General features: G+C 35.9%; 102 protein-coding genes, 5 pseudogenes and 2 other annotated features (1 of these 109 only partly in view). Of the genes and pseudogenes, 92 read left to right on the top strand and 15 right to left on the bottom strand.

From position 1 onward, the window contains the following. A protein-coding gene (locus IGL98_RS10165) for an undecaprenyl-diphosphate phosphatase (RefSeq protein WP_206843153.1) crosses the window boundary here: on the bottom strand, positions 1 to 287 show its beginning. 544 nt of this gene lie to the left of the window's left edge; only the first 287 of its 831 coding nucleotides appear in the window; it begins with the start codon at positions 285 to 287; the stop codon falls past the left edge of the window. Positions 288 to 466: 179 nt separating this feature from the next. Between IGL98_RS10165 and IGL98_RS10160 the strand changes: the two genes are divergently transcribed. The 5 genes from IGL98_RS10160 to IGL98_RS10140 all read left to right on the top strand — a co-directional run bounded on the left by IGL98_RS10160 (position 467) and on the right by IGL98_RS10140 (position 5624). Next, a complete protein-coding gene (locus IGL98_RS10160; RefSeq protein WP_206843151.1) occupies positions 467 to 958 on the top strand; it encodes a PTS sugar transporter subunit IIA in 492 nt (163 codons plus the stop codon). Positions 959 to 1129: 171 nt separating this feature from the next. Continuing rightward, positions 1130 to 2194, top strand: coding sequence for a DUF871 domain-containing protein (locus tag IGL98_RS10155; protein WP_206843149.1), 1065 nt, complete (start codon positions 1130 to 1132; stop codon positions 2192 to 2194). 1 nt (position 2195) lies between these two features. Beyond that, positions 2196 to 3083, top strand: coding sequence for an N-acetylmuramic acid 6-phosphate etherase (murQ, locus tag IGL98_RS10150; protein WP_206843148.1), 888 nt, complete (start codon positions 2196 to 2198; stop codon positions 3081 to 3083). A gap of 24 nt (positions 3084 to 3107) precedes the next feature. After that, entirely contained in the window at positions 3108 to 4553 is a 1446-nt protein-coding gene (locus IGL98_RS10145; protein WP_206843146.1) for a PTS transporter subunit EIIC, read from the top strand. Positions 4554 to 4766: 213 nt separating this feature from the next. After that, positions 4767 to 5624: a MurR/RpiR family transcriptional regulator gene (locus IGL98_RS10140; RefSeq protein ID WP_206843145.1), complete on the top strand. Its 858-nt coding sequence runs from the start codon at positions 4767 to 4769 to the stop codon at positions 5622 to 5624. Between the two features lie 101 nt (positions 5625 to 5725). Here the strand turns inward: IGL98_RS10140 and IGL98_RS10135 are convergent, their stop codons facing one another. Together IGL98_RS10135 and IGL98_RS10130 are read right to left on the bottom strand one after the other, a co-directional pair. Beyond that, the gene (locus IGL98_RS10135; protein WP_206911357.1) at positions 5726 to 6427 is read right to left on the bottom strand and encodes a histidine phosphatase family protein; all 702 of its coding nucleotides are present in this window, start codon (positions 6425 to 6427) and stop codon (positions 5726 to 5728) included. 44 nt (positions 6428 to 6471) lie between these two features. Then, complete coding sequence (locus IGL98_RS10130) at positions 6472 to 7098, bottom strand: MBL fold metallo-hydrolase (RefSeq protein WP_206846748.1); 627 nt, start codon at positions 7096 to 7098, stop codon at positions 6472 to 6474. Between the two features lie 217 nt (positions 7099 to 7315). On the opposite strand from IGL98_RS10130, the gene IGL98_RS10125 reads away from it, so the two are divergent. From IGL98_RS10125 to IGL98_RS10100, 6 genes are all read left to right on the top strand, one after another. Next, positions 7316 to 7675: a hypothetical protein gene (locus tag IGL98_RS10125; RefSeq protein ID WP_206846750.1), complete on the top strand. Its 360-nt coding sequence runs from the start codon at positions 7316 to 7318 to the stop codon at positions 7673 to 7675. Between the two features lie 189 nt (positions 7676 to 7864). Then, the gene (gene guaD, locus IGL98_RS10120; RefSeq protein ID WP_206846752.1) at positions 7865 to 9241 is read left to right on the top strand and encodes a guanine deaminase; all 1377 of its coding nucleotides are present in this window, start codon (positions 7865 to 7867) and stop codon (positions 9239 to 9241) included. Between the two features lies 1 nt (position 9242). Then, positions 9243 to 10613 carry a uracil-xanthine permease family protein gene (locus IGL98_RS10115; protein WP_206846753.1) on the top strand — a complete coding sequence of 457 codons (1371 nt, stop codon included), beginning with the start codon at positions 9243 to 9245 and terminating at the stop codon, positions 10611 to 10613. A 193-nt stretch (positions 10614 to 10806) separates the two neighbouring features. Further along, positions 10807 to 11784 carry a GMP reductase gene (gene guaC / locus IGL98_RS10110; RefSeq protein WP_206911356.1) on the top strand — a complete coding sequence of 326 codons (978 nt, stop codon included), beginning with the start codon at positions 10807 to 10809 and terminating at the stop codon, positions 11782 to 11784. Positions 11785 to 11921: 137 nt separating this feature from the next. Next, a complete protein-coding gene (locus tag IGL98_RS10105; RefSeq protein ID WP_206846758.1) occupies positions 11922 to 12251 on the top strand; it encodes a PadR family transcriptional regulator in 330 nt (109 codons plus the stop codon). Next, positions 12251 to 13234, top strand: coding sequence for a permease prefix domain 1-containing protein (locus IGL98_RS10100; protein WP_206911355.1), 984 nt, complete (start codon positions 12251 to 12253; stop codon positions 13232 to 13234). The genes IGL98_RS10105 and IGL98_RS10100 overlap by 1 nt, the downstream gene beginning before the upstream one ends. 58 nt (positions 13235 to 13292) lie before the next feature. Here the strand turns inward: IGL98_RS10100 and IGL98_RS10095 are convergent, their stop codons facing one another. After that, positions 13293 to 13841 carry an ECF transporter S component gene (locus tag IGL98_RS10095; RefSeq protein WP_206846761.1) on the bottom strand — a complete coding sequence of 183 codons (549 nt, stop codon included), beginning with the start codon at positions 13839 to 13841 and terminating at the stop codon, positions 13293 to 13295. An 11-nt stretch (positions 13842 to 13852) separates the two neighbouring features. Further along, a complete protein-coding gene (thiD, locus tag IGL98_RS10090) occupies positions 13853 to 14677 on the bottom strand; it encodes a bifunctional hydroxymethylpyrimidine kinase/phosphomethylpyrimidine kinase (protein WP_206846762.1) in 825 nt (274 codons plus the stop codon). Positions 14678 to 15043: 366 nt separating this feature from the next. Between thiD and IGL98_RS10085 the strand changes: the two genes are divergently transcribed. From IGL98_RS10085 to thrB, 8 genes are all read left to right on the top strand, one after another. Beyond that, the gene (locus tag IGL98_RS10085) at positions 15044 to 16486 is read left to right on the top strand and encodes a PLP-dependent aminotransferase family protein (RefSeq protein ID WP_206846763.1); all 1443 of its coding nucleotides are present in this window, start codon (positions 15044 to 15046) and stop codon (positions 16484 to 16486) included. Positions 16487 to 16515: 29 nt separating this feature from the next. Next, positions 16516 to 17244: a nitroreductase family protein gene (locus IGL98_RS10080; RefSeq protein ID WP_206911354.1), complete on the top strand. Its 729-nt coding sequence runs from the start codon at positions 16516 to 16518 to the stop codon at positions 17242 to 17244. 112 nt (positions 17245 to 17356) lie between these two features. After that, positions 17357 to 19081, top strand: coding sequence for a phospho-sugar mutase (locus IGL98_RS10075; RefSeq protein WP_206846765.1), 1725 nt, complete (start codon positions 17357 to 17359; stop codon positions 19079 to 19081). A 77-nt stretch (positions 19082 to 19158) separates the two neighbouring features. Continuing rightward, the gene (gene proC / locus IGL98_RS10070) at positions 19159 to 19935 is read left to right on the top strand and encodes a pyrroline-5-carboxylate reductase (protein WP_206911353.1); all 777 of its coding nucleotides are present in this window, start codon (positions 19159 to 19161) and stop codon (positions 19933 to 19935) included. Positions 19936 to 20078: 143 nt separating this feature from the next. Beyond that, entirely contained in the window at positions 20079 to 20366 is a 288-nt protein-coding gene (locus IGL98_RS10065) for an ArsR/SmtB family transcription factor (RefSeq protein ID WP_069644856.1), read from the top strand. Between the two features lie 133 nt (positions 20367 to 20499). Then, a complete protein-coding gene (locus IGL98_RS10060; RefSeq protein WP_206911352.1) occupies positions 20500 to 21789 on the top strand; it encodes a homoserine dehydrogenase in 1290 nt (429 codons plus the stop codon). A 3-nt stretch (positions 21790 to 21792) separates the two neighbouring features. Further along, complete coding sequence (gene thrC / locus IGL98_RS10055) at positions 21793 to 22851, top strand: threonine synthase (protein ID WP_206846770.1); 1059 nt, start codon at positions 21793 to 21795, stop codon at positions 22849 to 22851. Beyond that, positions 22848 to 23711 (top strand): homoserine kinase, encoded by an 864-nt coding sequence (gene thrB / locus IGL98_RS10050; RefSeq protein ID WP_206846772.1) that lies wholly within the window; start codon positions 22848 to 22850, stop codon positions 23709 to 23711. Before thrC ends, thrB begins: the two co-directional genes overlap by 4 nt. Positions 23712 to 23776: 65 nt before the next feature. On the opposite strand, the gene IGL98_RS10045 is transcribed toward thrB, so the two are convergent. Further along, entirely contained in the window at positions 23777 to 24634 is an 858-nt protein-coding gene (locus IGL98_RS10045; RefSeq protein ID WP_206846773.1) for a pyruvate, water dikinase regulatory protein, read from the bottom strand. A 98-nt stretch (positions 24635 to 24732) separates the two neighbouring features. On the opposite strand from IGL98_RS10045, the gene IGL98_RS10040 reads away from it, so the two are divergent. The 18 genes and pseudogenes from IGL98_RS10040 to IGL98_RS09955 all read left to right on the top strand — a co-directional run bounded on the left by IGL98_RS10040 (position 24733) and on the right by IGL98_RS09955 (position 41221). Beyond that, the gene (locus IGL98_RS10040; RefSeq protein WP_206846775.1) at positions 24733 to 25161 is read left to right on the top strand and encodes a Fur family transcriptional regulator; all 429 of its coding nucleotides are present in this window, start codon (positions 24733 to 24735) and stop codon (positions 25159 to 25161) included. Positions 25162 to 25368: 207 nt separating this feature from the next. After that, on the top strand, positions 25369 to 25545 hold the full coding sequence (rpsU, locus tag IGL98_RS10035) for a 30S ribosomal protein S21 (RefSeq protein WP_002356740.1): 177 nt from the start codon (positions 25369 to 25371) through the stop codon (positions 25543 to 25545). A 25-nt stretch (positions 25546 to 25570) separates the two neighbouring features. Further along, on the top strand, positions 25571 to 26020 hold the full coding sequence (locus IGL98_RS10030) for a GatB/YqeY domain-containing protein (protein ID WP_206911351.1): 450 nt from the start codon (positions 25571 to 25573) through the stop codon (positions 26018 to 26020). 200 nt (positions 26021 to 26220) lie between these two features. Then, on the top strand, positions 26221 to 27189 hold the full coding sequence (locus IGL98_RS10025) for a PhoH family protein (protein ID WP_206846778.1): 969 nt from the start codon (positions 26221 to 26223) through the stop codon (positions 27187 to 27189). Between the two features lie 32 nt (positions 27190 to 27221). Beyond that, entirely contained in the window at positions 27222 to 29420 is a 2199-nt protein-coding gene (locus tag IGL98_RS10020; protein WP_206911350.1) for an HD family phosphohydrolase, read from the top strand. Then, positions 29420 to 29896, top strand: a complete 477-nt coding sequence (gene ybeY, locus IGL98_RS10015; protein WP_206846780.1) for an rRNA maturation RNase YbeY — start codon at positions 29420 to 29422, stop codon at positions 29894 to 29896. Before IGL98_RS10020 ends, ybeY begins: the two co-directional genes overlap by 1 nt. Then, the gene (locus IGL98_RS10010; RefSeq protein WP_277989038.1) at positions 29874 to 30281 is read left to right on the top strand and encodes a diacylglycerol kinase family protein; all 408 of its coding nucleotides are present in this window, start codon (positions 29874 to 29876) and stop codon (positions 30279 to 30281) included. Before ybeY ends, IGL98_RS10010 begins: the two co-directional genes overlap by 23 nt. Positions 30282 to 30293: 12 nt before the next feature. Next, the gene (gene era / locus IGL98_RS10005) at positions 30294 to 31196 is read left to right on the top strand and encodes a GTPase Era (RefSeq protein WP_206911349.1); all 903 of its coding nucleotides are present in this window, start codon (positions 30294 to 30296) and stop codon (positions 31194 to 31196) included. Positions 31197 to 31289: 93 nt separating this feature from the next. Beyond that, complete coding sequence (recO, locus tag IGL98_RS10000; protein ID WP_206846782.1) at positions 31290 to 32099, top strand: DNA repair protein RecO; 810 nt, start codon at positions 31290 to 31292, stop codon at positions 32097 to 32099. Beyond that, positions 32080 to 32799 (top strand): AAA family ATPase, encoded by a 720-nt coding sequence (locus IGL98_RS09995; protein WP_206846783.1) that lies wholly within the window; start codon positions 32080 to 32082, stop codon positions 32797 to 32799. The genes recO and IGL98_RS09995 overlap by 20 nt, the downstream gene beginning before the upstream one ends. Positions 32800 to 32849: 50 nt before the next feature. Then, positions 32850 to 33017 (top strand) — a binding site (T-box leader). A gap of 125 nt (positions 33018 to 33142) precedes the next feature. After that, positions 33143 to 33385, top strand: a complete 243-nt coding sequence (locus tag IGL98_RS09990; protein WP_206846784.1) for a hypothetical protein — start codon at positions 33143 to 33145, stop codon at positions 33383 to 33385. A gap of 237 nt (positions 33386 to 33622) precedes the next feature. Next, positions 33623 to 34531, top strand: coding sequence for a glycine--tRNA ligase subunit alpha (gene glyQ, locus IGL98_RS09985; RefSeq protein WP_206911348.1), 909 nt, complete (start codon positions 33623 to 33625; stop codon positions 34529 to 34531). Position 34532: 1 nt separating this feature from the next. Continuing rightward, on the top strand, positions 34533 to 36614 hold the full coding sequence (gene glyS, locus IGL98_RS09980) for a glycine--tRNA ligase subunit beta (protein ID WP_206846786.1): 2082 nt from the start codon (positions 34533 to 34535) through the stop codon (positions 36612 to 36614). Between the two features lie 156 nt (positions 36615 to 36770). Further along, positions 36771 to 37175 (top strand): annotated as a pseudogene (locus IGL98_RS09975) (DUF2177 family protein). Between the two features lie 7 nt (positions 37176 to 37182). Then, positions 37183 to 38991 (top strand): DAK2 domain-containing protein, encoded by a 1809-nt coding sequence (locus IGL98_RS09970; RefSeq protein WP_206846787.1) that lies wholly within the window; start codon positions 37183 to 37185, stop codon positions 38989 to 38991. 1 nt (position 38992) lies between these two features. Continuing rightward, positions 38993 to 39766: a DUF1295 domain-containing protein gene (locus tag IGL98_RS09965; RefSeq protein ID WP_206911347.1), complete on the top strand. Its 774-nt coding sequence runs from the start codon at positions 38993 to 38995 to the stop codon at positions 39764 to 39766. A gap of 13 nt (positions 39767 to 39779) precedes the next feature. Further along, entirely contained in the window at positions 39780 to 40586 is an 807-nt protein-coding gene (locus tag IGL98_RS09960; protein ID WP_206846789.1) for a TspO/MBR family protein, read from the top strand. 62 nt (positions 40587 to 40648) lie between these two features. After that, on the top strand, positions 40649 to 41221 hold the full coding sequence (locus IGL98_RS09955) for a TetR/AcrR family transcriptional regulator (RefSeq protein WP_069644835.1): 573 nt from the start codon (positions 40649 to 40651) through the stop codon (positions 41219 to 41221). Between the two features lie 45 nt (positions 41222 to 41266). Here the strand turns inward: IGL98_RS09955 and yidC are convergent, their stop codons facing one another. Further along, positions 41267 to 42196, bottom strand: a complete 930-nt coding sequence (yidC, locus tag IGL98_RS09950) for a membrane protein insertase YidC (protein WP_206846791.1) — start codon at positions 42194 to 42196, stop codon at positions 41267 to 41269. A gap of 119 nt (positions 42197 to 42315) precedes the next feature. Beyond that, a complete protein-coding gene (locus IGL98_RS09945; RefSeq protein WP_206846793.1) occupies positions 42316 to 42591 on the bottom strand; it encodes an acylphosphatase in 276 nt (91 codons plus the stop codon). Positions 42592 to 42710: 119 nt separating this feature from the next. On the opposite strand from IGL98_RS09945, the gene IGL98_RS09940 reads away from it, so the two are divergent. The 40 genes and pseudogenes from IGL98_RS09940 to IGL98_RS09745 all read left to right on the top strand — a co-directional run bounded on the left by IGL98_RS09940 (position 42711) and on the right by IGL98_RS09745 (position 88558). Then, the gene (locus IGL98_RS09940; RefSeq protein WP_206846795.1) at positions 42711 to 43484 is read left to right on the top strand and encodes a TrmH family RNA methyltransferase; all 774 of its coding nucleotides are present in this window, start codon (positions 42711 to 42713) and stop codon (positions 43482 to 43484) included. Positions 43485 to 43739: 255 nt separating this feature from the next. Further along, a pseudogene (locus IGL98_RS09935) lies at positions 43740 to 44336 on the top strand (carbonic anhydrase); the annotation flags it as partial. A gap of 212 nt (positions 44337 to 44548) precedes the next feature. After that, entirely contained in the window at positions 44549 to 45337 is a 789-nt protein-coding gene (gene rpsB / locus IGL98_RS09930) for a 30S ribosomal protein S2 (RefSeq protein ID WP_069644830.1), read from the top strand. A gap of 350 nt (positions 45338 to 45687) precedes the next feature. After that, positions 45688 to 46569: a translation elongation factor Ts gene (tsf, locus tag IGL98_RS09925; RefSeq protein ID WP_206846796.1), complete on the top strand. Its 882-nt coding sequence runs from the start codon at positions 45688 to 45690 to the stop codon at positions 46567 to 46569. A gap of 135 nt (positions 46570 to 46704) precedes the next feature. Further along, on the top strand, positions 46705 to 47427 hold the full coding sequence (gene pyrH, locus IGL98_RS09920) for a UMP kinase (protein ID WP_010761216.1): 723 nt from the start codon (positions 46705 to 46707) through the stop codon (positions 47425 to 47427). A 3-nt stretch (positions 47428 to 47430) separates the two neighbouring features. Next, positions 47431 to 47988 (top strand): ribosome recycling factor, encoded by a 558-nt coding sequence (gene frr / locus IGL98_RS09915; RefSeq protein WP_069644828.1) that lies wholly within the window; start codon positions 47431 to 47433, stop codon positions 47986 to 47988. 231 nt (positions 47989 to 48219) lie between these two features. Beyond that, on the top strand, positions 48220 to 49686 hold the full coding sequence (locus IGL98_RS09910; RefSeq protein WP_206911346.1) for an ABC transporter permease: 1467 nt from the start codon (positions 48220 to 48222) through the stop codon (positions 49684 to 49686). 13 nt (positions 49687 to 49699) lie between these two features. Then, positions 49700 to 50374: an ABC transporter ATP-binding protein gene (locus IGL98_RS09905; RefSeq protein ID WP_206911345.1), complete on the top strand. Its 675-nt coding sequence runs from the start codon at positions 49700 to 49702 to the stop codon at positions 50372 to 50374. After that, complete coding sequence (locus tag IGL98_RS09900) at positions 50367 to 51965, top strand: PASTA domain-containing protein (protein WP_206911344.1); 1599 nt, start codon at positions 50367 to 50369, stop codon at positions 51963 to 51965. Before IGL98_RS09905 ends, IGL98_RS09900 begins: the two co-directional genes overlap by 8 nt. A gap of 263 nt (positions 51966 to 52228) precedes the next feature. Further along, on the top strand, positions 52229 to 53032 hold the full coding sequence (locus IGL98_RS09895) for an isoprenyl transferase (protein WP_206846804.1): 804 nt from the start codon (positions 52229 to 52231) through the stop codon (positions 53030 to 53032). Next, complete coding sequence (locus tag IGL98_RS09890; RefSeq protein ID WP_069644823.1) at positions 53029 to 53829, top strand: phosphatidate cytidylyltransferase; 801 nt, start codon at positions 53029 to 53031, stop codon at positions 53827 to 53829. The genes IGL98_RS09895 and IGL98_RS09890 overlap by 4 nt, the downstream gene beginning before the upstream one ends. 58 nt (positions 53830 to 53887) lie before the next feature. Continuing rightward, complete coding sequence (locus tag IGL98_RS09885; protein WP_206911343.1) at positions 53888 to 55048, top strand: 1-deoxy-D-xylulose-5-phosphate reductoisomerase; 1161 nt, start codon at positions 53888 to 53890, stop codon at positions 55046 to 55048. Then, complete coding sequence (gene rseP, locus IGL98_RS09880) at positions 55045 to 56313, top strand: RIP metalloprotease RseP (RefSeq protein ID WP_206846807.1); 1269 nt, start codon at positions 55045 to 55047, stop codon at positions 56311 to 56313. The genes IGL98_RS09885 and rseP overlap by 4 nt, the downstream gene beginning before the upstream one ends. Before the next feature lie 71 nt (positions 56314 to 56384). Next, complete coding sequence (locus IGL98_RS09875) at positions 56385 to 58097, top strand: proline--tRNA ligase (RefSeq protein ID WP_206846808.1); 1713 nt, start codon at positions 56385 to 56387, stop codon at positions 58095 to 58097. A 347-nt stretch (positions 58098 to 58444) separates the two neighbouring features. Further along, positions 58445 to 62797 carry a PolC-type DNA polymerase III gene (locus IGL98_RS09870; RefSeq protein WP_206911342.1) on the top strand — a complete coding sequence of 1451 codons (4353 nt, stop codon included), beginning with the start codon at positions 58445 to 58447 and terminating at the stop codon, positions 62795 to 62797. A 606-nt stretch (positions 62798 to 63403) separates the two neighbouring features. Beyond that, on the top strand, positions 63404 to 64090 hold the full coding sequence (locus IGL98_RS09865) for a type IV pilus modification PilV family protein (protein WP_206911341.1): 687 nt from the start codon (positions 63404 to 63406) through the stop codon (positions 64088 to 64090). A gap of 23 nt (positions 64091 to 64113) precedes the next feature. Further along, positions 64114 to 64842, top strand: a complete 729-nt coding sequence (locus tag IGL98_RS09860; protein ID WP_206846811.1) for a PulJ/GspJ family protein — start codon at positions 64114 to 64116, stop codon at positions 64840 to 64842. Further along, on the top strand, positions 64826 to 66094 hold the full coding sequence (locus tag IGL98_RS09855) for a hypothetical protein (protein WP_206911340.1): 1269 nt from the start codon (positions 64826 to 64828) through the stop codon (positions 66092 to 66094). Before IGL98_RS09860 ends, IGL98_RS09855 begins: the two co-directional genes overlap by 17 nt. A gap of 15 nt (positions 66095 to 66109) precedes the next feature. Beyond that, on the top strand, positions 66110 to 66859 hold the full coding sequence (locus IGL98_RS09850; protein WP_206911339.1) for a hypothetical protein: 750 nt from the start codon (positions 66110 to 66112) through the stop codon (positions 66857 to 66859). 35 nt (positions 66860 to 66894) lie between these two features. Next, complete coding sequence (locus IGL98_RS09845; RefSeq protein ID WP_206846814.1) at positions 66895 to 68652, top strand: GspE/PulE family protein; 1758 nt, start codon at positions 66895 to 66897, stop codon at positions 68650 to 68652. A gap of 24 nt (positions 68653 to 68676) precedes the next feature. Next, complete coding sequence (locus IGL98_RS09840; RefSeq protein WP_206846815.1) at positions 68677 to 69153, top strand: hypothetical protein; 477 nt, start codon at positions 68677 to 68679, stop codon at positions 69151 to 69153. After that, complete coding sequence (locus tag IGL98_RS09835; protein WP_206846842.1) at positions 69096 to 69803, top strand: PilT/PilU family type 4a pilus ATPase; 708 nt, start codon at positions 69096 to 69098, stop codon at positions 69801 to 69803. The genes IGL98_RS09840 and IGL98_RS09835 overlap by 58 nt, the downstream gene beginning before the upstream one ends. Before the next feature lie 2 nt (positions 69804 to 69805). Beyond that, positions 69806 to 69991, top strand: coding sequence for a hypothetical protein (locus IGL98_RS09830; protein ID WP_242590035.1), 186 nt, complete (start codon positions 69806 to 69808; stop codon positions 69989 to 69991). After that, positions 69970 to 71016 (top strand): type II secretion system F family protein, encoded by a 1047-nt coding sequence (locus tag IGL98_RS09825; protein ID WP_242590034.1) that lies wholly within the window; start codon positions 69970 to 69972, stop codon positions 71014 to 71016. Before IGL98_RS09830 ends, IGL98_RS09825 begins: the two co-directional genes overlap by 22 nt. Before the next feature lie 86 nt (positions 71017 to 71102). Continuing rightward, positions 71103 to 71579, top strand: coding sequence for a type IV pilin protein (locus tag IGL98_RS09820; protein ID WP_206846817.1), 477 nt, complete (start codon positions 71103 to 71105; stop codon positions 71577 to 71579). Positions 71580 to 71688: 109 nt separating this feature from the next. Next, the gene (locus tag IGL98_RS09815) at positions 71689 to 72471 is read left to right on the top strand and encodes a prepilin peptidase (RefSeq protein ID WP_206846818.1); all 783 of its coding nucleotides are present in this window, start codon (positions 71689 to 71691) and stop codon (positions 72469 to 72471) included. 24 nt (positions 72472 to 72495) lie between these two features. Continuing rightward, positions 72496 to 73536, top strand: coding sequence for a type IV pilus biogenesis protein PilM (pilM, locus tag IGL98_RS09810; RefSeq protein ID WP_206846819.1), 1041 nt, complete (start codon positions 72496 to 72498; stop codon positions 73534 to 73536). A gap of 6 nt (positions 73537 to 73542) precedes the next feature. After that, positions 73543 to 74181: a hypothetical protein gene (locus IGL98_RS09805; RefSeq protein ID WP_206846820.1), complete on the top strand. Its 639-nt coding sequence runs from the start codon at positions 73543 to 73545 to the stop codon at positions 74179 to 74181. Next, positions 74178 to 74768, top strand: coding sequence for a hypothetical protein (locus IGL98_RS09800; RefSeq protein WP_206846821.1), 591 nt, complete (start codon positions 74178 to 74180; stop codon positions 74766 to 74768). The genes IGL98_RS09805 and IGL98_RS09800 overlap by 4 nt, the downstream gene beginning before the upstream one ends. An 18-nt stretch (positions 74769 to 74786) precedes the next feature. Further along, on the top strand, positions 74787 to 77054 hold the full coding sequence (locus IGL98_RS09795; protein ID WP_206911338.1) for a pectate lyase-like adhesive domain-containing protein: 2268 nt from the start codon (positions 74787 to 74789) through the stop codon (positions 77052 to 77054). Positions 77055 to 77096: 42 nt separating this feature from the next. Beyond that, positions 77097 to 78767 (top strand): hypothetical protein, encoded by a 1671-nt coding sequence (locus IGL98_RS09790; RefSeq protein WP_206911337.1) that lies wholly within the window; start codon positions 77097 to 77099, stop codon positions 78765 to 78767. 381 nt (positions 78768 to 79148) lie between these two features. Beyond that, positions 79149 to 79592, top strand: coding sequence for a cell division protein ZapA (zapA, locus tag IGL98_RS09785; RefSeq protein WP_170922941.1), 444 nt, complete (start codon positions 79149 to 79151; stop codon positions 79590 to 79592). Positions 79593 to 79609: 17 nt separating this feature from the next. Then, entirely contained in the window at positions 79610 to 80158 is a 549-nt protein-coding gene (locus IGL98_RS09780) for a CvpA family protein (protein WP_206846824.1), read from the top strand. 41 nt (positions 80159 to 80199) lie between these two features. Further along, positions 80200 to 82566 carry an endonuclease MutS2 gene (locus tag IGL98_RS09775; protein WP_206846825.1) on the top strand — a complete coding sequence of 789 codons (2367 nt, stop codon included), beginning with the start codon at positions 80200 to 80202 and terminating at the stop codon, positions 82564 to 82566. A 185-nt stretch (positions 82567 to 82751) separates the two neighbouring features. Continuing rightward, positions 82752 to 83066, top strand: a complete 315-nt coding sequence (gene trxA, locus IGL98_RS09770; RefSeq protein WP_206846826.1) for a thioredoxin — start codon at positions 82752 to 82754, stop codon at positions 83064 to 83066. Between the two features lie 101 nt (positions 83067 to 83167). Continuing rightward, positions 83168 to 84967 (top strand): excinuclease ABC subunit UvrC, encoded by a 1800-nt coding sequence (gene uvrC / locus IGL98_RS09765; protein ID WP_206846827.1) that lies wholly within the window; start codon positions 83168 to 83170, stop codon positions 84965 to 84967. A gap of 314 nt (positions 84968 to 85281) precedes the next feature. Next, a complete protein-coding gene (locus tag IGL98_RS09760; RefSeq protein ID WP_206846828.1) occupies positions 85282 to 85605 on the top strand; it encodes a PadR family transcriptional regulator in 324 nt (107 codons plus the stop codon). Further along, positions 85592 to 86311: pseudogene (locus tag IGL98_RS09755) on the top strand (DUF2812 domain-containing protein). Before IGL98_RS09760 ends, IGL98_RS09755 begins: the two are co-directional and overlap by 14 nt. A gap of 86 nt (positions 86312 to 86397) precedes the next feature. Next, positions 86398 to 87297 (top strand): ABC transporter ATP-binding protein, encoded by a 900-nt coding sequence (locus IGL98_RS09750; protein ID WP_206846833.1) that lies wholly within the window; start codon positions 86398 to 86400, stop codon positions 87295 to 87297. Beyond that, positions 87290 to 88558 (top strand): ABC transporter permease, encoded by a 1269-nt coding sequence (locus tag IGL98_RS09745; protein WP_206846835.1) that lies wholly within the window; start codon positions 87290 to 87292, stop codon positions 88556 to 88558. Before IGL98_RS09750 ends, IGL98_RS09745 begins: the two co-directional genes overlap by 8 nt. Before the next feature lie 23 nt (positions 88559 to 88581). Here the strand turns inward: IGL98_RS09745 and IGL98_RS09740 are convergent, their stop codons facing one another. Further along, positions 88582 to 89583: a LacI family DNA-binding transcriptional regulator gene (locus tag IGL98_RS09740; protein ID WP_206846837.1), complete on the bottom strand. Its 1002-nt coding sequence runs from the start codon at positions 89581 to 89583 to the stop codon at positions 88582 to 88584. A 164-nt stretch (positions 89584 to 89747) separates the two neighbouring features. Here IGL98_RS09740 and IGL98_RS09735 point away from each other — a divergent pair, with 164 nt between their 5' ends. After that, positions 89748 to 91142 (top strand): 6-phospho-beta-glucosidase, encoded by a 1395-nt coding sequence (locus tag IGL98_RS09735; RefSeq protein ID WP_206846838.1) that lies wholly within the window; start codon positions 89748 to 89750, stop codon positions 91140 to 91142. A gap of 85 nt (positions 91143 to 91227) precedes the next feature. Here the strand turns inward: IGL98_RS09735 and IGL98_RS09730 are convergent, their stop codons facing one another. After that, complete coding sequence (locus tag IGL98_RS09730) at positions 91228 to 92700, bottom strand: helix-turn-helix domain-containing protein (protein ID WP_206911335.1); 1473 nt, start codon at positions 92698 to 92700, stop codon at positions 91228 to 91230. Positions 92701 to 93072: 372 nt separating this feature from the next. Here IGL98_RS09730 and IGL98_RS09725 point away from each other — a divergent pair, with 372 nt between their 5' ends. From IGL98_RS09725 to IGL98_RS09690, 8 genes and pseudogenes are all read left to right on the top strand, one after another. Beyond that, on the top strand, positions 93073 to 93471 hold the full coding sequence (locus IGL98_RS09725; RefSeq protein ID WP_206911334.1) for an LPXTG cell wall anchor domain-containing protein: 399 nt from the start codon (positions 93073 to 93075) through the stop codon (positions 93469 to 93471). A gap of 178 nt (positions 93472 to 93649) precedes the next feature. Beyond that, on the top strand, positions 93650 to 94378 hold the full coding sequence (locus tag IGL98_RS09720) for a WxL domain-containing protein (protein WP_206911333.1): 729 nt from the start codon (positions 93650 to 93652) through the stop codon (positions 94376 to 94378). Positions 94379 to 94398: 20 nt separating this feature from the next. Then, complete coding sequence (locus tag IGL98_RS09715; RefSeq protein WP_206911332.1) at positions 94399 to 95214, top strand: WxL domain-containing protein; 816 nt, start codon at positions 94399 to 94401, stop codon at positions 95212 to 95214. 44 nt (positions 95215 to 95258) lie between these two features. Continuing rightward, positions 95259 to 96029, top strand: a pseudogene (locus IGL98_RS09710) (WxL domain-containing protein). A gap of 60 nt (positions 96030 to 96089) precedes the next feature. Continuing rightward, on the top strand, positions 96090 to 97202 hold the full coding sequence (locus tag IGL98_RS09705) for a DUF916 and DUF3324 domain-containing protein (protein ID WP_206911331.1): 1113 nt from the start codon (positions 96090 to 96092) through the stop codon (positions 97200 to 97202). 55 nt (positions 97203 to 97257) lie between these two features. Next, positions 97258 to 97608, top strand: coding sequence for a hypothetical protein (locus tag IGL98_RS09700; protein ID WP_339099584.1), 351 nt, complete (start codon positions 97258 to 97260; stop codon positions 97606 to 97608). Between the two features lie 70 nt (positions 97609 to 97678). Further along, positions 97679 to 98638, top strand: coding sequence for an IS30 family transposase (locus tag IGL98_RS09695; protein WP_206912045.1), 960 nt, complete (start codon positions 97679 to 97681; stop codon positions 98636 to 98638). A 23-nt stretch (positions 98639 to 98661) separates the two neighbouring features. Next, a complete protein-coding gene (locus tag IGL98_RS09690; protein WP_339099585.1) occupies positions 98662 to 99018 on the top strand; it encodes a winged helix-turn-helix domain-containing protein in 357 nt (118 codons plus the stop codon). A gap of 72 nt (positions 99019 to 99090) precedes the next feature. Here IGL98_RS09690 and IGL98_RS09685 read toward each other — a convergent pair whose 3' ends face one another. Both IGL98_RS09685 and IGL98_RS09680 read right to left on the bottom strand, forming a co-directional pair. Further along, complete coding sequence (locus IGL98_RS09685) at positions 99091 to 99519, bottom strand: hypothetical protein (RefSeq protein WP_206845101.1); 429 nt, start codon at positions 99517 to 99519, stop codon at positions 99091 to 99093. 192 nt (positions 99520 to 99711) lie between these two features. After that, a complete protein-coding gene (locus IGL98_RS09680; RefSeq protein ID WP_206911644.1) occupies positions 99712 to 101001 on the bottom strand; it encodes an NAD(P)/FAD-dependent oxidoreductase in 1290 nt (429 codons plus the stop codon). Positions 101002 to 101139: 138 nt separating this feature from the next. Between IGL98_RS09680 and gdhA the strand changes: the two genes are divergently transcribed. Both gdhA and IGL98_RS09670 read left to right on the top strand, forming a co-directional pair. Then, the gene (gene gdhA, locus IGL98_RS09675; protein WP_206845096.1) at positions 101140 to 102486 is read left to right on the top strand and encodes an NADP-specific glutamate dehydrogenase; all 1347 of its coding nucleotides are present in this window, start codon (positions 101140 to 101142) and stop codon (positions 102484 to 102486) included. Positions 102487 to 102733: 247 nt separating this feature from the next. Then, positions 102734 to 104083: a glucose-6-phosphate isomerase gene (locus IGL98_RS09670; protein WP_206911643.1), complete on the top strand. Its 1350-nt coding sequence runs from the start codon at positions 102734 to 102736 to the stop codon at positions 104081 to 104083. 83 nt (positions 104084 to 104166) lie between these two features. Here IGL98_RS09670 and IGL98_RS09665 read toward each other — a convergent pair whose 3' ends face one another. The 3 genes and pseudogenes from IGL98_RS09665 to IGL98_RS09655 all read right to left on the bottom strand — a co-directional run bounded on the left by IGL98_RS09665 (position 104167) and on the right by IGL98_RS09655 (position 106150). After that, positions 104167 to 105075 (bottom strand): hypothetical protein, encoded by a 909-nt coding sequence (locus IGL98_RS09665; RefSeq protein WP_242590097.1) that lies wholly within the window; start codon positions 105073 to 105075, stop codon positions 104167 to 104169. 105 nt (positions 105076 to 105180) lie between these two features. Beyond that, positions 105181 to 105330, bottom strand: a pseudogene (locus IGL98_RS09660) (helix-turn-helix domain-containing protein); the annotation flags it as partial. A gap of 481 nt (positions 105331 to 105811) precedes the next feature. After that, positions 105812 to 106150, bottom strand: coding sequence for a hypothetical protein (locus IGL98_RS09655; RefSeq protein ID WP_206845088.1), 339 nt, complete (start codon positions 106148 to 106150; stop codon positions 105812 to 105814). Between the two features lie 375 nt (positions 106151 to 106525). Between IGL98_RS09655 and lepB the strand changes: the two genes are divergently transcribed. The 4 genes from lepB (at position 106526) to IGL98_RS09635 (ending at position 114988) form a co-directional block, all read left to right on the top strand. After that, a complete protein-coding gene (gene lepB / locus IGL98_RS09650; protein WP_206845087.1) occupies positions 106526 to 107071 on the top strand; it encodes a signal peptidase I in 546 nt (181 codons plus the stop codon). 138 nt (positions 107072 to 107209) lie between these two features. Next, a complete protein-coding gene (locus IGL98_RS09645; RefSeq protein WP_206845084.1) occupies positions 107210 to 110788 on the top strand; it encodes a PD-(D/E)XK nuclease family protein in 3579 nt (1192 codons plus the stop codon). Continuing rightward, positions 110781 to 114578 (top strand): helicase-exonuclease AddAB subunit AddA, encoded by a 3798-nt coding sequence (addA, locus tag IGL98_RS09640; protein ID WP_206911642.1) that lies wholly within the window; start codon positions 110781 to 110783, stop codon positions 114576 to 114578. Before IGL98_RS09645 ends, addA begins: the two co-directional genes overlap by 8 nt. A 65-nt stretch (positions 114579 to 114643) precedes the next feature. Further along, complete coding sequence (locus IGL98_RS09635) at positions 114644 to 114988, top strand: winged helix-turn-helix transcriptional regulator (RefSeq protein WP_206845061.1); 345 nt, start codon at positions 114644 to 114646, stop codon at positions 114986 to 114988. 41 nt (positions 114989 to 115029) lie between these two features. After that, positions 115030 to 115239 (top strand) — a binding site (T-box leader). Positions 115240 to 115343 lie beyond the last annotated feature (104 nt).

Below are 115343 nucleotides of genomic sequence, written 5' to 3'. Positions count from 1 at the left end.
GCACAGGCAACAACAACTTTCGACCAGAGAATCCAAGTATCTTTTTTCTCAACCTCATTTTTTTGTGGTGAGAAGGGGTTTAACTTATGAAAATAAAGAACGACCACAGCCATAATAGCACCAAGTTGAATCACGACATTAAACATTTCCATAAAGTCTTTGCTGAGGTTCATTTTAATAAATTCATCGACTAAGATTAAATGTCCAGTACTACTAATTGGAAGCCACTCGGTTACTCCCTCGATAATACCTAGAATAATTGCTTTCCATAAATTTGATAAAAGCATAGGTTCAATCCTTTCCAGCATAAAATAGTAAATCACTAATAGTATACCTTTTAGTATCAGAAAAACCAACTATCTTTTCATGAGTGTAAAAAAATTTAAAATCAAGCCTATTCAGTGTTGTAATTATTCTAAGAATTTTCTATACTGTTACTATTCATGAAAATTGGAGGAGAAAACAAATGTTTGGATTTTTGAAAAAGAAAGAACCCGTTCAATTAAACGAAACGTTATATGCAGTGGCTACAGGAAACTTGATTCCAATGAGTGAAGTGAATGATCCTGTCTTTTCACAAAAGATGATGGGGGACGGTTTTGCAGTTATTCCAGAATCAGGAGAGATTTATTCACCAATTGAAGGCGTTGTTCTAAGTGTTTTCCAAACGAAACATGCTGTTGGAATGAAAATGGCAAATGGACTTGAAATTTTACTTCATATGGGTATCGATACAGTGGAGCTTAATGGTGAGCCTTTTGAAATAAAAGTCAGTGAAGGGGCTAAAGTATCTCAAGGAACTCAGATTGCCAATGTTGATTTAGAAGCAATTAAATCTGGCGGAAAAGCAATCGATATGGTTGTTGTGATCACTAATATGGATGCAGTAAAAAGCTTCGATCTTAGTCGTATAGGCCAAGTTAATGCGGGCGATGAAGTAGGTATCGCTAAAGCGTAATTGGATCGTTGATTAGATTTAAAAGAGTGGAAAGACATTAAAATGTTTTTCTGCTTTTTTTTTTACATCTTACTGAAAATAAATTTCACCTTATTTTCAATTTTAATATTATGGTTGAAATAATATTTCAAATGGATTATAATGAAAGCGGATTAGAAAGGAGCGGCTAAAATGTATGGAATTTCGATTTTTCTGAGTGAAGAAATGACTGATGAAACACGTTCATATATTAAAAAAATGAGTGAAATTGGTTTCAAAGGAATATTTACTTCCTTACATATTCCAGAAGATGATGCGGCATTATATGCGCAAAGATTGAAAGAACTTGGTCAAATTGCTCAAAATGCGAATATGAAACTAATGGTGGATATCTCAGGTGAAGCATTAAAAAGAGCAGGTTTTTCATTTGAGCGCTTAGATGAAATTTTATCTATAGGAGTTACTGGCTTGCGTATGGACTATGCTATTTCAAATCAAGCAATTGCCGAAGCTTCTCAGTATTTGACGATTGGATTGAATGCTAGTACGATTTCAGCCGATGATGTGAACGAGTTACGGTCGTTTAACGCAGATTTCACAAAATTTGAAGCTTGGCATAATTATTATCCGAGGCCCGAAACGGGTTTATCTAGTCAATTTTTTAATGAAAAGAATCGGTGGCTGAAACAATCTGGTTTTCAGGTATTCGCTTTTGTTCCAGGAAACCAGCGATTAAGAGGACCGCTAAAAGAAGGTCTACCGACACTTGAAAAACATCGTTATGATAATCCCTTTTCAGCGGCATTGGATTTGAACGAGAATTATCAGGTAGATGGTGTTTATCTGGGGGATCCTGAGATTTCCAAAAGAACGATACATCAATTTGAAGCCTACAACCGTAATCAAGTTATTCAGCTTGAAGTTTCTGATATTGGGAGCCGATACTATTCACATATTTTAGGAGAACACAAAAATCGTCAAGACGAAGCTCGGGATGTTATTCGCAGTGCAGATGCACGATTTAAAAAAATAGCAACGGTTGAACCAGAAGTATCACGAGAACGAAAAACTGGTAGTGTGACGCTTGATAATCTTCATTACGGAAGATACATGGGAGAAATACAAATAACAAAAAAAGATTTACCAGCAAATGAAAAAATCAATGTTGTAGCACAAATCATACCAGAAGATATCTCCTTGCTGAGGTTAATACAAGCAGGTAGAGCCTTTAATTTGATAGAGAAGGGAACTTTATAAAATGAATTTAGAAAATTTAACCACGGAACGTAGAAATCAAGAAACCATGAATTTGGATGAACTAACGATAAAAGAAGCACTAGATAAAATGAATCAAGAAGATCAGAAAGTAGCTTTGGCAGTACAAGAAGCGCTTCCTCAAATTGAACCAGTTATAAAATTAATTATTGAGTCCTTTAGCAATGGCGGCCGACTGATTTATATGGGGGCTGGAACAAGTGGACGTTTAGGTGTGCTGGATGCTGCAGAATGCGTACCAACTTTCGGAGTTGATCCTACTATGGTTCAAGGTTTGATTGCTGGTGGCCAAAAAGCGATGACTGTGGCTGTTGAAGGAGCAGAGGATTCCAAAGAGTTAGGTCAGCAGGACTTAATAGATATTACACTTACAAAAAAAGACGTTGTGATCGGAATTGCAGCAAGCGGTCGAACACCTTACGTGATCGGTGGATTGGTATATGCGGATTCAATTGGCGCCGTGACCGCTTCGATTTCTTGTAATAAAGAAGCTGAAATCAGTCGATATGCTAAGATGCCAATCGAAGTAGATGCAGGCCCAGAATTTTTAACTGGATCAACTCGATTGAAGTCTGGGACAGCGCAAAAATTGATTTTAAACATGTTATCGACGATTTCAATGATCGGAATCGGCAAAGTATACAATAATTTGATGGTAGATGTAAAACCTACGAATGAAAAGTTAGTTGAACGATCAAAACGAATTATTATGGAAGCTACGAACTGTGATTATGAAACGGCAGCAACTTATTTTGTAAAAGCGGATGAAAATGTAAAACTAGCTATTGTTATGTTGCTGACAAATACTTCAAAAGAAGAAGCGGTAGAAAAATTAAGACAAGGCAATAACTTTATAAAAAATACACTTTAAAAAAGTTTGAAGGAGGAAAAGAACATGGCAGAAGATAAAATCAAACGTTTAGCTAGGGAAATTTATGAAGAAGTAGGCGGTCAAAGTAATGTCCTAAAATTACGGCATTGTATGACGCGTGTCCGGATGGATATTCGTGATTATGATAAAGTAAAATTAGAAGGTCTGAAAAATATAGACGGTGTAATGGGTGTCGTAGAAGACGATACATTACAAGTCGTGATCGGACCTGGAACTGTTAATAAAGTGGCACAAGAAATGGTTGATATGGCTGGTGTAAAGCTAGGAGAAGCGTTTCCTAGCTCAGATGAAAAACAAAGTGAGCTTTCAGGAAAGCAATTAGTTGAAGAAAAAGCAGCGCAAGTCAAAGCGGCTCAAAAGGAAAAAAATAAAAACAACTCTGGGTTTAAAGCAGTTTTGAAATCGATTTCTAACATTTTTGTTCCGTTGATTCCAGCCTTTGTTGGTGCCGGGATCATTGGCGGGATTGCAGCAGTCATGTCAAACCTTTTAGTTGCTGGAACAATCGGTGATTCTTGGCATCAATATATTGATGTTCTGAATATCATTAAAAACGGGATCTTTGCTTATCTAGCGTTATATACTGGGATCAATAGTGCCAGTGAATTCGGTGCAACGCCAGCTCTTGGGGGCGTGATTGGGGCGGTTACAATGCTAACAGGAATGAACCCAGAGGCGCCACTTCCGAATATTTTGACTGGTGGTACTTTGTCAGCTGGTCAAGGTGGGATCATTGGGGTTATTTTTGCAGTTTGGTTGCTTTCTTTAATAGAAAAACAGTTGCATAAAGTGATTCCTGATTCTATTGATATTATCATAACACCGACCGTTTCTTTACTTGTGATTGGGTTGATCACAATCTTCCTAATCATGCCTGTTGCAGGATTTATCTCTAATAGTCTTGTTGGCGTAATCAATGTTGTATTAGAAAAAGGCGGTATGTTAGCTGGCTTTACATTAGGTGCTACATTCTTGCCGATGGTTATGTTTGGATTGCATCAAATATTGACGCCAATTCATATTGAAATGATTACTCAAACGGGTATGACATTATTATTACCGATTCTTGCAATGGCTGGTGCTGGACAAGTTGGTGCTGCATTGGCATTATGGATTCGTTGCAAAAAAGATACGAAACTTGTTGAAATGATCAAAGGCGCATTGCCTGTGGGGATTTTAGGTATTGGGGAACCATTGATTTATGGAGTAACGTTACCACTTGGACGTCCCTTTGTTACAGCGTGTATTGGTGGCGGTATCGGTGGTGCTGTGATTGGTGCTTTTGGTAATGTTGGTTCAATTGCAATTGGACCAAGCGGTGTGGCCTTGATCCCATTAATTGCTAACAATCAATGGTTAGCGTATGTTTTGGGCTTATTGGCAGCGTATGCTGGTGGTTTTGTTGCAACCTTTTTCTTTGGGATTCCAAAAGATCTGCAAGAAAAATAATTTTTAGATAACAATTATTATAAGAACTGATTTCTTAGTAGGAAGCATTTAATTGCAAAACTAATTGGAGTCAGTTTTTTTATGAGGAAAAAAGAGTTCATTATTTAGCAGATGCATTTCTTTTCTGCCTCATTTTCGCTATAATAATGTAGTAGACTGTTGAAACATTTACTAAAGACGTTTGATTTCGGCAGAAAAAAGGATGTGTAGGCAATGCAGCAAAATATAATTTTAACGATTCAAGATCACCTTAAACATTTGCCAGGTTCTGAACAAAAAGTAGCAGAATACATTTTGAATAATACGAGTGCAGTGATTAATTTAAGCGCCCAAGAACTTGCTAAGAAATCTGGTTCTAGTCCAGCAGCAATCATTCGTTTTTGCCGATCAATCGAGGTTAGTGGTTTTACAGATTTAAAATTATTGCTTTCGGCTAATCTGGGAAATGTCGATACACAAATGTATACAGAGGTCGAAAACGGCGAAACAACAGCTGCAATCAAAGAAAAACTGCAGCACCGTCTGATTCATGTTTTAGAACGGACGAACGAACATTTAGAAGATCAAGCGATCGACCGGTCTGTTGAAGAGTTGGAAAATGCAGAAATTATCTTTGTTTACGGTTTAGGCGCCTCATCATTAGTTGCCCAAGATATTTATCAAAAATTTACTCGTTTAGGGTTAAGTGTGTTTTTTACAATGGACCATCATTTGTTTGCATCGGCAATTGGTACAAACAGACTAAAAGGAATTTTTATTGGGATTTCACATTCAGGTACAAATCAGGAAACAAATGAACTTGCAGATCTTGCTATTGAAAAAGGCTTGGCCGTGATTGGATTAACGGCTAATACTGACTCGGCGTTGGCACAAAAAAGCTCTATTTTGCTATTGACGCCTATTGGAGGAGAAGCACCATTAAGAAGTGCTGCGACTGTTTCATTAACGGCTCAACTCTATGTAGTGGATGTTTTATTTTTTGCTTATGCAGCTAAAAACTATAACGAGACATTAGAGAAAATCCAAGATTCTAAGGAAGCAGTTGAAATCGTAAAAAAAGACTTGAATTAAAAAGTATTTCCAATGTTGATTGTGTTTATTAAATAATCAATAGAAATAAGGGTGTGAGAGAAAACAAAACTTGTTTTTTCTCACACTCTTCTTTTGAAAGTTTAGTTAATGGATGCAATGTCACGTCCATTATCAATATAGTGGGTATCATTGACCGTGTCGATCGTAAATTTACCATTCTCATAAATTAGTTTAGTCACACTACCATTTTCAAGACCTATCTGCATGGGTAAACTATTATCGATCAATGACATTAAAAATGAAATCGTCAACCCATGTGAGACGATCATTACATTGCCGCCGCCATTTTTTTCTCGATGATGGGCAATATCTTCAAAACCGCTCCAAACTCGTTCACGGATTGTTTCGTAAGGTTCTGCCCAATTTGCCGTGTCCGCAGCGATGATAGCATCAGCCAAATCTTTATAACTGATTTTGTTGGTCATCATGTCTTCATAGTTTTTAAAAGCTAAAATCCTAGGAACAACCCCCCAAAGTTCGCCATCATAACCGCCATCTAAAGAACCGAAACACCATTCGCGGATACGACTATCAATACTATAAGGAATGTCTGCACCATGTTGATGTTCTTGTAAAATGATACGTGCTGTCTGCATTGCACGTCCACTGTCACTAGAATAGGCCTCTTTGAAATCAGTGTCTTGTAAACCAAGACCTAAATATTGAATTGTTTTTTCTCCATCTTTAGTCAAAGGTGTGTCTGACCAACCCTGAGTTCTGCCGATTGTATTGAACATCGTTTTACCGTGACGGATGATGTATAGTGTTGTTGGTTCGTTCATCTCCTATTTCCTCCTTTAATAGCTAAATAACCACTTCTCATTTTTTAGTTAAAAAACGGGTTTGTTTTCTTTTCATGTTCGATCGTAGTGGCATCACCGTGTCCGGGATAGGCTGGAAATTCATCTGGTAATGTGAAAAGATAGGTGTTGATACTGTGAAGCAATTGCTGCATGTCACCAGTGTGTAAATCAGTTCTGCCAACACTTCCTTTGAATAAAGCATCTCCCGTGACAACAAAGTCATCAAACACAAAACTCACACTGCCAATCGAATGTCCAGGTGTTGGTACAACAGAAAAGGTCATTCCACCCAAATCATAATCGATCAGTTCAAATTCTACTTCAGCAGGTTGGACGATAATGTCAGCAATATCGTCATGACGACCTAAGCCAGATAAGTTAAGAACAGGGTTAGATAACCATTCTTGTTCTAATGGACTCACATAAACAGGAATGTTGTATTGATGGCGGAGTTCTTCAACAGCACCGATATGATCATAATGTGTATGTGTTAGTAAAATAGCAATCGGTTTTTTACCCGTTTTTTCAATCAAAGCGGCAATTTTTTCCGGTTCAGCCCCCGGATCGATAATTAATAGGTTCGTTTCATTATAAATTAAGTAACAATTTTCTTGGATAACGCCGGTTTGGATTCGTTCGATTTTCAGCATAGTCATTTGCCTCCTAGTAAGTATGGTTCTTCTTTAAGTATAACTCAATTTTACGCAGAATCAAAAGGCAGTGCTGTTCTTTTAACTGATTGTTATAGATCAGGTCAAAAATATAGATTCAATGGTGAAAGTATCGATAATTTACTTTTGATATACTATCAATCATAATAGAGATAGTTTCTAGAAAAGTGAAAGTCAGAAAAGGAGTCGACCAAAAATGAAAAAAGTTAATCAGTTTTTAGAACAAATTCCAGCACTATTGTCTAGTAAAATTTCGATTTTTATTTATCTATTTCTTTTTTTCTATTTAGTTGTTTTTGCTGTTTTAACAATGTGGATTCCTTTATTAAAAAATGTACAGCCATCCGATAATGTCCAGTTGATTTTAGGAAATTATACGAATGTCTTGAGTGCTTTAGGCGCTTCTTTGGCAGCAGGGAGCGGTACGCTTATCCATCATAGCTTATCAACATTGCATAAAAAACACGATAAAATGCACGATGAGCTACAAAAGACGATTGCTGAGCTCCATGATAAAATCGATCGTCTGGAGGAAGAAAAACAAAAACCTAAATGATAAATCGAATTTTATAAAGTAAAACAAAACATTGTACGTTTTGTTTTACTTTTTTTGTTCTGAATATACCATCGTTCGTTTTTTGGTTATTTCTGAACACTTTTCAAAGATATTTGAAGAGGAAATATAGAATAAATGCGAATTATTATATATAATGTTATTTGTATCGTTATGAGAGGAGCATTTATTTTGTTTAAATTTGTCGTAAAGGGAACAGCATTTTCAAGTATTGATTCAAAAAATGTTAAAGTTTTCGAAAATTTTCTATTTTGTATCTCAGAAACAGGGATGATCAGCGCTATTATTTCTCCAGAAGAAAAAGAATATAAAACCATTATTCAAGAATATGCGGAAAAAAATAAATTTCAAGAATTAGCTCAGGGACAATATATTCTTCCTGGTTTTATTGATCTTCACATCCATGCACCTCAATGGGCGCAAACTGGAACAGCACTTGATCTTCCGTTATATGAGTGGCTTAATACGTATACGTTTCCGTTGGAAGCCAAATTTTCCGATGAACAATTTGCGAAGAGAGTGTATTCAGACTTAGTTTCACAACTAATAAAAAATGGAACAACAACAGCTTTGTATTTTGCAACAGTTCATCGTAAATCTAGTCTGAGATTAGCAGAAATCTGTAGTGAAAAAGGCCAAAGGGGTTTGGTTGGTAAGGTCGTAATGGACGACCAAGAGCAAAATCCCGATTATTATCGAGATGCTACAGCGGATGAAGCACTAGCTGAAACAGAATTATTTATTCAAGAGGTGCTTGAATTAAACAAGCGAACACCTCAAGGCGTCTATCCAGTTGTAACGCCTCGTTTCATTCCAAGCTGTACTGATAATTCTTTAAAAGGTTTAGGTGCGTTGGCTGCTAAGTATGATGTTCATATCCAATCTCATTGTAGTGAAAGCGATTGGGCCCATTCATTTGTTCAAGAGCGTTTTGGTAAAAATGATGCTTTTGCGTTAAATGATTTTGGTTTACTTACAGAAAAAGCTGTTATGGCACATTGTGGCTTTCTGTCAGATGAAGATATGGAATTATTTGCTAATAAAGGAACGGCTGTTGCCCATTGTCCGATTTCTAATGCATATTTCGGCAATGCTGTAACACCAATTGCGAAATTGTTAAACGACTATCAAGTAGAAACTGGTTTAGGCAGCGATATTTCTGGTGGTTTTTCGCCAAGTTTATTTGATAATATTAGACAAGCAGTCATGTCATCTCGAATGTTGGAAGACGGTGTCGATAAAGATTGTTGTAGCGAAAAACGTGGTGTTTCGGGTGCAAGTATTACTTTAAATGAAGCTTTTTATCTAGCAACAGCTGGCGGCGGGGAATCATTGAGTTTACCGATAGGAAAACTAGAAGTTGGCTATGCTTGGGATGTTCAACTTGTCGATAGTAAAAAGTTACCAATTTTTTCGAAAGATGAACCGTTGATGACTATTTTCCAAAAAATTCTTTATTTGTCTCGCCCAGAAAACATTGATGAAGTTTGGATTCAAGGGGAAAAAGTTCACGACAAAAATACGAAAGAAGTAGAGGTGCAAGCATAAAATGGCAGAAGCGCAAGCGAAAACGTCAAAATTAACAGTAGGACCGAATGATGATTTATCAATCGGACAATCAGCTCTTTTAGGAATTCAACATGTTTTAGCGATGGATGTGTATGTGGTGCCGTTTATCATTGCATCACTTATTGGTTTGACAACAAAAGAATCTTCAGCGTTGATCCAATCGACCTTTATAGCGGCTGGGCTTGCTACAATTATTCAATCGTATTTTTGCATGAAACTACCTGTTGCACAAGGTCCATCGTTTATCCCGATTGGAGCGGTTGCTGGTATTTATTTTGCGAATAGTCAAAATGGTAATGGTTGGGGAGCAGTATTAGGAGCAAGCTTGATTGGGGCCGTGTTAGTTATTATTTTAGGCGTAACAGGGATTTTTAATCGTTTGATCAAAGCCTTTGTCCCCCCCATCGTTGGTGGCACGATTATTTTTATTGTGGGTTTATCACTAATGCCTGTTGCATTGAATGATAATGTTTTTATGGCCTCGGGAGACTTAGGTCAAAATATTTTACTTGCCGTAATAGCAGCAGCGTCGCTTGTTTTGTTTGCGATGATCGGATCTCGTTTTCCAGGGAAAGGTCGGATTTTCAGAATTTCTTCTGTTATTTTAGCCTTAGTTATTGGCAGTTTAGCGGCTCAATTTATAGGTGTTCTTGATTTATCTCAAGTTGGAAATGCATCATTAATCAGTGTTCCACAATTAGCATTTGTAAATTTCCACCTTTCGTTTGATTTATCATCAATCATAACAATGGTCATTATTTATGTTGTACTAATGGCTGAAACAACAGGTACCTGGTTTGCAGTCAGTAATGTCTGTGAAGAACCGTTAACAGATGAAAATATTAATAGAGGCGTTATAGGTGAGGGGATTGGTTGTCTTATTTCGTCATTATTAGGGACAACGCCTGTTACGGGTTATTCAACAAATGCCGGAATTATTTCAATCACAGGTGTTGCTAGCAAAAAAGTATTCGTAGCAGCTGGGGCTTGGTTTGTCGTTTTTGGTTTATCAGGTAAATTGTCAACGTTGATATCTTCGATTCCTGCTCCTGTGATTGGCGGTGTGTTTGTCATTGTTTGTGGAATTATTTCAATTAGTGGAATTAAAGTGATTAAAGAAGTTGAAATAAGTGAAAAGGATATGTATGTGATTGCGATCCCCATGATTTTAACACTCGCATTGACATTGATTCCTAAAGAGTTTATTCAATCATTGCCCCAATTTTTACAATATCTTTTTAGCTCATCTGTAGCAACAGCATCGATTGCCGCAATTCTTTTAAATCGTTTATTACCTAACGAAAAAATAGAAGAGCCAATAATTGAACACGAGGAAATAAAAGCCGTATAAAATAGCAACAAGAGGCCTATTCACTCAAAACACGAACGATGATCTTCAAATTGGTATATTTTTCGTTATTTACCTTTGACTTTTGTATATGAATAGTGTAAATTAGCATAGGTGTTCGAAAATGCGAACTATTTTCTGTTTAATGTTCGTGTTTTTGCGTGTTTTATTAGAACTTACTAGGAGGCAATACAGTATGAAAGTTTTTGATTACGAAGATGTCCAGTTGATTCCAAACAAATGTATCGTGAACAGTCGTTCTGAATGTGATACAGTGGTGAAATTAGGGAAACATACCTTTAAAATGCCGGTCGTACCTGCTAACATGCAGACGATTATTGATGAAGAAATTGCGGAATTTTTAGCAAAAAATAATTATTTTTATATTATGCACCGCTTTGATGAAAATGCTCGAATTCCATTTATTGAAAAAATGAATGCTAAAAGTTTGATTGCATCTATTAGTGTGGGTGTAAAAGAAGCTGAATATGGTTTTGTAGAAGAATTAGCGGAACGTAATTTGGTACCTGATTATGTAACGATTGATATTGCACATGGTCATTCCAATGCAGTGATCAATATGATCCAACATTTGAAAAAGCATTTACCTGATACTTTTGTTATCGCTGGAAATGTCGGGACACCTGAAGCTGTTCGTGAATTAGAAAATGCTGGAGCGGATGCGACAAAAGTCGGAATCGGTCCTGGTAAAGTTTGTATCACGAAAATCAAAACAGGATTTGGAACAGGTGGTTGGCAATTAGCGGCACTACGTTGGTGCGCGAAAGCTGCTCGAAAACCAATCATTGCAGATGGCGGAATTCGTACACCGGGCGATGTCGCAAAATCAGTTCGTTTTGGCGCAACGATGGTGATGATTGGTTCACTATTTGCAGGTCATGAAGAATCTCCAGGTGAAACAAAAGTAGAAAATGGCGTTGTCTATAAAGAATATTTCGGTAGTGCTTCTGAATTTCAAAAAGGTGAAAAGAAAAATGTTGAAGGTAAGAAAATCTGGATTCAACATAAAGGCAGTTTAGCTGATACACTTACAGAAATGCAGCAAGATTTACAATCTTCAATTTCTTATGCGGGTGGTCGTGATCTTGAAGCCATTCGTAAAGTTGATTATGTAATTGTGAAAAATTCAATTTTTAATGGCGATACAATTTAATCAAACCTAGAAAAGGAGCGTGTTTTACGCTTCTTTTTTATTTTTGATTAATTTTACTTTACCTGTCGTAGTAATAGTGTTATGATAATTACAACGACAGACGTAGTACGTCAGATGAAGTAATCGGAGGTGATTCAATGATTGGCAGTGATGCAATCAGAGGGTATAATGATACATTTATTTTATCTGTATTGCAGGAAGGTGATTCTTATGGTTACGCAATTTCTAAAAGAATCACGGAAATTTCAGAAAATAATTATTCGATTAAGGAAACGACATTGTATTCTGCCTTTAACCGTTTAGAAAAGAATGGATTTATTGAATCTTTTCCAGGACAAATCACTCATGGTAAAAAAAGAACTTACTATAAAATCACGATGACTGGCAAAGAATATTTAGAAGAAAAAATAGCAGAATGGATACTAACAAAAAAAGTCGTTGAGCGCTTTATCAAGGAGGAAAAATAATGAAAACTATTCAGGATTATATCGACAGTTTATTTTTAGGAATAGCTGAAACAAGCCAGACTAAACAATTGAAAGAGGATCTACTAGCAAGTGCAGAAGATCGGTATGAGGATTTAAAAAAACAAGGGAAATCTGAAAACGAAGCGATCGGTGGCGTAATCTCAGAGTTTGGATCGATTGATGAATTAGTAGAAGAAATGAACATAAAACAAGATTTTATCGATGAAAAAGGATTTGAGATAGATGAAATCACCATAGATGATTCAATTAACTTTTTAAATGTTCAACGCAAAGGAGCTACGCTAATTGGACTTGGTGTTATGACGATCATGATTGGAGCAGCAGCATTTTTTACATCTATGGGATTATCTGGTGAGAATTATGGTGTAGGTTTTGGGTTGTTATTTTTCTTTATCGGTGCAGCCATTGGCGTTCCTTTATTTATTATCGCTGGAACGAGCATGGTCAACTCAAACAAGAAGCTGGATGATCATTTTATTCCAATGCAAGTAAAAAATGAAATGAAAAAACGAAAAGAGAATTTTCACCGTTCCTTTGTTTTTTGTATGGTGGTTGGAGTATCACTATGCATTTTATCGGTGACTCCTGTCGCTTTGTTCACTCTATTGGATCCTTCGGAAGGAAATGAATTATTTGGTGTCGGGTGTATGTTTTTCTTAGCTTCATTCGGTGTTTTCTTCTTTATTTTTGGCGGCGTGATCATGGGAAGTTTCACAAAAATGCTTGAACAAACTTATTTTATTTCAGATGAAGGAGAATTAGGGCCAAGAGCAAAAGCTGAACGAAACAGCAAAAAGCCAGTTTGGTTACAAACCCTTGAAAAAATTTATTGGCCGATCATTGTTGCAGTCTTTTTATGCCAAGGATTTTTCCTAAGAAACTGGAGTACAAATTGGATTATTTTTCCAATAGCTGGGATTGCTTTTGGCATACTGGAAAGTATATTTAGTAAAAATGAATAAAAAAGAGAGCGAGGCAAAACGGATAGTTCGTTTTGCCTCGCCTTTTTTATAGAAATAACTAAAATGATTGTCTTGTAAAGATGATGTTCATAGCTTTTTTTAACGGGAAATAAACAAGTGTCACAATAACGATGGTTGTCGCTACATTAATGAACGTAGCAGGTAGTTTCGATAAAGCACTTGCGAAAGATACATTAAAGTCTGCTCCTGCAAGAAGTCCCATTACAGTATTTTTTATTTGAGTCATAATGATTTTGGCAAGTCCAGTTATAGCAGCAACTACAATGATTTTCCAAATAGCATCGATATTTTGATGGAAAAATAAGATCGTCAATGCTGCTGCACCGCCAACAATAAAGCTTTCTAGAATAAAATAAGGAGCTTCAGCAGCAAAACCATTTAAAACATCAAAAATTGCAAAACCTAGCCCCCCAGCCAGAGCCCCTCTTTTGTAGCCAATCAAAAGTACAGCCAGCAGTAAAACTGAATTACCCAAGTGAGCAAAAGCCCCAGTGGGCATAGGAATTTTAATCATTGTTCCAAGAACGGTCAATGCAGCAAATAATCCAACTAATACAATGGATGTCGTTGAGTTTTTTTTATTCATTCTGTCACTCCCTAATTGTCTGTCATTCGATCTTGCGCATGATTATAAGCTCCATGCCAAACATGACCAAGAAAAGGATTGATTTTTTGACCGTTTTTGATTGCTGCGGCTACGAATTTTTTTGCTAGCGATACAGAATCAACAACTGAATAGCCTTTTGCAAAACCAGCAGTAACGGCTGCCGCAAAAGTACAGCCTGCTCCGTGGTTATAATCAGTTGCAAATAGTTTCTCTTCAAAGATCGTGAAATCAGTTCCATCATAAAAAAGATCAATCGCTTTGTCCGCTTTTAAGCGATGACCACCTTTGATCACAACGCTTTTAGGACCCAAATCAATGATATTTTTTGCGGCTTCTTTCATTTGCTCAACAGAAGTCAAATCACCCATTCCAGATAAAATTCCTGCTTCCACTAAGTTTGGTGTTGTTATAGTTGCTTTAGGTAACAGTAAGCGAGTCATTGCTGCTACATTTTCAGGTTGCAATAATTCACTTGTTCCTTTGCAGGCCATTACGGGATCAATTACGATATTGTTCATTTCAAATTTATCAATATAAGCTCGAGTTATTTCGATTGCTTCGATGGTTCCAAGCATCCCCGTTTTCATAGCGTCAAGAGCGCCACCTGCAAAAATAGTTTTTAATTGTTTTTCCACTAAAACAGGCTCAATCGGAGTAACAGTGTGACTCCAGTCTTCATCGGGGTCCATTGTCACAATACTAGTTAACGCCGAAAAACCAAATGTTCCATACTCCTCAAACGTTTTTAAATCCGCTTGAATACCTGCACCGCCACTAGAATCAGAACCAGCAACAGTTAATACTTTTTTTATCATTGTCCAACCTCTATTCGGAAATATTTTGATATACGTATTGTAAAACAAACATAAGTTGACAAAAACAGCCAATTGGGTTATTTTCAGGTCATCCAATTGCTGCGAATCACGGAGAACGAAGTGATTCGATGATGAGCAGTACAAGACGACTGGAAGGAGAGTTGTTCCTTAGTTTTGAATCACGGAGAACAAAGTGATTCGATGATGAGCAGTACAAGACGACTGGAAGGAGAGTTGTTACATGCTCTTATCTTTTATTAAGTTTAACCAATTAGCAAGTAAGAACTCCTGATAAGACTATAATAAATACCTATAAAAATCAAAACAATCACACTCTTCAACAAAATAAATAAGGAGGCAAAAAAAATGTGGTCACTAAAAAAAGAAAAAGGCGTCCCGATATACGTAAGTATCATCGAGCTAATTCTCTACTATATAAAAAATGGCGATCTTTTACCAGGTGAACGTTTACCTTCAGAAAGAAAATTGGCAAATTACTTTCAAGTCAATCGTTCTACGGTTGTACATGCATTAGACGAACTTGTTTCTTTAGGCTGGATCATCAGAAAGCAAGGTAGCGGAACGATCGTCAACGAGGGGAAGTGGGGAATCAGCACAACACCAAGAACAGACTGGCGTCGTTATCTAGAACAAAATGCCTTTGCTAAAGTCGATCCCTTTACTGAACAAATTGAAAGGCTGATCAAGCAATCAGATGAGCATGTCTTGGATTTATATACAGGAGAATTGCCAATGGATTTAATTCCAAGTTTCTCATTTCCACCATTGACATGGAAACACTTTTTGGAAGAAGAACAGCAAGATGACCTAGGTTATCTGCCCCTAAGGCAATCAATCAGCCGTGAGACTAAAAAAGAATATGGTTTTTCTCTTCCGCCAGAAAGTCTCTTGATCACGTCTGGTGCGCAACAAGCTTTATTTTTAATTTTACAAGTATTGCTGCAATCAGGTGATAGTGTAGCGATCGAAGATCCTTCATTTCTTTATGCACTCCCAATTTTTCAAGCAGCTGGCATCCGTCTTTATGGTGTGAAAATGGATCAAGACGGAATCAACTTGGAGTCTCTTGAAAAAATGATTCGTCAACATCGGGTCAAAATGGTCATGGTCAATCCATCCTTCCAAAATCCGACTGGAAAGACGATGTCGATGAAACGCAGAAAAGCATTGGTTGAACTATGTCAAAATTATCAAATTCCAATTTTAGAAGATGATGTTTTCGCTAAACTGAATTTTGTCTCTACAGATCAAATCCCCCCGTTAAAAAAATTAGATCCAGAAAATGTCTTGTACATTGGCTCTCTATCAAAAATACTTGGCTCAACAACTAAAATAGGCTGGTTGAGTGCCCCAACTTCAGTGAATCAACAATTAGCAGAAGCGAGAAAGATGATGGATTTTTCATTAAGTATTTTCCCACAACTATTGGCGAATTTAGCCTTAACAGATAAAGATTTTTCCAACAAAATAGCTCATCTAAAGCAAACAGTAGAACAAAGAGGTAAAGCCGTTTTCGATGTGTTAGATGAAATGAAAGAATGGGATGTAAGTATGCCTAAAGGGGGCTTTTATATATGGGCAAAATGGAAACATGGAACCCTTCGGCCAAAAGATTGGGCAGTCTTTTTACAAGAAGGCTTACTGATTGCACCGAGTTTCTTCTTTAGTGAAAATCAAGACAGCATTCGGATTAATTTCACTAGAGTTGATGAAAAAAAATTGCTGATTTTTAAAGAAAAATTGCTAAAAGTCACAAAAGAAATAGCTTTTGATTCCAAATCACTATGATAAAATAAGGATAAATGGAGGGAATCAATATGAATAAAACAATTGAGATATTGAAAAATCGACGTAGTTATCGTGATTTTGACGAGAATCATGTTATATCCAAAGAGGACTTGCAGGAGATATTAGATGCGGCTCGACAAGCCCCTAGTTGGATGAATGGTCAATTTTACAGTATTATCGTTATTCAGGAAAAGAAGCTTCGTGAACAATTAGTCAAGTGGAATCCCGGTAATCCCCATATGCTTAAAAGCTCTGTCTTTTTACTATTTATCGGAGATCTTCACCGTACGAAGATGGTCAGTACGGCCCATGAAAGCTTATATCCTATCGATGAAAGTATTGAGCCGGTTATTTTAGCTACGACTGATGCTGCTTTGGCGCTTGAAAATGCTGTGATTGCTACTGAAAGTTTAGGATTAGGCTCAGTGGTGGTTGGGAGTATCCGTAAACATGGAAAAGAAATCAGCCGATTATTGGAGCTGCCAAAGTATACGTTTCCGTTATTTGGGTTGAGCATTGGAAAGCCAATTGTTGAGATGAAAGTCAAACCACGTTTGCCGGAGCCGGCTGTTATTCATTATGATCGCTACCATCCATATGCGTATACATTGATCGAACAATATAATGAGACAATGGAAGCATTTGGGGAAGCAAGAGAGACGAAACGTTGGAGTCAAAAATTTTCGGATTATTTTGCAGCAGAGCCAATAATACTGACGGAGCAATTGTTAAAATTTCAACATCTACTGAAGCAATAGTTGAAATTGGTTTTTAGAGGATATTTTTTGCAGTCCATTACTTTCTTCTAAAGTGCTAGAATGATATACTTACTAATGGGTAGAATATAAATGATAGAAAGAGGTGCTAAACATGTCTTGGGAACAAGTCTATGAACAGTGGATAAATGAAGAAAATATACCAGAAAATTTAAAAAAAGAATTGAACGATTTGAAAGAAAATCCTGAAAAATGTGAGGATGCTTTTTATGCACCTTTAGAGTTTGGAACGGCTGGTATGCGTGGTATTTTAGGTGCCGGAATCAATCGGATGAATATTTTTACGATCCGTCAAGCAACTGAAGGGTTGGCTCGTTTTATGGATGCTGAAGGACCTGAGGCAAAAAGACGGGGAGTTGCAATTGCTTACGACTCTCGTCATATGTCACCAGAATTTGCAATGGAAGCGGCAAAAACGTTAGCGCAACATGATATTCCTGCTTTTGTTTTTGAAAGTTTACGGCCAACGCCTGAGCTGTCTTTTGCAGTTCGTCACTTAAATGCATTTTCAGGAATCATGATCACAGCTTCTCATAATCCAGCAGCTTACAACGGCTATAAAGTTTACGGCGCAGACGGTGGACAAATGCCACCGGCAGATGCTGATGCTCTGACTAAATATGTTCGTGAAATTGAAAACCCGTTAAAGGTTGAAGTCCTAACCGACGATCAAGCAAAAGAGAGTAATTTGATAACAATCATTGGTGAAGAGGTCGATACTGCGTACTTGAAAGAAGTTAAAAAAGTTACGATCAACCAAGAATTGATCAATGAAATGGGTAAAGAATTAAAATTGGTTTATACGCCATTACATGGAACTGGGAAAATGCCAGGTGAAAAAGCCTTGAAACAAGCTGGGTTCAAAAAATTTGTACTTGTTCCAGAACAAGCAATTGCTGACCCTGATTTTACAACGGTCAAATCACCAAATCCAGAAGAGCACTCGGCTTTTGAATATGCTATCCGTCTAGGAGAAAAAGAAGATGCTGATTTATTGATTGCAACAGATCCGGATGCTGACCGTTTAGGTGCAGCAGTTCGTTTACCAGATGGTAGTTATCAAGTTTTAACAGGTAACCAATTAGGATCGATCATGATTCAATATATTCTAGAAGCGCATAAACAAGCAGGAACTTTACCAGAAAATGCTGTTGTCTTGAAATCTATCGTGTCCAGTGAATTAGCAACTGCGATTACAGCGAAATACAACACAAAAATGATAGATGTCTTAACAGGATTTAAGTTTATTGCAGAAAAAATCGAACAATATGAAGAAGATCATTCTCAAACCTTTATGTTTGGCTTTGAAGAAAGTTATGGTTATTTAGTAAAATCCTTCGTTCGCGATAAAGATGCGATCCAAGCACTTGTTTTATTGGCGGAAGTTGCGGCTTTCTACAAGAAACAAGGAAAAACACTTTATGATGGTTTACAAGACATTTTCAAAGAGTATGGTTATTTTGAAGAAAAAACAATTTCAGTAACCTTGAGCGGAATTGAAGGCAGCGAAAAAATTAAAGCGCTAATGAAAAAATTTCGTGAAGAAGCGCCTACTTCATTTGCTAATATCAACGTAACGAAAACGGAAGATTTCAAAGAATTGACAAGAACATTCACTGATGGAAAAGTTGAAGCATTGACGACTCCACCGTCAGATGTATTAAAATATTTCTTGGAAGATGGTAGCTGGATTGCGATCCGTCCATCTGGAACTGAACCCAAGATTAAATTTTATTTGGCAACGAAGGCTGATTCTCAAATAGAAGCTGATCAAAAAATCAAAAATTTTGAGCAAGCAGTTAACGCATTAACTGAATAAAATGAATGGGACTGAAAAAACTGGAAAGAAGTTTTATTTCAGTCCCTTGATTTTTACTATTATAAGGAGTGGTAGATATGAATATTGGATTTATCGGCGCCGGTCACATGGGCAGTGCGATGATTGAAGGCCTGTTAAAAGCTAAAACAGTAGTACCAGAGAATTTATTCGTCAAAGGTGGTTCAAGCGGTACCGCTGAAGCACTGCAAGAGAAACTCGGATTCAAATTGATCAAAGACTATACTGCTTTAAAAGAATGCCAAGTGATTTTTATAGCTACAGGAGCTAGAATCGTTTTAGAGATTTTAAAACAAGCCGCGCCGAATATGACCAAAGACACAATTCTTATTTCGGTTGCGACAGGACATACTGTAGAAGAAGCCCAAGCTATTTTAGGCAAAGAAATCCATGTGGTTCATGCTATTCCTAACACGCCTGTCAGCGTCAATGCTGGAATGATCGGTGCAGTTTTTGCAGATGATATGCCAGTTGAATCAAAAGCTGAAGCGACTCGTGTATTGGAATCTTTGGGGAAAGTTGAAGAAGTTAGCGAAAATATTCTAGGTACATTTGGTACGGTTGCTGGATGCAGCCCAGCATTTGTTGATATATTCATGGAAGCATTAGCGGATGGTGCCGTGTTAGAGGGCATGCCTCGTGCTCTTTCATATGAAATCATTGCGCAAATGATGTTAGGATCTGCCAAACTTGCTATTGAAACTAAAAAACATCCAGGAGAGCTAAAAGATGGTGTCACATCTCCAGGAGGCAGCACGATCAAAGGTGTTACGGCTTTAGAAAAAAATGGATTTAGATATGCTGTGATCGATGCAGTCAAACAAGCGAACAGCTAAGAAGAATAAATTTCGAAAGGCAAGTAGGACTTTAATTTATCCTATTTGTCTTTTTTTGATCATGTATGAAAGAAAAATTCTATCCTCTTTTGAAAAAAGTTTGCTATAATAAGCAAGAGGAAAAGATGAAAGGAAGCTCAGCGATGAAAGAAATAGATGAAATTCAAAAAGTAAGTCAGTTATACAAAGTGTTGAGTGATCCAACTAGATTACGAATTTTACTTCTGTTAAAAAAAGGAGAGCTAAATGTAACCGCAATAGGAGACCAGCTTTCGATGGAACAGTCAGCCGTTTCTCATCAATTGAAACTATTACGAGACAGCCATGTAGTAAGATCCAGACGCGAAGGAAAAACAATTTATTATACACTTGACGACCACCATGTTATTGATATTCTTAATCAAACCTTTGAACATATCAAACACCAATAACTCACCTTTTCTAGGATTCCCATGGGAAATTCAAAGAAAAGGGTAGTTTTTTTTGCGTCAGTTGGGTATACTAGAAACATGTTTTATTAGAAGAAAATGAAATGTTTCTAATTTTATAGTTGGAGGAAGAAGAATGAAGGAAAAATTAAAAATTGGTTTGCTTGGACTAGGTACAGTTGGATCTGGTGTACCAACAATTTTACAAGAGCATCAAGAGAAAATTTCGCAAGTGACGGGAATGGAAATCGTTATTTCAAAAGCTTTAGTACGTGATGAAGAAGAAAAAAGACGTCTGGCTGAGAAATTTGATATTCAGCTCACAACACAGATCGAGGATATTATCAATGATGATGAAATCAAGATTATTGTAGAATTAATAGGAAAAGTAGAACCAGCAAAAACCTTCATTACCAAAGCACTAGAAAATGGGAAACATATTGTAACTGCAAACAAAGATCTTTTGGCTCAACATGGCAGTGAGCTTGTAGCTTTAGCTCAAAAGAATCATTGTGATTTATATTATGAAGCAAGTGTTGCCGGCGGTATTCCTATTTTGCGCACGATTGCCAATAGTTTAGCTGCTGACAATATCCAAAAGGTGTTAGGAATCGTCAATGGAACGACAAATTATATGCTGACACAGATGGTTTCTGAGAAAAAGTCATATAATCAAGCATTAAAAGAAGCCCAAGAGTTAGGATTCGCTGAATCTGATCCAACGAATGACGTGGATGGTATTGATGCAGCCTATAAAATGGTTATTTTAAGCCAGTTTGCTTTTGGGATGAACATTCGATTGGATCAAGTGGATACGCGAGGTATTCGTGGTCTGTCTTTAGATGATGTTGAAATGGCTGCTCAATTAGGCTATGAAGTGAAGTTGATCGGTTCTTCTGAAAATCAAGAGGGCAGTATTGCGGTTGAAGTTGGTCCGATGCTTGTGGCTAAATCGCATCCGATCGCTTCGGTTCGTAATGAATTTAATGCAGTTTTTATCGAAAGTTCAGGTGTTGGTGAGTCAATGTATTATGGGCCAGGTGCAGGTGCTAAGCCAACTGCAACAAGTGTCGTTAGTGATATCATCACAATTGCCAAAAATATCCGTTTAGGAACGACAGGACATATGTTTAATTCCTATCAACATGATACTAAATTAGCAGCAGATGAAACAATTTCTGGAAAGTACTATTTCTCAATCGAAGTGCCGGATCGACATGGTCAAATTTTGAAGTTAACTCAGATAATGACTGAAGCAAATGTTAGTTTTGATCAGTTAGTTCAGCAAAAATCTGACGGTACTCGAGCTAGAATCGTGGCAATCACACATACAATTACCAAAGAACAAATGAAGCAAGTAACAAATGAAATCGAATCAACAGATGGATTCGAACTATTAAATACATTTAAAGTATTGGAGGATTAATCAATGTATGAAGGATTATTAAAACAATATAAGGAATACTTACCAATCACAGATAATACACCAATGATTTCATTGGCTGAAGGAAATACACCATTAATTCCGCTACACAGTTTGTCAAAGGAATTAGGCATCAATTTATATGGAAAATATGAAGGCCTGAATCCGACTGGATCGTTCAAAGACCGCGGAATGGTTATGGCTGTTGCTAAAGCTGTTGAAGAAGGCGCAAAAGCAATCGTTTGTGCGTCAACAGGAAATACAAGTGCAGCAGCTGCTGCTTATGCTACAAGAGCAGGTGTTAAAGCCTATGTGGTTATTCCAGATGGCAAAATTGCAATGGGCAAACTCGCGCAAGCAATTATTTATGGTGCAGATATCATCTCGATTCCAGGCAATTTTGATGAAGCGTTGAAAGCTGTTCGTGATATTGCTGAAACAGAAGCCGTAGCACTAGTTAATTCAGTGAATCCTTATCGCTTAGAAGGTCAAAAGACAGCAGCTTTTGAAGTCTGCGAACAACTTGGACAAGCGCCTGATGTTTTAGCAATTCCAGTTGGAAATGCTGGGAATATCTCTGCATACTGGAAAGGCTTTAAAGAATGGCATGATAAAAAAGGAACACTTTTACCACGAATGCATGGTTTTGAAGCAGAAGGAGCTGCAGCAATCGTGAAAGGTGAAGTAATCGAACAACCTGAGACAATTGCGACAGCGATCCGTATTGGAAATCCAGCTAGTTGGACATTAGCCGAAGCTGCTCGTGATGAATCGAAGGGACATATCGATTCAGTAACCGATGAAGAAATTCTGAATGCTTACCGAAAAGTTGCTGCACAAGATGGTGTATTTGTTGAACCAGGCTCAGCCGCTTCTTTAGCAGGTGTAATCCAACATGTGAAAAATGGAAAAATCAAACAAGGAGAAACGGTCGTAGCTGTTTTCACTGGTAATGGATTGAAAGATCCTGATACCGCAATCAATGCAACCGATGTAAAAATCTCTAAAATGAGTGATTTAGAAGAAATGCGGATGCATTTACGTAATGGAGTGTCAGAACTATGAAAATAAGAATTCCCGCAACCAGCGCAAATCTAGGTCCGGGTTTTGACTCATGTGGTATTGCCTTGTCGCAATATCTTAATATCGAAGTTTTGGAAAATACTAAAGAGTGGAAAATTATACACTCTTTAGGGAGTGACATCCCGACGGATGCTACAAATCTATTAATTCAAACAGCACTAAAATTAGCTCCTGATCTTTCACCAAAAGTGTTGAAAATGACGTCAGATATTCCTTTAGCTAGAGGTTTAGGTAGTAGTTCTAGTGTAATTGTTGGTGGCATTGAACTTGCCAATCGACTAGGAAATTTGAATTTATCTCAAAAGGAAAAAGTACAGATAGCTACTGAAATTGAAGGTCATCCAGACAATGTTGCTCCAGCTATCTGTGGAGATTTTGTTGTTGCGAGTTATGTTGATGGTGAAGTTCACTCTGTGAAACATCATTTTCCAATGTGCGATGTGATTGCTTATATTCCGGATGTTCATCTATTGACATCTGAAAGCCGAAGTGTACTTCCGACTTCGATTCCTTATAAAGAAGCTGTTCAAGCAAGTTCGATCGCGAACGTAATGATTGCTGCAATTTTGAATGGTAATTTGCCTTTGGCTGGTTTAATGATGGAGAAAGATCGTTGGCATGAAGCATATCGAAAAAAACTAGTTCCACATTTAGATGAAATTCGAGCTCTTAGTCATAAAGTCGGATCGTATGGCGCATTTTTAAGCGGTGCTGGTCCAACAGTATTGATTTTGTCTCCTGAGGAAAAAACAGATCAAATGGTTCAAGAACTAGAAAAATTTCCTCAATCAGCTACAATCAATGTGTTGTCGATAGACAAAGAAGGTATTCAAGTGTTTTAAAAAAACTAAGAGCAGTGAGGTTGTTTTTTACCTCATACTAATGCTCTTAGTTTTTTATTTATCTATTAGGCTTCAGGGGATTCCGTTGCATAATAACTATGATCTTCCAAATTTAAAGCATTCAAAATCATTGAAGCTGTTTCTTCAATCGATAAGGAAGCTACATTGATAACCACACAACCTAGTTTTTCATATAAATCATTTGCAAATGTTAATTCTTTTCTGATTTTTTCAATATCTGAATAAGAAGTATCAGCAGGTAGACCATAAGTTCTCATTCTTTCTTTACGGATACCGTTTAAGATATCTGGATCATTTGTCAGTCCTACGATTTTTTTAGGATTAGTTTCCCATAATTGTTTTGGCAAATGAGCTTCTGGAATCAAAGGTAAGTTTGCTACTTTCAAATTTTTATTTGCTAAAAATAAACTAAGGGGTGTTTTTGAGGTTCTAGAAACACCTAATAAGAGTACATCTGCTTCCAAGAAACCTCTTGGATCTTTACCATCGTCATATTTTACGGCGAATTCCATTGCTTCGATTCGTTTAAAGTAATTCTCATTCAAATGATGCAGGGCTCCAGGTTCTCTGGTAGGTGCAACGCCAGTCAGTCTCTCAATTTCAGCTACTGGCGGTGTTAAAATATCAAAGTGATATAAATTATGCTCTTCAAAAAAATCATTCGCAATCTTCACTAAGCGATCATTTACGATTGTGTGTAAAACCATGGCATTTTCACGTTTTGCATCTTCAAGTGCTTTTCTAAGTTTATCTTCTTCTTTAGCAAATGTTCTTCTAAATAACGAAAAGTCGATGGTAGGGTATTGAGCCATAGAAGCTGCTGCTAATTTGGAAGCTGTTTCGCCTGCTGAATCAGAAATGACGAAGATCGTCACACATTTTTTTTGTTCATTCGTTGTCATAGTATGATTCCTCTCTTGCTTTTTTTATAGATTTATTATACCATACCTTCATGAATCTTATTCGTAATGATTTTGATTTAAGAACTGGAGGTTATCAAATGACACAGTCAAATTCTAAAGTAGAGCAGTCGTTAGCGGTGATGAAAAAGAATGGCTTGAAATATACAAAAAAAAGAGAAGCGATGATCACCTATCTAATTAGGAGAAATCGTTATATTTCTGCAAGAGAAGTGTATGAATTTATGAATCAAGAATATAAAGGGGTGAGCTACGATACTATTTACCGAAACCTACATGATTTTGAAACCTTTGATCTGCTAGAAACAACTGATTTGAACGGAGAAAAAAAGTTCCGCTTTCATTGTTGTCAGGAAGTAGGACATCACCATCATTTTATTTGCACCGTTTGCGGAAAAACAAAAGAAATTCACATGTGCCCGATGGACTTTTTCAAAGAACAATTAAGCGGATGTGAAATTGAAGGACATCGATTTGAGATTTTTGGTCGCTGTGAGGAGTGCAGATGATCGTTTTTTTCTGAAAAAATCATGAATATTACATATGTGTGTAAAACTTTACTCATTTTGGTAATTTTTTATGCTTTTTTTCAATACAAAGGTTGACGTTAAAATAACCATTAGATATAATGTATTAAGAACGGTATTTTATTTATGTTAAATAACTCATAAATATAAAAAACGGTTACTTTTTAAGCTCGGAGGGAGGGAATTAACATGTCAAAAACTGTCGTTCGTAAAAACGAATCTCTTGACGATGCTCTTCGTCGCTTCAAACGTTCCGTTTCAAAAGCGGGTACTTTACAAGAATCTCGTAAACGTGAATTCTACGAAAAACCAAGTGTAAAGCGTAAGAAAAAATCTGAAGCAGCTAGAAAACGTAAAAAATTCTAGTTTTCGATGAATTGGAGTTGGTTGTATGTCATTACTAACAACATTGAATGACGATATAAAGACAGCAATGAAGTCAAAAGATAAAGATACTTTATCTGTACTTCGTATGCTGAAAGCAGCCATTCAAAATGAGCAGATTAAAACTGGCCGTGATTTGGACGGAGAAGAAGAGTTAACAGTTTTATCTCGTGAGATGAAACAACGCAGAGACTCTTTATCAGAGTTTGAAAAAGCGGGACGTGACGATCTTGCTGACAAAGTAAAAATCGAAATCGCAATTGTTGAAAAATATATGCCAAAACAACTTTCAGATGAAGAAATTCGTCAGATTGTTCAAACGGCAATTGATCAGACCGGAGCGTCTTCACCAAAGGAATTTGGTAAAGTTATGAGTGCTGTAATGCCTGAAGTAAAAGGTAAAGCAGACGGCAATCAGGTCAATGCAATTGTAAAAGAATTGTTACAAGAGAATTAGTCAAAGTGAAAAAGCCAACGGATTTCCGTTGGTTTTTTTGTCCAAAAAAAACAGATAAAGAAATGGGGATAATAATAGAGGCATTTAAGTTTCTGTGAAGAAAGAAAAACAAGCCTCTAGTTTTAGCCCACTCTCTTTTTAATAAATAAATATTATGGTATGATTGTAAAGAATGAAAAAATAAAGGAGATGGGCATTTTTTGACAGAAAATCAGTCAATATCTTTAGAATTGAAATTAAATGATTCTGATGATGTGAGTATGCTTTTAGGAACCCATGATAAACATATAAAATATTTAGAAGAAAATGCGGCAGTAACAATCAACACACGGGGGGAGACGATTCAATTACTTGGTGAAGAATCTGAGGTCCAATTGATTGCTTCTGTTCTGCGCACGCTACAAGTACTGATTCAACGCGGCATCAAAATCAGTACGCCAGACGTTGTCTCTGCTTTGAAAATGGCAAGAAGCGGCGATTTGGATGCCTTTGTGACCATGTATGAAGAAGAAATCCTAAAAGATCACCATGGTAGAGCGATTCGGATCAAAAATGTTGGACAAAAACGATATATCGATGCTGTACGTAAACGCGATATTATTTTTGGAATCGGTCCAGCTGGAACGGGAAAAACCTTTCTAGCCGTGGTTATGGCTGTATCAGCTCTAAAAAAAGGGGAAGTCCAAAAAATTATTTTAACTCGTCCAGCTGTTGAAGCAGGAGAAAGTCTAGGTTTTTTACCAGGTGATTTAAAAGAAAAAGTCGATCCGTATCTACGCCCTGTTTATGATGCGTTGTATCAAGTTTTTGGTATGGATCATACGAACCGTTTAATGGAACGTGGTGTAATCGAAATTGCGCCATTAGCATATATGAGAGGTCGGACATTGGATGATGCTTTCGTCATTCTTGATGAAGCACAAAATACAACCGTCGCCCAAATGAAGATGTTTTTGACAAGGTTAGGTTTTAATTCAAGAATGATCGTCAATGGCGATACAAGCCAGATCGACTTACCTAAAGGCGTAGCTAGCGGCTTGATTCATGCAGAAAAAACATTACAGTCTATCGATAAAATTGCGTTTGTCCATTTTGATGCTGGAGATGTTGTGAGGCATCCCGTTGTTGCTCAAATTATTCGAGCGTATGAAAAAGAAAGTCAAAAATAGTTTAAAACCTGCGGAAAGGAGTGAAAATTCCGTTGAAATACTCGTTACTAAAATTACGCGATAAATTTGGGAAGGCTTATATTCCTATACTTGTACTAATTTTTTCATGTTTTTTATTTATCATTATGTTCGGTAGTGTGTATCAGAAAAGAGTGGAAATAAAAGAAGGTCAGCTTGCTGAAAATACGATTCGAGCGAATAAAAACGTTGAAAATACCTATGAAACGGGGCAAAAGAAAAAGTTGGCCGCAGAAGCTGTTACGCCTGAATATATTTATCAGGAAGAAACAGCGGATATCCAGCATAAACGAATTGAAAAACTATTTAAGCTGATTGTTAATGCAAATGAAAAGACAGAAAAAGATTATGAAGAGAAAAAAGCGAAGGCTAAAAAAGATGAGACGATCCCGAGTCCAACGATAGAAGAGAGAATTGCCAATCTAAAAGCTCAATTTGAATCGTTGGATCAAGACGAAGTCGCTTTTTATCAAAAATTTCCAAATGTATTTTATCAAAATATATTTTCATTAGATGACAATCAGATTCAGCAAGTAAAAACTGAAAGCTTAAAAATCGTAGATGAAAAAATGAAAGATCATGTTCGAGAAGCTGATCTGGATAATATTCGTCAAAGTGCAATTGAAAAAATTCAATTCCTTGATGTTACTAGTACGATGCAGCAAGAAATTCGTTATATTGTAAATCAAGGTATTGTGGCGAATGATTTTGCTAACGATAAAAAGACAAAAGAAATGCGCCAAAATGCAATGGATGCTGTTCCGCCTTCTATGATCTATCAAGGTGAAATTATCGTTCGTGAAGGGACGCAAATCGACAGTAAGGCGATGGAAAAACTTGAAATATTAGGTATGACCAATCAAAGCACTTCGCTATTTCCAATGGCGGCCTTAGCTTTAGCAATTGTTTTGCAAGTATTCGTTTTATTATTCTTTACAAAACAAGTGACAGAGGAAGGCAGACGTAGACATTTTATTTTGTTCTATGTAGGTGCAATGTCTTTAAGTGTCGTATTGATGAAGTTCTTCCAAATTTTTCAAACCGAACAAATGATGCATATTTCATTATTTTTCCCGGCAGCCTTTACACCTCTTGTGTTAAATTATTTTGTAAGTCGAAGAGCAGGGGTTTTAGCTGCTGTTTTCCAAGTGATATTTTCATTATTCGTGTTTTATAATTCTATAGGAACTAACTCGTTGACGATTATTTTAGTGAGTTATATGTTTTCTGGTCTATTGGCAACTGTAGTTAAACGCACGCGAATAGGTGAACAAGGACTAGTTGCCGTTTTTTGGGTCATTATTTTCCCTGTTTGTGTAGACTTTATTTTGATGGTTTATCAAGGGATGAGCTTTTTTGACGGTAAATCATGGACAATGATGATCTGTGCTTTAGCTGGAACTGTATTGTCTTTCCTTGCTACAATGGGACTTCATCCGTATATTGAATTACTTGTAACGGATGATAGTGTGATTGTTTTAAATGAACTAAGTAACCCAAATCACCCTTTGCTGAAACGACTACTTGAAGAAGCGCCAGGAACGTATCACCACAGTATGATGGTGGCAAGTTTAAGTGCAAACGCAGTAGCTGAAATCGGAGGCCGTTCATTATTAACACGAGTTGCTTGTTATTATCATGATATTGGCAAAATCAAACATGCGAATTTCTTTGTTGAAAACTTACCAGCCGGAGCTGAAAATCCGCATAATTTCTTGTTGCCAGAAGACAGCAAACAAATTATTTTTGGTCATGTTATTGACGGTGCTAAAATATTAGAAGACTATCATATGCCTGAAATGGTGATCGATATTTGTCGCCAGCATCATGGTACGACTTTAATGAAGTTTTTCTTTGTGAAAGCAAAAGAACGAAACCCAGATATTTCTGAAGCAGTTTTCAGATATCCAGGTCCTAAACCTCAAACTAGAGAAGCGGGAATCGTTAGTATTGCTGATACATGTGAGGCTGCGGTCCGTGCGATGGATCATCCAACGAACGAGAAAATCCAAGCTTTTGTTCATAATGTTATTCAAGATCGGATTGCAGATGGACAACTGGATGATTGTGGTTTAACGATGAAAGAAATTCGGATCATCGAGAAGTCTCTAGTCAATGGGTTATGTAGTACATTCCATTCTAGAATTAAATATCCAAAAATGAAATCCGAAGCAGAAGAAATGAAAGATGAACAAGAAAAGAGAGATGACTAATGGATATTTCATTCATTGATGAAACAAGTAATTTATCAAAAGAAAATTTAGAAGAAGTAGAAAGTCTGCTGCAGTTTGCAGCTGATTTTCTAAAAATATCTGAAGATACTGAAATGTCCGTTGCATTTATGGATAACGCAGGTATTCAGGTGATAAATAGAGACTACCGTGGAAAAGATGTACCCACAGACGTTATCAGCTTTGCTTTAGAAGAAGAAGGCGAAGATGAACTGCCGATTATTTTTGAAGATGCAGCAGAAGCGTTTCCTAGAAACCTTGGAGATATCATGATATCGACTGAACGAGCGGCAGAACAAGCAGCAGAATATGGTCATTCTTTTGAACGGGAATTAGGTTTTTTGGCTGTGCATGGTTTTTTACATTTAAATGGTTACGATCATATGGGACCTGATGATGAGAAAGAAATGTTTGGTTTACAGAAAGAGATCTTAGATGCCTATGGACTCAAAAGATAAGCGGACAGCGAAGAATAAACATTTTATAGCCTCATTGGAGTTTGCTCTTCAAGGGATCAAGACAGTATTTAAGGAAGAGCGTAACATGCGGACACATATTTTAATGGGGATTACAGCGATCATTATTGGCTTTGTTTTACGATTAGCGATCTCAGAATGGTTGTGGTTGTTACTTGCAATCTTTCTTGTATTAGTGATGGAGATTATTAATACAGTGTTTGAAAATGTGGTTGATATGGTGACTGATTTTCATTTCCATCCAATTGGCAAGAAAATCAAAGATATGGCTGCAGGCGCAGTTCTTTTAACGACGGGATTCGCTGTGGTTGTTGGAGTGCTGTTGTTTGTCCCGAAAATTTGGCAGATACTACAAGATTTTTTATAGAGGAGAGAAACAATGACAGACGTACACAAATCCGGATTTGTAGCGATCGTAGGAAGACCTAATGTGGGTAAATCTACATTGCTGAACCGAATTGTCGGACAAAAAATTGCGATTATGAGTGATAAAGCTCAAACAACTAGAAATAAGATACAAGGTATTTATACAGTTCCAGAAGCACAAATCGTTTTTATCGATACACCTGGTATTCACAAGCCGAAACATCGTTTAGGTGATTTTATGGTTGAAACAGCTTATAGCGCATTACGTGAAGTGGATGCAACGCTTTTCATGATCAGTGCGGATCAAAAAAGAGGTAAAGGTGATGATTTCATCATTGAACGTCTTAAAACAATGACTAGCCCTGTTTATCTCGTGATCAATAAAATCGATACGGTTCATCCGGATCAGCTTTTGGGAATCATTGAAGATTATGCAAGTCAAATGGAATTTGCAGAAGTTGTGCCTATTTCAGCTACTGAAGGGAATAATGTGGATCGTTTGATGGATGTTTTAGTAGATCAAATGCCAGAGGGTCCACAGTATTTTCCAGATGATCAAGTAACAGATCACCCTGAATATTTTATTGTATCTGAATTAGTTCGTGAAAAAGTATTATTGCTTACAAGAGATGAAATTCCTCATTCAGTTGCCGTTGTAGTTGATTCAATGAAACGTGATGAGAATGATAAAGTACGCATTCAAGCAACAATCATCGTGGAACGTGATAGCCAAAAAGGGATCATTATTGGTAAGGGCGGCAAGATGCTCAAACAAATCGGAACAAAAGCTAGACAAGATATTGAACATTTACTTGATGATAAAGTTTACTTAGAACTTTGGGTAAAAGTGCAAAAAGACTGGCGTGATAAAAAAGTTCATTTACAAGACTTTGGTTATCGAAAAGACGATTATTAATGAGAAACGAAGGAACAATTCTGTATTATTACGGGATTGTTCTTTTGCTTCTTTCTCTGCTAAAATAGATTAGAAAATATAGGAGGCGAAAACATGACCTTAGGGGAAACAAAAGGAATTATTTTATTTACCAAGGACTACAAAGAAAAAGATAAGCTAGTCAAGATTTTTACGGAATCGTTTGGTAAATTGATGTTTTTTGTCAAAGGAGCACATCGTAAAAATAATCCAATCGGTCCTGCAATTTTGCCTTTTACAGAAGCTTTATATATCGGTGATTATAGAGAAGACGGATTGTCATTTTTAAATGGAAGTAAAGATGTCCAACCGTTTCGAATGATTCAGGAAGACATTTTTATTAATGCTTACGCGACGTATATTTTGAACTTAGTTGATGCGGCAATCGATGATCGAACATACGATCCGAATTTGTACCATTTTGTTCAGCAAGCACTTCGCTTGTTGAACGAGAATAAAGATGCGGAGATTATCACCAATATTTTTGAAATCCAATTATTAAGCCGTTTCGGTATTACACCAGAATGGAGACATTGTGCGGTTTGCCAAGAAACGCGAGGGAAGTTTGATTATTCTTCAAAATATAGTGGGGTTCTTTGTGAACGACATTGGCATCTTGACAACCATCGCTATCATGCTGATCCTAGAGCAATCCATTTCATTCGTCTTTTTTCTGCTGTTTCTTATGATAAGGTTCAAGATATCAATGTTAAGCCAGAGACGAAAACCGCGATAAGACAAACTATTGATGAATTATATGATGAGTATGTAGGGATTCATCTGAAGAGTAAGAAATTTATCGATCAAATGAAAAGTTGGGAAGACACCTTGAAGTTGCCTAAGCGTGAAAAAAAGGATGAAGATAATGACAAAACTGTATCTTAAAGGGATAAAATATGATAAAAATAAATCAACATCGCGATTTCCTTTTAATTTGCCTATTTTAACTGATTTAAATCAACTTATTTTTGAGACTCCAGTTACTTTTTTGATTGGTGAGAATGGCTCTGGAAAGTCAACTATTATAGAAACAATAGCTGGACTAATGGATTTAAATCTTGAAGGTGGCTCAAAAAATAATTTATTTGTTTCTTATGAAGAACAATCTTTATTAGTTGAAGCGAGTCGACCAATAAAGTATCCCTATTACCCAAGGGACAGTTATTTTTATCGAGCAGAATCCTATTATAATTTAATGACTGATATTGATTTGCGTGACCAAGACGGCGAAGGTGTTTTTGAAAGAGAGCTACACAAGTATTCAAGAGGGGAATCGTTTTATGAGTTAGTTACAACTCGTTTTTTTGGTCAAGGGTTTTATCTACTAGATGAACCAGAAACAGGTTTGTCTCTCAGCACTCAATTGCAATTGATGGTTGCAATGCAGGAGTTAGTAAACGCCGACTCACAATTTGTGATTGCTACTCATTCCCCAGTATTATTGTTTTTTCCAAACGCTAGAATTTATGAATTTATCGATGGTAAAATTATCAAACGTACATTGGAAGAAACGAAAATCTATCAAGATTGGGCAATGATTTTTGAAAGAAAAGAACAATTTTTTCGAATGCTGTTTGAATCTTAAAAAATAATTTGACATCTTAGCAATCAAAGATTATCATAAAGAGTAATTAAATAAATACGTTGAAAAAGAAGAGTAAAAAGAATTGCTGTCATAGCGAATCTGGGAGAGTGTAAGCCAGGTACATGCAACTTTTGAATGGCGCTTTTGAGTATATTTAAACGAAGCTGCCGATAGTTGATATCGGAAGTAGGGTGGAACCGCGATTATTCGTCCCTATGTCTCTTGGAGGCATAGGGACTTTTTGTATTACCACTTTAATAATAGTGGTAAAGCTCGTCTCCTATGCGCTCAAGAGAACAATACTTTATTGCTATTTTTAAAATCATCGAAAAGGAGGTACAGCATGCAATTTAATGCAACGTTTTTCCCTGCTGATTTTACAGAGAACAAGTTAAAAGTTTTATCTCTTGTTAGACTGTTGGTTCAGATAAAGGAAAATGATGGTACAGAAATCGAAGAATTTGAAACGAACCCTAGCGAAAAGTTATACAAGATCAATACGGAATTGACAGAAACCATGAAAGTTGAAGTTTCTGTTGTTCCAGATGAAGTGATGGAGTTTTATCCAGTTGTTACAGCGTTGTAAAAAGGTAGTTTAGTTTTATGAGAATGGAAAAAGATAAAAAATGAATGTGATAAAAAGTGTCACAGTCAATTTTTCCTATTTTCCATTCGAGGCTGACCGAGCTCTTTCAGCTTTTGTATTATCTAGCTTCGCGGGCTAGTTTTTCGGAAAAAAGACAAAAAGCGTCACAATCACTTTTTCCTATTTTTCTGTCAGGGCTGGAAGAGCCTGTTACACTTTTAAATTAGGAGGATCACAATGGAAAAGAAACTTACTGTACAAGAAATGATTTTAACTTTACAAAAATTTTGGTCATCAAACGGTTGTATGTTGATGCAAGCATATGATACGGAAAAAGGGGCGGGGACAATGAGTCCTTATACTTTTTTACGAGCAATTGGCCCTGAACCTTGGAATGCGGCTTATGTAGAACCTTCAAGAAGACCGGCAGATGGCCGTTATGGAGAAAATCCAAACCGCTTATATCAACATCATCAATTTCAAGTAGTCATGAAACCATCGCCCGAAAATATTCAAGAATTATATTTAGAAAGTTTAGAGTTATTAGGGATCGATCCTTTAGCTCATGATATTCGTTTTGTTGAAGATAATTGGGAAAATCCTTCTATGGGATGTGCAGGTCTTGGTTGGGAAGTTTGGCTTGATGGCATGGAGATTACTCAGTTTACCTACTTCCAACAAGTAGGCGGATTAGCTTGTCATCCAGTTACTTCGGAAATTACGTACGGGATCGAGCGACTAGCATCTTATATTCAAGAAGTAGAAAGTGTTTATGATCTAGAATGGACAGAAGGCGTTAAGTACGGAGAAATTTTCAATCAGCCTGAGTATGAACATTCGAAGTATTCATTTGAAATCAGCAATCAAGATATGTTATTGGAAAACTTTGATAAATTTGAAAAAGAAGCGAAACGTTGTATTGATGAAAGCCTAGTACATCCAGCCTATGATTATATCTTGAAATGTAGCCATACATTTAATTTATTGGATGCTCGTGGTGCTGTGTCTGTAACGGAACGAGCTGGATATTTAGCGCGCATCAGAAACTTGGCTAAATCTGTAGCGAAAATCTTTGTCGCAGAACGTGAAAAATTAGGATTTCCTCTTTTAAACAAAGAAAATCAAACTACTAAGGAGGCAAAATAACATGGCAAAAGACCTATTACTTGAAATCGGCTTGGAAGAAATGCCAGCTCATATTGTCAGCCCAAGTCGTTTACAATTAGAAAATAAAATAGTAAATTTCTTAGACGAAAATAAATTAACTTATGAAACCGTTCAAAGCTTCTCGACACCTCGTCGTTTGGCTGTTCGTGTGACACAATTACCGCAACAGCAGGAAGATACGCAGGAAGAAGTTAAGGGACCCGCTAAAAAAATTGCTCAAGACACTGAAGGAAATTGGAGCAAGGCCGCTGAAGGATTTGTTAGAGGACAGGGCCTGACGACTGATGCAATCACATTTAAAGAATTGAATGGTGTAGAATATGTTTATGTAACAAAGCATAATCAAGGTCAAAAAACGATTGATGTATTAACAGGATTGAAAGACGTTATTACAAGTTTGACTTTTCCAGTTACGATGCACTGGGCAGACTATGATTTTGAATATATCCGTCCGATTCATTGGATCGTTGCTCTATTAGATGATGAAGTGATTCCATTTTCTGTTCTAGATGTAGTAACGGGAAACAGCTCTCGTGGACATCGTTTCTTAGGAGATGACGTGACGTTCAATCATTCAAACGAGTACGAAGAAAAAATGAAAAAACAATTTGTTATTGTTGATCCAAATGAAAGAAAAACGATGATCGTTGATCAAGCAAACCAATTAGCCGAAAAAAATCGTTGGAAGCTGGATCTAGACGAGAATTTACTGGAAGAAGTCAATAACTTGGTTGAATACCCAACAGCATTTGTTGGTGCTTTTGACGAAAAATATCTTTCTGTTCCAGACGAAGTATTAGTAACGTCAATGAAAGAGCATCAACGTTATTTTGATGTACGAAATGATCAAGGATTATTATTACCACATTTTATTTCCGTAAGAAACGGAGACAGTGTTCATATTGAAAATGTGATCAAAGGAAATGAAAAAGTTTTGATCGCTCGTTTAGAGGATGCAGAATTTTTCTACAGTGAAGATAAAAAATTATCAATCGAAGAATGCGTTAATAAACTAAAAAATGTCACTTTCCATGAAAAAATTGGTACGATTTATGAAAAAATGCAACGAGTGGGTATTATTGGACAGATTATCGGGAAAGAAGTTGGCTTATCAGAAGCTGAATTGACAGACTTGAAACGTGCTTCTGAAATTTATAAGTTTGATTTAGTAACGAATATGGTCGGTGAGTTCCCAGAATTACAAGGAATCATGGGAGAAAAATATGCATTGCTTCAAGGTGAAAAACCGGCTGTGGCTCAAGCGATTCGCGAGCATTATTTACCAACATCAAGTGATGGAGAATTACCAGTTTCTGCTATTGGAGCAGTGTTAGCAATCGCTGATAAACTAGACAGCGTATTCTCATTCTTTGCGGTGGGGATGATTCCTAGCGGTTCTAATGATCCATATGCGTTACGTCGCCAAACATATGGCGTGATTCGAATTGTCGAAAATAAAGGCTGGCAGTTCCCTCTTGTACAGTTACAAATGGAGATTGATGCAGCGGTCAACGCAGACAGCCAAAAATATGGTATTCAATTAACTAGCGGACAAGAAGAAGTGATCGACTTTGTAAAAGCACGTTTGCGTCAGTTATTGACAACGAAAGATGTGCGTCATGATGTGATCGATGCAGTGATTTCATCTGAGCAAAAAGACTTAGCAAAACTATTTTCATCAGCGACGATTCTAAAAAATCATCTGCTTGATAAAGATTTTAAACCTTCGATAGAAGCTTTGACTCGAGTAATCAATTTAGCTAAAAAAGGTCGCGAGTTATTAAATCAAGAAAGTAAAGTGGATGCAGCTTTGTTTGAAAATGATGCAGAGAAAGCTTTACATCAAGCAGTGAATAAAATTGAAGAAAAATTTAATGAAAATACAATGTCTGAAAATTATCAAGCATTAGTTGATTTACGTCCGTTGATCGAACAGTATTTTGAAGAAACAATGGTCATGGTAGAAGATGAACAAGTGAAAGCAAATCGTTTGAAAGAACTTAATCGAATTGCTAAAATGTCTTTATCATTGGCAAGTCTTGATTTACTGATCGTGAAATAAGGATAAAAGTGAAAAAGGCGAGAGGACTTGGATGAAGTTTTCTCGTCTTATTTATTCAGGCAAAATTTTTTCATAAACGAATTGAACGTGGTGCGATAAACTTATCGATTGATAAGGTGATCGTACCTGTTTTTATTATATGAGGAGGAAATGAAAATGAATCATTATGTGAAATTATTTAGCGTTGCAGCTGTTGCATTTTTAGCACTGGATTTTATCTGGTTACTTTTCATTGCTAAAAAAATCTATCAAGATTATTTAGGATATCTACTTGGACCGACTAAAATAATTCCAGCAGCTGTTTTTTATATCTTATATCTTATTGGTATTTTATTTTTTGTTATTTATCCTGCTATTGAAAAAGAGAGTTTGATGTAAGCTATTTCTGCGGGAGCTTTGCTTGGAGTATTATGTTACGGAACATATGATTTAACAAATCTTTCAACAATTAAAGATTGGCCACTTTTCGTAACAATTATTGATTTAGTCTGGGGAGGATTTGTTACTGCGGCGACTTGCGGTATTACCGTTTTTGTAGCGCAACATTTTAATTGGAGGTAAGTAGTGGATGGGAAGTCGAACTATTGATTATAAAGAGCTGTTATTTGCATTTCAACAAGGGGCGATTCAACTGATAAACGAGAAGCAAGAGTTGAACCAAATCAATGTTTTTCCTGTATCAGATGGTGATACGGGAAGTAATTTGGCTTCATTAATGCAAACGATCCTCGAAGAAACAAAAAGTGAAACAAGTTCCGTTGTTGAGGTATTTGAGAAAATTGCAGAAGCTTCTTTATTAGGAGCTAGAGGAAATTCGGGTATCATTTTTGCTCAATATTTTAACGGTATCTATAATAACCTATTGCTTCAGGAAGAAAAAAATTCTGTCAGCAGTTTTGTAAGAAGTGTCAAGTTAGCAATCGGAGAAGCATACCAAGCTATTGCGAACCCAGTTGAAGGAACGATCATCACGGTTATGCGATCATGGGCAGAAGCCTTGAATGAGAATAGGCAGATAGATAGTTTAGAAGAACTGTTGCCAAATGCTTTGGTTAAAGCTAGTGAAGCATTGGAAAATACGACGAAGCAACTAAAAATATTGCAAAAAAATCAAGTTGTGGATGCAGGTGCCAAAGGTTTTTATGTTTTTATAGAGGGGTTTACTCAAGCTTTTATCAATAAAGAAACTGTGGTCACGAGAATTGTTGATGTTGATGATTCAATAAAAATAGAAATTTCTGAATCTTTGCATCAGAACACCTCAGAACCAACTTATAGATATTGTACCGAAATTTTATTAGATCAAGTAACAGAGTCTAAACGTGAAATTCAAGAAAAATTAAAGCGTTTTGGTGATTCTATGTTCGTGGCGATGAGTCGCAACAAAGCCAGAATTCATATCCATTCGAATCAACCAGATCAAGTATTAAGCTATTTAAGTACGATTGGACAACCGATTCAGCAAAAAGCTGACGATATGTTGTTACAATATCGGGTAAATACGCAAAAAAAAGCGCCAATTGCTTTAGTGACAGATTCAATCGCTGATTTACCGGCTGATTATGTTTTGAACAACCAAATTCACGTGTTGCCAATGAATATCTTGATTGGGAATACTAGTTATATCGATAAAATAACGATCCAAAGCAATCAATTTTTTGACATAAATAAAACGGAAGATGAACGAGCGACCAGCTCCCAACCAACGCTAAAATCTGTAGAGAATCTGTTATCATTTTTAGAAACTAGATATGAGTCGATTTTAGTTATTACAGTTGCAGAAAGCTTAAGTGGAACATTTCATACCGTACAAAAAGCAGCTGAGCATATGACATCGACGCCGACTAAAATTGAAGTAATTGATTCCAAACAAAATTCTGCAGCACAAGGGTTATTGGTAATGTGCGCAAATGAGTGGATTCAAGCCGGATTGTCTTTTGACGAAATCGTTAAGCGAACCAAAAATAAACGTGGCCAGCTTAAAATACTTGTTAGTGTAGATGATTTAAATCCGATGATAGATTCTGGAAGAATTCCCCAATTCGCTGGTAAAATAGCGAAGAAGATTAATTTAAAGCCTATTGTCAGCTTAAATAAGGAAGGAGAAGGGAAATTGAGTGATTTTTCTTTTAGTTTAAAAGGAAATGAAAGAAAAATTATTCGCCAACTTAAAAGGCTGCAAAAAAAAAATAAAATAAAACGTTATGCAGTCATTCACGCTAATTCAGAAGAACGAGCAAGACAATGGAAAAATAAATTGAGTGAGCAGCTCGATTTAAAGCCAAGTTATGTGATGGATATCTCAACAGTTATTGCGATGAGTGCAGGTCAGGGAAGTGTAGCTGTGGCGGTTGAAATGGATAAGGAGGAGATTTAGTATGACAATCTGGATCATTAGTTGTGTGATTTTTATATATTTTACTGCATTATTCTTTTTGGCACAATATCTTCATAATAATTCTATTGTTGATTTAGCGTGGGGAATTGGTTTTGTTCTTGTCGCGATTACTGGTTATATAGTAATGCCAAAAAAAACAACGGTCAGCACGATTATTCTACTATTAGTAACCATTTGGGGATTGCGTTTGTTTTTCCATTTAGCTAAACGGAATATCGGAAAACCAGAAGATTATCGTTACGTGAACATGAGGAAGCGATGGGGAAAACATTGGGCGAAATTAAAAGCTTATTTAAATGTATTTATTTTGCAAGGTGTGCTTTTATTAGTTGTTTCAATGCCGATTCTTTTTGCTATGACAAGTTCAGTCAATGATTTTTATTGGTGGAATGGAGTAGGTATTGTAATTTGGCTGATAGGTTTTGGTTTTGAAACGATTGGCGATTATGAGTTGACCAAATTCAAACGTGATAGCCGCAATCATGGGAAACTATTAACAACAGGGTTGTGGGCAACAACAAGGCATCCTAATTATTTTGGGGAAGCTCTAGGTTGGTGGGGAATTTTTCTTGTAAGCCTGAATGATACACGAAATGGTTGGGGAATCATTGGTCCTATAACGATTACCTTATTACTTTTATTTGTATCGGGTGTTCCTTTACTTGAAAAAAAATACAAAGATCGACCAGACTTTATTGCTTATGCGAGAAAAACACCTAAGTTTACCCCTTTCATTGGGAAAAAAGGATTATAAAGGAGGAATTAGAATGAGCAAGAATGAATCTATCGGGGCAAAATTGCTCGTAACGATTATTTATATCCTAATGATCGCCACAAATGCGGCCGCGGTTTTGTTGCCTTTAAATGGGATGACAACGCAAGAAGTTTCAGATACGTATCCTAATTTATTTGCTCCAGCGGGCTTAACGTTTGCAATTTGGTCAGTGATTTACTTGTTATTAGCAGGATTTGTCGTTTATCAGTGGCTTAAACCGAAAGCGCAATCGATACTAGCAGATCAACAAATCAGTAAAAAATTAAGAGGTATTTTTGTAGTTTCTTCGATACTAAATGGCGTTTGGTTAGTAGCATGGCAATATCTTCAAATTGATTTGTCTGTTGTGATCATGTTAGCTTTGCTGATTGTATTGATCTATATAAATCGACTTTTAGCTAATACAAACATGATCAAAAAGGATTATGTCTTTGTAAGATTACCCTTCAGTATTTATTTTGGTTGGATCACGATTGCTACGATTGCCAATATTACAGCTTTCTTGGTTGACAAAGATATTGCTTTTTTGCAAGATAATCAAGTAGTCTGGACGATTGTAATATTGATCATTGGCTTGCTTATTATCAGTGCTACGATTATCAGTAATCGCGATGTTGCCTATGGTCTAGCAACGGTTTGGGCTTATTATGGGATTTTGATCAAACATCAAGCAGCAGATGGGTGGAACGGGAGCTATCCAGCAATTATCACGACTGTCATTATCGCCTTAGTCATTCTAATTATCGTTTGCATTTACGAATTGATTTTACTATTTAAAAGAGAAAAAAATGTCATCTAACCTAGGTTTCTATATCAGCTTCTGTTAAAATAGTAAAGAAATCAACTATAGGTGGCTAAGTAATGGAAAAAGAAACGAAAAATACACGAGCTAAAATTATTCAAGTGGCAACGCGTTTGTTTATGGATAACGGATATCAAAGTACATCTACAAGGCAAATCGCGCAGTTGGCCGAGGTGACACAACCCAATTTATATCATCATTTTAAAAATAAAGAAGAAGTTTATGTGGGTGTTATTGAAAGTTTGTTAAGTGATGTAAACGAAGAATTAGTGAAAATTGTTGAAGATCCAAATCTTGATACTATCAGTAAATTGCAAAACTTCGCTGAATGTCTAAAAACAAAACATCCATTTGATTTTGATTTGATGATGCATGATTTTAGGACGAAGTTGACCAATGAAACCCAACTGAAATTATTTATACTGTGGAATCAGTCTTATAAAGCCCCTTTGCTGAGTCTTTTTGAAGAAAGTGATTTTGCTATGCGAATCGGTTTGTCACCAGAGGTTGCAACAACCCATTTTCTTAACACGTTATCTCCGTATATCAAAACAGAACAAAACAGCTCGTCATTAAGTATTACTCAAGTTGTTGATCTTTTTGTTTTCGGAATTTCAGCAAATAAAAAATAAAACAAGAACCAACTGCAATCATCAGGTTGCGTTGGCTCTTGTTTTTTAATTTCTATTTTGTTTTCCGGCATTTCTACCGTTTTTAGAAGTATTTTTTTGAGTTACTGCTTTTTGCGTCGTTTTTTCTTCTGTAGGTGTGACATCTTTACGAGGCACAATAACTTGTTTTGGTGGATTTTGTTTTAATTCTTCAGCTACTTGAGCTTTGATTCTTGGTTTTAAGAATTGATTTGTGATCAATGTTTGGATACTACTGAAAATCCCTCCGACTACCCAATATAATGTTACACCAGCTGGAGAGCTGATTGACATGAATACGATCATTAAAGGAGAGACGATCAACATGGATTTCATTGTCTTCTTTTGTTCTTCTGGAATACCGATAGTTGAAAGGTATCCTTGTAGTAAATAAGCAACGCCAGCTAAAACAACAAAAACAATACTTGGTTGTCCCAGATTGACACCGAAAAATGAAGCGTCGCCAATTCCTTTAGTATAACGAGCGGCAAAGAATAGGGCAGAGAAGATTGGCATTTGGATCAATAAAGGTAGACAACCGATACCGCCCATCATGCTCATGTTGTTTTCTTTATAAACTTGTTGTATTTCAGCTTGAGCTTGCATTTGCTCTTCACGTGTCGTTGCTTCTTTTACTTTTGCTTGAGCAGCATCGATTTGAGGCTTAATCGCTTGCATTTTTTCAGTTTGGATCATGCTCTTTTTCGATTGATTCAATCCTAATGGCATAATGATAAGACGAACAATGATCGTGATGAAAATGATTGCCCAACCATAATTCCAATCGAAATTGTCAACAAGGTATGTAATGGCACTGCTCATTGGTTTTACTAGTAAATTATAGATGATCCCTTCACCAGTCGGCTGTCCGTCTGATCCTGTTTTTACACATCCAGATAAAAATAGTACTAAAGTGAATAGACCGGAACCTAGGAGCCACTTATTTAATTTTCTCATTTTATTCTTTCCTTTTCTAAAAAATTTGCACAAGGTTAACTATACTTGAAAAAGCGTTTTTTTTCAATAAAAATTAGAAGAATCCGCCTCAAGACTGAGTAAGATTCTTCCAAACTAATCTAGTTTGTTACTTTGAAGCTATTATACTCTTCAATTAAAGGATCTTCTTGAATATCAATATATGTCACACGTCCTGCTGGACTGGGAGAATCTTTGATTTTTTGGATAAACTGAGCCATTTTTTCATCATCGCCTAAAGATTCGATTGAGACTGAGCCATCATCCTCATTTCGAACTGTACCGCAAATTCCTAGTTCATCAGCTACCATCTTAGTCATGTAACGAAATCCGACACCTTGAACTCTACCTTGCACATTCATGCGTACTTTTCTCATCGTTGTACACCTCGCTTTTTATTAAATCAATGATAGCGATTTTTCGATCATCTGGCAAGTAAAGTAGTGACTGTCTGATTAAAAAAAATCATGGTATAATGATTAAGTGAGGTGTAGAAATGAAAGAAATTTTATCGACAAAAAATGCAATGATCAAGGAATTAAAAAAATTACATAAAAAAAAGCATCGGGAAGAGAATCAACAATATATAATTGAGGGGTTTCATTTGATTGAAGAAGCGGATAAGGCAAACGCTCGAATTGATTGGATACTCTTTAATCAAAGAGGACGTTCAGAATGGTCGGCTTGGCTAGACAATCAGCCGCAAGAAAGATTGATTCAGGTTTCTGATGAAGTTCTGGAATCCCTTTCAGATTTACCGACTCCTCAAGGAATGATCGCAATCGTGGGGATGCCTGAATTTGAGAAAGATATACAATTTTCAGGTGGCTGGCTTCTTTTAGATAATGTCCAAGATCCAGGCAATGTTGGAACGATGATTCGGACAGCTGATGCAGCGGGTCTTTCAGGTGTGGTTTTAGGAGAGGGCAGTTCTGATATATACAATACAAAAGTTTTAAGGGCAATGCAGGGAAGTAATTATCATTTACCCGTAATACGTAAGCCGTTAGCTGAAATAATTGATGAATTCAAAAAAATGAAAATACCTGTATATGGAACTGAACTCAATCCCAATGCAATTTCCTATCAAAAAATACGAAGGATCGAGAATTATGCCTTGATTATGGGAAATGAAGGGCAAGGGGTTTCAACAGAATTTTTGGTAAAAACAGATCAAAATATCTACATTCCGATCAAAGGTGCAGCTGAATCGTTAAATGTAGCGATCGCAGCGGGTATTTTAATGTACCATTTAGAAAGTGATAACTAAATAAAGTAGTTTAGTCTTATGTAAATTTATCTGCTAAACTACTTAAATTATTTTTTAAGCAAACCTGAGTTGAAAGAAGGATAACACAATATGAAAAGAAAATTACTTATCTCAGTGCTGTTTTCATCACTACTATTGGTAACAGCTTGTACACAACAAGGACAGAGTAAGACTGGTGAAAGTTCTTCACACACACAAGAAAGTTAGCACAAAAAAGAAGCAAGTCATTTTGAATATGATGACCAAAAAAGCTGGAAGCAAGTAACCGGTAAAATGCAATCGCCAATCGATATCCCAGATTCTTCAGTGGAAAAAATGGAGGACGGCGGTACCATCAAATTAGATTACAGTAGTAAAATAACTAACGCTGAAAATAATGGGCATAGCATCCAAGTCAATGATTCAGGTAAAGCAACAATCAACCAAAGAACATTTGCTTTAACGCAATTCCATTTTCACGCTGAAAGTGAACATACGGTAAACGGAAAACATTATCCATTAGAAGCACATTTTGTGAATCAATCTCAAGATGGACGTTTAGCTGTTATTGGTGTATTTTTTATAGAAGGCGCTGATAATAAAGGATTTCAAGAAGTGCTCGATGATGTGTCAGATGATAAAAAAACAGCGATATCAGATATTGAATCAATGTTTCCAGAAAATATGAGTTATTATCATTATTTAGGCTCGCTAACAACACCCCCGCTAACTGAAAACGTTGAATGGTATATATTGAAAAATCCAGTAGAAGTCTCAAAAAAACAAATCAACATGTTTCAAGAATATTATGAGCATAACAATAGAAATATTCAATCATTAAATGATCGGGTAATTCTTGAACATGACGAATGATCAAAATTCGAATACCTTACTGAAACAATTACAGAAAAAATATAATTATTATGTTGAAATGTTTTGAAGAATCATGTATACTAGACAACGGTGTTAAAACACTAAATCCACATCCAGATTTGATTTGTAAGGCGGTGCTACTTTTAGTAGTTCCTTACAAAAATGAGAACTGGAGAGGGAACAAATAAAAACCAAATTGGAGGAAACAAAAAATGGCAGTAATTTCTATGAAACAATTACTAGAAGCCGGCGTACACTTTGGACACCAAACTCGTCGCTGGAACCCAAAAATGAAGAAATATATCTTCACAGAAAGAAACGGAATCTACATCATTGACTTACAAAAAACAGTTAAATTAGTAGATGCTGCTTACGATTACATGAAAAATGTTGCTGAAGATGGCGGCGTTGCATTGTTCGTAGGAACTAAAAAACAAGCACAAGAAGCGATCAAAGACGAAGCAATTCGCTCAGGTCAATACTTCGTAAACCACCGTTGGTTAGGTGGAACATTAACTAACTGGGATACAATCCAAAAACGTATCAAACGTTTGAAAGATATCAATAAAATGGAAGAAGACGGAACATTTGACGTTCTTCCTAAAAAAGAAGTTGTTGGTTTAAACAAACAACGTGAACGTCTTGAAAAATTCTTAGGTGGTATCGCTGATATGCCTAGAATTCCAGATGTAATGTACATTGTTGATCCTCGTAAAGAACGTATTGCTGTTCAAGAAGCACAAAAATTGAACATCCCAATCGTTGCGATGGTTGATACAAACTGTGATCCAGATGAAATCGATGTAGTAATTCCATCAAATGATGATGCAATTCGCGCGGTTAAATTGATCACTGCTAAAATGGCTGACGCTTTCATCGAAGGAAACCAAGGTGAAGATCAAGCTGTAGAAGAAATCTTTGTTGAAGAAGCACCAGAAGCAGCAACTTCTATCGAAGAAATCGTTGATGTTGTTGAAGGCAGCAACGATTCAGCAGAATAATTTAAAATAACGGAGCTGTCTCGAAGGCTAGGCGAAAAAAGCCTGATTCTCCTTTGAGATAGCTTTTTTAAAACGAATTTTATAATTAAATTATCTAGCTTCGTAGGCTAGCCTTCGAAAAAAAGATAAAACGTGATTGTGGTAAAAAGCACACACTCAAGTTTTCCTATTTTTCTGTCAAGGCAGAATGAGCCTACTACGCTTTTAAAATTATCTAGCTACGCAGGCTAGCTCCTCGGAAAAAAGACAAAATATAAATGAGGCAAAAAGCACCTCACTTATATTTTCCTATTTTTCAGTCAGAGCTGAGCGATCCTGCTACGCTTTTAAAACTTAGGAGGAACAAAAAAATGGCAGATATTTCAGCAAAATTAGTTAAAGAATTACGCGACATGACTGGTGTCGGTATGATGGATGCAAAAAGAGCATTAGTAGAAGTAGAAGGTAACATGGAAGCAGCAGTGGATTACCTACGTGAAAAAGGAATGGCAAAAGCAGCTAAGAAAAATGATCGTGTCGCAGCTGAAGGTTTAGCGAACGTTGCTTCAAACGGTAATTTTGCAGCAATCGTTGAAGTAAACTCTGAAACTGACTTCGTTTCTAAAAACGAAATGTTCCAAGACTTAGTTAAAAAAATTGCAACTGAGATCGCTACAAACAAACCAGCAACTATGGAAGAAGCTTTAGCCCTTAAAACAGATAAAGGAACATTGGAAACTGAATTGATCGAAGCAACAACTGTTATCGGTGAAAAAATCAACTTCCGTCGTTTCGAATTAGTAGAAAAAGATGACAATGCAGCATTTGGCGCTTATTTACACATGGGCGGCCGTATTGCAGTATTGACTGTATTAGATGGAACAACTGACGAAGAAGTTGCTAAAGATGTAGCAATGCACGTAGCAGCTATCAATCCTCGTTATGTTAACGAATCTCAAATTCCTCAAGAAGAATTAGAGCACGAAAAAGCGATTCTTTCTGAACAAGCATTAAACGAAGGCAAACCAGCAAATATCGTTGATAAAATGGTTGTTGGACGCTTAAACAAATTTAAAGCTGAAATTTCTCTAGTGGATCAACCATTCGTTAAAGATCCAGATATGACAGTTGAAAAATATGTTGATTCTAAAGGCGCAACAGTTAAATCATTCATCCGCTTTGAAGTTGGCGAAGGAATCGAAAAACGTGAAGATAACTTTGCAGACGAAGTAATGAGCCAAATCAAAAAATAAATCTGTTACCTATGTAACAGTTGGGAACGCATTGAGATGCGCTCCCTTTTTTTAGGCAAATCAAAAGAAATAGACTGGCAGAATGCTTAGAGTATGTTAAAATGTTCTTAGACAAACGGTGGAGGGAAAACAAAAATGGTAAAACCTAAATATCAACGTGTTGTATTAAAGTTAAGTGGCGAAGCTTTGGCCGGAGAAGAAGGGTTTGGAATTAAACCTCCAACAATCAAAGAGATTGTAGAAGAAATCAAAGAAGTTCATGAATTAGGAATCGAAATGGCAATCGTTGTTGGCGGTGGAAATATCTGGCGTGGACAAATCGGTGCTCAAATGGGTATGGAACGTGCGCAAGCAGATTACATGGGAATGCTAGCAACTGTAATGAACGCTTTAGCCTTACAAGATACATTAGAAAATCTAGGCGTTCCAACACGCGTTCAAACATCTATCGAGATGCGTCAAATCGCAGAACCATATATCCGTCGACGTGCAGAACGTCATTTGGAAAAAGGACGTATCGTTATCTTTGCTGGTGGTACAGGAAATCCGTATTTCTCAACTGATACAACTGCAGCTTTACGTGCGGCAGAAATCGATGCAGATGTGATTTTAATGGCTAAGAACAATGTTGATGGTGTATATTCTGCAGATCCTAAATTGGATGCAAATGCAGTTAAATTTGAAGAATTGACACACTTAGATGTGATTTCAAAAGGATTACAAGTAATGGATTCAACAGCAAGCTCACTAAGTATGGATAATGATATTCCATTAGTAGTTTTCAATTTAAATGAAACAGGCAATATTCGCCGTGCATGTCTAGGTGAAAATATTGGAACAACCGTAAGGGGGAAATAAAAAATGAGTGGAACTGTATTAGCGACAGCGAAAGAAAAAATGAGTAAAGCAGAACAAAGTTTACAACGTGAACTTGGCCAAATCCGTGCAGGACGTGCTAACGCAAGTCTTTTGGATCGAATCCAAGTAGATTATTATGGCGCATTAACACCAGTGAACCAACTTGCTGGAATCAATATTCCAGAAGCTCGTGTCTTGATGATTACACCTTTTGACAAAAATTCACTTGAGGATATCGAAAAAGCAATTCAAGCCAGTGATATCGGAATCAGCCCAACCAATGACGGTACAGTGATTCGTTTAGTAATTCCACAATTAACTGAAGAACGCCGTAAAGAACTAGCGAAAGATGTAAAAAAAGCAGCTGAAAATGCGAAAATCGCTGTTCGTAACATTCGCCGTGATGCGATTGATGAATTGAAAAAACAACAAAAAAGCAATGATATCACTGAAGATGAGCTACGTAGTTTAGAAAAAGAAGCTCAAAAGTTAACAGATGATAGTGTGAAAAATATTGATACTATCACTTCAGAAAAAGAAAAAGAACTGCTAGAAGTTTAGTAACTTTCAATATAAAACAACAAGAAACTACATTTAAAAGTGTGGATTCTTGTTGTTTTTTTTGTTTTATTAAATATATTTGTTATTTTAATGGCATAAAAGATTAAATTATAAAATTATAATCTATATATATGCTTTGGTTTAAGCGAGTATACTAAAAAACATCTTGTTAAACCTTAAACGTTATGGAATAATGGCATTAGCTATATTTTTTTAAAGGGGGATAAGAAAATGAATTTTATCAAACGTGCATTATTTAGCGTTACTAGAAAAAAAGGAAAATCACTCATTTTATTTGCAGTGATATTTGTATTGGGTAATGTTATTGCAGGATCAATCGCGATTCAGCAGTCTACACAAAATGTTGAAAAAAGTGTCAAAAAGCAGCTAGGTGGTATGGCTACTATTCAACTTGATTATGAAAACAATCAAGATGAGTTTACAAAAGAAGACTTTAAAATCGAACAACTCAAAGTAGATTTAATGAAAAAAATAGGCGAGTCTCCTTATGTAAAATACTATGATTATAACGCTGTCACAATGGCACAGACAAAAGAGCTGAAAAGTGTTTCATTAGACTCGGAACAATTTGGAGGAATGATGGAAGGCTTCACTTTAAAAGGCTCAAACTATAATAAAATTTTAGATGTTGAAGAAAAAAATATAAAATTAGTGGATGGTAAAGTATTCACACAAGAAGATATTGACAATGGTAAAAATGTTGGCTTGATTTCTTCAAAAGTTGCAGAAGAAAATGGATTATCTGTCGGTGATCAAATGGTCATGGATATTAGAAGCTATGATTATACTGAAAGTGGCGAAGAAAAAGAAATATTTAAAACAGATGTCCCCATCCGTATCGTAGGAATCTTTGAACCTACAACAGTAGAAATGAAAGACAAAGAGAACAAAAAAAATGAGGAACAAAATCAAAATCAACAATTTATATCAATGCAGCAGCTAAACACAATTTATCTACCGAATAAAACAGTGTTGGAAATCAATAAAAATTATACAGAAAAACTAAAAAAAGTTGATCCGAACAGTCCATATTTATCAGAAGATAGTCAAGAAGAATATTATACACCAGTCTATGTTTTAAAAAGCCCGGATGAAGTAGAGGCTTTCAAACAAGAGACACAACCACTTTTACCTAAGTTATATACTGTGAAAGCTTCAACCGATCAATATGAACAAATTGGTGGGAGCATGAAAAAAATGTCTCAAATTTCAGGTTATGTCGTTATGATTGCAGTTATTGCAACGTTATTGATTATTTCCCTTGTCGTTTTATTATTTATGCGTGATCGTAAACATGAATTAGGGATTTACCTATCATTAGGGGATAAACGTAGCCATGTAATGGGGCAAATCATCATTGAGATGCTTATCATAAGTGGAATTGCGTTGATTTTGTCATTGATTACAGGTAATTTCTTAGGAAGAATGGTTTCAGAATCTTTGTTGAATAGCGATCTATTAAACAGTGCAAATGACCAAGCGAATATGCTTATTGGAATAGACGGATTAAATTCAACGGAACTGACAACGGATGATATCATGAATGCTTATGAAGTGAAATTCTCCTTGGGTTATATCATTACTTATTTAGTTGTTGGATTGGGTACAGTACTATTGGCAGCAATTTTACCATTATTGTACATCGTTCGTTTGAATCCAAAGAAAATCATGATGTAGGAGGTAAGGAAAAATGGCAATTTTAGAAACAAAAAATCTTAGTTATTTTTATCAGGATGGCGATCAGCGTCGATTTATTTTAAAAAATACTAATGTTGCTTTTGAACAAGGAAAATTTTATACCATTTTAGGACAATCTGGTTCAGGAAAAACAACATTCCTTTCTCTGATCAGTGCTTTGGATACGCCTAAAGAAGGCCAGGTGTTACTGAATGGAAAAGATATCAAGACAATTGGATATGAAAAGTATCGTCGTGACGATATCAGTATTATTTTTCAGAGTTATAATTTAGTACCATACTTGACAGCGTTGGAAAATGTTTTAGTTGCTATGTCGATCACGGACAATGAACTACCGCCTAATCAAAAAGAAGTTGCGTATAATCTGTTAGACTATATCGGAATCACAAGTGAAAAAGCAGATCGACTTGTGAACCAACTTTCTGGTGGTGAGCAACAACGTGTGGCGATTGCTCGGGCGTTAGCTACGAATGTAGATATCATTTTAGCTGATGAACCGACTGGAAATTTAGATGAAGGAATGGAACAAGAGATTGTCGATATTTTTCAAAATCTAGCAAAAGTTCATAATAAGTGTATCATTGTTGTGACGCACTCTAATGATATTGCTGGGCAATCTGATGAAACCTATTACCTGAAAAAAGGTGTGTTAAAAAAATATGAGTGATTTTCTATCGAATTTTAGCGGAGATAATTATGAGAAAACCCGCCAGCAAAAAATTGAACAAAAGGATAAAAAGGATAAACTGAATAAACAAGAATCGACAAAGAAGATAAAATTAGAAAAAAGATCAATAAATAAAGAAAAAACAACTTTAGATCAAGACGAAAAACATTCTGAAGTATCGTATGGACCACAAAATAGTCTGGATAATACAGCCAATTCTATAAAACAAAATGAAACAAGTCCCAAAGCAACTGAACCGGAGAATCCTGAAGAGTTGATTTATACTAAAAAACGATCAAAAAAGAAAAAATATGAACCCAAACATGAACCAATGAAAGAAGAAGAGTCAACTGTAGTTGCGCCAGTAAATGAATCGAAAAATCCCGAAGAAGTGATTGAAACTGATCCGACCTATAAAAAGAAGCAGATCAGAAAATATATGTATATCGGTTTAGGCAGTTTGGCAGCAGTTTCACTATTATATTTTGGCTATTATCAAATGACTCATGTAAAAGTACCTGATTTTGAGGGGAAAGAACTGTCTGAGGTTCGCGAATGGACAACAGAAAATGGTGTGAAACTTCAAGTAGAGCAAAAATATAATTTTGATAAAGAAGCAAATGTCATTATTCACCAGACAGTGAAAAACAAGAAAATCAAAAAAGGCAAAGAGTTAGTGGTGGATGCTAGCCTTGGAGCGGATCCTGAAGAGGTCGTTTCACTACCAGACTTTAAAGCAATGAAATTGAAAGACGCGAAAAACTGGATCAGTGAACAAAAAGCGGATAATTTAGCAATCATTGAGGAATACAGTGACAAAGTAGCTGCTGGTGACTATATAAAATTTGAAATAACGAATAAAGATGTTAAAGCTGAAAATTACAAACGTAAAGATAAAGCGAAGGTTTATTTTTCTAAAGGAAAAGAAGTTTTTGAAAAAGATATCTCAATGCCTGATTTTACTGGAAAAACCAAAGAAGAGGCAACTGAATGGGCCAAGAAAAATGAAATTACACTAAAGGTCAATGAAGCTGATTCAGATAAGGTTGAGAGTGGAAAAGTTATTTCACAGAGTATTGGCAAAGACACCAAAGTTGCAAAAAAAGAATCGATGTCGATTACAGTTTCGACAGGTAAAGCGTTGATTGTTCCAGATTTTTCACAATTTACAGCAGAGGAAGCAGAATCAAAAGCAAATGGATTACAAGTTCAAGTGAAGCAACTATTTAACGATGAGGTTCCTTATGGCCGATTTATTAGCCAGTCTGTAGAAATTGGAAAAAAATATACGGAAAAAGATGAAAAACCTGTGATTCAAGTGGTTTATTCATTTGGAAAACCATATATTAAAGATTTGCGCGATAATACATTAGAAGGAGATCTTCAAAAGATTTTCTACGATGAATATCAATCTAAAGGTGCTAATATCACGTATCAAGTATATCATGTCGACTCAACTGTAACAAAAGGTACTGTTGTTAAGATGAGTCAATATAATGAATTTATCCCGATCAATTCGGTTGTTCAAATCGGAATTAGTAAAGGAAATCTAAAAGCAGAGGAAAATAAATCTTCGGATAAAGAAAGATAATTTGAATAAAAACTAGTTTTGAAAGTGAGGTTGGGATGAGGCTCGTAGAGTAATGTCCCAGCCTCCTTTCTTTTTTGAACTTGAAGCAAACTATTTCGAAAATAGTAAGTCATAATCAGTTTATTAACCTCGTTTTTCGCCTATATTAAGGCAATTCCCTCATAATTTTATTAAATAATGTAGAAATTTTTTCATTTGCATAGGCATTTCACAAAGATATTGCTATAATAGTCTAGATAGATTTTTGGAATGGAGGGAAAAATATGTTACGTTTTTTTCCGCAAAAGAATAAATACATACAAAAAGAGAGTACATTTACTTTTGATAGTGCGGGTCCAATTCCAGGACACGTAGCGGTGATTATGGATGGGAATGGACGGTGGGCTCAAAATCGTCGCTTGCCACGAATTGCTGGGCATAAAGAAGGAATGAATACTGTAAAAAAGGTTACAAAACACGCAAGTAAATTAGGGATCAAGGTCCTGACTTTATATGCATTTTCTACTGAGAATTGGAAGCGGCCAACAGATGAAGTAAGTTTCTTAATGCAGTTACCAGTAGATTTTTTCGATACCTTTGTACCAGAATTAATCAAAGAAAATGTTAAGGTTCAAGTGATGGGCTACAAAGAATTTTTACCAGCACATACTCAAGATGCGGTAGAACGTGCAATTGAACAAACTAAAAATAATACTGGCATGATTTTAAATTTTGCCTTAAACTATGGATCAAGAGCAGAGATTCTGACAGCGGTAAAAGAAATAGCTGAAAAAACAGCAAATGGTCAACTTTCGCCAGAGGATATTACTGAAGCAACGATTGCGGATCATTTGATGACAGGCTTTTTAGCAGATGATTTAAGAGATCCAGAACTATTGATTCGTACGAGTGGTGAAGAAAGAATCAGCAACTTTTTACTTTGGCAGGTTGCTTACAGCGAATTGTTTTTTACAGATGCTTTGTGGCCTGATTTTAATGATGAATTATTAGAAAGTGCGCTAGCATCGTTTCAAAATAGAAATCGCCGTTTTGGTGGCTTGAAGGAAACAGAGGAGGAAGATAAATGAGACAGCGCGTTATTACAGCGGCCGTAGCATTAGTAGTGTTTATACCGATCATTTGGTATGGGGGCTTTGTGATTGAACTTGCAGCAGCGTTATTAGCAGTTGTAGGGGTTTATGAATTATTCAGAATGAAAGGACTAGAAATCGCTAGTTTTGAAGGCGTGCTTTCGGCTTTAGGAGCAGTATTTTTAGTTCTACCAAAAGATCGTTGGTTTTTCTTTTTGCCAGAGAAAGCAGATAATTTTATTCTATTTTATCTAACGGTCATGATTTTATTAGGCGGTTTAGTTGCTTCAAAAAATATGTATACCATCTCTCAAGCTGGTTTTCCAGTTATTACAAGTTTGTACGTGGGTGTTGGGTTCCAAAACTTTGTGAGTGCTAGACATACTGGTTTTGTTGTTTTGCTTTATGCATTATTTGTTGTATGGTCAACGGATATCGGCGCTTATTTCATTGGAAAACGATTTGGGAAAAGAAAATTATGGCCGGAAGTTTCACCTAATAAAACGATTGAAGGTTCATTAGGCGGAATTCTATGTGCAGTTGTTGTAGCATTTTTATTCCTAATGTTGACACCTAATAAAGAATTATTTGTTTATAATTTACCGATTATGCTGATCATCACAGTGATTTTTTCGATCGTCGGTCAATTTGGAGATTTAGTTGAATCATCCATCAAACGACACTATGATGTAAAGGATTCTGGAACTATTTTACCAGGACACGGCGGCATATTAGATCGTTTTGACAGCTTACTTTTTGTTTTTCCAATCATGCATTTATTCGGGCTATTTTAATTTCTAAACAAGAAGGGAAGGTAAAAAACTCTGAATGCTCAGGGTTTTTCTTTTTACTATGAAAAAAATTGCATTATTAGGTGCTACAGGCTCTATCGGTACAAGTACAGTTGATGTTGTTACTGCCTATCCTGATTTGTTTCAAATTGTTTCACTAACGTTCCATTCAAATAGTGAAAAGGGTGCGGCCTTGATTGAGCTACTGAAACCAAGCTATGTAGGTGTGGGTTCAGAAAAAATAAAAACAGAACTTCACAACCGTTTCCCAGAAATTGAATTTGGCGTAGGAGAAGAAGGTATGGTAAGGGCTGCAACGCTTGAAGAAGCTGATGTTGTATTAACGGCTGTTTCAGGAAGTGTGGGATTGAAACCTACAATGGCTGCAATCGAAGCAAGGAAAGATATTGCTTTAGCAAATAAAGAAACTTTGGTTATGGCGGGTCATTGGGTCATGGAAGCGGCAAGAAAAAATAATGTTAGCATTCTACCAGTTGATAGTGAACACTCTGCCATTTTCCAATGCTTGGATGGTCAACAAAAGGGCAATCTAAAAGAGTTAGTGATCACGGCTTCTGGAGGTAGCTTTAGAGATTTGACGCGGGAAGAACTTAAATCAGTCACTTTGGAGCAGGCGCTAAACCATCCAAACTGGTCAATGGGCAAAAAAATTACGATAGATTCAGCGACAATGATGAATAAAGGGTTAGAAGTTATTGAAGCCCATTGGTTATTTGGTACAGATTATGATAAAATAAAAGTTGTTTTACATAAAGAAAGTATTGTTCATTCAATGATTGTTTTAAAAGACGGTGCATACTTGGCTCAACTTGGACCAAGCGACATGCGTGAGCCGATTCAATATGCATTGACGTATCCAACTCGTTTGCCGATTCAAAATGAAAAAGCATTCGATTTAACCCAGATTGGTCAATTGAATTTTGAGCCAATGGATTTTGACCGTTTTCCAATGCTAGCGTTAGCTTTTCTAGTCGGAAAAAAAGGTGGAGCGTATCCAACAGTTTATAATGCAGCCAACGAAATTGCTGCAAATGCATTTATTGACGGCAAAATCTCATATCTTCAAATCGAAGAGTTTGTCCAAAAAGCAGTTTGGAACTATACAGAAACGAACGAGGTCACTTTGGAAGAAGTGATCGCAATCGATAAACAAACAAGAACTATCGTAGAAAGATGGATAAAGGAAGAAGGTCTGTTATGAAAACAATTATTACATTTATTATTGTCTTTGGAATTCTTGTCTTAGTACATGAATTTGGACATTTTTTCTTCGCAAAGCGTTCAGGAATATTAGTACGTGAATTTGCGATTGGCATGGGACCAAAGATTTTTGCACATCAAGGAAAAGATGGAACAGCTTATACGATTCGGATTTTACCGATTGGCGGTTATGTACGCATGGCTGGCATGGGTGAGGATGAAACGGAGCTAGCCCCTGGAATGACTCTTTCTGTTGAATTGAATGAACAGGAAGAAGTCGTTAAAATCAATACTAGTAAAAAAGTTCAATTGACGAATAGTATTCCGATGGAAATGTTGGAAGCAGATTTAGAAAGAGAATTATTTATCAAAGGCTATGTCAACGGTGATGAATCTGAAGAGATCACGTATAAAGTGAATCACGATGCAACGATTATTGAACAAGACGGAACAGAAGTTAGAATTGCACCTATCGATGTACAGTTCCAGTCAGCAAAACTTTGGCAGCGGATGCTGACCAATTTTGCTGGACCAATGAACAATTTTATTTTAGCTTTTGTATTGTTTACACTTTATGTTTTTATGCAAGGTGGCGTAACGTATACAAATACGAATCTAATCGGTGGCATTCAACCAGATAGTCCAGCTGAAAAAGCTAGCTTAAAAGCTGATGATCGAATCGTATCGATCGATGGCAAGTCTGTTAGTGACTGGAATGATTTTACAAAAATTATTCAAGATAGTCCTGACAAAGAATTGAATCTAATGGTTGAGTCAGGTGGGAAAACAAGAGAGGTCGATATAACACCTAAAAGTCAAAAATCTGGCAAACAAGAAATTGGTGTAATTGGTATCTTACCGCCTAAGAAAACTGGGTTAGCAGATAAACTGCTTGGCGGAGTTCAAGAAACCGTAAATAATTCTATGCAAATTTTCAAAGCGCTGAAATCATTGTTTACTGGATTTAGTTTAGATAAATTGGGTGGTCCGGTAATGATGTTCCAAATGTCTTCAGAAGCATCGAAAGCAGGACTAAATACAGTAATCTGGTTGATGGCTATGTTATCAGTCAATCTTGGGATCATTAATTTACTTCCAATACCAGCTTTAGATGGTGGTAAGATCGTTTTAAATATTTTTGAAGGCCTTAGAGGGAAACCTTTAAGTCAAGAAAAAGAAGGAATACTAACACTGATTGGTTTTGGTTTCATCATGGTATTGATGGTGTTAGTAACTTGGAACGATATTCAACGTTTTTTCTTTTAACTAATTAATTTGATTTTATAACGAATCACTTGAGGAGATTCAACAATTCGTTTAAACAAAGGAGAGTTCTAATGAAACAGTCAAAAATGTTAATCCCAACTTTACGTGAGGTGCCAAATGATGCGGAAGTATTAAGCCATCAAATGTTACTGAGAGCAGGTTATATTCGTCAAGTCTCAGCAGGGATTTACTCTTATTTACCACTAGCAAATCGGGTACTTGAGAAATTAAAAAAAATCATGCGCGAAGAATTTGATAAGATCGATGCTATTGAAATGTTGATGCCAGCATTATTACCAGCAGAATTGTGGAAAGAATCTGGACGTTATGAAACATATGGCCCAAATCTTTATCGCTTAAAAGATCGTAATGAGCGTGATTATATTCTTGGTCCAACACATGAAGAAACGTTTACAGAATTGATTCGTGATGAGGTAAATTCATATAAACGGTTACCATTAAATCTCTATCAAATTCAAACAAAATACCGTGATGAAAAACGTCCGCGTTTTGGTTTGTTAAGAGGTAGAGAGTTTATCATGAAAGATGGCTATTCTTTCCACGCTGATGAAGAAAGTTTGGATCAATCATACCGTGATTATGAAAAAGCGTATTCGGCTATTTTTGAACGTTGTGGTTTGAATTTTAGAGCAATCATCGGTGATGGTGGTGCTATGGGTGGAAAAGATTCTAAAGAGTTTATGGCTATTTCAGATATCGGTGAAGATACAATTTGTTTCTCTACTGATGGCGATTATGCTGCAAATTTAGAAATGGCAACGAGCCTGTATACACCTAAAAAATCACATGAAACACAATTAGATCTCGAAAAAGTAGCAACACCGAATGTTGGGTCGATCGAACAAGTTGCGGCATTTTTCAACGTGGAACCACAACGAATCATCAAGTCGGTCTTATTTATGGCTGATGCAGAACCTGTTTTGGTTTTAGTTCGCGGAGATCATGAAGTGAATGATGTTAAATTGAAAAATTTCTTAGGTGTTGACTTCTTAGAAGAAGCAACAGAGGAAGATGCACGTAAATATTTAGGCGCCGATTTTGGGTCAGTTGGCCCAGTTGAGTTGTCTGAAGAAGTGAAATTGTTTGCTGACTTACATGTCCAAGACTTAGCGAATGCAATCACTGGAGCAAACGAAACTGCTTTCCATTATACTAATGTTAATTCAGGACGTGATTTTACACCAATCAGTTATGAAGATTTACGTTTTGTTCAAGAGGGCGATCCTTCTCCTGATGGAAATGGTGTTTTAGAGTTTACTAAAGGGATCGAAATCGGTCATATCTTTAAACTTGGAACGCGTTATAGTGAAGCAATGGGAGCAACGGTTTTAGATGAAAATGGCAGAGAAAAACATGTGATCATGGGTTGTTACGGAATTGGTGTCAGTCGTTTGCTTTCAGCGATCGTTGAACAAAATATCGATGAAAATGGTATTAATTGGCCAACAGGAATTTCACCATTTGATTTACATGTTGTTCAAATGAACATTAAAGACGAATATCAAACGAAACTTGCTCAAGAAGTGGAAGAAGTAATGTCAGCAGCTGGATATGAAGTATTAGTTGATGATCGTAATGAACGCGCAGGCGTAAAATTTGCAGATGCAGATTTAATTGGTTGTCCAATCCGTATCACAGTGGGTAAAAAGGCTGTTGATGGTGTAGTCGAAGTGAAAATCAAACGAACTGGCGAAATGGTTGAGGTTCGAAAAGAAGAACTTGAAAGTACATTATCTATCTTATTGAACGCAGATAAAGAATAAATCTAAAATGTTTACGGAATCGATCCTCAATTAGATTCCGTAAATGTTTTTTTTAGGACTATTAGGTGAAAAATACATTTAAATCAGATAGCCGAGATTTTGTTTACATTGTATTTCAGTAGAAAAAATAGTATACTTAACTGTGGCGAGGCACTTGGCAGAAATGTCTAAGGGCCTCTTTCTTATCAAGTTATCCAGCTAAGAGCTGAGAGTTTTAAATAGAGTAAGTTTTTTTGCTAATATTTTGAAAAAGAGTAAAAATAGGGAAGAAAAAGACCTTTATCTTATTTTCAGTCCAGTCAGAACTGGAAGAGCGCATTCCGCTTTTATTAAAAGGAGGTTCATCAGTGGCAGACAAGGCACAAGAGTTATTTGCAAAGTTGGTTGATCAAATTCAATTAAATGAACAAGAGCGGCAGCATCCACTCATTCAACAAGGTAGAATTGACAAAGTTGTCGTTCATCAACAAAGCCGCTTATGGGAATTCCATTTAGGATTCACTGAAATATTACCGGTAATGCTGTATCAATCGTTTATGCAGCAATTAGAACTTGCTTTTCAGCAAATTGCAGGAGTATCTGTAAAAATTTCAGCGGATAAAAATGAATTTACAGAAGAACAATTGACGGATTATTGGCAACTAGCATTATTGAATAGCCAATGTGATACGCCTCTAGTTCAGCGAGTGATCAAAACACAAACTCCAGTCATTGAAGATAAAAAAATTATTTTACCCGTTGATAATGACGCTGTTATTCCTTATTTAAAACAACAATATTTACCAATCATTGAAGAGCTTTATTTCAACTATGGTTTTCAAAAATTTCATATCGAACCTAAAATGGATGAACAGCAAGCTAAACGTGTGCTGGCATTATTTGAAGAGCGCAAGCAGGAACAAGATGCTGCATTCCAACAACAAGCAGCTGAATCGCTTATTAAACATGAACAAAAGAAGAAACAACAGCAGCAACAAGGTCCAGCCCTTGAAGGACCGATTCGTCTTGGTCGAAATATACCAAATGATGAACCAATCATGCCGATGGGCAATATTTTAGAAGAAGAACGTCGGGTAACGATCGAAGGCTTTGTTTTTGATGTAGAAGTGCGGGAATTACGTTCTAAACGGAAAATCTTGATTTTAAAGATTACCGATTATACATCATCATTCATCGTTAAAAAATTCTCAAATGGTGAAAAAGATGAACAAATCTTTGATGCGATTCAAAAACATAGCTGGGTGCGGGTTCGTGGAAGTATTCAAGAAGATACTTTTATGCGAGATCTAGTTATGAACTGTCAAGATTTGATGGAAGTCAAACATGCGCCGCGCAAAGACTATGCACCAGAAGGCGATAAACGTGTCGAGCTTCATTTACACAGCAATATGAGTACGATGGATGCAACAAACAACGTTGCTGATTATGTCGCTCAAGCGGGTAAATGGGGACACAAAGCGATTGCTATCACCGATCATGGTGGAGCGCAAGGATTTCCAGATGCTCATAGTGCTGGAAAAAAAGCTGGCGTTAAAATTTTATATGGTGTTGAAGCTAATGTCGTAGATGATGGTGTGCCGATTGCGTATAACGAAGCACATATAGAATTAAGTGAAGCAACTTATGTTGTATTTGACGTGGAAACAACTGGATTGTCAGCTGTTTATGATACGATCATTGAGCTCGCTGCTGTTAAAATGCATAAAGGAAACATTATCGATACATTTGAACAATTTATCGATCCAGGTCATCCATTATCTCAAACAACTATTAATTTAACTGGGATTACAGATGAGATGGTCCGAGGCTCTAAATCAGAAGAAGAAGTGCTTCGTTTATTTAGAGAATTTTCAAAAGACACGATCCTTGTTGCCCACAATGCATCCTTTGATATGGGCTTCTTAAATACGAGTTACGGAAAATATGATATCCCAGAAGCGGAAAATCCGGTTATCGATACGCTTGAGCTGTCTCGTTATTTAAATCCTACATTCAAGAGTCACCGTCTAAACACATTATCCAAGAAGTTTGGTGTTAACTTGGAACAACATCACCGAGCAATCTACGATTCTGAATCAACAGGACATTTATGTTGGATCTTTTTGAAAGATGCTAAAGAAAATCATAATATGAATTATCATGACGAATTGAATATGCATATTGGAGAAGGCGATTCTTATAAACGTGCCAGACCGTTCCATGCAACGATTTTGGCTACGACACAAGCAGGTTTGAAAAATCTCTTTAAGTTGATTTCAATGTCTAACATCAATTATTTTTTCAGAATTCCACGTATTCCTCGCTCTCAGTTGAGTAAATTACGGGAAGGTTTGATCATTGGTTCTGCTTGTTCCAATGGTGAAATATTTGAAGCTATGATGCAAAAAGGGGTAGAAGAAGCTAAAAATCGAGCAAAATTCTATGATTATATCGAAGTCATGCCCAAAGCTGTCTATGCGCCATTGCTAGAACAAGAATTAGTAAAAAGTGAAGCCGATTTAGAAGAGATCATTACGAATTTGGTGAAAATTGGAGATGAATTAGAGAAGCCAGTTGTTGCAACTGGAAATGTTCATTATCTAAATGAAGAAGATAGTATTTATCGGAAAATATTAGTAGGTTCGATGGGCGGGGCTAATCCATTGAATCGACATAGTTTACCTGCTGTTCATTTTAGAACAACAGACGAAATGCTTACAGCATTTCAATTTTTAGGCGAAGAGACTGCACATCGAATCGTTGTAGAAAATCCTAATGCTGTGGCTGATATGTGTGATGAAATCACCCCGGTTAAAGACGATTTATATACACCAAAAATTCCAGGTTCGGAAGATGAAATCAGAAATTTAAGTTATACTCGTGCAAAAGAGCTTTATGGTGATCCATTGCCTGATATTGTTGAAAAACGATTGAAAAAAGAATTGGATAGTATTATCGGAAATGGGTTTTCGGTTATTTATTTGATTTCACAAAAACTAGTGCATAAAAGTATGGAAGATGGCTATCTAGTTGGATCTCGTGGATCTGTGGGATCAAGTTTTGTAGCGACGATGACAGGGATTACAGAGGTCAATCCTTTGGCGCCGCATTATCATTGTATCAACTGTAAACACTCTGAATTTTTTGAAGACGGATCGTATGGTTCTGGTTTTGATATGCCAGAGAAAAATTGTCCAAACTGTGGGCAACGATTGTTTAAAGATGGTCATGATATACCGTTTGAAACCTTTTTAGGATTCCATGGGGATAAAGTACCCGATATCGATTTGAACTTCTCAGGAGATTATCAAGCTGAAGCGCACAACTATACAAAAGTTTTGTTTGGAGAAGAATATGTGTATCGTGCTGGAACCATTGGTACAGTTGCAGATAAGACCGCTTATGGATTTGTGAAAGGCTATGAGCGAGACTATAATCTTCATTTTAGAGGAGCAGAAGTCGATCGCTTAGCGAAAGGTTCTACTGGTGTTAAACGAACGACTGGACAGCATCCAGGGGGGATTATTGTTATCCCGGATTATATGGATGTTTATGATTTTACGCCAATCCAATATCCGGCAGATGACCAAAATTCTGAATGGAAAACAACTCACTTTGATTTTCACTCGATCCATGATAATATTTTGAAACTCGATATTCTTGGACATGATGATCCTACTGTTATTCGGATGCTGCAAGATTTATCAGGAATCGATCCTAAAACAATTCCGACAGATGATCCTGAAATGATGCGGATTTTCGCTGGGCCAGAAGTCCTTGGCGTGACACCTGAGCAAATTTATTCTAAAACGGGTACTTTGGGAATCCCAGAGTTTGGGACTCGTTTCGTACGAGGCATGTTGGAAGAGACACATCCTTCAACTTTTGCTGAGTTACTGCAAATATCTGGATTGTCTCATGGTACCGATGTTTGGTTAGGCAATGCTGAAGAATTGATTCGCCGAGGAGAAGCGACGCTAGCTGAAGTTATTGGTTGTCGAGATGATATCATGGTTTATTTGATTCATGCAGGTTTAGATAGTGGTATGGCCTTTAAGATCATGGAGACGGTACGTAAAGGACTTTGGAATAAAATTCCTGATGAATTAAGAGAAGAATATTTGACGGCAATGAAGGAAAATAATGTACCAGATTGGTATATCGATTCTTGTTCTAAAATCAAATATATGTTCCCGAAAGCCCATGCTGCAGCTTACGTTTTGATGGCGTTGCGTGTTGCTTACTTTAAAGTATATTTCCCGATTTTATACTATTGTGCTTATTTTTCTGTTCGTGCAGACGATTTTGATTTAGTTGCAATGTCACAAGGGAAAGAAGCGGTGAAAGCCCGAATGAAAGAGATTCAAGATAAAGGTCTGGAAGCCTCTACAAAAGAAAAAAATCTATTAACGGTTTTAGAACTTGCGAACGAAATGATTGAACGCGGCTTTAAATTCGGTATGATCGATTTATATAAATCAGATGCCGAGAATTTTGTGATTGACGGAGATACGTTGATTGCACCATTTAGAGCGGTGCCTAGTTTGGGACTCAACGTTGCGAAATCAATTGTAGAAGCAAGAGAGGAACCATTCTTATCTAAGGAAGACCTTGCGAGTCGAGGGAAAGTATCAAAAACATTGATTGAGTATATGACTGAAAATGGCGTGTTGAAAGATTTGCCAGATGAAAATCAATTATCATTATTTGATATGTTATAAAAAAATCTTTTGAAGGTGTTTCTAAAAACGTTAAAACAAACTATGATGTTTGTTTTAACGACAACAGGAGACGCATAAGATTCTGTTAACAAGAATGTAGAGTTTTGATTTTACATGAATCAACTGGTTCAGAAGATATAGAGAAAGTGACAATAGAAAAATATGCTAAGATTTTAAGCAGTTAAGACAAAACGATTTCCGTTTTGCCTTAACTGCTTTTTCTCATTGTTTTTTAATTTTAAAGAATGGAGAATACAAAAAAATGAAAAATTTTTTTAGTGATTTAAACACCCGTTTAATTCATTTAATAATTGTAATGATAAAAAAAATGATATTAGGAATGATTATTTTAATGAGGATCAATTAATTGATTTTTGACTTAAAACTAGTTTTTTTGTTTTTGAAACCATTTTTTTCTTGAGGAAATTTTAATTTTGATATTTTAAAATAATGTTAAATTTGGTTTTTATATTTATTTTAAACAATAAAAAAAGTTATTTTATGGATTGTTAAAACTGTAATGATGTTTTATAGTTCTATAGTTGTAAGGATATTATAGTTTTGTTTTAAGTTTTATATGTTATTTATACAGAAGGGGTCGCTTTGATGATAAAAAATGAAGATGGCTTGACCTTGATAGAAGTTTTAGTAGCAGTTGTTATATTAGGAACGTCGTTTATGTTGTTAGCGTCAATGTTGGTTCGAAATCAGCAAATGATCGAATTGAACGAAAAGAAAAAAGAAGCACAATATATTCGAGATGAACTTCGTGAATGGATCGGTTACCGGGCGCAAACGCAAGACTTAGCTGGATTAAATCAATATGTGTTCAGCGTAAAGGATAGTGAGAGACTAACGAACGATCAAAAGATAAGAAGAAACTATCTAATTCTCGATAATTCAGGAATTCAGACAAATAGCGGCAATGTTCCTATTTACGGTGAGCATGAGATTGATTTGACTGACAGAGTAGATAAGACGAATGAGACAGAGAATAAACAACAAGAGCGAAAAATCGAGTATAACTATCCAGATAAAGCAAGATTACTCCCTGAGAAGTGGAAAGATGCAGATGAAGGCTCTTTAGAAAAAGAAGAAAGTAATTACTTAGGCAGATATATTGGAACTGCAAATCAACATACTTATTTAGTGCTATGTAAAGTGGGTTTTAAAAATACTTCAAGCAATTATGATCCTCGCAGAGACGGTGTCGAAGTAGTCTTGGAAATTTATGATGAAAAAACGGGACAATTAATAACGGAAACCCTATTTAATTGGGTAATCACTTATTAGCGATGAAATTGAAGGAGAAAAATATGAGCAAGATTCTGAGAGATGAAGACGGATTAACATTAGTAGAAATGATTGCGACCTTAGCAATTTTTTCAATCGTGATTCTATTTTTTGGAGCGATCATCAGCAGTATCGGTAAAGCATTTTCGATTCAAGGACAAAAAGTCGAGTTTCAGCAAACCGCAAATGATATCGTAGCTCAAATAAATCAACTATCGAAAAAAAAAGGACTTTACGAAAAAGCTGGCTACTTGGGAAAGTTTCCTACAACAGCTTCATCAGAAAAACCTTGGCAGAAAGATCAAATCATTAGTGTTTTCGATTCGGAAGTAGCTAGTCAAAAACCAATTGCTTTAACAGAACCAGGGAAAAATAAAATTGGACTAACTGATATATTAGATGCCACAAAAGATAGTGGGAAAAATTCAGAAGCACGTTTCTATCGTTTAAAAAATCAAGACTATAAAATCAAAATTTTTCAGCAGAAAAACAAAAATGAATCCTTAAAAACACAATTTAAGACGCCAAATTATCGAGATACCTTTACGATTCAAACCAGTGTGACGATCTTATTTTATAAAGGAACGATCGATTTTAATCGCTATGTTCAAAATGGGGAAATAAATGTATCTGGAAAAGGCGGCGTCGAAGAAAAAGAAGCTGCAACTATTTTATATAGTCGAAAAGCAGAATTTACTTATCGTGATGAGCTAAAAGCAAAAGGAGAGATTCCCGGTGAAGGCAGATGGTAAAAAACTGAAAAATGATGAAGCAGGTTATGCTTTGCTTTATGCACTGGGAGCGATCCTAATTGTAAGTCTTGTAATGATGGGGATTTTTCTGAAGGCGAGAAAAAATTTTTTGCAAATAAATGCGGTGGATCAATTGGCAAAAATGAAGGATGTAAAAGAATATGCTTTGCAAGAAGCCTCAATGACGATCAAAAAAACGATTGAAACAAAACTATCCGGAAACATTGAATTAGGACTGGATAAAACAGTTTTAACAAATAAAATGTCTGAGGTAACGAACGAATTGAAAAATCAGCCAATTAAAAAAAGCAATATTGGCAAGCAGCATGATTTTTCATATACTGTAAAGGTTTCTAATCCAACTGTTTCGATCATCAATCCATATAAATTTATCTCTGAGAACAGCGATGCTAGTGGTTGGATACCAATGGATGCAAGTGATTCTAAAGAGGGAATAGTCAACACGAATACTACCTTTCAATTAGAGGTTAAAGTGGAACAAACTGGAAAAAATGGACAGAAAAAAAAAGCATCGTCTAAAGGAGACTATGTGTATGAGTTTCAATGGACACAAGGCCAGCAGGATGCGGCAACTTTAAAATTAGATGCTTGGAGGTATGTTTATTACCAACCATCACTTGCTGACGGAGATGAACTGATTACAGCCGATACCTGGATTCGTAAAATGGATCGTATTTATCGTTATCAATCCAATCAACCACTATTTCCATATTCAGAATATTTCAACAATTATGAAACAAGTTACGGTCGGTCCAATAATTTCTTAGTAGATCTTCAAGATGGTACTTTTTTGAATTTTTGGAAAGGCACCAATTCAGTTATATATAAAGATTTAAACATTGCGGGTTCTTTTTTATTAAAAAATGGTGTGCTGTTGAGTGGGAAAAAATCGATTATAGCGAAAAATATAATGGCACTGCGTAATGACGAAAACCTAACACAAGAGATAAATGCCATAAAAAATCTTAATATCAGAGCAGATGTAGGGGTGTACGTCAATATTGATGTAAGTAATTCAACGAATAAGAACGCAGGTTTTTATGTGGATAACGACTCATACGAGATAAAAACGCCGAATTTATTGGTCAACAATACTGGATCAGCTAAAACAGATCAAGGATTTTTCTTAACCAAAGGAGAAATTACTTTAGAAAAAGAGACAACAGGCAATCCGTCGATCAATTTTGGTGAGTATGCCAGTGATGCAAAGATCAATAATCCAATTGATTAGTTTTGGGATCAGTTTATGAACGGCGGTTTTGTTATTGCGGGCTCTAATGTTTATTTAACACCCCCAAAAAATAATATTAAGATTGACGGTGTCTCTATTACTGGTGGGAAAAATGATAAACGGAGGATTCAAATAAAAGAGGGTAATTTTATGTTGACCACGGCCTCCCTGATGAATCAAGGGGAAGAAACCTTTGCGTACGCAGATAAAGGTACATTTATATCGAAAGCAAGACCACCAGCCTTATTAGAGTTAGAAGGCAAAGAAACCTCACTGACTGTTGAAAATGGCGTCAGTTTTATTGATGCGCCAAAAATGAAAAGAAGAGGTTCTAATACTAAGAAGGTAACCTATTACAACGATAAAAAATACTGGAATACCATTCGGTTGAAAGACCGTAGCCGTTTGGACTTAGGGGTAGCTGGGATTGAACCTTTTAATCTTGAAACTCAAGCAAAGACCACGATTTCAATGAAACTCCTTCCTAATCTTGAGCTTTTTGATACAACATTTATCAAAGAAGGCTTAAAAAAAGGGAAGGAAACAATCAAAGGCAAACTGATCATTCAAGTTGCGACAGAAGAAGACGGTGATTTGTTAATACAAGAATTAGGAAAAGAAGTGCCGATTGAAGCAAGCGACGAGAGTAAAGCAAAAGATGGTGTTGTAACAATCGTAAAACCAGCACATGGTATAGTACCCGAAAATAATTCCCAATGGATCATCCAGCGAGTATTTGATTATACCAACAATGAAAGCTATTAATCATGATGATTATAAAGTAAAGGAGAGAGGCACTGATGGAAGAAAAAAAAGTACGCAGAAGGAAAAAAGTACGACCGCCGTTAGGAGAAAGATCACAACCTAGCCAATCTTCCCAAAATCGAACTGTCGATGAAAATGGTCTTTTAGCAATTGCTGTGAAACAAAAATTATTAACGAAACAGCAAGCCGAAGAAATCAAAGAGCAGATCACTTCAACAAACTCAGTTGAAAAAGTTCTGCTGGATCAGCATCACGTCGATGAAACTCAATTGATGAAACTCCAAAGCGTACAGACTGGAATCCGAATCATTGATTTATTTACGGTGGAAAGAGAAACGGCTGTCCTTGAGTTAGTACCGAAAAAATTTGCCCAAAAACATCAGCTATTTCCTGTGAAAAAAAGAAAAGGGCGTCTTGTAGTAGCGATGGTCAATCCGATGGCCTATGACGTTATTAATGAATTACGATTGATAACAGGTATGTCGGCCTTGCCTTATTTTGCTTCATCATCTGACATCAGGCAAATGATTACAGAACATTATCCAGAAGATTTGATGTTGGAAGAATGGTTGCAGGACGCAACGGACGATATCGCTATTGGAGAAACTCAGTCAACGAATACGCTATTAGAAGACGACTCACCGATCATCAAATTGGTCAATTCACTGCTTCAGGCTGCTGTAGACAAAAAAGCCAGTGATATTCATTTTGATCCACAAAAAAAAAGTTTGAACGTCAGAATTCGTGTTGATGGAGAATTAGTTGAACTAAATCAGTTACCTAAAAACGTTCAACAGGCAGTAACATCTCGTTTAAAAATTATTTCTTCTTTAGATATCACTGAAACAAGACTGCCTCAAGATGGCCGTGCGCAAATCCAAAGTGGCCGCCGAATGGTTGATTTGCGCGTGTCCATTTTACCGACGATTTATGGAGAAAAAGTTGTTATTCGGATCATTGATATGTCATCAGGTTTAAGAGGACTTGATGAATTTAACTTTGATAAAGATGTATTAAGTGGAATTAAAGAGTTATTAAAGCAGCCTCATGGTATTTTTCTTGTAACAGGACCCACAGGTTCAGGGAAATCATCGACTTTATACGCTGCATTAAATGAATTGAATCAGCCTAATGTCAATATCATTACAGTAGAAGATCCTGTAGAGTACCAGTTAGACGGTGTTAACCAAGTTTTGGTCAATAGTGACATTGGCTTAGACTTTGCTGCAGGTTTACGTTCGATTTTACGTCAGGATCCAAATGTTGTCATGGTAGGAGAAATTCGTGATGCGGAAACAGCAGAAATTGCGATTCGAGCTTCAATGACAGGTCATATGGTCCTAAGTACATTGCATACCAATGATTCAATTGCTACAGTCAGCCGATTAATCGATATGGGGGTAGATTCATTTTTAGTGGCAAATGCGTTAACTGGTGTTCTCTCACAACGATTAGTTCGTACGATTTGTCCTAACTGTAAAGTAGAAGAACCTGCAACAATTGAAGAAATTGAATTTTTAGAAAAAAATAATGTATATGTCGACCAACTTTATAGAGGAACGGGCTGTAAAAAGTGTAATATGAGTGGTTTTAAAGGTCGAATAGCAATTCAAGAGTTGTTTATTGTCACTCCAGAAGCTCGCTTGGTGATTTCTAGAAACGGTGAAGCAAATGAATTGGTAGCGGTAGCCAAAAGAAATGGCATGAAAAAATTGTTAGATGATGGCTTAAACAAGGTTGTTAGAGGATTTACAACCATTTCAGAAGTACTGAAAGCTACAGCCGATGGATAAATTTATAAAGTAAGGAGAGAAAAAATGCAAGAAGAAATAGAATTGCTAGCGCAACAAGCAGCAAGAAGCAAAGAAGAAAGACCAGGGAAAATAAATCCTAAATTAAGACCATATAAAGAAAATTTTGATGAGTTATTGAGAGAGTCTGTTCGTAATAAGGTCTCAGATATTCATTTGACTGTAGGTTTGTCTCCTGTTTTTCGTTTGAATGGAGAGTTAGCAGAAGTCACATCTGAAGAGGTATTGACGAATAAAACTATTTCAATGTATGGACGAGTGATGTGTAATGGGGAACAATGGGCTGAATTTAAAGAACGCGGAGAAGTCGATTTGGCTTATGAGGTTAAAAATACTAGCCGTTTCCGTGTGAATATCTTTAGACAAAAAGGAAATGTTTCGATTGCTTTGCGGATCATTGCAACAAAGATTCCTGAGTTAAGTTCATTGGGAGTACCATCAGTTTTAAAAACAATGATTCAAAAAAACAAGGTCTGTTTTTAGTTACTGGGCCAACTGGATCGGGTAAGTCAACAACCTTAGCATCTATGATCGATTATCTTAACCGAACGAAAAAGACGCATATCATTACGTTGGAAGATCCAATAGAGTATGTTCACAATCATAAAATGAGCGTGATCGACCAGCGGGAGATTGGTGTAGATACTGAATCCTTTGCTAATGGCTTGCGGGCCTCGCTTCGTCAAGATCCAGATATTATTTTAGTGGGTGAATTGCGTGATTTTGATACTATTTCAATCGCACTGACAGCCGCTGAAACAGGTCACTTAGTTTTAGGAACACTTCATACAACCAGTGCTGCTGCAACAATTGAGCGGATCGTAGATGTTTTCTCACCTGAACAGCAGTCTCAAGTACGGACCCAGCTGGCAGGTGCATTAGTGGGAATCTTGGCGCAGCGCTTATTGCCTAATCGTGGTAATAACGGACGAGTAGCTGCAACTGAAATGCTGGTAAATAATAAATCCATCGCAAATTTAATTAGAGGAAATAAAACCCATCAAATCAGTAATATGCTCCAAACAGGGAAAAGCGATGGAATGTATACCATGGAAAGTTGTCTGCAACAGCTTATTTCTTCTGGAAAAGTGGATATTGATGCTGCAGAAGCGCTGCTTGGTGAGGAGGAATAGTAATGGCAATCTATTCTTATGAAGCTCAAACAATTCAGGGGAGTATAAAAAAAGGTCGTTTGCGCGCTGATAGTTTGTACGAAGCAGGTCAATCTCTAAAAAAAAAGGATTACGTTCTACGCTACTTATTGAACAAGAAGAGACGTTTGCTACCAAAGAGATTCAGTTGTTTACCAAAGTCAGTGTAAAATTGCTTGCTGAGTATTTGCAGAAGTTTTCAACGTTGATTGATTGTGGAATTTCAATTACGTCAGCTTGTGAAATGTTGGCAGAACAAGAACAGAATAAGAATTTCAAAAAGATACTACTGCAAATTTGTGAAGAAATAAAAGGTGGAGATGCGTTATCTACTTGTTACAGCAAACATCCTAATGCCTTTCCTTCAATGCTAGTAAGCATCGTGCGAGCAGCGGAAATGTCTGGAACGCTAGATGCAACCTTATTGAGAATGAGTACCTATTATGAGAAAAAAGCCAAAGCACGCGGTGGCGTGATCACTGCAATGATTTATCCAATCATCATGTTGGTTCTATCGCTTTGTGTAGGGATTTTCTTGATCGTGAGTATTGTTCCAATGTTTGTGACAGTGTTTGAAAGTTTGGATGCAGAGTTACCAGCAATCACAAAAATTACAATCGGCTTAAGTGAATTTTTACAAACAAAAGGCTGGATACTGCTCGTTATGATTGCAGCAGTTGTCATTGGTTTTAAGTTAATGATGCGTAATGCTGAGCTGAAATTTAAATGGCATAGTCTGATTTTACGGATGCCGGTTTTTGGCGAATTGATCCAAAAAAGTAATTTAAATATGATGTTGAGCACCCTATCGACATTGTTAGAAAGCTCCGTTTCTATTTCTAAAGCTTTAGGGATGTCTGCTGATGCAGTGGACAATTTATATATCAAGCAACTCATACATCGTTGTCAGGCAGAAGTTGAAAAAGGCGGTTCACTAAGTGACGTTTTCAGCAAAGATAAAGTCATTCCGCCACTAGTAACTCAGATGACAATCGTCGGTGAGTCGACAGGTTCACTGGAAAGCATGTTGAAGAAATTAAGTAACATGTTTGAAGAAGAAGTAGAAATGTTAGGTGAGCGGATCAAGTTGATCATGGAACCAATAACGATCATCGTGATTTGTGTAATTGTTGGGTTGATAGTTTCAGCGATTCTGTTACCGATGTTTTCTATGTATGATGCGGTACAAGGCTAATCAGAGGATGACACATAAATAGTGACTATTTATGTTTATCATAAAAAAACGTACATAAAAATTGTACACAGAGAGGAGAAACAAAAATGTTAAAAAAAATATTGAAGGATGAGCGAGGACTTTCTCTAGTTGAGTTACTTGCAGTTGTAGTAATCATGGCGATTATTGCGGGAATTGGAGCGGTTGCGATTTCTAGTGTTATTCAGAAGAATAGAGAGGATGCAGGTATTTCAAATGTGCAGTCTTTAATGCAATCAGCGAATCTATATCAAATGTCAGAAAAAGACGCTCCGATAACTACTGCTGGTGGTAGTGTTAATGCAAAAACTCTTGAAGAGAAGAATTATATTTCACAAATTGGTTTTTTATCAAATGGAGAAGGTGTAACATTTAAAGCTAATAGTGACGGTAAAATTTTGATGACTATTGAGGGAGAAATATTGTCAGCGGGTTCTAAGAAAAATGTGAAAATAACAGACGTAACTGAAGATCAAGTTGCAAAATTGACAAGAGATGAGCTTTGGAAAACTGGTATTGGATCTAGCACTCCTCCAGCGAGCTAATCCTTAATACAAGTAGTGTAAAATTTAGGAGAAGGAAAGTTTTCCTTCTCCATTCATTTTTAAGAGATAGTTACCTTGTGTCTCAATAATAAATAAAAGTGGGATTAGGATGGAAAATCTACCAACTATTTACGAATACCTATTCTTTTACATATTCATATTCACCCTAGGAACATGTCTAGGTTCTTTTTATCTATTGATCGGTCAACGAATTCCTCGAGGGGAGGATATTGTAAAGAAACGTTCCCACTGTGAAAATTGCAATCACACCTTAGCTTTCTGGGAATTAGTTCCCGTATTTTCTTATATTCTTTTAAAAGGAAAATGCCGCAACTGTAATAAGAAAATCGGTATTGTTTACATAGGTTTTGAGTGTCTATCTGGTATCTTATTTACATCGTCTGCATTTCTATTAAGAACGAGCAACGAAACCTTAGTTGCGTGGACGCTATTATCATTATTACTAATTATTACCGTAACGGATATCACGGCACAAAAAATTCCCAATAAGGTGTTGATACCATTTTTCATTTTAGCAATCATCGAGCGATTCACTGTTCAGCAATTAAACCCATGGTGGTTTGCACCATTAGGTTTTGCCGTTGGTTTTGGGGTTCTTTTCCTGCTAGCACTTTTAAGTAAAGGCGGCATGGCTGGCGGCGATATAAAATTATTCGCTGTGTTAGGCCTATTTTTAGGACCAATCTACATATTGATAACGCTGGTTTTAGCGAGTGTTTTAGCGTTAGTTTACAGCATTGGTGAGATGATTATCAAGAAAAAATTAAGAAAGCACATTCCTTTTGGTCCTTTCATCGCACTAGGCAGTTGGCTTGTATACTGTTATGCGACGGGGCAATTGAATTATGCTTTTTCACTATTCTTTGGTTAAAAAATCTAGATAAATGGGGCAGAAATGGAGGAGACGATCATTTTAAAAAAAGGATTGAAAACTGTCGTTGGTTTGGATATTAAAAAAAATGTGATCCGTTTTGTAATCTTAAAAAGTACTAATCCGTTGGTTATCCACAAAAAAGGAGAAATTGTTTTAAAATCCAGTATTTTTAAAAATGGAAAACTGGTGAATAAACAAATGCTGCTGGAAGGAATCAAGCAATTATTTAAAGAACATAACATCAAAAATCCTCATGTTGTTTTTTCAGCGTGTAATCATGAGTTGCTGATTAGAAGTATTCCAGAAAATGGGATGCGAAATGATAAGGAAGTCAAAAAATATTTATTTTTGGAATTGGGAGAATCTATTTCTGTTCCGTTTGAGCAACCAACATTTGACTTACTAGTATTTGAAAAGCAAAAAGCACGTCAGAAAAAGAAAGTACAAAAAAAAGCTGCAAAACAAAAAGTAAAAGCAACGAGGCGCGATCGTATGGTTGTGGATGGCGAAATATACTTTGTCGCAACCTCTGAACCAACACTGATCAGCTTAGGTGACGGTATCCAGCAAGCCAGCGGGATTCCTAGTGCAGTGGATCTGAATTCTTTAGCATACACGCGCGCCATCAGCAGAAATATTAAGTGGTCGGATGTCTTATTATTGATCGAGGTTGATTGTGGTGTAGCGACTTTTACAATATTTGAAAACCATATTCCAATATACAGCCAATACGAAGAATATAATGTAGCCAATTGGAAATATATAGAAGATAACAATGGAGAATACAAAGTAGAATTTCATAAAGACAAAGAAGTGGAAGCTTTATCTGATTTAGCGGATGTAACTAAAAATATTCTTTATTACTATAGCAATACACTGGCAATTGGGAAAAAAATCAGCAAAATTTATCTGGTAGGAGAGCATCCTTTACTATTTAAAGAAGTGGTTAAATCAATGGAAACCAGAATCGATAGTCCTGTGGTTGCAGTCAATACAGAAAAACGTTATGAAATTCCTTCAAAATATCTATTAGCAGCAGGCCTTGCCATGAAAGGAGTGTAAGTACGTATGAATATTAATTTATTGCCGGATAAATTTTATAAAAATCAAGCTTCACTTTTTTTGATTATCCTTTTTCTTGTGTTAACAGGAGTTGGTGCTGCAGGCCTTGCAACAATATATTTAGTAACACAGCAGGAAGCAAAAACGTTGGAAGAATCTGTACAAACCCAAAAAATGGAGCAGGCGCAATTAATGAGTCAGATTTCAAATCTAAAAAAAGAACAGTCTGAAGAAGTTCAACAATATTTGACTGAGTTGAAAGGTAAACAAGTACTATTCGCTGATATGGCAAAAAATTTAGATGAAGTGGTCATAAAATATAACCAAACAATCGAAACGTATCAAATTGCCATTCCTTTGCTTGAAGTCGCAGAAAATGAAGCTGTTGCAGTCCCCCCGAAAGAAGAGCTGACAACAGAAGATGGACAAGAAGTGATTCAATTTGATTTGACGATCAAGGGACCAAAACTATCCGATATTGGTGCATTAACTGAAGCGCTAAGCCAAATCAAATGGGTTAATAAAGCAACTTTTTTATCTTCCTCATTTGAAGAAGATTCTGGTGATAAATTTGAATCAGTCATCCAATTACATATGCTGAAAGAAAAATTACCTTCAATCGACAGAGGAGGGAAAAACAAATGAAGACTATCATCTTCACCAAAAAGCATATTGTTATGTTTGTAGTATTCTTTTTTCTTTTTCTACTTATGATTGTTTTAGGCTGGTTTATGGGTTTCTCTCCTAAGCAAGAGGAGGTCGGGAAAATCAAACAAGAAATCGTAAAAACGGAAAAGGAAGCTGCTGCATTGCATCAATCGAGAAAATCGTTAGAAGGTAAGAAGAACCTGCTTGATTCTACGATCGTTAATGAACTACCTCGATTTTCCAAAGGAATTCAAATTCAAGAATATCTGACAGGATTAGAACAAAAAGTAGAAAAAAATAGAATTAAATTAAAACAAATCACGGCGGAAGATACACTACTTTTTTCTTCCCCAAATGATCAGACAAAGAAGGTCTATTCAAGTAAAATCGTCTTAGAATTTAGTACAGCAGGTAAACAAGAATTCGTGGATTTTATCCATAATTTAGAAAATGATCAGCGTTTTATTAAAGTAACCGATTTTAGCTACAAGAGTTCCTCAGAAGAGGGAAATGCTACCACATTTGATTTCACCCTGTTATTTAATATGTATTATTTAAATGTCAAAGAGGAATCAAAAGAGTAAGGAAAGGAGGAGAAAGTGATGAAGAAGAACACCATGAGAAAAAGAATCGGTTTGGGAATAGGTAGTCTATTATTCATTGTATGTATGTTTTTTTTGAGCTTTCAAGTCTATTGGTTTTTTCGTGATTTTGGAAAAAACAAGTACACTCTAAACGTTGAAGAATATGTTGATCCAGAGATGAAAGAAAAGGTTGGAATGGTTATCGAACTAGGGATAAATAATCCCGAAGAAGAAACGATCACGTTAAAATCAAAGAAAAATCAATTAATTACCCCAGAAACTTTGGAGGCAGTAAAAGCAGACGGTATGGAAATTTTAACAACGGAAGTACCAGATAACGATGGGGTAAAAATCAAAATAAAAAAATCAAATAAACAAACAACCCTTAAAATTCCGTTTCCTATTGTTCGAGACAGCAAAGATAATATTGAAATTTATCGACAAAAGCGCAAAATCAAATCAGTGGATATAAATTACACTGCACCTAAAGAAAAAACTGAGACATCTTCACTAACGGCAAATCCAAAAATGTATGCAATAGCAGGCTCCATTGCTTCAACCAATAGTTATGAGATGTTTAGTTCACCTTCAATTGTACAAATTCAGAACTTTGCTCCGTCTTCCACTAAAAAAATCGTTACAACTTATCAGCAATTGATTGCTGCGATCAAAGATACATCGACTGATCATATTGAATTTGGTGCAAATATTTCAGGGACTACTGCGTTGCCAGAAATCAATCGGTCATTAATGATCGATGGAAAGAATTTTACTTTTACTACTGGTACAGGTAATAACCGCTCATTTCAATTAGGGTCAGCTAAACGGTATTTTGTCGTAAAAAATATGAAGGTTAATAGTAAAAATAACAGTGGTTTGATCCGAAGTACACAAGATGGCTGGACAATTTTAACTGAAAATATTCAAAATACTTACTCAAATAGTGCCGGAACCTTTATTGATGCAGCAAAATCTTATTTAGTGATGAAAGGTCAAACCCAGTGGAATTCTGGTACTACAGGGAATCATGTTGTGAATGCCAAGGAAATTTTGATAACTGAGCAGGCTCAGATTAGCATTGAAGGTAAAACGTCAGTAATCAGGATGCATCCAGGAAATAGAATCAATACGGTTTTTGTCATCGAAAAAGGTTCAAAACTTACACTTCATAGTAGAGAAGGGCAAGCTATTTATGCAAACACTCAAGGGTACGTAAATAAAGTTCATTTTGAAGCTAGGGATGAGGGGACAGTTCTTAACGCTACATCAAATGGAGCACTAACCGATTATTATGGTGCAACTGTTTCCTTATGCGGTTCATCTAATAACAGTTCTGAGACAACTAAATCAGTAATAAAAGTAACGAGTGGAGCAAAACTTAACATTCATAGTTTGGGCCAAACAAATAATAAGCACAGAGCACAACCAGCAATGATCAATCAAGTTACAGACGGTAATTTTTACGTTGATGGAAAAGGTTCTGAACTAAATTTGACTTCTGAAGGAGAAAGTAACAACATCGGTGCGGTGCTTCGCTTTCGATTAGTTGGGGGTCAGACATTTCTTATCACCAATAAAGGGAAAGTCTCGATAACCAAGAAGCATGGGTCAGCATCAGGTGTTCGCTTATATGGACAAAACAATCAGTTTTTTGTAAAAAGCGGTGGAGATCTTCAAATAAATAATCAAGCGGATAAATCTACCAATGGCGGACCAGTCAATGGCTCAGACACGGGTGGCAAACAAGGCGTTCAATTTCCTATAGACGGGTCTGGCAAAACGTCAATCTTTTCACTTGAAGGCAAGGAAAGTGAAGTTTATATCAACGCAGCGTTGGGACCTGCATTATGGACGCAAAGTGGTAGCCTTAGATTTTTAGTGGGTAAAGATACTGTATTTAGAGCAGAAGGACAAACATATTCTCAGAATAGTGGCGTGATTCAATCGGCTGGCCAAGCCGATTTTGAACTAGATCAACCGCGTTTTTATGATATAAGAAACAATCGACAAAATGGAGGACAAGTATTCTCAAACGGTTCGAATAATGGCGTGTTCAAAGCAAAAAAAGCCTATCTTTCTGTTTGGGAAATCAAAAATGGTCTTGATTTAGATCAAGATCCAGATGCGTATTGGGCACCGATTTCGTATACCTTGCAGGGACGGAATTTTGAGACGATTGTAAGTACAGATTACAAAGATGAATTCAATCAAAGTACGTATAAAGGAGCCCATAAGTATGCTCGTATGAGTGGTAATAATTCCGCTCCAATCGTGGATGAGCTGTGAATTCCAACGAATGCAGATAAAAAACTCTATGGACATGTCAGTGTGAAAGTCGGTTATGGAGACGAAACCCGTGATGCTTGGGAAAAAGAAGTTTTAGTGAAAGTTAAAATCACAAGAGAAAACAAACTACTCATGGAAAAAGAAGTTCTGAGTAAAGGATATAAAGGCGCAAAAAATTTACCAGGTGTTCAGCAATGGGATGAGACTAAACCACGAGGCGGAATATTCGTCGTGGAATTAGCTGATTTTATCAAAACGGGTGATAAAGTAGAAGTTATCAGTGCTACACGAGGCAGACATCGAGACAATTCAGAAGAACCAACGATTCTTGTTAAACCTGTCACCTCAGAGGATGTTACGCCTCCAATGGAATTAACGATCACAAAAGATTCAATTTCTGGAAAAGCAGACACGATCACAAATGCAACCAAACAAATCAAAGGTACGATTAATTTATATGACAAACAACACGATAATCAATTAGCGGATAAAGTTTATATCTTTGCAAAAGTAAACAATCAATTTTTAGAGAGTACATTGACAGAAGTAACAAGTAAGGGAAAAAGTATCGCAGATTCTAAAGCAAATTGGACAATTAATTTGCCAAAATATTTAGCACCTAATGAAAAAATAGAAATTTTTGCTAAAGATGGTAGCGAGCTTGACGATTTAAAAGATAAAGCTCAATTAAGTACCTATAGTAAAGATCCTAACGGTATCGCTGGCAATGTTATGCCATCAAGCGTTGATTATGAGAATTTTAAAGGCTATCATGATGCAGCAAAAACAAGTAAAAAAGATGAACGCTTCAAGCCAGCTAAAATAATTTCTGTAGAAGATATAATGCCAGAAGGTTTAAATTTGGAAAACTTGAAGGTTGAAGCAAGTACTAAAGAAAAAGATCCAGTAACCAATAAAGATGTTGATATCACTAGAGTTGGTAGCTTATTGACCTATTCAGGAGAAATAAGGAGTGCAAACAATAATCCATCTAAATCCAAAAAAGTTATAAGAAATGTTTGCTTCAAAACGGAAATTCCTGAGGATTTGGATACTGATACATCAGGTAGTTTTAATTTCTTTTTTGAGAAAAATGGTAAAAAAATTGCTGCGAATTATGATCAGGCATCAAGAATTTTATCCGCTAATGTAGAAAACTTAACCAAGGATGATGTAATCAGTTTCAATTTTTCTGCTAAAGTGACTGAGATTCCAGAAGGTTCACCGGAGTTTAGTTTAGTTGTAAAAGCAGAAGGGAAATCACCGAAAGAAGAGCCATTTATCCCAGGTGATTTTATTCCAGAAAATCAAAAAACATTGACAGCCGAGGCAACGATGACAAGTCCGATGCCTAAAAAAATGACAGAAGATGAATCTGAAGCGATTATTGAAGATGGTACAGCGTATGTCAGGTTATCTGTAATAAACAAACGTTTAACAGCTTACTATAGAAATGTGACGAAAATTGTTGTAAAAATTGATGGAGATAACTATAAAACATTTGATAAGACGAATGGTTTACAGGAACTATCAACCGCTGAAAAATCGGTCGTACTAGATATACCGATCGATCAGCATCGTCGAAATATTACGGCAGAATACTATTATCCAGATCCCCAAAATACTAGTAAATTACTTAAAGAAGTCACAACGTGGAATAAAAAGAGATGGAACAAAGATGTAAATGATGCACTAGATTCAGAAAAAGAGTGAGCCTTTCTAATCTTGATGCAAAATAATTATAAAATAAACAATTAAATATATTACTATTTCTGTACCCATTTCATTACAAACTGTAGACAACAGCTGCAAACAAATCTTCTGAATAGGAAGTCTGTTTGTAGCTGTTGTATTTTAAACAAAAATCAACACGAATAATTTCTCCCATTGTTTACTTGTTGTATCCTGCATGAAAGAGTGATAGATACATCGTTTTTTCAAGTGAGAATATAATAAAAGTTGTAATAATAACACTAGACCTTTAACTTTTCTATTTAGTAGCATATAATAAGAAAGGATTTATTTGAGAATACACAATGATAACTTTCATGGTACAATAGCATGTAATGGATCACTACAGGAGGGAACACTATCATGGTCAAAGAAAAAACAAGATATAAAGCTGTGATTGCCGATCATACGTATACGATCATCGGACAAGAAAGCAAACAACATATGGATTTAGTAACGAAACTAGTAAATGAACAATTAGCTGAAATCAAACATATTTCACCACAAACAAACGATGAACAAGCATCAGTATTATTGGCAATCAATGCCATTTCTGATCAATTGAAAAAACAAGAAAAAGTGCTTAATTTAGAACAAGAAGTAGCTGAATTAAAAAAACGGACAATTAGATTAGCAGAACTGGAAAACCGGATCAAACGCATCGAAGCAATCGAAGAAGAAGCTAGAGGTGTTTTGAAAAAGAACGGGCAGGAAGATGTAGAAATACATAATCATATGGAAGCTCAGCAAATCTTAAATGAAAACCGAAAGCAACAGATTCAAAGTAAAAGCACTCAAGACCAATAATCTGAGAGGATGACAGGATGTTAACACTACTTATTTTATTACTTTTCGCCATTGGATTTTATACAGGCGCTAGACGCGGACTGATTCTACAAGTTTTATATACATTCGGCTATCTTTGTTCTTATTTCATAGCTAAAACGTATTATAAGAGTTTAGCCTCTCATCTGGAATTGTTCATCCCATATCCTTCACCAACAGCTGATACTAAATTGGTCTTTTTCAAACAAGAGCTTACGCTTGATTTAGATCAAGCTTTTTACGGCGCTGTAGCGTTTTTGCTTATTTTAGCAGCAGGTTGGTTAGTTGTGCGATTTTTAGCTATCTTTGCTCACGGATTGGTCTTTGTACCAGTGTTAAAACAAGCCAATTGGCTAGCTGGCGGACTAATAAGTTTAATCGTTATTTATATCGGAGTATTTTTAGTTTTAAGTGCGTTGTCGATGTTGCCAGTTGATTCAGTCCAAAATCAATTTAAAAACAGTGGATTAGCACGATATATCATAAAAGATACACCAATTTTTTCTAAGCAAATCTATCATTTGTGGATCGAACAGATGATTAAATAGGATAAAGCAATTCAAGTATTACAAGAACAGAAGGTGAAAAAATGAATACACGAATTTTAAAAACATTAGGGTTTGATAAAGTCAAACAACTAATTTCTCAGTACGTTGTTACAGCACAAGGCTTGGAAGAAATCGAACACTTAGTTCCTATAAATGAGGCAACTAGTATTCAAGCTTGGCTAAAAGAGACTGAAGATGGTTTGAAAATCCAGCGCTTACGTGGTGGAATCCCGATTCCTAAGTTAGAGAATATTCGTCCCCACATGAAACGAATCGAAATTGGAGCTGATTTAAATGGTGTCGAATTAGCGCATATTGGACGGGTCTTATCTACAACTTCTGAAGTTATACGTTTTTTTAATGATTTACAAGACAGTGAAATTGAATTACTAAGACTTTACGCTTGGATCGAGCAACTGATCGTTTTACCTGAACTGAGTCGTAGATTGAAAGAGTCGATCGATGAAGATGGTCGAGTGACCGATGAAGCCTCTCCAGAGTTAAAAATCATTCGAAATAATATTCGTAGAAGTGAACAGACGATTCGTGAACAATTAGAGGGCATCGTCAGAGGAAAAAACGCCAAATATTTAAGCGATGCAATTGTAACGATGAGAAATGAACGCTATGTAATTCCAGTTAAACAAGAATATAAAAGTGTTTTTGGTGGCGTCGTCCACGATCAAAGTGCCTCAGGTCAAACGTTATTTGTGGAACCAAAGCAAATCGTTGATCTGAATAATCGTTTACGCCAACATCAAATCGCTGAGCGTAATGAAATTGAACGGATTTTATCAGAGTTATCAGCTGAATTAGTTCCGCATCGAAATGATATTATGCACAATGCCTATGTTATTGGGAAATTGGACTTTGTAAATGCCAAAGCTCGTTTCGGTAAAGAACTGAAAGCTGTAGTTCCGCAAATCAGTGAAGAGAATCATATTTACTTCAAACAAGCGAGACATCCGTTACTGGATCAAGATAAGGCTGTTCCAAATGACATCACGATCGGAAAAGATTATCAGGCTCTTGTGATCACAGGGCCAAATACTGGTGGTAAGACGATTACATTGAAAACATTAGGATTACTTCAATTGATGGGACAATCTGGTTTACCGATTCCAGTTGGCGAAGAAAGTCGTATGGGCATTTTTGACGAAGTTTTTGCTGATATTGGTGATGAACAATCCATCGAGCAAAGTTTAAGTACGTTTTCTTCCCATATGACGAATATCGTTGATGTGTTGAAAAAAGTGGATAGTCATAGTCTAGTATTATTTGATGAGTTAGGTGCAGGGACTGATCCTCAAGAAGGAGCCGCATTAGCGATTTCGATTTTAGATGCATTAGGCAGCAAAAGTGCATATGTGATGGCAACAACTCATTATCCCGAGTTAAAAGTATATGGCTATAATCGCGCAGGGACCATTAATGCTAGTATGGAATTTGATGTTGATACGTTGAGTCCAACTTATCGTTTATTAATCGGTGTTCCAGGGCGTAGTAATGCGTTTGAAATTTCAAAACGTCTTGGTCTGGATACAACGATCATTGATGAAGCAAAACACATTATGGACGGTGAAAGCCAAGATTTAAATGAAATGATTGCTGATTTGGAAAATCGACGTAAAATGGCTGAAACTGAATATTTAGAAGTTCGTCATTATGTAGATGAAGCTGAGCGATTACATCATGAATTAAAAGAAGCTTATGGCTACTTTTTTGATGAGCGAGAAAAGGAAATGGCTAAAGCTCGTCAAAAAGCAAACGAACTCGTATCACAAGCTGAGGAAGAGGCTGCAGGTATTATTTCAGATATTCGTAAAATGCAGTTAAGCAGTGGAAATCAAGGTGGCATCAAAGAGCATCAATTGATCGATGCAAAATCACAACTTTCAAAACTTCACCATGAAGAAGCGAAACTGGAAAAAAATAAAGTTCTGAAAAAAGCCAAAGAACAAAAGAAACTAAAATCAGGTGATGAAGTGATCGTCAACACTTTTGGTCAACGTGGAACGTTGATCCGTAAATCCAGCGATAATGAATGGCAAGTTCAATTGGGGATTTTAAAGATGACTGTTGATGAAAGTGACATGACTCCTGTTGCACCCGAAAAGGAACCAACGCAAAGAGTAACGGCTATTCGCTCAAGTGAGAGTAGTCATGTAGCAAACCAACTAGATTTACGTGGGAAGCGATATGAAGAAGCGTTAGCTGAAGTAGATCAATATCTAGATGCAGCAATTTTAGCAGGCTATCCTCAAGTGACGATCGTGCATGGCAAGGGAACTGGCGCTTTACGTACAGGTATTACGGATTACCTGAAAAATCATCGTAGTGTGAGTAGTTTTGAGTTTGCTCCAGGCAACCAAGGCGGTAATGGAGCGACGATTGTAAAATTCAAATAGGCTGCTTACCTTTAGTAAGCAGAAAACTAGTCGAATGAACAAACGAGTGATATAATGACTTTATAAATCATTATCTAGCTTCACAGACTAAGCTTTCGGGAAAATTGGATCTCAATTAATTGTTTCGATTTTTCTGTCAAGGTTTGGCGAGCCTGTTTAGCTTTAATAAGTAGGAGGTCTATACTATGACACAAGTAATTACAGACAAAGAATTTTCAACTGAAACAGATAGCGGTCTTGTTTTGATCGATTTTTGGGCAACATGGTGTGGCCCTTGTCGCATGCAATCACCGATTTTAGAACAATTAAGTGAAGAATATGATGAAAGTGAAGTAAAAATTGCGAAGATGGATGTAGATGAAAACCCAGAAACGCCAGCTTCATTTGGAATCATGAGTATTCCAACATTATTATTGAAAAAAGACGGAGAAGTTGTAGAAAAAGCCGTGGGTGTTCATTCAAAAGAACAGCTACGTGCAATGATTGACAAATATCTGTAGACATATTCTTAGGATGGAGAGTTTCTTCATCCTATTTTTTATGCCTAAGCTTGTAGAAAATGCTATAATATAATGTATCAAGAAATAAGAAAGGAAGTATTATGAACGATAGAATCAAAAATAAATTAGCATTGCTTCCTGACCAACCAGGTTGTTACTTGATGAAAGACAAAAACGGAACAATCATTTATGTTGGTAAAGCAAAAGTTTTAAAAAACCGTGTACGCTCTTATTTTAGCGGCAGCCATGATACGAAAACAGAACGGCTTGTCAGTGAGATAGAAGATTTTGAATATATAGTAACTGAATCAAACATTGAAGCATTACTTCTCGAAATCAATTTGATTCATAAAAATGATCCTAAGTATAATATCATGTTGAAAGATGATAAAAGTTATCCTTTTATCAAAATCACAAATGAAGATTACCCACGATTGTTGATTACAAGAAAAGTTTCAAAAGACAAAGCGCTATATTTCGGTCCGTACCCAGATGTTGGGGCGGCAAATGAAACAAAACGATTGCTAGATCGCCTGTTTCCTTTAAGAAAATGTCGAGTGCTACCTAAAGAAGTTTGCCTGTATTATCACATGGGTCAATGTTTAGCGCCTTGCGTTTTTGATATTCCTAAAATAACCTATACAAAAATGGTTGCAGAAATCAAAAGCTTTTTAAATGGCGGACACCCGGTTATTCAAGAAGAGATACAAAGAAAAATGAATGAAGCCGCAGAAAATATGGAATTTGAAAAGGCAGCAGAATACCGCGATCAAATCAAAGCCATCGAAACCGTTATGACACGCCAAAAAATGACAAATGCAGATTTAGTGGATCGTGATGTTTTCGGTTATGCAGTTGATAAGGGCTGGATGTGTGTTCAAGTATTCTTTATTCGTCAAGGTAAGTTGATTGAAAGAGATGTTTCGATTTTCCCTTTTTACAATGAAGAAGAAGAGGATTTCTTAACCTTTATCGGGCAATTCTACCAAGAAAACGAACACTTCATTCCAAGAGAAGTCTTGATTCCAGATAATATCGATATTGCGAGTGTAGAAGCGATGCTTTCAACGAAAGTGCTACAACCTCAACGAGGAGAAAAAAAGAAATTAGTTAAGTTAGCTGGCAAAAATGCTACCGTCGCTTTGCAAGAAAAATTCGACCTAATCGTGCGGAAACAAGAGCGAACAATTGGCGCTGTTGAAAAGCTGGGTAATGCCATGAATATACCGACACCTATAAGAATCGAAGCATTTGATAACTCGAATATCATGGGGACAGACCCAGTTTCTGCGATGGTCGTTTTTATAGATGGACGACCTGATAAAAAGGAATACCGTAAATATAAAATAAAGACAGTCAAAGGTCCAGATGATTATGCATCGATGCGTGAAGTAATCTATCGTCGCTATTCACGTGTTTTAAAGGAGAATCTACCATTTCCGGACTTGATCGTGATTGATGGAGGAAAAGGTCAAATCGATGCTGCCAAAGAAGTCTTGGATAATCAATTAGGGTTAGATATTCCAATAGCAGGATTGGCTAAAAATGATAAGCATAAGACAAGTGAACTTCTTTTTGGGCCTAATTTGGCTATTGTTCCTTTAGAAAGAAATTCACAAGAGTTCTTTTTATTACAGCGTATTCAAGATGAGGTTCATCGCTTTGCAATTACTTTTCATCGTCAATTACGAAGTAAAAATAGCTTTGCTTCTCGCTTAGATGATATAGAGGGATTAGGGCCAAAACGAAAAAAAGAGTTATTAAAGCAATTTAAGTCATTAAAAAATATAACAGCAGCGTCAGTTGAAGAGCTGAATGCGTCTGGTTTGCCGAAAAATGTTGCTAAAAATGTGTATGATCACTTGCATCAGGAAGAAACTGGTTCAAGTGAAAACTCATAATAGTCGATAGAGCAAAAAGAGGTTGGACAGAAGTGCTTATTTCCGAAGCCTTTAATTCTAGCATGTTTTATGCGTAGAAGTTAATGAGATCGAAACAAAGTGTAGTGGTTGCTTTTGCTCCCACCGTTTATCTGGATTTCTCGAAGCTGGGGTGTGACTCGTGGAGTTATGTCCCAGCTTCTTTTTATGCTATGCAAAAATTTTTAAGGAAAAAATCGGTTTAGAAATTTTAAAAGTATTTGACATAGTGAATAATTCACGATACTATATCGTTAGGTGATATATCATCTAACGATATAAAGGGGCAAGATATCATGGAAGATACACTGACGGATTCCACGTATTTGATTCTGTTAGCTTTACTAGAACCGCAACATGGCTATGCCATTATGAAAGAAGTGAATGTTTTAACAAATGGACAGGTAGATATTGGTCCAGCTAGCATGTACACAATTTTGAAAAAGTTACAAAAAACCGAATTGATTACGCTAGAGGAAAGTAATGAACGGAAGAAAACGTATTTAATTACGGATAAAGGGCTTGATATCTTAAAGTTGGATATTGAGCGCCGGAAACTTCTTTATCAAGCTGGAAACCGTCTGTTAGCTGAAAAAGGGAGAAAAAATGAGGATGTTTAAAGGGAAAAAATACATTTTTTCTAAAGGGATTGCTTTTTATCCTGAGAAGGAAATGCAAATTTTGAAAAGACAAGCAAGAAAAGGTTGGCACTTTAAAAAAATGAATGAATTAGGTTTTCTTGTATTTGAAAAGGGTTCACCAGAAGAAAAAGAGTTTTCAGTGGATTTTTTTGATGGTTCATAAGATGAATTGTCCGAATATTTGATAATCTATGAGCAAGCTGGTTGGGAAAATATCGGAAATTATAAAGAAAAATATTATTATTTTAAAGCTGATTGCGATACACCAACGATTTATTCAGATTCTGAAAGTTATTGGATTCGTATGAAAAAGGAATGGATATGGCTATTCGTTCGTACACTTATATATTTACCGTTTGGTATCAGTATATTTATGCTAGTACTCTTAACCAAAGAAACTAAAAATAATATTTTATCGAATGTGGTAGTCAGGGGGATTTTGCTATCTTTGGGGATGTTATTTACTATTTTACCACTCGGAATAGCGTTCACTATTGTTTTCTCATTGGTCATTTATAGAGATCGCTCAAAATATTATAATCATCCAGAACGTTTTGCCAAACGACAAAAAGTTTTTAGAGACTCCATCTTATTAGCGATTCTGGGTGCTGGTGTAGGTATACTGTTCAGCGTTTTATTAAAGAATTTTTTTTTAAAAATACAGATACATGGTAAAATTTATTAAGCGTCAAAAAATACGTGACCAATAAAATGGGAAATTTACTTTTAGAAACAAAGAGTCGATTTAATTTGAATATAGGAGGATGGAAAATGTTAGAAGTAAAGAATTTGGTTAAAACATTTGGGGATTATACAGCTGTAGACAACATGTCTTTTGAAATCCCTGACGGGAAAATACTTGGCCTGATCGGTCAAAACGGTGCTGGCAAGACCACGACTTTCCGCTTGATTTTAGATTTTTTAACTCAAGATAGCGGAGTCGTACTTTGGAATGGGCATCAGTTAAGCGGGAAGGACTATAACGATATTGGTTACTTGCCAGAAGAACGCGGCTTATATCCAAAAGTTTCCATTCAAGAGCAATTGATTTATTTTGCTGAATTAAGAGGAAAAACTAAAAAAGAAATCGAACCTAAAATTGACGAATGGATGGAAAAATTCAAAGTCAAAGGGAAAAAAACAGATAAAGTAAAATCACTTTCAAAAGGAAATCAACAAAAAGTTCAACTGATTGCAACACTGATCCATGAACCAAAATTGGTGATTTTAGATGAACCGTTTAGTGGATTAGACCCTGTTAATGCCGAGCTTTTAAAAGATGGAATCATCGCATTGAAAGAAAAAGGATCTTGTGTAATTTTCTCTAGTCATAATATGGATAATGTCGAAAAAATCTGTGATCATCTTGTAATGTTAAGAAGTGGTAAGATGGTCCTTAATGGAAAAGTTCACGAAATCCGTGAGAGTTTCGGACGTACAAAAGTGTTTTTAGAATCACCCTTAAATCCTGAGAAAGTCTTAGCAATCGATGGGGTAAAATCAGCAATTAAACGTGGGGACGGTGTCGTTGAAGTAACTTTGAATGATCCAAAAGCAGGGCAAGAAATCTTTGCACGCGCTACACAATTTGGCTATATTCCGATGTTCAATCAGCAACCGCCGACCTTAGAAGAAATATTTAAGATGAAAGCAGGTGAACCAAATGAGTAAATTTTGGATTATAGCAAGTGATGTCTATAAAAAGAATGTTAAGTCAGCTTCCTTTGTTATTATGATCCTTGTACCATTTATTGTTATGGGAATCATTTACATCGCAGGTTCACTGGCAGGCGGTTTTTCTGAGGAGACAAAAGTTGGGCTTGTTTCAGATAATCAAGCATTGGCAGAACAATTAGCTCAAGCAAAAACAGATGACTATACGTTTAAAGTGATCAAGTCACAAAAAGATGCTGAAAAACAATTGCAAGCAAATGACCTGGATGCTTTTCTCGTTTTAGAAACTAAAACAGAACAAATTCAAGGGAAATTATATGCAGAATCTTCTTTAGGCACTACGACAGAATTAATGATGGGCCAAATGCTTAACGGACTTCAATCATCATTGAATGCAAGCAAATTAAATTTAACCACAGAACAATTAACAAGTTTAAGCCAACCAGCAAATTTTGAAAAGACTAAAGTCAGCTTTGATGACAATGGAAAAATGACGACAGGTCAAGATAATACAGCGATCCAGTCAGCGATGTCATTTGTGATAACCATCATTCTTTGGGTAATTATCATCACGTACGCATCGATTATTGCACAAGAAATCGCTTCTGAAAAAGGAACACGGATCATGGAAGTTATTTTATCCAGTACCAAAGCTCAAACCCATTTTTACGGGAAATTAACTGGAGTCATTATGGTCGCACTGACTCAAATCGTGATCTATGCTGCCGCAATTGGAATCGGTTATACACAATTAAAAGACATGGAGATTGTGAAAGGTTTCTTAGAAGGACTTTCTTTTACTAATATTTTTGGTAGTTTCCTATTCTTCACGTTAGCATTCTTTGTGCTAGGAGTGTTGGTCTATTCAGTATTAGCAGCATTATGCGGATCGTTGGTATCAAAACCAGAGGATACGGCAAAAGCTGTTCAACCGATTATCTATATCGCAATGATTGGCTATTTTATTGGAATTTCATTAGGAACAACGGACCCACAGAATATTGTGATTAAAGTATCTTCTTATATTCCATTGATTTCATCCTTCATCATGCCAATTCGTTTAGCAAGTGAAACGGTAACTACGGCAGGTGCTATGATTTCTGTTTTGATTCTTGTTGTTTTCGGCGTATTATTAACAATGTTTTCAGCGAAACTTTACAAATCTAATGTATTGGTTTATAGCGAAGGCGGCGTATTTAAATCATTGAAACAATCGATCTCAATATTAAAAAATGAACGTAAAAAAGTAACTAAATAAGCAAGAAAAAAGTACTGAAGCGTTTAATCTTCAGTACTCTTTTTTTGTTCTCTCAAAGGAACAGTCATTCTTTCAATCAAGCCAACACTCATTTCTTGTTCTGGAATGGTTTCTTTATTGAGCTGGTTATGAATATAAATAAAGGAATTTTCTGCTTGTAGTTTGATCGAATAGTCCACAGTCGTAATGTGCATCAATCGACTGATTTCACTATTATCAAAGCCAATAACCGCTACATCTTCTGGAATAGAGTAACCTAAAGTTTGAAGCTCCGATATAAAACCTGCGGCAACTGAATCAGTATAAAACGCCATTGCATCCGTTTTATTTATCATTTTATGCCATAATTGAGCAATACGACGCCCATTGTCAATTCTATTTTCATCACGGAAAATCCATTCATCTTTGCTTGAGATATTTTTTTCGTTATGGAAATCATCAATTGCTCTTAAACGTGCTTTCGTATTCAGATTTTCAGAATGGCCCAAAACATGTCCAATCGAACGATAGCCACGTTGAAAAAGATAATCTAATGAGCGTAAATAACCTGAATAATGATCAATATAAGAAGAGTAGATTCGCTCAGAATCAATACGATGCCAGGTCGCGATCGGACCGTAGAGACTATAAGGTTCGATTATTTCCCATTTATTGGCTCGAGTCAAAATAAAAACACCATCTAGCTGTTTATACTTCATTTGGTTTAAGGCATCGATTTCTTTCTTTTTATCTCCATCAGTAAAATAAAGAGTTACATAATAATTATAGGATTTCGCAATAGAAATAAAACTTTCCAGAAAAATACCTAACGGATCGATAAAACCTTGTGCAAGAAATCCAATCGTTTTGGTTTCACCACTTTGGAGATTACGAGCGATCAAATTAGGAGAATACGATAACGCTTCCATTGCTTCTAATACTTTTTTTCGACTTTCTTGACTAACATAACCATTTCCAGAAATGACTCTAGAAACAGTTGATTTTGAGACTTGTGCTTTTTTTGCTACATCAATAATCGTTGTCATTACAACACCTCACTAATTGAATGAATAGAAAGAGAACTTCACTTTTTAAGTATAACATAAAATAATTAAAAAAAGACCTTGACATGGGAACATTCCCACACATTATGATTACAATGTAAACGATGTCAGAACATTTTCTGAACAAAAAATCAGGAGGGAAACACATGACAAGAGAAGCATTGAAAATCGCAACAATTGGTGGAGGATCAAGTTATACACCAGAATTGATCGAGGGATATATTAAAAGAAAAGATGAACTACCAATCAAAGAAATTTGGTTAGTTGATATTGAAGCAGGCAAAGAAAAATTAGAAACTGTTGGGGCAATGGCAAAACGCATGGTCAAAGCAGCTGGACTAGATTGGGAAGTACATTTAACATTAGATCGTCGTGCGGCTCTAAAAGACGCTGATTTTGTATCAACACAATTTCGTGTAGGGCTTCTTGATGCACGTATCAAAGATGAGCGCATTCCATTATCGCATGGTGTTTTAGGACAAGAAACAAATGGAGCTGGAGGGATGTTTAAAGCATTCCGTACGATTCCGGTAATTCTTGGAATTATTGAGGACATGAAAGAACTATGTCCCGATGCATGGCTTGTTAACTTTACCAATCCTGCAGGAATGGTGACAGAAGCAGCCATAAAACATGGTGGATGGAAGAAAACTGCAGGTTTGTGTAATGTGCCGATCGGGCACAGAAAACAAGCTGCTGAAAAACTAGGAATTCCTGAAGATGATTTATTCTTCAAATTTGCTGGAATCAATCACTTCCATTGGCACCGCGTTTGGGATAAACAAGGAAATGAGCGGACGCAAGAATTGATTGACTTGATTTATGGACCACAAGAAGATTCTGAAAGTCATTTAAAAAATATCCACAACGCATCATTCCATTATGAGCAAATTAAAGACCTAGGCATGTTGCCATGTGGTTATCATCGTTATTATTATATCGAAGATGAAATGCTGAAACATTCGATCGAAGAGTTTGAAAAAGGTGAAACAAGAGCCCAAGTGGTAAAAGAAACTGAGGCTCGTCTATTTGAACTTTACAAGGATCCAAACTTAGATTACAAACCAAAAGAACTAGAACAACGTGGCGGCACACACTACAGTGATGCAGCATGTGAATTGATTGCCTCAATTCATAATGATAAACGTACAGACATGGTTGTCTCAACAGAAAACAATGGAACAATCACTGATTTACCGTATGATTGCGTTGTTGAAGTTTCAGGTCCTGTAACTGCACATGGACATGAACCCTACAATTGGGGAGCATTCCCGCCAGCAGCTCGTGGTATTATTCAAGTCATGAAAGGGATGGAAGAAACTGTTATTCGTGCTGCTATTGATGGAGATTATGGAGCAGCGTTACATGCGTTCACAATCAATCCATTAGTTCCAGGAGGAGTAATGGCTAAAACCTTATTGGATGAACTATTGATTGCCCATAAAGATCATCTACCAAACTTTTCTGAAGCTATTACTAAGATTGAGACAGAACAACCTGATACAGTAGCTTATGTTACTGAATTGATGAAAAGCAATTAAAAGCTATAGATAAAAGAACAAGAGCAAACAAATTAGTTTGCTCTTGTTCTTTTTTATTTTTCTAAAAGTAATCTCCCGCTGCAAATTAATTACTGTTTAATAAAAACTTTTGAATAACAATGATTAATTCAAGCCACATCCGCTCTTCCAAAAAACTGTTGACAAAGAAAAAAGTTTGTCCATCTCTTTTTTTGTGAAATTCAAAATTATCTACAATGGCAATATCAGCTTCATCTATTTGATTTGTAAAATTGATTGATTCAGAATTGAAAAAGGTTAAAAGCCTATTCTTTATAAAAATAGTACCATAATTATTACTAGTGTACTGTATATAAATAGAGACTTTGGGGATTAAAAACATATCGGTAAAAATTGTCAGCAACATACAAATTCCAAAATTAAAGGCGGGATCTATTGTAAATTCAGGATGATTTTTTCTGAATTTCTTATAAAAACGATAATTTTTTGGATGTCTTTTTAAATATTTTTTTAGAAACTGGGTATTGTCTTGTTGGCTGATCATTGCTTGTCTGAAAAAGTACATTGGATTGATTTCAAAAAAAGTAGAATGAACGATCCCAATAAGAACATAATAAAAAATGCTGGCTTTTTGTGTAGGAGTCATAGTCGTAGATGGGTAAAAATTTCTTTCATATTCGTTAACTAACAATTCACTTGAGAAAACTAAAGAGGAGGATCTTGGAAAAAGGTTGAAAAGGCTGATTTTTTCTTCTGAAGAATCAATATCTGAGATGAAACTTCGAAGCATCAAATTAAAAAATAAGTGCTCTTCTTCTGAGAGAAAGTATCGCTTAACTAATATTGAAATTTCAGTAGTAATTTCTAAAGGTTTTAGTATATTTTTTATTTCCATAGGTAGCTGCACGGGGTATTTATATTGTCTCATAATAGTGATGCCGAGCATTAATTTGATACGTTTAATGACAGAAGATGAATAACGTCTCTCCAAACTATCTATTATATCTGGGCAGGTAAAAACACAGCTAAGTTCTGATTCAAAAGGAATAATGATCCCTCGATAAGCATTCCAATAAAAATAAAAACAAAACATTCTAAAATGTTTTTCTTCACCGCATAAATTTTCATTTGAATGAAAAACTACTTTTATATGAAAGCTTTTTAGTTGCTCGTTAAAAACATTTATTTGTTTATATAGATACGGAATGCTTACAAATAAATCATCGGCTAGTTCATCAGCAGTTAAGTAACTTTTACTTAAAATGCTGGAAATAATTTTAAACTGTAACGATTCATTCAAGTAATGAAGTCTTAAATGAACGACTAGATAGTCAATTTTAAATTCAGAGTGATTATTTACTTGAAATCCTCCAGTGCTTTTTTCGAAAACAATCATTTTTAAATCATCGTTTTTTTGAATATCAGCTTCCAACTCATTAAAATAAAGCTTTAAAGTACTTAAAGAAATATCTAAATAATCTTGGAGGTAAGTGAAAGAAACTTTTCCACCATCTTTAAAGATCAGTTCTTTAAAAAGTTCTAATTTTTTCTTGTTTTTATCATTTAAAAAAAATTCCATTCATGTACATCCTTTATTTAGTAGTTTTCCGTGGAATTATAGAGTAGAAAAAAAACAAAGTCAATGAAGCGAGAGTATGAATCATTATTATTTGTTTTATATTTGTTATATTAAATCTTTTTTTCTCTTAAAAATAGGCATATAGTTGTATTTTTATGTTATTTTATCTAAAAAAGAACTGAAATGTGTTCAGTTTTGGATTTTCAAAAAAAATCTTTATGTTTTATGATAATAAAGTAACACGAAAGAAAAAATAATTTAATTGGATCTTATGGAAATTTATTTTACATATTTAAATAATATTTGTTAAATGCACGAAAAATATTATTTTAAAATAAAAAAAGGAGAACAGGGAATAAAAAGGAGGGGACTATGAAACACAAAATCTTTATTTTCTTTGGTATAGCTTTTGTTGTTTTATCTTTGATTCAATTTTCTGAAGAGGTTAAAGCTGTCAACTACGATACTGAAATTGGTTTAACCTTTAATAATGATGTAGCATCTGGCAATACTCAAAGTACAAGTATGACTTCTGATAATACAACAAATACATCGTCTGAAAGTAGTACAAGTATATCGAACGTTAAGACACAATACCCAGAAACAAAGAGTGAGAAACCAGTAAAATCCAGCAGTAGCAGTTTCTTGCCAAAGGCTGGCTCTACCAATAATAATGTGTATTTACTATTAGGTTTTTTTATTTTGATTGCCGGGTTCGTGTTACTCAGTTTTAAAATCTATACTGCATTAAAAAGACAAGAAGATAAATGAAAAATTGCTCAGTTTTAGGACTTCTTCGCGAGTCTGATAAATTAGGTAAGAACTTAGTTTAGCTGAGACATAGAAATGAATCTGAATGTTTTACCAGGAAGTGCCCGTTAAGATAAAGAATACTCTATCTTGATAATGTGGGTGATTGAGAATGGATCATAGTTAAAGGGGAGTGGAAATGAAGAAAAACCTAAGAAAGTTTATTGTTTTTATGTCACTCCTGCTAGGAGGAACTAGTATTGAGATGAAGGAAGTTTTTGCAGATGTAACGACAGGAAATAAATCAGAAGCAGAAATTTCCTATACAGAAAATACTGATATTACATCTCCAATAGATCCGAATAATCCTGGGGAGACAACAGAGATTATTTCACCAATACCTGTTCAACCGGGAACATCAGGTCCGCTGAGTGTTGATTTTGCACCTCATGTTATTTTTGGGGAACATGATGGATCACAGAAAAATGATATTTATTATGCGAAATTAACGAGGGTGAAAAAAAACGATTCTGAAGAGATGGTGCCAAATTTCCTTCAATTAACAGACAATCGAGGCAAAAATTCTGGATGGCGTTTGACGATCAAACAAAACGGACAGCTTAAAAATGGTACACACTCATTAAAAGGTGCCGAGATATCGTTAAACAATCTTACACTATTTTCTCCAGATAACGGAGGTAGTCCAATCGCTACAAGAAGTGTACGTCTTGATCCAGAAGGTGGAGAGCCAACGGAAATCGCTAGGTCTACAGAAAGAACTGGTAAAGGAACTTGGTTGGTAATGTTTGGAGAAAATGAAGAAGAAAGCAAAACAAGCATACAAGTCAGTGTTCCTGGGATAACTCCAAAGAAGAAAGGTAACTATACTACATCCTTGACTTGGGAGTTAATTGATACACCAATCTAAAAATTAAAAGGAGAAAAAACATGATATCAAAAAAGAACGCAATACTTACTGCTACGGGGTTATTAACAGGGGCAAGTTTTTTACTAGGGGCTCCAGCAACATTTACTGAAACAGTGGAGGATAGCAACGAAGAGAAATCTCAAGTGACGATTAAAGATCCAATAAAATCCGAAGCAGAAATTTCATTCGAACAAAATGACACGGAAATAACACCGCCAACTGGCCCCGGTGGTGAAGAAATTGAAAAACCAGGTGAGGGTGCTACTGGAATGGTCGGACCTTTGACGATTGATTATATTACAAAAATTAATTTCGGTCCGGTTAAGGTTTCAGGGAACAAAGCAACTTACTATGCAAAATTAGCAGAGATTAAACTAAAAGATATTTCTGTACCAAAAAAAGTACCAAACTATGTTCAAGTTACAGATAATCGCGGATCGAACGCTGGTTGGCAGTTACAACTTAAACAAGATTCTCAATTTCAAGCAAAAGATACCGATAATAAAGTTTCTGAGCTTACGGGTGCTGAATTAGCTTTTGATAATCCTACTTTAAAATCTGCGCAAAAGAGTAATGAGTTTGCTCCACTAGGTATCAAGCAAAAGCTTACTCCAGGTGCTGCGGCCGTGACAGTTGTGAATGCGACGATCGGGAAAGGTATGGGGACTTGGTACTACGCTTTAGGAGATACAGATGAGCAAGCAGCGAAAAGTGTTTCACTAACAATTCCTGGAGCTACCGCAAAATTAACGAATGTAGCTTATAAAACTGTACTAACCTGGACATTAGTCGATGGACCAGAAAAGTCTGATGTTAGTCTAGAGGAAGCACCATAAAGCTAGAAAATAACAGAGCAACAGAAAAAAGAAAGAGGAAAGTAATGATGAAAAAGACAACAACAATCACTTCTGCATTATTGTTGAGTACGTTTATTTTAGGGGGAGCTTCACCAGTTTTTGCTGATCAAATTGCAGCACCGACTACTGATGCAACTGTAAAATTTAAATCAGAATCGCAAGACGCTGATAACGGAGGGGATACAATCGATCCGACTAACCCTGGTGGTAATGGCATTAAACCAGATCCGGGTGAGGGCTCGACCGGAACTAAAGGACCGTTAAGGGTTGATTTTGCACCAAACTTTAAATTTGGTGCAGTTACAATGTCTGGTAATGCATCCGATTATCACCCACTATATCTGAAAGTCAATGTATTAGATGGAAATGGAAAATTGACTGATCCGCTTCAAAGTAAATATGTTCCTCATTATGTGTAAGTAACAGATAACCGTGGTACAAATGAAGGATGGCAGTTAACCGTTTCCGCTACTCCCTTTATGGGGACTAAGGTAGATACGAAAGCAGATTTAAAAGCTACGTTAACATTAGGAGAGTCAGAATTTTCTAGTCCTGTTAAACCTGTTGATGGTAAAGATTTTAAGCCTGAAACACTTAAGACAAATATAAAATTAACTTCAGAACCACAAACCCTAATCGAAGCAAAACCGGACCAAAGAAAGATCCTAATGAAGAATACAAATCAACCATTACTTGGACTCTTTCAACTACACCAACAACGCCTCCAGCGGACAATTAAAAAGATCAATTTAACTGGTCATTGCAGCAACAGAAATATTCTGTCGTTGCAATGACTCATTCGTACATAAGAAATAATGTAAATTCAAACATATGCAAGTTGGGAGAAATGAATAATGAATAAGCGCATAGTGACACTTTTAGTTTTGATTATAATGATAGGATTTATTCCGGTGAATGTTTCAGCTCAGGATGGAACTATGAATTTTTCTGTAACAGCAGTTATTCCTGAAAATCAAATAGACAAAACAAAAACTTATTTTGATTTGAAGATGAAACCTGGTCAAGTTCAAGAATTAGACGTTCTAATGAATAATCCTTTAGAAAAAGAAGTAACCGTAGAAAATCATGCTAATACAGCAATTACAAATGATAATGGAATCGTTGATTACAGTAATTCAGATCCTAAATTGGATGCAACCCTTAGAGCTCCTTTTTCCGTCATTAGTGAAGTAGAAAAAGAAACAACGATTCCAGCAAAAAGTTCAAAAACATTGAAAATAAAAGTGACAATGCCAGATGAGGAATTAGATGGTGTGATTTTGGGCGGACTTCATTTTACTGAAAAAGAAGATAAAGGGAAGGCAGATAAAGAAAACGCAGGAGTACAGATCAAAAATCGATTTGCTTTTGCGATAGGTGTGTTGATTAGACAAAATGACACTGTTATTAAGCCAGATTTAAAACTAGGGAAAATACAACCTTCACAGGTCAATTATAGAAATGTTTTAAAGACGAATATTCAAAATACAAAACCTGTAATCATTCAAGATATGGAGGTCGATGTTCGAGTAACTAAAAAAGGTAGCAAAGAGCCATTATTTGAACAGAAAAAAACAGGAGTCCGTATGGCACCTAATTCTAATTTTAACTTTGGAACAAGTTGGGAAAATCAGGAATTCAAAGCAGGAAAGTATACAATGCACATGAATGTTTCCAGTGAGTCAGAAGAATGGAAATGGTCTAAAGACTTTGAAATCAGTCAAAAAGACGCCAAAGAATTGAATGACAAAGCAGTTGAATTAAAAGTGGATTATACAAAATGGTACATTATAGGTGGTGCAGCAGGAGTCGTAGTATTGATGCTGATAACATTTGGATTGAGCCAGTATGTTAGCAAAAGAAGAAGACGTAAAAGAAAAAGATTAAAAGCCGAGGCAGCTAAAAGAAAAAGGAAAAAAAGTGACAAAAAACGAAAGACTAAAAACGTGAATAGAAATAAAAATTGATATATAAGAAAATTTATTGAACATTAACAAATTTAATATGTAGGAGAAATGTGATATGTACAACATTGGTTATTTTTCATTAAGAGCACCTCAAAATAATTATTATAAAACTTTGGATTCAGACCCACAATGCTCACTTAAATTAATCGAAGAATTTGACTTAAATGATATAGATGGATTAGACGTTCTTATAATAGAAGAAAGTACCGAATTAAATTTTACAAATATATGTGAATGGTTGTTAGAGATAAGAAAAGTTTCTGACATTTATATCCTTATTTTAGCAGATGAAGATCAAATGGTCTTTACTTCCCGAATGGTTTATTTAAAATTGGGAGCAGATGGTATCTTCACAGAAGAAGCAGATGAATTAGATTTGATCGCGCCGATAGTAAAATTAAGCTAGACAACTAAATAAGTCATTTGTGCTACACTCAAAATAGTTCCGACCAAAGAATTATAAGGAGTGAAGACAAATGACCTATACTCATCTTACATCAAATGAACTCGTGATGATAGAAGCTTATTTCAATATGAGCCAACCTGTTACGATGGTTTCTAAGACTTTAAATCGTTCTAGACAGACAATCTACAATGTTTACAACTTCCTAAAACAAGGAAAATCTATCTGTGACTATTACCAACAATATAAAGAAAATAAAACGCGTTGTGGTCGACAACCCATTAGTTTGCCTACAGAACAGCATGATTACCTTCAAACTATGGTGGCTCAAGGGTGGACACCTGATGTGATTATTGGTCGAGCTGAGTTTCCTATTTCATGCTCTGTTAGAACACTTTATCGTCAGTTTAAAGCAAATCAATTTGATTGCTCAAAACTACCAATGAAAGGGAAACGAAAGCCCAACGGGCATAAAGAACGTCGCGGAAAGCAAGCATTTAAACGCAATATTTCAGAACGATCCACTGACTACCCTGATTTCCAACAGGAATTTGGGCATTTAGAAGGGGACACAATTGTTGGCGTTTATCATAAAAGTGCCATCATCACTCTAGTTGAACGCCTTTCAAAAGTGATTATTACATTAAAACCAAATGGTCGGAAAGCATTGGATATTGAAAAAGCGACAACTGATTGGCTACAAAAGATTCCCAGAAATTTGTTCAAATCCGTGACCTTTGATTGTGGAAAAGAATTTTCAAATTGGAAAAACATGAGTAATGTCAATGATATTTCTATCTATTTTGCAGACCCTGGAACCCCCTCACAACGCGGATTAAATGAGCATTCGAATGGGTTATTACGTAAAGATGGGCTGCCTAAAACAATGGATTTTAATCAAGTTGACCAAGCTTTTGTTGCGGCTGTCGCCTCTAAAAGAAATCACATACCAAGGAAATCTTTAAATTATCGAACACCATTAGAAGTATTTTTGAGTTACATAAATGAAAGACAATTGTCTAGCTTAATTTGACAAATCAAATCGTAAAAAATATTTTGAAAAGAATAAAAAAAGAGATAAGTAAGAAAAAAAATACAGAATCTTCATTTGAAATAATACCAGAAAAATCATGTGTTTTAGTTAATAAAAAACAAGAAATTGATTTAACGAGACAAGAATTTTTGGTGTTGACAATTTTGTATGGAAAAAAAAACCAAACAGTAACCTATGAAGATATATACAAAGGAGTTTGGGCTAAAAGTACTGGTGAGGTTCAGAAAAATCGTGTGTGTAATCTAGTGTCTCACGTGAGAAAGAAATTTGCTGATTTAAAAAACTCACCAGTACAAGTCAAAACGATTCGTTCGATTGGTTATATTCTGGATACTTCATTTTCTAAAAAAGAAATCTAACACTCTGGGTTATTTAAAATGATGTGAAAAAAAGCCGTATAAATTCGCAATGAATTTATACAGCTTTTATAGTTAGGAAACCTCAAACCCAGAAATAGTATGTAATAATGGATCTATAGGTTCAATGTCAAAATTATATGAACGATAACGAAATAGATGATTTAAAAGGATAAAGGCAGAAATCTCAGTAAATAAAAATATTTTTAAAGAAGCAATGGAAAGACTAAGTAAAGAAATTGCTAAGAACAAAATAATAAACAATGAAAATAAGCGTTTGATTTGATGCGTATTTGAGATCACGATTTCTTTGGTTTGTGAAGTTATATTTATTTTTTGAGAAAAACGAAAAAGACCTTCTCTAAATTCAAGTGTATCACCGACGGCTACGTCTATTTCAGTTGTAATATTATTAAACAATTTTCCTTGTTTTACACCATTTTTATATATGATGAAATGACGAACGCATCCCCATGTTGTTTGTCTTTTTAAATTGATTTTCATCATAACCACCTCCTAATAATATTTTCACATAATTAGAAGATTAAAGAATCAAACAAAAGACTGATTTATTATAGATTTTTTATCCTTCTAAAGTCGTAGTTTTTTCAGAAAGACGATGAAAAATAGCAAAATTAAAGAAGACTCTGCATGATTTTATTGCAGAGTCTTCTTTAATATAGCAAAAAAATCTCCTTAATTTTGATCTAATGGAGGTAGGTAAGTATACTCTGCCACACTAGCAGCGTGTGTTCCAGCAACATGTCCTGTTACAAAGGCTGCTGTAACGTTATAGCCACCAGTATAGCCGTTGATATCAAGTAATTCCCCAGCAAAGAATAAACCGTTGACCAATTTGCTCTCCATCGTTTTTGGTTGGACTTCTTTTAATGAAATACCACCGCCAGTCACAAAAGACTTTTCGATAGGCAATGTTTTTTCAGCAGTGAATTTAAAAGACTTTAATTGATCGGCGAGCTGATCGATTTGTTGGTCCGAAACTTGTTTTGATTGGTGCTCAGAAAGAGTAGTTTTGTTTAAGATGAATTCAAGTAACCGTTCCGGAATAAGATTTTTCAAAGAGTTTTTCAGCGTTTTTTCAGGTTGATCTAAAAGTTTTCTTTGTATCTCGTTTTTTAGCTCCAATGCGGTTTTTTGAGGAAAAATATCCAATTGTAAAGTAACAGGATTTTGCCCATTTTCAACTAATTCTTGATTAATAAAGCTTGAACATCTTAAAGCAGCTGGACCAGATATACCAAAATGAGTAAAAAGAAGATCCATCTGATGTTCCACGATTATTTTTCCTTTACTATTTAAAACCGAAAGAGAAACATCCTGAAGTGAAAGACCTTGTAACGTTTTTTCTTTAATAAAATCGTCATTAGAAATTATTGGAGATTCAGTTGCGTACAAAGGACTGATGGTGTGACCTAATCTTTTAGCTAATTTATACCCATCTCCAGTTGAGCCAGTAGAAGGATAGGTCCGACCACCGGTTGTCAAAATGACACAAGGAGCATAAATTTTATCATGTTCTAGTGCAACACCGATGACTTGATCGTCTCTATGCAAGATTTTTTCAACTTTTGCCTCTGTATAGATTGTTACACCAAGTTGTTCTAATTGGTTAAATAATGTTTCAACAATTGTTTTTGAACGATCTGTGACAGGAAACATTCGGCCATGATCTTCCTCTTTTAAATGGGTTCCGTTTGATTCGAAGAACTCCATAATATCGTAATTGTTAAATTGCGAAAAAGCGCTATATAAAAACTTTCCATTCCCAGGAATATGTGCAATAATTTCATCTGCTGGACCATTGTTCGTTACATTACAGCGACCACCGCCAGTTAGTAAGAGTTTTTTACCTACACGTTTGTTTTTTTCTATTAATAAAGTATTACTACCGGCTTTAGCTGCTGCGATAGCGGCCATCATGCCACTAGTACCTGCGCCGACAACAATGACGTCGAATGATTTCATAAATTCTCCTCCAATTCAATGGTAGTTTAACACAATTTTCAAAACTTTTTCTACTTTTTTTGCAATTCGTGGTAAAAAAATGTGGAAATTTTCAGAATTTAGGTTAAAATAGGATTATAACGATGAGAGGGTGATTAAATGGAAGCAAAACAGTACGTGGAAGAGATTCAAAAAAAGATTCATGAAAACGATCGAGGGCAAGTTGAATACTTGCAGGCAGTTGACGAATTTTTACCAACGGTTGAGGTCTTTTTAAAAGAAAATCCGGCATTCATTGAAGCTAATATTTTAGGTGTCTTGATTGAGCCAGAGAGAATTTTACAATTTAGAGTTCCTTGGCAAGATGATCAGGGGAACTGGCAAGTCAACCGTGGGTACCGTGTGCAGTATAATTCTGCGATTGGTCCTTACAAGGGCGGCTTACGTTTTCACCCTAGCGTGAATTTAAGTGTGATGAAATTTTTAGCATTTGAACAAATCTTTAAAAATAGCCTAACTGGTCTACCAATTGGTGGTGGTAAAGGCGGAAGTGATTTTGATCCTAAAGGAAAATCAGATGCTGAAGTCATGCGTTTTTGTCAAAGTTTCATGACAGAATTACAAAAACATATTGGGCCAAGCACAGATGTACCAGCAGGAGATATTGGTGTTGGTGCAAGAGAGATTGGTTACTTATTCGGTATGTATAAACGTTTGAGAAATTATGATGCAGGTGTTCTAACTGGTAAACCTTTAGGCTACTGGGGTAGTGAAGCAAGAACCGAAGCTACAGGATATGGCTGTGTTTACTTCGTTAAACATCTATTGAATGACTCAAATGACTCATTTGCAGGAAAAAAAGTCGTTGTTTCTGGGAGCGGAAATGTATCAATCTACGCAATGGAAAAAGCGAAAGAATTAGGTGCCACTGTTCTAACTTGTTCTGATTCAAATGGATTTATTTACGATCCCAATGGTATCGATGTTGAATTAGTTAAAGAATTAAAAGAAAAAAATCGTGAGCGTATTTCTAAATATGTAGAAACTCATTCAGATGCTACGTATTATGATGGGCAATCTGTTTGGGACTTTGAAGTTGCTTATGATATTGCGTTACCTTGTGCTACTCAAAATGAGATCAATGAAACGCAAGCTGAACTTTTAGTAAAAAATGGCGGAAAAGTCGTGGCTGAAGGTGCCAATATGCCTTGTACTTTAGAAGCGGTATCAGTACTTGACAAAGCGGGTGTGTTATATTGTCCGGGGAAAGCGGCAAATGCCGGTGGTGTAGCAGTTTCTGCGTTAGAAATGAGTCAAAATTCAGAGCGATTATCTTGGTCGTTTGAAAAAGTTGATGGTATGCTGGATGATATTATGAAAAATATTTACGAAACATGTCGTGATACAGCAAACAAATATGATGCTGCAAATAATTTTGTCTTAGGGGCAAATGTTGCAGGCTTTGAAAAAGTGGCGCGAGCTATGTTAAGTCAAGGTTTGGTCTAGTCCGAAAATAGAAGGAATGGAGAATGATAGTGATGCGTTTTATCCTATTCATTCTTCATTTTTTTCTGATGCTTTATCTTATAGAGGAGTAGATACATTAAAATAATGTTTTGATTTGTGGAATAAACAAGTCTTTTTAACTGATTTAAAATAAAATTGGTACAGACAGTCATAATTTGCTTGAAAAAAGCATAAAAAGAACGTAAAGTAGTTAGTGTATTAAGTTTAATTTCAAGGAGGAGAAGGAATGTCACACATTCAATTTGATTATTCCAATTTGACACCATTTGTTGCTGATCATGAATTGGAATACATGCAGACACAAGTGACTGCAGTAGACAAAGCATTAAGAGAAGGAACTGGAGCTGGAAGTGATTTTACTGGCTGGATCGATCTACCAGAAAATTATGATAAAGACGAATTTGCCCGCATCAAAAAAGCGGCTGAAAAAATTCAATCTGATTCTGAAGTTTTAGTTGTGATCGGTATCGGTGGTTCTTACTTAGGTGCAAGAGCGGCAATTGAATTTTTACATCATTCATTTAATAATTTATTACCAGCAGACGAAAGAAAAGCACCACAGGTTTTCTTTGCTGGAAACAGTATCAGCTCAACTTATTTAGCTGATTTGATCAATGTTATTGGTGATCGTGACTTCTCAGTAAATGTGATTTCTAAATCTGGTACAACGACAGAGCCTGCAATCGCATTTAGAGTATTTAAAGAATTATTGATCAAAAAATATGGCAAAGATGAAGCAAACAAACGTATCTATGCAACAACTGACCGCGCTAAAGGTGCTGTTAAAGTGGAAGCAGATGCAGAGGGTTGGGAAACATTTGTGATTCCTGATGATGTTGGTGGACGTTTCACTGTGCTAACGCCAGTTGGTTTATTACCGATCGCAGTTAGCGGTGGCGATATCGATGCTTTGATGACAGGTGCCAATGATGCGCGTAAAGAATATGCTAGAACTACTGATCTAAGTAAAAATCAAGCTTATCAATATGCTGCGTTAAGAAATATCTTATACCGCAAAGGTAAAACAACAGAAATGTTGATCAATTATGAACCAGGAATGCATTATTTCTCTGAGTGGTGGAAACAACTTTTCGGTGAATCAGAAGGTAAAGATCAAAAAGGTATTTTCCCAGCAGCAGCAGACTTCTCTACTGATTTGCATTCAATGGGTCAATATGTTCAAGATGGCATGCGTAACTTATTTGAAACAGTTGTTAAAGTTGATACACCACGTCATATTGTTTCTATCCCTGAACTTGCTGAAGATTTAGATGGATTAGGCTATTTACAAGGAAAAGAAATTGATTTTGTAAATACAAAAGCCTTTGAAGGGACTTTACTAGCTCATACAGATGGTGGAGTGCCTAATATGATCGTTAAAATTCCAGCGATGGATGCTCATTCATTAGGATATGTAATGTACTTTTTTGAAATTGCTGTAGGAATTTCAGGTTACTTGAATGGTGTTAATCCATTTGACCAAGAAGGTGTGGAAGCATATAAGAAAAATATGTTTGCATTACTTGGTAAACCTGGTTTTGAAGACTTAGCGAAAGAATTGAACGCACGTTTGTAACATAATTTTATTTCGTTGATTTTTATATAAAAATACCGCTAATAGGAGTTTTTGACTTCTGTTAGCGGTATTTTTGATAGGGTTTATTCTGGTTTGAACAAAAAAGTCTGGAGGCAAGAAAACAATTCAAACCAAGTCGTTTCATCATAAACATCTGAAACATAAAAAACTTTCTGATCCTTTTGCGTGGTTCTAGATTCAAAGCAGTCAGTAATTACCAGCTCGGCGTTTTCAATGGTATCAGTAAAATGTAATGTTTTAGGATTGAAAATAGTATGTAGCCTATTTTTAATATAAACCATTCCTAAATTATTTCTAGAGTATTGAATATAGACAGAAATAGAGGGAACCAAAAATGTTTCTGTTAAAACGGTTAACAAGACAAGCATTCCGCGATCATAGGAAGCAGGAAAAGCAAAATCTGGATTTGCTTCTCGAAAATTTTTGTAAAATTGTTGAACTTTTGGGTTTTCCTTAAAAGATAATGAGCTTTGTGATTTTTGGGTAAAAGATGCTCTGAAAAACTGAACAGGACTGATTGAAAAGTACGTTATTTGAATCAGTCCAATAAGGACATAGTAGAAGATAATAGCTTTTTGGTCTTTTCTCATAGAACGATTTGGATAAAAGTACTTTTCATATTCTTCAACTAACAAATCACAATCTTTGATTAAAATTAGTGTTCTTGGGAATGATTCGTAAAGCCTAATTTTATCTTCTAAGCTATCGATTTCGGAAATATAGCATCTGGAAATTAAATTGAAAAATAAAAGTTCATCCTCTGATGCAAGAAACGGTTCAACAAGTTTGGAAACATCATCTATGGTTGTAAAATTTTTGGATAATTCTTTGATTTTTTTTGGTAAACGAACAGGGTGCTTTTCTTGTCTGACCATAAACAGACCAGTCATAAATTCCAGGCGTTTAATGACGGATTCGGAATAGTTTTTCTTTAATTCAGTAAAATCAACACAAGCAGAAAATCGGTTCATATTCTCTAAGTCGAATGTCCAAGTTATCCCTCGGTAGGTATTCCAAAAAAAATAAAAATTTAACATTCTTATATATTTTTCTTTTCCCTGAAAATTTGTTGTTGGGTGAAATATGATTTTTAAAGGAAACCGTTTTAACTCAGCGTTTAGAGCAGTGATATTTTTATAAAGGTGAGAGGGACTAACATACAATTTTTCTGCTAACTCTTCAACTGTATCGTAATGATTTAATAGAAGCTCAAAAAAATCTTGAATTGTAGCGAGTCCTCCAAGTAATTTAGACGTAACCGTATTGAGAGATAATCTGTATTGTGATCAGAATGATTCTTGATAAGATAACCGCCAACCTTTTTTTCTAACAGGATACCATTAAGATTGTTACTACTTTTAATATCCAGTGATAGTTCATCGAAATAGCGTTTTAGTGTACTTAAAGAAACATCTAGGAAGTATTCTAAATAAGAAAAAGATATTTCTTCATTTTCTCTATATAACAATTCAGTGAAAAGCTCTATTTTTTTTGTGCTTTTTTCGTTTAATAGGAGGTCCATTTCATCGATCCTTTTTCTGTTTTTCCCAAATTATAGAAACAGAACAAATTAAAGTCAAACTTTTTGGATAGTATCACATATAACTGCAATTATTTATTTTTATAATACCGAGATTTATTCTGGATCATTCACTTCAAACTAAATAAAAAGACACAAAACTACAATTGAGTTTTGTGCGTTTTTCTTTATTTGAATTCATCATCTTTGGGATAAGGAAGAACTTGCAGTGAGTCGTCTTCAATAATTTCCTCAGATGTTGGTTCCTGATAATAATGATTCTCTATTTCAGGTTTTTGCTTAAAATCGTCATGATGAGTTGTTTCACTCTGATTTAAGTCATTCGACTGATTTGACATAGCCAAATTATTTTGAGCCAACCTCTCTTTAGCAGCAGCTTCTACTTGCTGGGTATTATCATGTCGCGATTTATGATTACCACCTGTAAATGTTAAATAAATAATCAATACAATCATAATGATTGTTAATATGATTAAACCAATAAACATGCCAAATGAGATAAACATGATGGTGATCCTCCTTATCATTCGTATATCTTCTTCAGTTTATCAAATGTTTCGTGTACAGTCATCTATTTTTCTTGCATATTCATAATTATGTTTTATTATTATCAAACTTAATTGGATTTTAGGGAGAATTAGGAAATAGATCGGACGTGATGACTGATTAGAAAGAAAAAGTGAATTGATTTAAGCGCTTAGTCGCTTTAAAAATACGACAATATCGAAATGAATTTCCTCAGATTTAAATTTTTGTTTATTTAACAGGTAAGTAATACTTAAATTATTAAGTAATGACTTAAAAGTTTGTCTAAGAAGAAAAGAATTCTGTAGAATTTTGATTGTCTGTGGTAAAATGTAGAAAGTAAGTTTTTTGGAGGAATGAATTTGAAGTCTAAAGAGTTATTACATACAATATTATTTTTTGTTGGTTTAGCAGCATTTTTATTTTTGCTAAGACAATTTGTTTTCACACCAGTTGTTGTCAAAGGGCATTCGATGGATCCGACTTTAGCAGATGGTGAGCGAGTGATTGCACTAAAAAATACACAAATCAAGCGTTTTGATATTGTGACATTTCCAGCACCAGATGAACCCAAGAAGAATTACATCAAGCGAGTGATCGGTTTGCCGGGTGATACGATTGAATATAAAAATGATGTTTTATATATCAATGATAAAGAAGTCAAAGAACCTTACCTTGATGAATTCAAAGGAGAAGTTACAGATGGCTTGCCCTTGACAATTGATTTCACGTTGAGCGAGGTTACTGGTGAGAAAAAAGTTCCAGAAGGCGAATATTTTGTAATGGGTGATAATCGTCGGAATTCAAAAGATGGACGAATGATTGGTTTCATCAACAAAGACAAAATACTAGGTGACGTTAAATTTGTCTTGTGGCCGCTGGATCGTTTTGGAACGATTTAAAAAGTAGGTCTCATTAACGACAATACAAGAAAGCTCTCTTTTAATTAAGAGGCTTTTTTTGTTAGATAGTAAAAGCCGTATTCAAGCTCGATTTATGATAAACTAAAGACATGAAACACTTATAAAGGATGTGACAGAATGAGTCTACAATTTATCCGCGGAACTGCCGATCTGGATTTAGAAGAAGCTCTTTTACAAGCTTCCGTAAAGTGGTTGTCGAAAGATGATTCACACGAAGTTTTTTATTTAGTACCAAACCACATGAAATTTGAGCAAGAGATCAATGCACTCAAACGAATAAAAAATATACAAGAGAACCATAGTGATTCGATTGCAACAATGCGCTTTCAAGTGTTTAGTTTTTATCGTTTGGCTTGGTACTTTTTACAACATACACAATATTATGGTTCAGAGGTTCTTTCCGAGGCTGGAGCTGCGATGGTTTTTAGAAAAATTTTGTCAGAAAATGAGGAATCGTTGAAAGTCTTTCGTGGAGAAGTCAATAAATCTGGATTTATCCAACAGTTATTTGACCTGTATCAGGAAATGAAAGAAGGAAACGTTGATTTAGACGAGTTATTTGGGCACTTATCGGAACCAAATTCAGATAGTAAGGAACAGGATTTACAATTAAAAATTCAAGACATCAAATTAGTTTTTTCAAAATTTGAAGAAACGATGACACAATATGGAATCAAATCTGCAGAGATTCTTAATTATTTGACGGAATATCTAGAAACAAAAGACCTGAGCAATGTTTTATTCGTGATCGATGGGTATCATAATTTTTCTGCAAGAGAATTGAAATTGATAGAGACATTGATGCGTCACGGTGGTGAGGTCAAAATTTCTTTAGTATTGGATAAAAAATATCCGAACGAACTGCCGTCGTTGATGAATTTATTTTATGAAACAGGTACGACCTATCATAAGTTATATCAATTAGCTAGAAACGCTAATGTGGCGATTTTACCTGACTACGTGGAAAAAAATAAAGTCTTGATTGCAAATAACAGTCTTCAAACTCTTGAAAAATATTGGGTTGAGGCGCAAGAAAGTCATCCTAAAAAAGGCAAACAAAGAATCACGGATGATCATCTGCAATTTTGGTGTGCAGAAAATCCTAAGGAAGAAATCAATCACATTGCAAAAGAAATCAGAAGATTAGTCGTAGAAGAAAATTATCGGTATAAAGATATTCAATTGCTGACACGAGAACTGGATAGTTATGAAGCTATGATCGAACCGTTATTTTCGATGCATGAGATTCCCGTCTACTTGGATCGTGATATGGCGATGGAACAGCATCCTTTAGTTGAGTTTATTCAGTCTTTATTTGCAATTAATGCCTATCATTATCGTTATCGAGATGTATTGCGTTTTTTAAGAACAGAATTATTCTTTCCAATCGAAGACCAAGTCTCAGTTGAAGAATGGCAAATTCAACGAAATGAATGGCGTCGCAAAATCGACGTGGCGGAAAATGTTGTTTTAGCTTACGGATATGAAGGCTATCATTGGGAGACAAATAAGGATTGGCATTTTATCCGTTATGATTTTGAAGCGGAGCAGCAAGATGATACTGAGTTGATCGAAAAAGATTCGAATGCGGTACGAAATATGATCCAACAAACAGTGCCAGCCTTTTTTAAACAAATTCAAAAAGCACAAACAGGAATTGAAGCGGCTGACTATTTTTATCGTTTTTTGGTGAATAATGGCGTCGAAAAGCAATTGATGATGTGGCGCAATCAAGCAATTGAGAGCGGTCAATTAGAAGACGCTCGTAATCATGAACAAACTTGGGAAGCTTTGATGACTTTATTAGATGAGTATGTAACGATTTACGGGAATGAATCTTTTGACCTAGTTGCATTTGAAGAGATTTTTTCGAGTGGTCTAGAAGGGTTACGTTACAATAAAGTACCGACGGCAATTGATCAAGTACAAGTTCGTTCAATCGATTTAGCTCGCCCAGGACAAGCTAAAATTGTGTTTGCAATTGGTTTGACGGATCAAGTTTTACCACAAAAATTCGATAATAAAACGTTACTTTCAGATGAGGAAAGACAATTCGTTAATGGTCATTTAGATGATGGACAATTTTTGTTGAATGACACGAGAAAAAGTATCGCGAAGGAACCATTTAACGCGTATATTCTATTTGCTTCGGCTACTGAACGCTTATATTTTTCTTATCCAAGCGTGAAAGATACCGCTAAAGATGTCAAAGTATCTACTTATTTAACTAATATTCAAAATGATTTAGGCTTGCAGATGCAGCAAAGAAATGCACTTACAATTTTAGATGATGAACAAGTCAGCCTAGAACATGTCGGGACTTACCGAACATTGATCAGTGATTTAACGAATCTAAAACGTCAGAAAAAGGAAACTCAAGAAGGAATTTTGCCTTTTTGGCTAGTGTTGGAACGTGAATTAATGAAACATTCTCAAGCAGCACTTGCTCGTCACGTTTTTGAAAGCCTTGGACACCAAAACTTACCAGAAAACCTACAAGAACATCTAGCAGATGAATTATATACTAAGAATATTTACACATCTGTCTCAAGGATGGAAAGTTTCTATCGTTGTCAATATCAATATTTCACACGCTTTGGCTTAGGCTTAAAAGAAAGAGATGTTTTTGGTTTATCACCAGCTGCAACAGGGGACTTTTTCCATGAGGCGTTGGATCAGTTCTTTAAACTATTGATCATGCAAAAGAAACAACTATCTGAGCTGACCGATCGAGAAGTTAGCGAATTTACAGAACAAATTTTGAATACTGTCTTCGGTGAGATAAAATTTTCGATTCTCGACACATCCAGCCGGATGAATTATATTCGTTATCAGCTTGGGCAGACGATTAAAAAAGTGAGCTGGGCATTGAAACGTCAGAGCGAACGTAGTGGAATTACGACTGTTCAAACAGAAGTTTTATTTGGTCAGATTGCTAGTCAAAAAGGGATCAAGGGATTAGAATTGCCACTTCAAAATGGTGGTAATATCAGTGTTAGAGGGAAAATTGATCGTTTAGATCAACTAGTAACTCCAGACGCTTTATACTTAGGTGTCGTTGATTACAAATCGAGTCACAAGAAATTCAACATTACAGAAGCTTATTATGGGCTAGCTATGCAGATGCTGACCTACTTAGATGTCGCATTGATGGATGCTGTGAATTTGGTGGGGCAGCCAGCTAAACCTGCTGGCTCTTTATATCTGCATGTTCACAACCCGATTCTTCCCTATGAAACTGAGGATAAAAAAGAGCAGCAGCTTTTGAAGAAATTCCAATTTGATGGTTTGTTATTGAACGATCCAGTCTTACTTGGGAATTTGGATAAAAGTTTGCAGGCTAAACAAAGTTCTTTGATTTTCCCAATCGAAGAGTCAGCCAAAGAAATTATCAAACCAGGTCGTCGTCAAGAAGATAAATTTGTGACAGAACCTGAGCTAGACGCTTTATTAACCCATAACCGTAGTAAATTTATCGAGGCTGGTAATAAGGTAACTAGCGGTGAAATCGAGTTAAATCCAGCTTATCAAGGAAAAGAACGCATCGCTTGTCGTTTTTGCCCATTTAGAAGTGTCTGTAACTTTGATGTTATGCTAAAAGAAAATAATTACAATCGTATTGAAACATTATCGAAAAAAGAAGTTATGGATCGTTTGATCGAAAATGAGCAGGAAGGAGGAACGATTGATGAGTAAGACAATTCCTTTACGTCCAGAAAATGAACAATTTACTGATAATCAATGGCAAGCAGTTTTTGACGGAGACGAGAATATTTTAGTTTCAGCTTCTGCTGGTTCTGGAAAAACCACGGTCCTTGTTCGTAGAGTCATCGAAAAACTTAAAAGTGGTGTTGATATCGATCGATTGTTGATCGTGACGTATACAGAAGCCGCAGCAAAAGAAATGAAGGAAAGAATTCAAATTGCTTTGCAAAAGGCAATCACCAATGAAAGTGAGCAAGAGAAAAAACAGCATTTTATCAGACAGTTGACGTTGCTTCCTACTGCGAATATCAGTACCTTACATGCTTTTTGTTTAACAGTAATTCGACGTTTTTATTATTTGATCGAAATGGATCCTGTGTTTCGTTTGTTGACAGATGAAACAGAGATGCTGCTTTTAAAAGAAGATGTTTGGGATGAACTTAGAGAAAAATTCTATGCTGAAAATGAAGAATCATTTTACCAACTGACGAGTAATTTTTCTAATGATCGTAGTGATGAGGGTCTGACTAGATTGGTTTTTTCACTATACGAATTTGCCCAAGCTAATCCGGATCCTGAAGAATGGCTGGCTCACTTAGCTGATAGCTACCGCGTAGATGGACCGTTAGGAGACTCAGCATTATTTCAAGATTATTTGAAACCTCAGCTTATGGAAAATCTGTTGCGCTGTGTGAATCGTTATGAAGAGATGATTCGTATGACAGAAGGGGAAGAAAAGTTAGAAAAAATCGCAACTCTTGCTAAAAATGAAAAAGAATTCGTTGAAACCTTTACCAGTCAACTAGCTGATGATGACGTAGAATCAGCATTTGAAATTTCTAAAACAGTCACCTTTGAGCGCTATCCTACCGTGCGTATGGAGGAGTTGAAAGAGATTTCCGCTCAAGCCAAGAACTTGCGAGAACAAAATAAAAAAGCTATAAACGATATTCTAAGTAATCTTTTCACTTTATCACCTGAACAAATGAAGGAGATCTTAGAGCAATCCCAGCCACTTGTTCAAGAGATGGCTAAAGTAGGAAAAGCATTCATAGATACTTACAGCAAACAAAAACTACGAAAAGGCTTAGTTGATTTCAATGATTTAGAGCATTTCACTTTAGCGATTTTAGCAAAAAAAGAATCTGGGGATTGGTTTGCTACTGAAGCTTCCAACTATTATCGAGAGAAGTTTGATGAAGTGTTAGTTGATGAATACCAAGATATCAATCGATTGCAGGAGACGATTCTATATTGGCTAAGAAGACCTACAGCCGAAGAAGGTAACTTGTTTATGGTGGGGGATGTCAAACAATCTATTTATTCTTTTCGTTTAGCTGATCCAACATTATTTATTGAAAAATACAATCAATATGGTCAAAATAAAGAGGGAAAACGAATCGTTTTAGCTGAAAATTTCCGTTCTAGAAAAAATGTCTTAGATTTTACTAATTTAGTTTTTGAACAATTAATGGATGAACGTGTCGGTCAAATTGCATACGATGAGGCTGCACAACTTGTTCATGGATTCGACCAGTTCGCTGAAGCTGAAAATTATGACACGGAATTGCTGATTTACGAAAAAAAATCAGAGCAGTTGGAAGAAATGCTTAACCTAGATGATTCTCAATTGATTTTAGAAGATAAAACTGAAGGCGAATTGCATATGACGGCACTGAAAATTAGAGAGTTGATTGATAAGAAATTTTTGATTTATGACAAATCAACGAAAGAAAATCGCCCTCTTACCTATAAGGATATTGTGCTATTGACGCCAACTAAGAAAAATAATTTGACGATTTTAGAAATATTCAAATTAGCTGGAATTCCGATTCAAGTGAATGATGCCCAAAATTATTTCCAAGCAACAGAAATCCAAACAATGGTGGCACTTTTACAGATCATCGACAATCCTTATCAAGATATTCCACTAGCGGCTGTCTTGCGTTCACCAATTGTAGGCTTGAAAGAAAATGAATTAGTGACAATCCGTTTGGCAGCTAAAAAAAGTTCATATTATGAAGCATTTTTAATGTTTAACCAAAACGAAGCTAGCGATTCAGATCAGCAATCATTGAAAGAAAAAACTACAAAATTTGCTAACTGGTTGGAACAATGGCGAGAAATTGCTAGAAGAAATCAATTAGCGACACTCATTTGGCAAATTTATCAAGATACTGCGTATTTAGATTATGTAGGAGGAATGCCTGCGGGGAAACAAAGACAAGCGAACCTATTTGCATTAGTCGACCGAGCAGCCAGTTACGAACAAACAAGCTTCCGAGGGTTATTTCAATTTGTTCGTTTTATTGAAAAAATGCAGGAAAAAGATAAGGATTTAGCTGAACCTGTAATTTTGAGCGAAGAGAATGCAGTTCGTGTTATGACAATTCATGCTAGTAAAGGCTTAGAATTCCCAGTAGTTTTCATTTTAGACATGACCAAAGAGTTTAATCTTGGAGACTTGAACGAACGCTATATCTTTGATGATCGCTTAGGTGTGGGGATTCGTTATCTTGATCAAACAGATCGAATGCTCAATGAAACTTTACCATTTTTGGCGATTAAACAGGTAAAATTGAAAAAATTACTTTCAGAAGAAATGCGAAAATTATATGTTGCATTGACTAGAGCTGAGCAAAAACTTTATTTAGTGGGTTCATACAACAATCAAGATGCGGCTTTTAAAGAATGGCTAAAGGTCGGAGATGTTCAGACAAAAGTCTTGCCAAGTGAAAATCGCCTGCAGGGTAAAAGTAGCTTGATGAACTGGGTAGGGATGAGTTTGGTTCGTCATCAAAAAATGGCTGAATTTCAAACTGAATTTTTAACTGAGAAAATTGCAGGAATCACACAACATTCAGCAGGGTTTACCGTTTCTTTTATGACAGAAAAAGCGATACAAGAACAGTTTGCAGCACTTCAATTTGTTGATACAAGTTTCATAAAAGAAGAACATACTGGAAATAGTGATCCAAAAGCCAGAGAAAAAGGTCTGCGTCGTTTAAATTATGAGTATCCCTATCAACTTTCTACTAAAACGACGAATTACCAATCAGTGTCTGAAATCAAGCGTGTATTCGAAGACCCAGACAATAAAGAAATCGCTAAAATCGAAGTAGATGAAAAAAATACAATTCAAACAACACCGATGATCATTCACCGGATGAGTGAAGGGGAGCTAGGAAAACCCAGATTTATTGAAACCATTCGGAAACCATCTGCGGTGGAAATCGGAACAGCAACACATTATTTATTGCAGCTTTTAGACTTGAATAAAGAACCGACCAAAGACAGTATTCTTCAACTGATTGAAGAACTAGTTCAAACAAAAATCATACAAGAAAATGTAGCGAAACAAATCAATATCAATCAAGTTCTATCTTTCTATCGTACAAGTTTAGGGCAACTTTTGCTAGAAAATCCAGCAAAAGTTATTCGGGAACAACCATTTTCGATGTTGTTGAAAGCTGAACGACTAATCAAAGATTATCCAAAAGAGACACAAGACGATTTATTGATCCACGGAATGATCGATGGATACGTTGAACAAGATGAAAACTGCATTCTTTATGATTACAAGACTGATTTTGTTCAAGATATTGAAAATACACAAGAAATCAAAAAAATCATTCAGCGTTATAGAGGTCAATTGAATTTATATCGAAAAGCGCTAGCTCAAGCTACAGAGAAACAAGTCGATCAGGTATTGCTAGTATTATTGTCTGCTGGAATCATTATTGATATGGATAAAGAAGAAATTATTGAAAAAATGAATTAAAATGAAAGCAAATATACTTACAAATTGTAAGTTGTGTGCTATACTCAGTTCACGAGGTGAGGAAAATGGAGCAAGTAAAAACAACCGAATTTTCACTATGTCCTAAATTCGAAAAAGCTTTTGCGATTTTAGGGAAGAAATGGAATGGTTTGATTATTGATGTCTTGTTGGAAAATGGTCCTCAACGATTTGGTGAGTTAAGACAAAAAATCCCTGAACTAAGCGATCGAGTGCTAGTAGAACGCTTGAAAGAATTAGAAGGTGAAGGGATCATCTCAAAAGCAGTTCGCTGTGATGAGAGTAGTCGTCTAGAATATTTCCTCACAAATAAAGGCAAGGACTTACAACAAGCAATGGAACAAATTCAGAATTGGGCAGAAAAATGGGTTACCGCTGAAGAATGCAGTTGACCTTAGACTTAATTTCTTGTAAACTGTAATCAATTGAATAACAAAAAATGTTGATGGAAAAGAGTAATTTGGCTGATACGAAAAGGGAAAACCTGTCTTAGACTGGAAACGGGTTGCGTAATCGAAAAATGAAGTTCACTTCCGGAGTTTGTTTGTTCTAAAGAGAGCAGACCGGTGAAAGCCGTTATAAGAATTGAGTGCATGATTTTTTGTCATGAATTAGGATGGTAACACGATAGCTCGTTCCTTTAAATAGGAGCGGGCTATCGTTTTTTATTTTGGCTAGTCTTTCAGAAAAAAGATAAAAATGAAAAGTGGCAAAAAACGTCGAAGTTAATTTTTCCTATTTTTCAGA

The sequence above is a fragment of the Enterococcus sp. DIV0840 genome (assembly GCF_050527835.1).
GTDB lineage: Bacteria > Bacillota > Bacilli > Lactobacillales > Enterococcaceae > Enterococcus_L > Enterococcus_L ureasiticus.
This window is presented reverse-complemented; position numbering and strand designations above follow the sequence as displayed.

Bases quoted from the DNA above. Each gene is read 5' to 3' on its own strand.
- lepB (WP_206845087.1), top strand. From the start codon at position 106,526: ATGAATTTGAAGTCTAAAGAGTTATTACATACAATATTATTTTTTGTT.
- IGL98_RS09955 (WP_069644835.1), top strand. From the start codon at position 40,649: ATGGAAAAAGAAACGAAAAATACACGAGCTAAAATTATTCAAGTGGCA.
- trxA (WP_206846826.1), top strand. From the start codon at position 82,752: ATGACACAAGTAATTACAGACAAAGAATTTTCAACTGAAACAGATAGC.
- IGL98_RS09995 (WP_206846783.1), top strand. From the start codon at position 32,080: ATGACAAAACTGTATCTTAAAGGGATAAAATATGATAAAAATAAATCA.
- thrB (WP_206846772.1), top strand. From the start codon at position 22,848: ATGAAAATAAGAATTCCCGCAACCAGCGCAAATCTAGGTCCGGGTTTT.
- IGL98_RS09680 (WP_206911644.1), bottom strand. From the start codon at position 101,001: ATGAAATCATTCGACGTCATTGTTGTCGGCGCAGGTACTAGTGGCATG.
- yidC (WP_206846791.1), bottom strand. From the start codon at position 42,196: ATGAGAAAATTAAATAAGTGGCTCCTAGGTTCCGGTCTATTCACTTTA.
- IGL98_RS09900 (WP_206911344.1), top strand. From the start codon at position 50,367: ATGAGTGATTTTCTATCGAATTTTAGCGGAGATAATTATGAGAAAACC.
- IGL98_RS09735 (WP_206846838.1), top strand. From the start codon at position 89,748: ATGACAAGAGAAGCATTGAAAATCGCAACAATTGGTGGAGGATCAAGT.
- IGL98_RS09700 (WP_339099584.1), top strand. From the start codon at position 97,258: ATGTACAACATTGGTTATTTTTCATTAAGAGCACCTCAAAATAATTAT.
- rpsB (WP_069644830.1), top strand. From the start codon at position 44,549: ATGGCAGTAATTTCTATGAAACAATTACTAGAAGCCGGCGTACACTTT.
- IGL98_RS10140 (WP_206843145.1), top strand. From the start codon at position 4,767: ATGCAGCAAAATATAATTTTAACGATTCAAGATCACCTTAAACATTTG.
- glyS (WP_206846786.1), top strand. From the start codon at position 34,533: ATGGCAAAAGACCTATTACTTGAAATCGGCTTGGAAGAAATGCCAGCT.
- IGL98_RS09720 (WP_206911333.1), top strand. From the start codon at position 93,650: ATGAAGAAAAACCTAAGAAAGTTTATTGTTTTTATGTCACTCCTGCTA.
- IGL98_RS09815 (WP_206846818.1), top strand. From the start codon at position 71,689: ATGGAAAATCTACCAACTATTTACGAATACCTATTCTTTTACATATTC.
- IGL98_RS10160 (WP_206843151.1), top strand. From the start codon at position 467: ATGTTTGGATTTTTGAAAAAGAAAGAACCCGTTCAATTAAACGAAACG.
- era (WP_206911349.1), top strand. From the start codon at position 30,294: ATGACAGACGTACACAAATCCGGATTTGTAGCGATCGTAGGAAGACCT.
- IGL98_RS09850 (WP_206911339.1), top strand. From the start codon at position 66,110: ATGAACGGCGGTTTTGTTATTGCGGGCTCTAATGTTTATTTAACACCC.
- IGL98_RS09865 (WP_206911341.1), top strand. From the start codon at position 63,404: ATGATAAAAAATGAAGATGGCTTGACCTTGATAGAAGTTTTAGTAGCA.
- IGL98_RS09830 (WP_242590035.1), top strand. From the start codon at position 69,806: ATGGCAATCTATTCTTATGAAGCTCAAACAATTCAGGGGAGTATAAAA.
- rpsU (WP_002356740.1), top strand. From the start codon at position 25,369: ATGTCAAAAACTGTCGTTCGTAAAAACGAATCTCTTGACGATGCTCTT.
- IGL98_RS09940 (WP_206846795.1), top strand. From the start codon at position 42,711: ATGAAAGAAATTTTATCGACAAAAAATGCAATGATCAAGGAATTAAAA.
- IGL98_RS09960 (WP_206846789.1), top strand. From the start codon at position 39,780: ATGAGCAAGAATGAATCTATCGGGGCAAAATTGCTCGTAACGATTATT.
- IGL98_RS09905 (WP_206911345.1), top strand. From the start codon at position 49,700: ATGGCAATTTTAGAAACAAAAAATCTTAGTTATTTTTATCAGGATGGC.
- murQ (WP_206843148.1), top strand. From the start codon at position 2,196: ATGAATTTAGAAAATTTAACCACGGAACGTAGAAATCAAGAAACCATG.
- IGL98_RS09820 (WP_206846817.1), top strand. From the start codon at position 71,103: ATGTTAAAAAAAATATTGAAGGATGAGCGAGGACTTTCTCTAGTTGAG.
- thiD (WP_206846762.1), bottom strand. From the start codon at position 14,677: ATGATAAAAAAAGTATTAACTGTTGCTGGTTCTGATTCTAGTGGCGGT.
- IGL98_RS09845 (WP_206846814.1), top strand. From the start codon at position 66,895: ATGGAAGAAAAAAAAGTACGCAGAAGGAAAAAAGTACGACCGCCGTTA.
- IGL98_RS10095 (WP_206846761.1), bottom strand. From the start codon at position 13,841: ATGAATAAAAAAAACTCAACGACATCCATTGTATTAGTTGGATTATTT.
- IGL98_RS09860 (WP_206846811.1), top strand. From the start codon at position 64,114: ATGAGCAAGATTCTGAGAGATGAAGACGGATTAACATTAGTAGAAATG.
- IGL98_RS09885 (WP_206911343.1), top strand. From the start codon at position 53,888: ATGAAAAAAATTGCATTATTAGGTGCTACAGGCTCTATCGGTACAAGT.
- IGL98_RS10060 (WP_206911352.1), top strand. From the start codon at position 20,500: ATGAAGGAAAAATTAAAAATTGGTTTGCTTGGACTAGGTACAGTTGGA.
- pyrH (WP_010761216.1), top strand. From the start codon at position 46,705: ATGGTAAAACCTAAATATCAACGTGTTGTATTAAAGTTAAGTGGCGAA.
- IGL98_RS09740 (WP_206846837.1), bottom strand. From the start codon at position 89,583: ATGACAACGATTATTGATGTAGCAAAAAAAGCACAAGTCTCAAAATCA.
- IGL98_RS09745 (WP_206846835.1), top strand. From the start codon at position 87,290: ATGAGTAAATTTTGGATTATAGCAAGTGATGTCTATAAAAAGAATGTT.
- thrC (WP_206846770.1), top strand. From the start codon at position 21,793: ATGTATGAAGGATTATTAAAACAATATAAGGAATACTTACCAATCACA.
- IGL98_RS09890 (WP_069644823.1), top strand. From the start codon at position 53,029: ATGAGACAGCGCGTTATTACAGCGGCCGTAGCATTAGTAGTGTTTATA.
- IGL98_RS09795 (WP_206911338.1), top strand. From the start codon at position 74,787: ATGAAGAAGAACACCATGAGAAAAAGAATCGGTTTGGGAATAGGTAGT.
- IGL98_RS10075 (WP_206846765.1), top strand. From the start codon at position 17,357: ATGTCTTGGGAACAAGTCTATGAACAGTGGATAAATGAAGAAAATATA.
- IGL98_RS10045 (WP_206846773.1), bottom strand. From the start codon at position 24,634: ATGACAACGAATGAACAAAAAAAATGTGTGACGATCTTCGTCATTTCT.
- IGL98_RS10100 (WP_206911355.1), top strand. From the start codon at position 12,251: ATGAAAACTATTCAGGATTATATCGACAGTTTATTTTTAGGAATAGCT.
- IGL98_RS10085 (WP_206846763.1), top strand. From the start codon at position 15,044: ATGTGGTCACTAAAAAAAGAAAAAGGCGTCCCGATATACGTAAGTATC.
- IGL98_RS09695 (WP_206912045.1), top strand. From the start codon at position 97,679: ATGACCTATACTCATCTTACATCAAATGAACTCGTGATGATAGAAGCT.
- gdhA (WP_206845096.1), top strand. From the start codon at position 101,140: ATGGAAGCAAAACAGTACGTGGAAGAGATTCAAAAAAAGATTCATGAA.
- IGL98_RS09775 (WP_206846825.1), top strand. From the start codon at position 80,200: ATGAATACACGAATTTTAAAAACATTAGGGTTTGATAAAGTCAAACAA.
- recO (WP_206846782.1), top strand. From the start codon at position 31,290: ATGACCTTAGGGGAAACAAAAGGAATTATTTTATTTACCAAGGACTAC.
- IGL98_RS09715 (WP_206911332.1), top strand. From the start codon at position 94,399: ATGATATCAAAAAAGAACGCAATACTTACTGCTACGGGGTTATTAACA.
- IGL98_RS09705 (WP_206911331.1), top strand. From the start codon at position 96,090: ATGAATAAGCGCATAGTGACACTTTTAGTTTTGATTATAATGATAGGA.
- IGL98_RS09655 (WP_206845088.1), bottom strand. From the start codon at position 106,150: ATGTTTATCTCATTTGGCATGTTTATTGGTTTAATCATATTAACAATC.
- IGL98_RS10030 (WP_206911351.1), top strand. From the start codon at position 25,571: ATGTCATTACTAACAACATTGAATGACGATATAAAGACAGCAATGAAG.
- IGL98_RS09645 (WP_206845084.1), top strand. From the start codon at position 107,210: ATGAGTCTACAATTTATCCGCGGAACTGCCGATCTGGATTTAGAAGAA.
- uvrC (WP_206846827.1), top strand. From the start codon at position 83,168: ATGAACGATAGAATCAAAAATAAATTAGCATTGCTTCCTGACCAACCA.
- IGL98_RS09685 (WP_206845101.1), bottom strand. From the start codon at position 99,519: ATGAAAATCAATTTAAAAAGACAAACAACATGGGGATGCGTTCGTCAT.
- IGL98_RS09965 (WP_206911347.1), top strand. From the start codon at position 38,993: ATGACAATCTGGATCATTAGTTGTGTGATTTTTATATATTTTACTGCA.
- IGL98_RS10130 (WP_206846748.1), bottom strand. From the start codon at position 7,098: ATGCTGAAAATCGAACGAATCCAAACCGGCGTTATCCAAGAAAATTGT.
- IGL98_RS09970 (WP_206846787.1), top strand. From the start codon at position 37,183: ATGGGAAGTCGAACTATTGATTATAAAGAGCTGTTATTTGCATTTCAA.
- IGL98_RS09760 (WP_206846828.1), top strand. From the start codon at position 85,282: ATGGAAGATACACTGACGGATTCCACGTATTTGATTCTGTTAGCTTTA.
- IGL98_RS09895 (WP_206846804.1), top strand. From the start codon at position 52,229: ATGTTACGTTTTTTTCCGCAAAAGAATAAATACATACAAAAAGAGAGT.
- IGL98_RS10145 (WP_206843146.1), top strand. From the start codon at position 3,108: ATGGCAGAAGATAAAATCAAACGTTTAGCTAGGGAAATTTATGAAGAA.
- IGL98_RS09780 (WP_206846824.1), top strand. From the start codon at position 79,610: ATGTTAACACTACTTATTTTATTACTTTTCGCCATTGGATTTTATACA.
- IGL98_RS09805 (WP_206846820.1), top strand. From the start codon at position 73,543: ATGAATATTAATTTATTGCCGGATAAATTTTATAAAAATCAAGCTTCA.
- IGL98_RS09730 (WP_206911335.1), bottom strand. From the start codon at position 92,700: ATGGAATTTTTTTTAAATGATAAAAACAAGAAAAAATTAGAACTTTTT.
- IGL98_RS09750 (WP_206846833.1), top strand. From the start codon at position 86,398: ATGTTAGAAGTAAAGAATTTGGTTAAAACATTTGGGGATTATACAGCT.
- IGL98_RS09635 (WP_206845061.1), top strand. From the start codon at position 114,644: ATGGAGCAAGTAAAAACAACCGAATTTTCACTATGTCCTAAATTCGAA.
- IGL98_RS10040 (WP_206846775.1), top strand. From the start codon at position 24,733: ATGACACAGTCAAATTCTAAAGTAGAGCAGTCGTTAGCGGTGATGAAA.
- IGL98_RS09800 (WP_206846821.1), top strand. From the start codon at position 74,178: ATGAAGACTATCATCTTCACCAAAAAGCATATTGTTATGTTTGTAGTA.
- IGL98_RS09945 (WP_206846793.1), bottom strand. From the start codon at position 42,591: ATGAGAAAAGTACGCATGAATGTGCAAGGTAGAGTTCAAGGTGTCGGA.
- tsf (WP_206846796.1), top strand. From the start codon at position 45,688: ATGGCAGATATTTCAGCAAAATTAGTTAAAGAATTACGCGACATGACT.
- addA (WP_206911642.1), top strand. From the start codon at position 110,781: ATGAGTAAGACAATTCCTTTACGTCCAGAAAATGAACAATTTACTGAT.
- IGL98_RS09725 (WP_206911334.1), top strand. From the start codon at position 93,073: ATGAAACACAAAATCTTTATTTTCTTTGGTATAGCTTTTGTTGTTTTA.
- IGL98_RS09990 (WP_206846784.1), top strand. From the start codon at position 33,143: ATGCAATTTAATGCAACGTTTTTCCCTGCTGATTTTACAGAGAACAAG.
- IGL98_RS10155 (WP_206843149.1), top strand. From the start codon at position 1,130: ATGTATGGAATTTCGATTTTTCTGAGTGAAGAAATGACTGATGAAACA.
- IGL98_RS10105 (WP_206846758.1), top strand. From the start codon at position 11,922: ATGATTGGCAGTGATGCAATCAGAGGGTATAATGATACATTTATTTTA.
- IGL98_RS10010 (WP_277989038.1), top strand. From the start codon at position 29,874: ATGCCTATGGACTCAAAAGATAAGCGGACAGCGAAGAATAAACATTTT.
- IGL98_RS09665 (WP_242590097.1), bottom strand. From the start codon at position 105,075: ATGAACCGATTTTCTGCTTGTGTTGATTTTACTGAATTAAAGAAAAAC.
- IGL98_RS09840 (WP_206846815.1), top strand. From the start codon at position 68,677: ATGCAAGAAGAAATAGAATTGCTAGCGCAACAAGCAGCAAGAAGCAAA.
- guaC (WP_206911356.1), top strand. From the start codon at position 10,807: ATGAAAGTTTTTGATTACGAAGATGTCCAGTTGATTCCAAACAAATGT.
- zapA (WP_170922941.1), top strand. From the start codon at position 79,149: ATGGTCAAAGAAAAAACAAGATATAAAGCTGTGATTGCCGATCATACG.
- IGL98_RS09910 (WP_206911346.1), top strand. From the start codon at position 48,220: ATGAATTTTATCAAACGTGCATTATTTAGCGTTACTAGAAAAAAAGGA.
- IGL98_RS10080 (WP_206911354.1), top strand. From the start codon at position 16,516: ATGAATAAAACAATTGAGATATTGAAAAATCGACGTAGTTATCGTGAT.
- IGL98_RS10125 (WP_206846750.1), top strand. From the start codon at position 7,316: ATGAAAAAAGTTAATCAGTTTTTAGAACAAATTCCAGCACTATTGTCT.
- pilM (WP_206846819.1), top strand. From the start codon at position 72,496: ATGGAGGAGACGATCATTTTAAAAAAAGGATTGAAAACTGTCGTTGGT.
- IGL98_RS10115 (WP_206846753.1), top strand. From the start codon at position 9,243: ATGGCAGAAGCGCAAGCGAAAACGTCAAAATTAACAGTAGGACCGAAT.
- glyQ (WP_206911348.1), top strand. From the start codon at position 33,623: ATGGAAAAGAAACTTACTGTACAAGAAATGATTTTAACTTTACAAAAA.
- frr (WP_069644828.1), top strand. From the start codon at position 47,431: ATGAGTGGAACTGTATTAGCGACAGCGAAAGAAAAAATGAGTAAAGCA.
- IGL98_RS09670 (WP_206911643.1), top strand. From the start codon at position 102,734: ATGTCACACATTCAATTTGATTATTCCAATTTGACACCATTTGTTGCT.
- rseP (WP_206846807.1), top strand. From the start codon at position 55,045: ATGAAAACAATTATTACATTTATTATTGTCTTTGGAATTCTTGTCTTA.
- IGL98_RS10135 (WP_206911357.1), bottom strand. From the start codon at position 6,427: ATGAACGAACCAACAACACTATACATCATCCGTCACGGTAAAACGATG.
- proC (WP_206911353.1), top strand. From the start codon at position 19,159: ATGAATATTGGATTTATCGGCGCCGGTCACATGGGCAGTGCGATGATT.
- ybeY (WP_206846780.1), top strand. From the start codon at position 29,420: ATGGATATTTCATTCATTGATGAAACAAGTAATTTATCAAAAGAAAAT.
- IGL98_RS09875 (WP_206846808.1), top strand. From the start codon at position 56,385: ATGAAACAGTCAAAAATGTTAATCCCAACTTTACGTGAGGTGCCAAAT.
- IGL98_RS10065 (WP_069644856.1), top strand. From the start codon at position 20,079: ATGAAAGAAATAGATGAAATTCAAAAAGTAAGTCAGTTATACAAAGTG.